At 35.4% G+C, this 115,343-nt stretch carries 121 protein-coding genes (2 of these 121 only partly in view); 85 read left to right on the forward strand and 36 right to left on the reverse strand.

Annotated features, from left to right (window positions below; translation table 11 throughout):
• A protein-coding gene (locus DZ858_RS12805; RefSeq protein ID WP_117160060.1) for an endonuclease MutS2 crosses the window boundary here: on the reverse strand, positions 1-249 show its 5' end (the start). 1,941 nt of this gene lie to the left of the window's left edge; the window shows 249 of its 2,190 coding nt (coding positions 1-249); it begins with the start codon at positions 247-249; its stop codon lies beyond the left edge, outside the window.
• Between the two features lie 51 nt (positions 250-300).
• Between DZ858_RS12805 and ung the strand changes: the two genes are divergently transcribed.
• Positions 301-966 carry a uracil-DNA glycosylase gene (gene ung, locus DZ858_RS12810; protein WP_117160061.1) on the forward strand — a complete coding sequence of 222 codons (666 nt, stop codon included), beginning with the start codon at positions 301-303 and terminating at the stop codon, positions 964-966.
• A 236-nt stretch (positions 967-1,202) separates the two neighbouring features.
• Here ung and DZ858_RS12815 read toward each other — a convergent pair whose 3' ends face one another.
• Genes DZ858_RS12815 through DZ858_RS12830 form a run of 4 tightly spaced genes read right to left on the reverse strand, consistent with a single transcriptional unit; the run spans position 1,203 to position 4,200 of the window.
• Complete coding sequence (locus DZ858_RS12815; protein WP_117160062.1) at positions 1,203-2,060, reverse strand: substrate-binding domain-containing protein; 858 nt, start codon at positions 2,058-2,060, stop codon at positions 1,203-1,205.
• Positions 2,057-2,926, reverse strand: coding sequence for a nucleoside phosphorylase (locus tag DZ858_RS12820; protein WP_117160063.1), 870 nt, complete (start codon positions 2,924-2,926; stop codon positions 2,057-2,059). Before DZ858_RS12820 ends, DZ858_RS12815 begins: the two co-directional genes overlap by 4 nt.
• Positions 2,923-3,246 carry a translation initiation factor gene (locus tag DZ858_RS12825; RefSeq protein WP_117160064.1) on the reverse strand — a complete coding sequence of 108 codons (324 nt, stop codon included), beginning with the start codon at positions 3,244-3,246 and terminating at the stop codon, positions 2,923-2,925. Before DZ858_RS12825 ends, DZ858_RS12820 begins: the two co-directional genes overlap by 4 nt.
• Before the next feature lie 3 nt (positions 3,247-3,249).
• Entirely contained in the window at positions 3,250-4,200 is a 951-nt protein-coding gene (locus DZ858_RS12830) for an isopenicillin N synthase family dioxygenase (RefSeq protein WP_117160065.1), read from the reverse strand.
• Between the two features lie 123 nt (positions 4,201-4,323).
• Here DZ858_RS12830 and DZ858_RS12835 point away from each other — a divergent pair, with 123 nt between their 5' ends.
• The 11 genes from DZ858_RS12835 (at position 4,324) to DZ858_RS12885 (ending at position 13,580) form a co-directional block, all read left to right on the forward strand.
• Complete coding sequence (locus tag DZ858_RS12835; protein WP_117160066.1) at positions 4,324-6,330, forward strand: alpha-ketoacid dehydrogenase subunit alpha/beta; 2,007 nt, start codon at positions 4,324-4,326, stop codon at positions 6,328-6,330.
• A 98-nt stretch (positions 6,331-6,428) separates the two neighbouring features.
• Positions 6,429-6,590 (forward strand): DUF1328 domain-containing protein, encoded by a 162-nt coding sequence (locus tag DZ858_RS12840; protein ID WP_117160067.1) that lies wholly within the window; start codon positions 6,429-6,431, stop codon positions 6,588-6,590.
• A gap of 53 nt (positions 6,591-6,643) precedes the next feature.
• Positions 6,644-7,123 carry a lipocalin family protein gene (locus tag DZ858_RS12845; protein WP_117160068.1) on the forward strand — a complete coding sequence of 160 codons (480 nt, stop codon included), beginning with the start codon at positions 6,644-6,646 and terminating at the stop codon, positions 7,121-7,123.
• The gene (locus tag DZ858_RS12850; RefSeq protein WP_117160069.1) at positions 7,123-7,836 is read left to right on the forward strand and encodes an OmpA family protein; all 714 of its coding nucleotides are present in this window, start codon (positions 7,123-7,125) and stop codon (positions 7,834-7,836) included. Before DZ858_RS12845 ends, DZ858_RS12850 begins: the two co-directional genes overlap by 1 nt.
• A 90-nt stretch (positions 7,837-7,926) precedes the next feature.
• On the forward strand, positions 7,927-9,057 hold the full coding sequence (locus tag DZ858_RS12855; RefSeq protein ID WP_117160070.1) for an NAD(P)/FAD-dependent oxidoreductase: 1,131 nt from the start codon (positions 7,927-7,929) through the stop codon (positions 9,055-9,057).
• On the forward strand, positions 9,050-9,766 hold the full coding sequence (locus tag DZ858_RS12860; RefSeq protein ID WP_117160071.1) for a methyltransferase domain-containing protein: 717 nt from the start codon (positions 9,050-9,052) through the stop codon (positions 9,764-9,766). Before DZ858_RS12855 ends, DZ858_RS12860 begins: the two co-directional genes overlap by 8 nt.
• Positions 9,763-10,815: a type III polyketide synthase gene (locus tag DZ858_RS12865; RefSeq protein WP_117160437.1), complete on the forward strand. Its 1,053-nt coding sequence runs from the start codon at positions 9,763-9,765 to the stop codon at positions 10,813-10,815. Before DZ858_RS12860 ends, DZ858_RS12865 begins: the two co-directional genes overlap by 4 nt.
• A 1-nt stretch (position 10,816) precedes the next feature.
• Entirely contained in the window at positions 10,817-11,593 is a 777-nt protein-coding gene (locus DZ858_RS12870; protein WP_117160072.1) for an SDR family oxidoreductase, read from the forward strand.
• A gap of 6 nt (positions 11,594-11,599) precedes the next feature.
• Complete coding sequence (locus DZ858_RS12875) at positions 11,600-12,058, forward strand: 3-hydroxyacyl-ACP dehydratase FabZ family protein (RefSeq protein WP_117160438.1); 459 nt, start codon at positions 11,600-11,602, stop codon at positions 12,056-12,058.
• Positions 12,048-13,322 carry a beta-ketoacyl-[acyl-carrier-protein] synthase family protein gene (locus DZ858_RS12880; protein WP_117160073.1) on the forward strand — a complete coding sequence of 425 codons (1,275 nt, stop codon included), beginning with the start codon at positions 12,048-12,050 and terminating at the stop codon, positions 13,320-13,322. Before DZ858_RS12875 ends, DZ858_RS12880 begins: the two co-directional genes overlap by 11 nt.
• A 3-nt stretch (positions 13,323-13,325) precedes the next feature.
• Positions 13,326-13,580 (forward strand): acyl carrier protein, encoded by a 255-nt coding sequence (locus DZ858_RS12885; RefSeq protein ID WP_117160074.1) that lies wholly within the window; start codon positions 13,326-13,328, stop codon positions 13,578-13,580.
• Positions 13,581-13,647: 67 nt separating this feature from the next.
• On the opposite strand, the gene DZ858_RS15360 is transcribed toward DZ858_RS12885, so the two are convergent.
• On the reverse strand, positions 13,648-13,782 hold the full coding sequence (locus DZ858_RS15360; protein WP_255592594.1) for a hypothetical protein: 135 nt from the start codon (positions 13,780-13,782) through the stop codon (positions 13,648-13,650).
• A gap of 511 nt (positions 13,783-14,293) precedes the next feature.
• Here DZ858_RS15360 and DZ858_RS12890 point away from each other — a divergent pair.
• On the forward strand, positions 14,294-15,847 hold the full coding sequence (locus DZ858_RS12890; RefSeq protein ID WP_117160075.1) for a DEAD/DEAH box helicase: 1,554 nt from the start codon (positions 14,294-14,296) through the stop codon (positions 15,845-15,847).
• A gap of 7 nt (positions 15,848-15,854) precedes the next feature.
• Here DZ858_RS12890 and rlmF read toward each other — a convergent pair whose 3' ends face one another.
• Positions 15,855-16,712 carry a 23S rRNA (adenine(1618)-N(6))-methyltransferase RlmF gene (gene rlmF / locus DZ858_RS12895; protein ID WP_117160076.1) on the reverse strand — a complete coding sequence of 286 codons (858 nt, stop codon included), beginning with the start codon at positions 16,710-16,712 and terminating at the stop codon, positions 15,855-15,857.
• Between the two features lie 204 nt (positions 16,713-16,916).
• On the opposite strand from rlmF, the gene DZ858_RS12900 reads away from it, so the two are divergent.
• Together DZ858_RS12900 and DZ858_RS12905 are read left to right on the forward strand one after the other, a co-directional pair.
• Complete coding sequence (locus DZ858_RS12900) at positions 16,917-17,534, forward strand: YqaA family protein (RefSeq protein WP_117160077.1); 618 nt, start codon at positions 16,917-16,919, stop codon at positions 17,532-17,534.
• Positions 17,535-17,589: 55 nt separating this feature from the next.
• Positions 17,590-18,861 (forward strand): MFS transporter, encoded by a 1,272-nt coding sequence (locus DZ858_RS12905; RefSeq protein ID WP_117160078.1) that lies wholly within the window; start codon positions 17,590-17,592, stop codon positions 18,859-18,861.
• Positions 18,862-19,052: 191 nt separating this feature from the next.
• Here DZ858_RS12905 and DZ858_RS12910 read toward each other — a convergent pair whose 3' ends face one another.
• From DZ858_RS12910 to DZ858_RS12930, 5 genes are all read right to left on the reverse strand, one after another.
• Positions 19,053-19,418: an ExbD/TolR family protein gene (locus tag DZ858_RS12910; RefSeq protein WP_239990786.1), complete on the reverse strand. Its 366-nt coding sequence runs from the start codon at positions 19,416-19,418 to the stop codon at positions 19,053-19,055.
• A gap of 97 nt (positions 19,419-19,515) precedes the next feature.
• Positions 19,516-21,570: a PepSY-associated TM helix domain-containing protein gene (locus DZ858_RS12915; RefSeq protein WP_117160079.1), complete on the reverse strand. Its 2,055-nt coding sequence runs from the start codon at positions 21,568-21,570 to the stop codon at positions 19,516-19,518.
• Between the two features lie 5 nt (positions 21,571-21,575).
• Positions 21,576-21,878 (reverse strand): hypothetical protein, encoded by a 303-nt coding sequence (locus tag DZ858_RS12920; protein ID WP_117160080.1) that lies wholly within the window; start codon positions 21,876-21,878, stop codon positions 21,576-21,578.
• On the reverse strand, positions 21,868-22,209 hold the full coding sequence (locus DZ858_RS12925; protein WP_117160081.1) for a hypothetical protein: 342 nt from the start codon (positions 22,207-22,209) through the stop codon (positions 21,868-21,870). The genes DZ858_RS12920 and DZ858_RS12925 overlap by 11 nt, the downstream gene beginning before the upstream one ends.
• Positions 22,210-22,297: 88 nt before the next feature.
• Positions 22,298-24,721 carry a TonB-dependent receptor gene (locus DZ858_RS12930; RefSeq protein ID WP_117160082.1) on the reverse strand — a complete coding sequence of 808 codons (2,424 nt, stop codon included), beginning with the start codon at positions 24,719-24,721 and terminating at the stop codon, positions 22,298-22,300.
• A 248-nt stretch (positions 24,722-24,969) separates the two neighbouring features.
• On the opposite strand from DZ858_RS12930, the gene DZ858_RS12935 reads away from it, so the two are divergent.
• Genes DZ858_RS12935 through DZ858_RS12945 form a run of 3 tightly spaced genes read left to right on the forward strand, consistent with a single transcriptional unit; the run spans position 24,970 to position 26,956 of the window.
• Positions 24,970-26,088: a DEAD/DEAH box helicase gene (locus DZ858_RS12935; protein ID WP_117160083.1), complete on the forward strand. Its 1,119-nt coding sequence runs from the start codon at positions 24,970-24,972 to the stop codon at positions 26,086-26,088.
• A 6-nt stretch (positions 26,089-26,094) separates the two neighbouring features.
• Positions 26,095-26,349 carry a DUF1456 family protein gene (locus tag DZ858_RS12940; protein ID WP_117160084.1) on the forward strand — a complete coding sequence of 85 codons (255 nt, stop codon included), beginning with the start codon at positions 26,095-26,097 and terminating at the stop codon, positions 26,347-26,349.
• Positions 26,350-26,362: 13 nt separating this feature from the next.
• Positions 26,363-26,956, forward strand: coding sequence for a Crp/Fnr family transcriptional regulator (locus DZ858_RS12945; RefSeq protein ID WP_117160085.1), 594 nt, complete (start codon positions 26,363-26,365; stop codon positions 26,954-26,956).
• A gap of 21 nt (positions 26,957-26,977) precedes the next feature.
• Here DZ858_RS12945 and DZ858_RS12950 read toward each other — a convergent pair whose 3' ends face one another.
• The 4 genes from DZ858_RS12950 to DZ858_RS12965 are packed head-to-tail and all read right to left on the reverse strand — an operon-like array spanning position 26,978 to position 29,987.
• A complete protein-coding gene (locus tag DZ858_RS12950; protein WP_117160086.1) occupies positions 26,978-27,847 on the reverse strand; it encodes a pirin family protein in 870 nt (289 codons plus the stop codon).
• Positions 27,848-27,850: 3 nt separating this feature from the next.
• Positions 27,851-28,780, reverse strand: coding sequence for a DUF5996 family protein (locus tag DZ858_RS12955; protein WP_117160087.1), 930 nt, complete (start codon positions 28,778-28,780; stop codon positions 27,851-27,853).
• A gap of 35 nt (positions 28,781-28,815) precedes the next feature.
• Positions 28,816-29,691, reverse strand: coding sequence for a pirin family protein (locus DZ858_RS12960; protein ID WP_117160088.1), 876 nt, complete (start codon positions 29,689-29,691; stop codon positions 28,816-28,818).
• Positions 29,692-29,693: 2 nt separating this feature from the next.
• Positions 29,694-29,987, reverse strand: a complete 294-nt coding sequence (locus DZ858_RS12965; protein WP_117160089.1) for a GNAT family N-acetyltransferase — start codon at positions 29,985-29,987, stop codon at positions 29,694-29,696.
• Between the two features lie 143 nt (positions 29,988-30,130).
• On the opposite strand from DZ858_RS12965, the gene DZ858_RS12970 reads away from it, so the two are divergent.
• The 8 genes from DZ858_RS12970 to DZ858_RS13005 all read left to right on the forward strand — a co-directional run bounded on the left by DZ858_RS12970 (position 30,131) and on the right by DZ858_RS13005 (position 41,763).
• A complete protein-coding gene (locus tag DZ858_RS12970) occupies positions 30,131-30,466 on the forward strand; it encodes an ArsR/SmtB family transcription factor (protein ID WP_117160090.1) in 336 nt (111 codons plus the stop codon).
• 50 nt (positions 30,467-30,516) lie between these two features.
• Positions 30,517-30,993 carry a DUF6428 family protein gene (locus DZ858_RS12975; protein WP_117160091.1) on the forward strand — a complete coding sequence of 159 codons (477 nt, stop codon included), beginning with the start codon at positions 30,517-30,519 and terminating at the stop codon, positions 30,991-30,993.
• Between the two features lie 8 nt (positions 30,994-31,001).
• Entirely contained in the window at positions 31,002-31,775 is a 774-nt protein-coding gene (locus tag DZ858_RS12980; protein WP_117160092.1) for a metallophosphoesterase family protein, read from the forward strand.
• A gap of 10 nt (positions 31,776-31,785) precedes the next feature.
• Positions 31,786-32,169, forward strand: coding sequence for a glycine cleavage system protein GcvH (gcvH, locus tag DZ858_RS12985; RefSeq protein WP_117160439.1), 384 nt, complete (start codon positions 31,786-31,788; stop codon positions 32,167-32,169).
• Positions 32,170-32,183: 14 nt separating this feature from the next.
• The gene (gene arsB, locus DZ858_RS12990) at positions 32,184-33,221 is read left to right on the forward strand and encodes an ACR3 family arsenite efflux transporter (RefSeq protein ID WP_117160093.1); all 1,038 of its coding nucleotides are present in this window, start codon (positions 32,184-32,186) and stop codon (positions 33,219-33,221) included.
• 215 nt (positions 33,222-33,436) lie between these two features.
• Positions 33,437-38,428: a translocation/assembly module TamB domain-containing protein gene (locus DZ858_RS12995; RefSeq protein ID WP_117160440.1), complete on the forward strand. Its 4,992-nt coding sequence runs from the start codon at positions 33,437-33,439 to the stop codon at positions 38,426-38,428.
• A gap of 5 nt (positions 38,429-38,433) precedes the next feature.
• On the forward strand, positions 38,434-40,722 hold the full coding sequence (gene tamL / locus DZ858_RS13000) for a translocation and assembly module lipoprotein TamL (RefSeq protein ID WP_394340449.1): 2,289 nt from the start codon (positions 38,434-38,436) through the stop codon (positions 40,720-40,722).
• A gap of 30 nt (positions 40,723-40,752) precedes the next feature.
• On the forward strand, positions 40,753-41,763 hold the full coding sequence (locus DZ858_RS13005; RefSeq protein ID WP_117160094.1) for a TonB-dependent receptor: 1,011 nt from the start codon (positions 40,753-40,755) through the stop codon (positions 41,761-41,763).
• 7 nt (positions 41,764-41,770) lie between these two features.
• On the opposite strand, the gene DZ858_RS13010 is transcribed toward DZ858_RS13005, so the two are convergent.
• The 3 genes from DZ858_RS13010 to DZ858_RS13020 all read right to left on the reverse strand — a co-directional run bounded on the left by DZ858_RS13010 (position 41,771) and on the right by DZ858_RS13020 (position 49,345).
• Positions 41,771-42,256, reverse strand: a complete 486-nt coding sequence (locus DZ858_RS13010; RefSeq protein WP_117160095.1) for a hypothetical protein — start codon at positions 42,254-42,256, stop codon at positions 41,771-41,773.
• A 152-nt stretch (positions 42,257-42,408) separates the two neighbouring features.
• The gene (locus tag DZ858_RS13015; RefSeq protein WP_117160096.1) at positions 42,409-48,219 is read right to left on the reverse strand and encodes an HYR domain-containing protein; all 5,811 of its coding nucleotides are present in this window, start codon (positions 48,217-48,219) and stop codon (positions 42,409-42,411) included.
• A gap of 751 nt (positions 48,220-48,970) precedes the next feature.
• Positions 48,971-49,345 carry an endonuclease domain-containing protein gene (locus DZ858_RS13020; RefSeq protein WP_117160097.1) on the reverse strand — a complete coding sequence of 125 codons (375 nt, stop codon included), beginning with the start codon at positions 49,343-49,345 and terminating at the stop codon, positions 48,971-48,973.
• Positions 49,346-49,641: 296 nt separating this feature from the next.
• Between DZ858_RS13020 and DZ858_RS13025 the strand changes: the two genes are divergently transcribed.
• The 3 genes from DZ858_RS13025 (at position 49,642) to DZ858_RS13035 (ending at position 51,858) form a co-directional block, all read left to right on the forward strand.
• Positions 49,642-50,010, forward strand: a complete 369-nt coding sequence (locus DZ858_RS13025; protein WP_117160098.1) for a nuclear transport factor 2 family protein — start codon at positions 49,642-49,644, stop codon at positions 50,008-50,010.
• A 378-nt stretch (positions 50,011-50,388) separates the two neighbouring features.
• Positions 50,389-50,766, forward strand: coding sequence for a hypothetical protein (locus DZ858_RS13030; protein WP_117160099.1), 378 nt, complete (start codon positions 50,389-50,391; stop codon positions 50,764-50,766).
• 72 nt (positions 50,767-50,838) lie between these two features.
• Positions 50,839-51,858, forward strand: a complete 1,020-nt coding sequence (locus tag DZ858_RS13035) for a transporter (protein ID WP_117160100.1) — start codon at positions 50,839-50,841, stop codon at positions 51,856-51,858.
• 211 nt (positions 51,859-52,069) lie between these two features.
• Here DZ858_RS13035 and DZ858_RS13040 read toward each other — a convergent pair whose 3' ends face one another.
• Positions 52,070-52,438 (reverse strand): endonuclease domain-containing protein, encoded by a 369-nt coding sequence (locus DZ858_RS13040; protein WP_117160101.1) that lies wholly within the window; start codon positions 52,436-52,438, stop codon positions 52,070-52,072.
• Between the two features lie 461 nt (positions 52,439-52,899).
• Between DZ858_RS13040 and DZ858_RS13045 the strand changes: the two genes are divergently transcribed.
• Complete coding sequence (locus tag DZ858_RS13045; protein ID WP_117160102.1) at positions 52,900-53,541, forward strand: DUF6266 family protein; 642 nt, start codon at positions 52,900-52,902, stop codon at positions 53,539-53,541.
• A gap of 138 nt (positions 53,542-53,679) precedes the next feature.
• On the opposite strand, the gene DZ858_RS13050 is transcribed toward DZ858_RS13045, so the two are convergent.
• A complete protein-coding gene (locus DZ858_RS13050; protein ID WP_117160103.1) occupies positions 53,680-53,922 on the reverse strand; it encodes a helix-turn-helix domain-containing protein in 243 nt (80 codons plus the stop codon).
• Between the two features lie 260 nt (positions 53,923-54,182).
• On the opposite strand from DZ858_RS13050, the gene DZ858_RS13055 reads away from it, so the two are divergent.
• The 12 genes from DZ858_RS13055 to DZ858_RS13105 all read left to right on the forward strand — a co-directional run bounded on the left by DZ858_RS13055 (position 54,183) and on the right by DZ858_RS13105 (position 63,939).
• Positions 54,183-55,043, forward strand: a complete 861-nt coding sequence (locus DZ858_RS13055; protein ID WP_117160104.1) for a phospholipase D family protein — start codon at positions 54,183-54,185, stop codon at positions 55,041-55,043.
• Positions 55,044-55,161: 118 nt separating this feature from the next.
• A complete protein-coding gene (locus DZ858_RS13060; protein WP_117160105.1) occupies positions 55,162-57,846 on the forward strand; it encodes a DNA methyltransferase in 2,685 nt (894 codons plus the stop codon).
• 36 nt (positions 57,847-57,882) lie between these two features.
• The gene (locus DZ858_RS13065; protein ID WP_117160106.1) at positions 57,883-58,599 is read left to right on the forward strand and encodes an endonuclease domain-containing protein; all 717 of its coding nucleotides are present in this window, start codon (positions 57,883-57,885) and stop codon (positions 58,597-58,599) included.
• A 183-nt stretch (positions 58,600-58,782) separates the two neighbouring features.
• Positions 58,783-58,917 (forward strand): hypothetical protein, encoded by a 135-nt coding sequence (locus tag DZ858_RS15365; RefSeq protein ID WP_262511343.1) that lies wholly within the window; start codon positions 58,783-58,785, stop codon positions 58,915-58,917.
• Positions 58,914-59,369, forward strand: coding sequence for a hypothetical protein (locus tag DZ858_RS13070; protein ID WP_117160107.1), 456 nt, complete (start codon positions 58,914-58,916; stop codon positions 59,367-59,369). Before DZ858_RS15365 ends, DZ858_RS13070 begins: the two co-directional genes overlap by 4 nt.
• Positions 59,370-59,527: 158 nt before the next feature.
• On the forward strand, positions 59,528-60,091 hold the full coding sequence (locus DZ858_RS13075; RefSeq protein WP_117160108.1) for an OmpH family outer membrane protein: 564 nt from the start codon (positions 59,528-59,530) through the stop codon (positions 60,089-60,091).
• A gap of 137 nt (positions 60,092-60,228) precedes the next feature.
• Positions 60,229-61,257 carry a thioredoxin domain-containing protein gene (locus DZ858_RS13080; protein WP_117160109.1) on the forward strand — a complete coding sequence of 343 codons (1,029 nt, stop codon included), beginning with the start codon at positions 60,229-60,231 and terminating at the stop codon, positions 61,255-61,257.
• 76 nt (positions 61,258-61,333) lie between these two features.
• Positions 61,334-61,945: a hypothetical protein gene (locus DZ858_RS13085; RefSeq protein WP_147309604.1), complete on the forward strand. Its 612-nt coding sequence runs from the start codon at positions 61,334-61,336 to the stop codon at positions 61,943-61,945.
• Positions 61,946-61,949: 4 nt separating this feature from the next.
• The gene (locus DZ858_RS13090; RefSeq protein ID WP_158548375.1) at positions 61,950-62,369 is read left to right on the forward strand and encodes an energy transducer TonB; all 420 of its coding nucleotides are present in this window, start codon (positions 61,950-61,952) and stop codon (positions 62,367-62,369) included.
• 148 nt (positions 62,370-62,517) lie between these two features.
• On the forward strand, positions 62,518-62,958 hold the full coding sequence (locus DZ858_RS13095; protein WP_147309605.1) for a hypothetical protein: 441 nt from the start codon (positions 62,518-62,520) through the stop codon (positions 62,956-62,958).
• A 97-nt stretch (positions 62,959-63,055) separates the two neighbouring features.
• The gene (locus DZ858_RS13100) at positions 63,056-63,490 is read left to right on the forward strand and encodes a hypothetical protein (protein ID WP_117160113.1); all 435 of its coding nucleotides are present in this window, start codon (positions 63,056-63,058) and stop codon (positions 63,488-63,490) included.
• 71 nt (positions 63,491-63,561) lie between these two features.
• A complete protein-coding gene (locus DZ858_RS13105; protein WP_117160114.1) occupies positions 63,562-63,939 on the forward strand; it encodes a PH domain-containing protein in 378 nt (125 codons plus the stop codon).
• Positions 63,940-63,971: 32 nt separating this feature from the next.
• On the opposite strand, the gene DZ858_RS13110 is transcribed toward DZ858_RS13105, so the two are convergent.
• A complete protein-coding gene (locus DZ858_RS13110) occupies positions 63,972-65,099 on the reverse strand; it encodes a M23 family metallopeptidase (protein ID WP_117160115.1) in 1,128 nt (375 codons plus the stop codon).
• A gap of 155 nt (positions 65,100-65,254) precedes the next feature.
• On the opposite strand from DZ858_RS13110, the gene DZ858_RS13115 reads away from it, so the two are divergent.
• The 13 genes from DZ858_RS13115 (at position 65,255) to DZ858_RS13175 (ending at position 75,244) form a co-directional block, all read left to right on the forward strand.
• Positions 65,255-65,779 (forward strand): GNAT family N-acetyltransferase, encoded by a 525-nt coding sequence (locus DZ858_RS13115; protein ID WP_117160116.1) that lies wholly within the window; start codon positions 65,255-65,257, stop codon positions 65,777-65,779.
• Between the two features lie 107 nt (positions 65,780-65,886).
• On the forward strand, positions 65,887-66,369 hold the full coding sequence (locus DZ858_RS13120; protein ID WP_117160117.1) for a MarR family winged helix-turn-helix transcriptional regulator: 483 nt from the start codon (positions 65,887-65,889) through the stop codon (positions 66,367-66,369).
• A gap of 16 nt (positions 66,370-66,385) precedes the next feature.
• Positions 66,386-66,643 (forward strand): CBU_0592 family membrane protein, encoded by a 258-nt coding sequence (locus tag DZ858_RS13125; protein WP_117160118.1) that lies wholly within the window; start codon positions 66,386-66,388, stop codon positions 66,641-66,643.
• A gap of 194 nt (positions 66,644-66,837) precedes the next feature.
• Positions 66,838-67,881, forward strand: coding sequence for an MBL fold metallo-hydrolase (locus tag DZ858_RS13130; protein ID WP_117160442.1), 1,044 nt, complete (start codon positions 66,838-66,840; stop codon positions 67,879-67,881).
• Between the two features lie 72 nt (positions 67,882-67,953).
• Positions 67,954-68,427 carry a hypothetical protein gene (locus tag DZ858_RS13135; RefSeq protein WP_117160119.1) on the forward strand — a complete coding sequence of 158 codons (474 nt, stop codon included), beginning with the start codon at positions 67,954-67,956 and terminating at the stop codon, positions 68,425-68,427.
• Between the two features lie 60 nt (positions 68,428-68,487).
• Entirely contained in the window at positions 68,488-68,913 is a 426-nt protein-coding gene (locus tag DZ858_RS13140; RefSeq protein ID WP_147309606.1) for a hypothetical protein, read from the forward strand.
• A gap of 56 nt (positions 68,914-68,969) precedes the next feature.
• Positions 68,970-69,236 carry a peptide methionine sulfoxide reductase gene (locus DZ858_RS13145; RefSeq protein WP_117160121.1) on the forward strand — a complete coding sequence of 89 codons (267 nt, stop codon included), beginning with the start codon at positions 68,970-68,972 and terminating at the stop codon, positions 69,234-69,236.
• Positions 69,237-69,337: 101 nt separating this feature from the next.
• The gene (locus tag DZ858_RS13150; protein ID WP_117160122.1) at positions 69,338-70,174 is read left to right on the forward strand and encodes a hypothetical protein; all 837 of its coding nucleotides are present in this window, start codon (positions 69,338-69,340) and stop codon (positions 70,172-70,174) included.
• Positions 70,171-71,226 (forward strand): hypothetical protein, encoded by a 1,056-nt coding sequence (locus tag DZ858_RS13155; RefSeq protein ID WP_117160123.1) that lies wholly within the window; start codon positions 70,171-70,173, stop codon positions 71,224-71,226. Before DZ858_RS13150 ends, DZ858_RS13155 begins: the two co-directional genes overlap by 4 nt.
• A gap of 144 nt (positions 71,227-71,370) precedes the next feature.
• Positions 71,371-72,648 carry a tetratricopeptide repeat protein gene (locus DZ858_RS13160; protein ID WP_117160124.1) on the forward strand — a complete coding sequence of 426 codons (1,278 nt, stop codon included), beginning with the start codon at positions 71,371-71,373 and terminating at the stop codon, positions 72,646-72,648.
• An 89-nt stretch (positions 72,649-72,737) separates the two neighbouring features.
• Positions 72,738-73,250 (forward strand): peptide-methionine (S)-S-oxide reductase, encoded by a 513-nt coding sequence (locus DZ858_RS13165; protein ID WP_117160125.1) that lies wholly within the window; start codon positions 72,738-72,740, stop codon positions 73,248-73,250.
• 60 nt (positions 73,251-73,310) lie between these two features.
• The gene (locus DZ858_RS13170; RefSeq protein ID WP_117160126.1) at positions 73,311-74,210 is read left to right on the forward strand and encodes a LysR substrate-binding domain-containing protein; all 900 of its coding nucleotides are present in this window, start codon (positions 73,311-73,313) and stop codon (positions 74,208-74,210) included.
• A gap of 74 nt (positions 74,211-74,284) precedes the next feature.
• Positions 74,285-75,244 carry a YeiH family protein gene (locus DZ858_RS13175; RefSeq protein ID WP_117160127.1) on the forward strand — a complete coding sequence of 320 codons (960 nt, stop codon included), beginning with the start codon at positions 74,285-74,287 and terminating at the stop codon, positions 75,242-75,244.
• A gap of 22 nt (positions 75,245-75,266) precedes the next feature.
• Here the strand turns inward: DZ858_RS13175 and DZ858_RS15210 are convergent, their stop codons facing one another.
• Both DZ858_RS15210 and DZ858_RS13180 read right to left on the reverse strand, forming a co-directional pair.
• Entirely contained in the window at positions 75,267-75,404 is a 138-nt protein-coding gene (locus DZ858_RS15210) for a hypothetical protein (RefSeq protein ID WP_165806015.1), read from the reverse strand.
• A gap of 105 nt (positions 75,405-75,509) precedes the next feature.
• Positions 75,510-75,749, reverse strand: a complete 240-nt coding sequence (locus tag DZ858_RS13180; RefSeq protein ID WP_117160128.1) for a YtxH domain-containing protein — start codon at positions 75,747-75,749, stop codon at positions 75,510-75,512.
• Between the two features lie 307 nt (positions 75,750-76,056).
• On the opposite strand from DZ858_RS13180, the gene DZ858_RS13185 reads away from it, so the two are divergent.
• From DZ858_RS13185 to DZ858_RS13280, 20 genes are all read left to right on the forward strand, one after another.
• Positions 76,057-77,925: a PAS domain S-box protein gene (locus DZ858_RS13185; RefSeq protein WP_117160129.1), complete on the forward strand. Its 1,869-nt coding sequence runs from the start codon at positions 76,057-76,059 to the stop codon at positions 77,923-77,925.
• Between the two features lie 49 nt (positions 77,926-77,974).
• Complete coding sequence (locus tag DZ858_RS13190) at positions 77,975-78,361, forward strand: response regulator (protein ID WP_117160130.1); 387 nt, start codon at positions 77,975-77,977, stop codon at positions 78,359-78,361.
• 345 nt (positions 78,362-78,706) lie between these two features.
• Positions 78,707-78,898: a cold-shock protein gene (locus DZ858_RS13195; RefSeq protein WP_117160443.1), complete on the forward strand. Its 192-nt coding sequence runs from the start codon at positions 78,707-78,709 to the stop codon at positions 78,896-78,898.
• Positions 78,899-79,176: 278 nt separating this feature from the next.
• Positions 79,177-79,632: a cold-shock protein gene (locus DZ858_RS13200; RefSeq protein WP_117160131.1), complete on the forward strand. Its 456-nt coding sequence runs from the start codon at positions 79,177-79,179 to the stop codon at positions 79,630-79,632.
• 89 nt (positions 79,633-79,721) lie between these two features.
• On the forward strand, positions 79,722-80,732 hold the full coding sequence (locus DZ858_RS13205; protein WP_117160132.1) for an LLM class flavin-dependent oxidoreductase: 1,011 nt from the start codon (positions 79,722-79,724) through the stop codon (positions 80,730-80,732).
• 140 nt (positions 80,733-80,872) lie between these two features.
• Positions 80,873-81,352: an RNA polymerase sigma factor gene (locus DZ858_RS13210; RefSeq protein ID WP_117160133.1), complete on the forward strand. Its 480-nt coding sequence runs from the start codon at positions 80,873-80,875 to the stop codon at positions 81,350-81,352.
• 4 nt (positions 81,353-81,356) lie between these two features.
• The gene (locus DZ858_RS13215) at positions 81,357-81,959 is read left to right on the forward strand and encodes a hypothetical protein (protein ID WP_117160134.1); all 603 of its coding nucleotides are present in this window, start codon (positions 81,357-81,359) and stop codon (positions 81,957-81,959) included.
• 75 nt (positions 81,960-82,034) lie between these two features.
• Entirely contained in the window at positions 82,035-82,373 is a 339-nt protein-coding gene (locus tag DZ858_RS13220) for a VOC family protein (RefSeq protein WP_117160135.1), read from the forward strand.
• A gap of 80 nt (positions 82,374-82,453) precedes the next feature.
• Positions 82,454-83,752: an APC family permease gene (locus DZ858_RS13225; RefSeq protein ID WP_117160136.1), complete on the forward strand. Its 1,299-nt coding sequence runs from the start codon at positions 82,454-82,456 to the stop codon at positions 83,750-83,752.
• A 78-nt stretch (positions 83,753-83,830) separates the two neighbouring features.
• Positions 83,831-85,528, forward strand: a complete 1,698-nt coding sequence (locus tag DZ858_RS13230; protein WP_117160137.1) for a T9SS type A sorting domain-containing protein — start codon at positions 83,831-83,833, stop codon at positions 85,526-85,528.
• Between the two features lie 42 nt (positions 85,529-85,570).
• Positions 85,571-86,119 carry a 2'-5' RNA ligase family protein gene (locus tag DZ858_RS13235; RefSeq protein WP_117160138.1) on the forward strand — a complete coding sequence of 183 codons (549 nt, stop codon included), beginning with the start codon at positions 85,571-85,573 and terminating at the stop codon, positions 86,117-86,119.
• 129 nt (positions 86,120-86,248) lie between these two features.
• Positions 86,249-86,827 carry a TetR/AcrR family transcriptional regulator gene (locus DZ858_RS13240; RefSeq protein WP_117160139.1) on the forward strand — a complete coding sequence of 193 codons (579 nt, stop codon included), beginning with the start codon at positions 86,249-86,251 and terminating at the stop codon, positions 86,825-86,827.
• A gap of 23 nt (positions 86,828-86,850) precedes the next feature.
• On the forward strand, positions 86,851-87,483 hold the full coding sequence (locus tag DZ858_RS13245; protein ID WP_117160140.1) for a nitroreductase family protein: 633 nt from the start codon (positions 86,851-86,853) through the stop codon (positions 87,481-87,483).
• A 20-nt stretch (positions 87,484-87,503) separates the two neighbouring features.
• Positions 87,504-88,664 carry an iron-containing alcohol dehydrogenase gene (locus DZ858_RS13250; protein ID WP_117160141.1) on the forward strand — a complete coding sequence of 387 codons (1,161 nt, stop codon included), beginning with the start codon at positions 87,504-87,506 and terminating at the stop codon, positions 88,662-88,664.
• Between the two features lie 7 nt (positions 88,665-88,671).
• On the forward strand, positions 88,672-89,478 hold the full coding sequence (locus DZ858_RS13255) for a type 1 glutamine amidotransferase domain-containing protein (RefSeq protein WP_117160142.1): 807 nt from the start codon (positions 88,672-88,674) through the stop codon (positions 89,476-89,478).
• Positions 89,479-89,780: 302 nt separating this feature from the next.
• Positions 89,781-89,933, forward strand: a complete 153-nt coding sequence (locus DZ858_RS13260; protein ID WP_117160143.1) for a YqaE/Pmp3 family membrane protein — start codon at positions 89,781-89,783, stop codon at positions 89,931-89,933.
• A 203-nt stretch (positions 89,934-90,136) separates the two neighbouring features.
• Positions 90,137-92,272 carry a catalase gene (locus DZ858_RS13265; RefSeq protein ID WP_117160144.1) on the forward strand — a complete coding sequence of 712 codons (2,136 nt, stop codon included), beginning with the start codon at positions 90,137-90,139 and terminating at the stop codon, positions 92,270-92,272.
• A gap of 137 nt (positions 92,273-92,409) precedes the next feature.
• Positions 92,410-92,850 carry a phage tail protein gene (locus DZ858_RS13270; RefSeq protein WP_117160145.1) on the forward strand — a complete coding sequence of 147 codons (441 nt, stop codon included), beginning with the start codon at positions 92,410-92,412 and terminating at the stop codon, positions 92,848-92,850.
• Complete coding sequence (locus DZ858_RS13275; RefSeq protein WP_117160146.1) at positions 92,847-93,302, forward strand: phage tail protein; 456 nt, start codon at positions 92,847-92,849, stop codon at positions 93,300-93,302. The genes DZ858_RS13270 and DZ858_RS13275 overlap by 4 nt, the downstream gene beginning before the upstream one ends.
• A gap of 211 nt (positions 93,303-93,513) precedes the next feature.
• A complete protein-coding gene (locus DZ858_RS13280; protein ID WP_117160147.1) occupies positions 93,514-94,386 on the forward strand; it encodes a hypothetical protein in 873 nt (290 codons plus the stop codon).
• Between the two features lie 69 nt (positions 94,387-94,455).
• On the opposite strand, the gene DZ858_RS13285 is transcribed toward DZ858_RS13280, so the two are convergent.
• Positions 94,456-95,667: an MFS transporter gene (locus DZ858_RS13285; protein ID WP_117160148.1), complete on the reverse strand. Its 1,212-nt coding sequence runs from the start codon at positions 95,665-95,667 to the stop codon at positions 94,456-94,458.
• Between the two features lie 215 nt (positions 95,668-95,882).
• On the opposite strand from DZ858_RS13285, the gene DZ858_RS13290 reads away from it, so the two are divergent.
• The 4 genes from DZ858_RS13290 (at position 95,883) to DZ858_RS13305 (ending at position 99,381) form a co-directional block, all read left to right on the forward strand.
• Positions 95,883-96,074, forward strand: coding sequence for a cold-shock protein (locus DZ858_RS13290; RefSeq protein ID WP_117160149.1), 192 nt, complete (start codon positions 95,883-95,885; stop codon positions 96,072-96,074).
• Between the two features lie 122 nt (positions 96,075-96,196).
• On the forward strand, positions 96,197-96,646 hold the full coding sequence (locus DZ858_RS13295) for a KTSC domain-containing protein (protein WP_117160150.1): 450 nt from the start codon (positions 96,197-96,199) through the stop codon (positions 96,644-96,646).
• Between the two features lie 65 nt (positions 96,647-96,711).
• Positions 96,712-98,058: a DEAD/DEAH box helicase gene (locus DZ858_RS13300; protein WP_117160151.1), complete on the forward strand. Its 1,347-nt coding sequence runs from the start codon at positions 96,712-96,714 to the stop codon at positions 98,056-98,058.
• Between the two features lie 9 nt (positions 98,059-98,067).
• Complete coding sequence (locus tag DZ858_RS13305; RefSeq protein WP_117160152.1) at positions 98,068-99,381, forward strand: DEAD/DEAH box helicase; 1,314 nt, start codon at positions 98,068-98,070, stop codon at positions 99,379-99,381.
• Between the two features lie 14 nt (positions 99,382-99,395).
• Here DZ858_RS13305 and DZ858_RS13310 read toward each other — a convergent pair whose 3' ends face one another.
• The 3 genes from DZ858_RS13310 to DZ858_RS13320 form a co-directional block, all read right to left on the reverse strand.
• A complete protein-coding gene (locus DZ858_RS13310; protein ID WP_117160153.1) occupies positions 99,396-100,136 on the reverse strand; it encodes an acyl-CoA desaturase in 741 nt (246 codons plus the stop codon).
• A 96-nt stretch (positions 100,137-100,232) separates the two neighbouring features.
• Positions 100,233-100,874 (reverse strand): thiamine phosphate synthase, encoded by a 642-nt coding sequence (locus DZ858_RS13315; protein ID WP_193550709.1) that lies wholly within the window; start codon positions 100,872-100,874, stop codon positions 100,233-100,235.
• 34 nt (positions 100,875-100,908) lie between these two features.
• Positions 100,909-101,532 carry a DEAD/DEAH box helicase gene (locus DZ858_RS13320; protein ID WP_117160155.1) on the reverse strand — a complete coding sequence of 208 codons (624 nt, stop codon included), beginning with the start codon at positions 101,530-101,532 and terminating at the stop codon, positions 100,909-100,911.
• Between the two features lie 426 nt (positions 101,533-101,958).
• On the opposite strand from DZ858_RS13320, the gene DZ858_RS13325 reads away from it, so the two are divergent.
• From DZ858_RS13325 to DZ858_RS13350, 5 genes are all read left to right on the forward strand, one after another.
• Positions 101,959-103,206, forward strand: a complete 1,248-nt coding sequence (locus tag DZ858_RS13325) for a sel1 repeat family protein (protein WP_117160156.1) — start codon at positions 101,959-101,961, stop codon at positions 103,204-103,206.
• A gap of 463 nt (positions 103,207-103,669) precedes the next feature.
• The gene (locus DZ858_RS13335; protein ID WP_117160157.1) at positions 103,670-107,299 is read left to right on the forward strand and encodes a hypothetical protein; all 3,630 of its coding nucleotides are present in this window, start codon (positions 103,670-103,672) and stop codon (positions 107,297-107,299) included.
• Between the two features lie 384 nt (positions 107,300-107,683).
• A complete protein-coding gene (locus DZ858_RS13340; RefSeq protein WP_117160158.1) occupies positions 107,684-108,871 on the forward strand; it encodes a hypothetical protein in 1,188 nt (395 codons plus the stop codon).
• A gap of 107 nt (positions 108,872-108,978) precedes the next feature.
• Positions 108,979-109,185 carry a hypothetical protein gene (locus DZ858_RS13345; RefSeq protein WP_117160159.1) on the forward strand — a complete coding sequence of 69 codons (207 nt, stop codon included), beginning with the start codon at positions 108,979-108,981 and terminating at the stop codon, positions 109,183-109,185.
• 404 nt (positions 109,186-109,589) lie between these two features.
• Positions 109,590-109,832, forward strand: a complete 243-nt coding sequence (locus DZ858_RS13350) for a hypothetical protein (RefSeq protein WP_117160160.1) — start codon at positions 109,590-109,592, stop codon at positions 109,830-109,832.
• A 183-nt stretch (positions 109,833-110,015) separates the two neighbouring features.
• On the opposite strand, the gene DZ858_RS15215 is transcribed toward DZ858_RS13350, so the two are convergent.
• Both DZ858_RS15215 and DZ858_RS13355 read right to left on the reverse strand, forming a co-directional pair.
• On the reverse strand, positions 110,016-110,177 hold the full coding sequence (locus DZ858_RS15215; RefSeq protein ID WP_168926324.1) for a hypothetical protein: 162 nt from the start codon (positions 110,175-110,177) through the stop codon (positions 110,016-110,018).
• A gap of 50 nt (positions 110,178-110,227) precedes the next feature.
• A complete protein-coding gene (locus tag DZ858_RS13355) occupies positions 110,228-110,680 on the reverse strand; it encodes a universal stress protein (RefSeq protein WP_117160161.1) in 453 nt (150 codons plus the stop codon).
• Positions 110,681-110,819: 139 nt separating this feature from the next.
• Between DZ858_RS13355 and DZ858_RS13360 the strand changes: the two genes are divergently transcribed.
• The gene (locus DZ858_RS13360) at positions 110,820-112,037 is read left to right on the forward strand and encodes a multidrug effflux MFS transporter (RefSeq protein ID WP_117160162.1); all 1,218 of its coding nucleotides are present in this window, start codon (positions 110,820-110,822) and stop codon (positions 112,035-112,037) included.
• 34 nt (positions 112,038-112,071) lie between these two features.
• On the opposite strand, the gene DZ858_RS13365 is transcribed toward DZ858_RS13360, so the two are convergent.
• From DZ858_RS13365 to DZ858_RS13390, 6 genes are all read right to left on the reverse strand, one after another.
• Positions 112,072-112,560 carry a DUF4251 domain-containing protein gene (locus DZ858_RS13365; protein WP_117160163.1) on the reverse strand — a complete coding sequence of 163 codons (489 nt, stop codon included), beginning with the start codon at positions 112,558-112,560 and terminating at the stop codon, positions 112,072-112,074.
• A gap of 93 nt (positions 112,561-112,653) precedes the next feature.
• Positions 112,654-113,505 carry a formate/nitrite transporter family protein gene (locus DZ858_RS13370; protein ID WP_117160164.1) on the reverse strand — a complete coding sequence of 284 codons (852 nt, stop codon included), beginning with the start codon at positions 113,503-113,505 and terminating at the stop codon, positions 112,654-112,656.
• Positions 113,506-113,588: 83 nt separating this feature from the next.
• Complete coding sequence (locus DZ858_RS13375; RefSeq protein ID WP_117160165.1) at positions 113,589-114,212, reverse strand: NADPH-dependent F420 reductase; 624 nt, start codon at positions 114,210-114,212, stop codon at positions 113,589-113,591.
• 28 nt (positions 114,213-114,240) lie between these two features.
• On the reverse strand, positions 114,241-114,435 hold the full coding sequence (locus DZ858_RS13380) for a hypothetical protein (protein WP_117160166.1): 195 nt from the start codon (positions 114,433-114,435) through the stop codon (positions 114,241-114,243).
• A 27-nt stretch (positions 114,436-114,462) separates the two neighbouring features.
• Complete coding sequence (locus DZ858_RS13385) at positions 114,463-115,068, reverse strand: nitroreductase family protein (protein ID WP_117160167.1); 606 nt, start codon at positions 115,066-115,068, stop codon at positions 114,463-114,465.
• A gap of 251 nt (positions 115,069-115,319) precedes the next feature.
• A protein-coding gene (locus DZ858_RS13390; protein WP_117160168.1) for an aconitate hydratase crosses the window boundary here: on the reverse strand, positions 115,320-115,343 show its 3' portion. It continues 1,941 nt past the right edge of the window; 24 of the gene's 1,965 nt are visible here — the last part of the coding sequence; its start codon lies beyond the right edge, outside the window; it ends in the stop codon at positions 115,320-115,322.

Consider the following 115,343-nt stretch of genomic DNA (forward strand, 5'->3'; position numbering starts at 1 on the left):
GATGCCTAAAAGTTGAAGAGCTTTGTCAATAGGTTCAAAATCGTGATTGGGAATGGGGCTGTCACTCTCAAATGAAGCGGTAAATTCTTTTACCCGATGCAGTTCCGGTGTGATTTTATCGGTGCTTTTAAACGGTTTAATCTTTAAAACCCGCTCGGTACCAGGTTCGGTAATGCAATTATTGGCTATTTGTTGCAAAACGGAAGGAAACTCTAAATCTTGCAATGTTTTTAAATCGATACGGACCATTCGCCTTTTATACTGTAATTTTACGTTTTATGGATTACAAAAATACATATAATGAAGGTAACAATTGAAGAAAGTTGGAAGCAGCAATTAGCCGATGAATTTGAGAAACCGTACTTCAAACAATTAAAAGATTTTGTAAAAAATGAATATGATAAAAACACCTGTTTTCCTCCCGGACAACAAATATTTTCTGCTTTTGACCACACACCTTTTAATGAAGTTAAAGTAGTAATATTAGGGCAAGATCCTTATCACGGAGTTGGACAAGCAAATGGTTTGTGTTTTTCAGTTGCGGATGGTATTGCAAAACCTCCCTCATTGGTTAATATTTTTAAAGAAATTGAAACTGATGTAAATATTTCGGTACCACCAAACGGGAATTTGGAACGGTGGGCAAATCAAGGGGTGTTATTATTAAATGCAACGTTGACAGTTAGAGCACATAAAGCTGGGAGTCATCAAAAAAAGGGATGGGAACAATTTACCAATGCCGTTATTTCAAAACTCTCTGAAAATAGGGAAGGACTCGTTTTTTTATTATGGGGTGGTTATGCTAAGAAGAAAGGAGCAAAAATCGATACGGAGAAACATTTGGTGCTAACTAGTGGCCATCCGTCACCATTGAGTGCTAATAGAGGCTATTGGTTTGGGAATAAACATTTCAGTAAAACAAATTTGTATTTAGAAAAAGCTGGAAAAGAAAAAATTGAGTGGTAACCTAATATTGAATAGGCTATCCTCAATTTGAAATAAATTTAAATTTTAGATCGAGTTATTTTACTCGTCTTTCGGTGTTTCGGGCTCAGCAACATCATTGCAGCTAAATTGCAGTAACAAGAAATTTGTTACTAATAGAGCCCCTAAAATGATTAGAAATGTGGTCATAGTGTTCTTACTTTACAATAGTAAGATGGACTACATTTAAAAAGGTTGCGTAAAAATATACTATTTTTTTAAGAAGATTTCCAAAGGATCTCTTCTGAAGGGATTTTTTTATCAATTAAATTTAATTCAATCAATTTTTCTTGAACACTTTTAAGCTCTTCTTCCGTGAGGTTTTCTTGGCTCCATTCGGTTAATGATAACCATTGCTGCACATCTTCTAATTTTTGATCATACCTATTAGATATCATAGTATCTATAGACGGTATGTCTTTAAACTCTTTTGTAGTTTGGTTTATGGTTTCCAATATAGATGTAATAAGTTCACTATCTTTCTCTAAAATTTCATTTCTAACAGCAATTACAAAGCATGGCCAGGGAGTAGGGCACTCGCCAACCAATCTAAACGGGCCATTATCTACGTAGGGTTTTGTGGTAAATTTTTCCCACATAAAATAGTCGCCATTTCCCTCGGGAAGATTTTTTAAGGCACCATCTAAGTCTTGAATTACTTTAAATTCTAAGTCATCTTCGTAATCCCAACCTTGATTTTCAGCGTTTACATACGACATTAAGTGAGAACCCGATCCATAACGGCTTATAGCGGCTTCTGTTCCTTTTAAATCGGAAACCTTTTTATAATCTGAGTTTTCAGCAACATGAATTCCCCATAACAAAGGAGATTTTACAAACACTTGAACAATTTTTGAATCGTTTCCGTTTATAATATCACGAACAATACCTTCAGTTAAAATTACAGCCATATCAATGCTGCCATCACGAAGGGCTTTACACATTTCACCGGTTCCGCCATAATAATCTTTCCAGCGAAGATTAATATTTTCGTCGTGATACTTTTTGTCGCGAAGTGTTAAGTACCAAGGTAAATTAAAGTGTTCAGGTACACCACCTATGAGCAATTTTTTCATCCCGTAATTGTTTCTAATGTCTTTAAAATAAGGTTTTCCACAGTCTGCTGTGGTGTTTGGCTAAATTCACCATTAGCTCTATTTGCCAAAATTGCGTTTAATGATATGGCTTTATGATTCAATAAATGTGCCATCCCATAGATTCCAGAAGTTTCCATCTCAAGATTGGTAACTTTTTTATTATTAAATGAAAATGAAGCAATTTTGTCGTTTAGACCAGCGTCTTGTAATGAAAGGCGTAAGACTCTTCCTTGTGGGCCGTAGAAACCTACGTTGGTTGCTGTTACTCCTTTTATAAATTTTTCTTCGGAAAAAAATTTCAAAAGTGACGCATCTGCATTTACTACATACGGAGCTGATTTTTTAGCAGACCAATTAGTGTGTTGCATAAATGCTTCGGAAAAAGATTCATTTAAAAACGAAGTATTTCCATAAAAATGAAGCAAATTGTCAAGACCTACAGCTGTTTCAGAAACTAAAAAACTATCCATAGGAATATCTGTTTGAATAGCTCCAGATGTACCCACCCGAATTATAGTGAGTTGTGTATGGTTTTCTTTTATTGTTCGTGTTTCAAAATCAATATTGACCAAGGCGTCTAATTCATTGAAAACAATGTCAATATTATCGGTACCAATCCCGGTTGAAATGACCGAAATTCGTTTGCCTTTATACGTACCCGTATGGGTTTTAAATTCTCTTTTATGAACATCGACCTCTAAGGCGTCAAAGTGCTTAGAAATGCTCTCCACCCGCTCGGGGTCGCCTACGGTTATGACGGTTTGGGCGAGGTCTTCAGGTCGTAGGTTAAGGTGATAAATACTACCATCGGGGTTTAAGATTAATTCAGATTCTGCTATTCTCATCCACCTACACGTTTCACATTAAAGCCTTTATCTTGCAAATGCTCCATAATTTCTTTTCGGTAATCTCCTTGAATGATAATTTGTTCGTTTTTAAAACTACCGCCAACACCGAGCATTTTTTTTAATTCTTTAGCCAATTGTTTAAAATCACTTTGAGCACCGGTATAATTATCAATAATGGTTATCGGTTTTCCGCGACGTTTCTCATATTTACAATGCAACGGATCATCTTGAAGCCAAACGTTTGATTTTTCTTCTTTGGGCTCTTCAGAAGGTTCGTGATCGGGAAATAAATCTTTTAATTGGTCTTGTAAATCCATAAATTATTCTTTAATCAACCCAATTTCTACTAACCGCTGGTGTAAAAATTCGCCTGCTGTAATATCTGGAAAAGCTTTTGGGTGTTCCTCATCTACACACGCATCTAAGCAATTTAATTTCATATCGCTGCGAGGGTGCATAAAAAATGGAATACTGTATCGTGGGTTGTCCCAATCTTCTTTAGGAGGGTTTACAACTCTATGAATAGTAGAGCGTAATTTATTATTGGTGTGACGTTCTAACATATCGCCAACATTAATTACCAACTCGTCTTCTTGTGGAATAGCATCAATCCATTCACCGTCTTTTCTTAATACTTGCAGTCCTCCGGCCGAAGCTCCCATTAATAAGGTTATTAGGTTAATATCTCCGTGAGCTCCAGCTCGAACAGCACCTTTAGGTTCTTCGGTTATGGGTGGATAGTGGATAGGGCGTAAAATACTATTTCCGTTAGTAGCCCATTTATCAAAATAAGTTTCTTCAATGCCTATATACAGTGCTAAAGCGCGAAGTACATAAATCCCTGTTTTTTCAAGCATTCTGTAGGCTTCCATTCCGGTAGGGTTAAAATCAGGAAGTTCTTTTACTTCTACATTATCTGGATATTCTTCAGGCAAATCAGCTTCTGCATCAGGCTCCTGACCAAAATGCCAAAACTCTTTTAAATCACCTTCTTTTTTACCTTTTGCGTGTTCTTTTCCGAAGGAAACGTAACCACGTTGACCGCCTAGGCCTTCAATTTCATATTTTTCTTTGTCTTCAACTGGTAAAGCGAAGAAAGCCTTAATTTCTTTGTAAAGATTTTCAACTAAATCATCACTTAAAAAATGATTTTTCAAAGACACAAAGCCTATTTCTTCATAAGCAGCACCAATTTCATCTACAAATTTTTGTTTTCTTTTTGGGTCATCAGACAAGAAGTCTGAAAGATCCACGCTAGGTATGTTATTCATAAGATTTTATTTTCAAAATACAAATATACCAAATATAGAGGTCATTTCCGAAGTTAAAAAAGTGAATTAAACGCTTTACTGAACAGCAATTTTTTCTACATTTGAAAGTACTAAAAACAAACTATGAGTTCCGAAACTGCATCTACCGTTCAATTTAATTACGACCGTAGCACTATTGATGACAATACGTTAATTTCCTTATATAAAAGAATGCTGAAACCTCGATTAATAGAGGAAAAGATGCTCATTTTATTACGACAAGGTAAAATATCTAAATGGTTTAGCGGTATTGGGCAGGAAGCCATATCGGTAGGGATTACGGCGGTATTAGATAAGGAAGAATATATATTGCCGATGCACCGAAACTTAGGGGTGTTTACTACACGGGATATTCCTTTAAACCGTTTGTTTTCGCAATGGCAAGGAAAGGCCAATGGTTTTACAAAAGGACGCGATCGCAGCTTTCATTTTGGTACGCAAGAGTTTAAAATTGTGGGGATGATATCGCATTTAGGGCCCCAATTTGGCGTTGCCGACGGGATTGCTTTAGCGAACAAATTAAAAAACAACAAGCAAGTCTGCGCTGTATTTACAGGAGAGGGAGGAACGAGCGAAGGTGATATTCACGAATCGTTGAATGTCGCTTCTGTTTGGCAGTTACCTGTTTTATTCTGTATTGAAAACAACGGTTATGGATTGTCCACGCCAACAAACGAACAATATAATTGTGAAAATTTGGCCGACCGTGGTAAAGGCTATGGGATGGAAGCCCATATTATCGAAGGGAATAACATCCTGGAAGTATATTCTAAAGTAAAAAACCTTGTTGAAGATATGCGGGAAAATCCGCGACCAATATTGCTAGAGTTTAAAACCTTTAGAATGCGCGGTCACGAAGAAGCAAGTGGTACTAAATACGTGCCTCAAGAATTGATGGATGAATGGGCAGCTAAAGATCCCTTGGAAAATTTTGCAGAATTTCTTCGGAATGAAAACATACTTACTGAAGACGAAAATATTCAGTTTAAACAAGAAATAATCTCCGAAATAAATGAGAATCTTGATTTGGCTTTTTCTGAAGAAGTAATAACTTCAACTAAAAGTAATGAGTTAAATGATTTATATGAAAGCATTGAATATGAAGAAGTTAAAGAAAATTTAAATAAAGAAGAAATTCGATTGATTGATGCCATTTCTCAAGGACTAAGACAATCTATGCAGCGGCATGATAATCTAGTAATAATGGGGCAAGACATTGCTGAATATGGTGGTGTTTTTAAAATAACTGATGGTTTTGTAGATAAATTTGGTAAAGATCGTGTGCGTAATACTCCTATATGTGAGTCGGCGATAATTTCTGCAAGCATGGGACTTTCTATTAATGGGTATAAATCGGTTATGGAAATGCAGTTTGGTGATTTTGCTACTTCCGGGTTTAATCCTATCGTTAATTACTTGGCAAAAAGTCATTATCGTTGGAATCAAAAAGCGGATGTTGTGATTCGCATGCCTTGCGGAGCAGGAGTAGGAGCAGGACCTTTTCATAGCCAGACGAATGAAGCGTGGTTTACCCATACCCCTGGATTAAAAGTAGTGTATCCAGCTTTTCCATATGATGCCAAAGGATTATTAGCAACTGCCATTGAAGATCCAAATCCGGTGCTTTTCTTTGAACACAAAGCATTATATAGAAGTATTCGCCAAGAAGTACCAACAGATTACTACACGTTACCCCTAGGTAAAGCTTCCTTACTAAGAGAAGGGAAGGATATTACCATCGTTACATACGGTGCGGGCGTGCATTGGACTTTGGAAACTTTAGATGAGATGCCAGCTATTTCAGCAGATTTAATTGATTTGCGTACGCTTTCCCCTTTAGATACTGAAGCTATTTTTGCTTCTGTAAAGAAAACAAATAAGGTTATTATTCTTCAAGAAGATTCTATGTTTGGTGGGTTGGCGTCAGATATTTCAGCGTTAATTTCTGAAAACTGTTTTGAGTATTTAGATGCTCCAATTAGGCGAGTAGCAAGTATGGAAACACCGGTGCCATTCGCTGCCAATCTTGAAAAACAGTACCTTCCAAAAGAACGCTTTAAAGAAGAATTGGCTTCTTTAGTAGCTTATTAAAATGTTAACATTTGCTGTTAAACTTATTGTAAACATTCCATTTCAAGAATGATTGTTATGTACCTTAGTGATATACTAATCATTAAAACTTAAAAATTATGGTACGTTGGATTGTTATTTTTCTAGTAATCGCATTAATTGCGGCAGTATTTGGATTTGGTGGCATCGCAGAAGGTGCAACTGATATCGCAATGATTATTTTTTGGATATTTTTAGTACTACTTGTATTATCCTTATTATCTAGATTATTTAGAAGATAGATTTTTTTTGACCTTATAATATTACTAACCTTTAAATTTAAAAATTACCAAGTATGAAAAAACTTATTGTATTAGCTGTAGTGGCTATGACCGTATTATCGTGCGGTACCCCCAAGACAGTTACAGAGTCACGTAAAATAATCAAAGGATATTGGGCCTTAGATAACATTTCTTATAGTGAATCCGGAGAATTTAATGTTTCTTTATTAGGAGACACTTCAAAAGAATGTTTTGAAGGTAGTACATGGAGATTTATTCCTAACAATAATACAGGAGTTTACACTATAAATAACCCAGATTGCCCTACAGGAGATCGAAACTTTATTTTTACAATTCAGGAAATAGATCCTGCAACTGGATTATATGATTTCCTATTAAAACCAACCAATGCTAAGGGTAAATCTGCAGATGATGCAGGTTTCCGTTTACAATTGGCACAGTTAAATGAGTCATCTATGCGTTGGGAACAAACAGTTAACTTAGAAGGATCTCCTTTTACAATCAATATGAACTTTACTAAAATTAATGAATAATGAGACAAACACTTAAACAAATATCAATAATTGGCTTAACCGCTCTTTTTTTAACTGCATTCACAAATTGTGAAGCTGTTAAAAATGCAAATAACAAACAGAAAGGTGCTGTAATTGGTGCTACTGGAGGAGCTGTTTTAGGAGCCATTTTAGGTAATAATATTGGTAAAGGTGGTAATGGAGAATTAGGAGCCGTAATTGGTGGTGTTGCAGGAGGAGCTGCTGGAGTTATTATTGGTAATAAAATGGACAAACAAGCCCAGAAAATTGAAACTGAAATACCAGGAGCACAAGTAGAACGTGTGGACGATGGTATTGTAGTGACTTTTGATGAAAATAGTGGTGTATATTTTGATACTGAAAAGTATAACATTAATGCTGCATCACAAGCAACATTAGATAAATTGGCGAATGTATTACGTGAATACCCAGATACTGATGTATTAGTTGTTGGACATACTGACAGCACAGGAGCTGAAGCGTATAACATGACATTATCAAAACAACGTGCACAATCTGTAACCAATTACTTTACGCAAACTAAAGGATTGGGTAACGGTAGGTTTACTACTAATTGGTTTGGAGAACAAACTCCAGTTGCCGATAACAGTACAGAAGCTGGTCGTGCTCAAAACCGTCGTGTAAATGTAGCGATTGTCCCTAATGAAAAAATGGTGGACGATGCCGAACAGGAAGCACAAGGAGGAAATTAATAGTCCCAAACACTAATACACAATTAATCCTGCTTTTATATAAAAGCAGGATTTTTTTATGTGAAAAATTCACGGTTTCTTTACGTAGTTATGAAAAATAGAATTTATGATGTTATAATAATAGGAGGTGGTTTGGCTGGGCTAACTTGCGCTTTGCATCTTTCAAAACAAGGTATTGATGTTCTTTTAATAGAGAAGGATACTTTTCCAGATCATAAAGTTTGTGGCGAATATATTTCAAATGAAGTGTTGCCGTATTTAAACTCACTCGCTATTGATCCTTTAGCTGAAGGAGCTATATCTATTTCAAAACTTAAAATTTCAAATTATAACAATAAAGAAATAGAGACTACATTGCCGTTGGGAGGCTTCGGAATGAGCCGTTATTATTTCGACAACTTGTTATTTAAAAAAGTAAAAGAAAAGTGTAAAGTCGTTTTTAAAACAGTCGAAAGTATTTCGTTTCAATCAGAAATATTCACAGTTACCACCCAAGATACCACCGAATATAAAGCAAAATATGTGGTAGGCGCTCACGGAAAACGATCGAATATTGATAAAAAATTGAATCGAAAATTCAGTAAACAACAATCTCCTTGGTTGGCTGTGAAAGCTCACTACGACTACGAATTCCCATTAGATACTGTTGCCCTCCACACGTTTAAAGGTGGCTATTGTGGACTGTCAAAAACCGAAACGGGAGCTGTTAATGCATGTTATTTAACAACCTATACTTCTTTTAAAAAATATAAAGGAATAGAAGATTTTCAGAAAAATAACTTGAGTAAAAATCCTAATTTAAAACAATTTTTTTCTGAAGCCACTCCGCTTTTCGATTCGCCATTAACAATTGGTCAAATTTCTTTTCAACCCAAAAACCCGGTAGAAAATCATATTTTTATGATTGGTGATAGTGCTGGGTTAATCCATCCATTATGCGGAAACGGAATGGCGATGGCCATTCACAGCGCAAAATTGTTTTCTGAATTATTTCTGAAACAACACACAACTAAAAAAATGAATAGAAGTAGTTTGGAGAAAGAATATGAAAAACACTGGAACAACACATTTTCAAACCGCTTAAAAACTGGACGATATATTCAAAAACTGCTTATGAATGAAACAACTGCCGGCATAGGGTTTTCTTTATTAAATACATTTCCAAATATGCTGAATATGATCATAAGAAAAACTCACGGAAACCCGATACAGCATGCCTAAATACGCCTCAAAACATCGCTCAACCGAAGTTGAAATTATGGATGATTTCAATTTGCAAGGCAAAGAAATGCAAGCCGTGTTGACCGATTTAAAAACTGTTAGTAACTTATTGGGTGGCGCAAACATAACATTAAAAGGAATTAAAAAGTTGTTGTCCAAAAGACTTAAAAACGAGGAAGTCACTATCATTGATGTAGGATGTGGAGACGGCGAAATGCTTCGGAAATGTGCTCACTTCGGAAAAAGAAATCAATATAATTTTAATCTAATTGGTCTTGATGCCAATCCTAATATAATTTCAGAAGCAAAGGAGCGGTCAAAGAGTTTTGAAAACCTTACTTTTAAAACACTTGATATTTTTTCAGCTGAACCTTTTCCAAAGGCAGATATAATACTGTGTAATTTGTTTTTGCATCATTTTAAAAATGCTGACATTGTAAGTATCCTAAAAAAATTAATAGAAGCTTCAAATATGGGAGTAGTGGTAAACGATCTTCATCGAAGCAAGTTGGCTTTTACGCTGTTTAAAGGATTTAGCAGTGTATTTTTAAAAACCAAAATTGCTCGCCACGATGGCTTGGTGTCGGTAGCAAGAGGATTTAAAAGAGAAGAACTGGATACTTTTTCAGAAGAAATAAACAATCAACAATCTCTAATTCGTTGGAAATGGGCTTTCCGCTATCAATGGATTTTAAAAAACAACCTATGAGCGTAAAAATTAAATCGGTAGCTACGCAACTTCCCCCTTTTTCACAAACAACACAAGAAACATTGCCCCTTGTTAAGTTATGGTTAGAAGGCCAAGAATCACGTTTTCAGCGGAAAGTGATTAAAATATTTGAAGGGGCGGGTGTAGATCGGCGATACTCAATTATGGATCCTGAACAGGTTTTTACGCATACCGATTTTGAGTCCAGAAACGAAATATATGTACGTGAAGTAAAAAAACTAGGGAAACAATCCTTAGAGAAAGCCTTAAAAAAAGCTGACTGGAAACCAACGGACATCGATTATATTATCACTGTAAGTTGTACCGGTTTTATGATTCCTTCAGTCGATGCATATTTAATTAACGAATTGCAACTTCGGCAAGATGTGGTTCGGCTTCCCGTTACCGAAATGGGTTGTGCAGCAGGCGTATCAGGAATGATTTATGCTAAAAACTTTCTAAAAGCGAACCCCGGGAAACGAGCGGCTGTTATTGCGTTAGAAGCTCCTACGGCAACTTTTCAGTTAGATGATTATTCTATGGCGAATATTGTGAGTGCAGCCATTTTTGGGGATGGTGCGGCTTGTGTGTTGCTTTCTTCTAACCATGAAGATATGGGGCCTACGTTGTTAGATGAAGCCATGTATCATTTTTACGATGCCACAACATTAATGGGGTTTAAGCTGGTAAATACCGGGTTACAAATGATTTTAGATAAGCAAGTACCACAGACTATATCCGATCATTTTCCGAATATAGTACATCCATTTCTTGAAAAAAATAACAAAACCATTGAAGATGTAGACTATTTAATTTTCCATCCTGGCGGAAAAAAAATTGTGCAAACAGTGGAAGAACTCTTCGGAAGTTTGGGAAAAAACATAGATGATACCAAAGAAGTCCTTAAATTGTATGGGAATATGAGTAGTGTTACCGTGCTTTTTGTATTGGAGCGGTTTTTAAATAAAAAGACAAATCCAGGTGATTTAGGCCTCATGTTAAGTTTCGGACCTGGTTTTTCAGCACAACGAATCCTCTTAGAATTTTAATATGAAAAAAGAATTTACCAATCAATGGGCTTTAATTTTAGGTGGCAGTAGTGGCTTAGGTCTTGCAACCGCACATAAGCTAGCAGCACACGGAATGAATATTTGCATTGTACACCGTACCCGAAAAAGCAATATGGCAGCATTAAATCGGGAGCTGAAAAAAATGAAGGATACCGGTGTTGAAGTGATAGATTTTAATAAAGATGCCTTAAAAGAGGCAACTATTAAAATTGTACTTGGTTCCATACCTAAAAATAACTGTAAATTATTGTTGCATAGCATTGCCAAAGGAAGTTTAAAAACCATGCAAGCCGCACAGTTGAATATGCTTTCTATTACAGACCTTGATATAACGCTACACGGAATGGCCACGAGTTGGTACGAGTGGACACAAGCATTGATTGCTAAAGAAATTTTTACTGAGAATGCTAGAAACATAGCTTTTACAAGTGAAGGGAATACAAGGGTTTGGCCGGGTTATGGTGCGGTTTCAGCTGCAAAAGCTACATTGGAAGCTTTAATGCGACAAATGGCAGTAGAATTGGCTCCACTAAACATTACTACCAATTGTATTCAAGCTGGCACCACATTAACCCCTTCGTTTAAATTGATTCCCGGCAGTGAAACCCTTACTGAACAAGCTAAGAAACGAAGTCCATTTAATCGGTTAACAGCTCCCGAAGATGTAGCAAATTCTGTTTATTTACTTTGTAAAAATGAGGCAAACTGGATCAACGGAACTGTACTTACAGTAGATGGAGGAGAAAGTCTACAATAAATGAATATGAAATTTGAAACCATATTAGAAGCCCTACCGTATCAAGAGCCTTTTTTATTTGTAGATGAGTTGACTTTCATTTCTGAAGAAAAAGCAGAGGGAAGTTATACATTTAGTCCAAACGAATACTTTTATGAAGGACATTTTAAAGAAATGGCCGTAACACCGGGTGTAATCTTAACTGAATGTATGGCACAAATTGGTGTGGTATGCCTTGGTATTTATTTACTTTCTAAAATAACTTCTGAAAATTCTTTTAAAAACTTACAAGTTGCATTAAGCAGTACAAATATCGATTTTTTAAACCCAGTTTATCCTGGTGAAACAGTTACGGTAGTTTCTGAAAAAGAATATTTCCGATTTAATAAACTGAAATGTACCGTAAAAATGCTGAATAGTAAAGATGAAGTTGTTTGCAAAGGAACCATTAGTGGAATGATTAAAGTTTCAGAACATGAAGAATAGGGTAGTGGTTACAGGCCTTGGCGTGGTAGCTCCCAATGGAGTGAGAGTTTCAGAATTTACCAAATCAATTCAAAAAGGAGTTTCTGGGATTACATCTCATCCAAAATTAAAGGAATTGGGTTTTTCTTGCCAGATTGGAGGTGTTCCGACTATTTCAGAAGAAAAAATAAAAGAATATTTTACCGATCTTCAACTTAAGAACTTTAATAGTGACAACATTTTATATGGCGTCATTGCCGGAATGGATGCGCTAAAAGATGCTGGAATACGATCGGCAGCTAAAGAAGAGGAACCTTTGTGGGACTTGGGAATTATTTTTGGTTCAGGGAACAGTTCCGTAGAAAAATTTAGGGAATCGTTTTATAAAATTGACGATGGTAACGTTCGCCGATTGGGAAGCACTAGCGTTGCCCAGACTATGGCAAGTAGTGTGAGTGCGCATTTAGGAGGAATGATTGGTGCTGGAAACCGCGTTACGGGTAATGCTTCAGCTTGTGCCACCGGAACCGAAGCAATTGTAATGGGGTATGAGCATATTTCTTCAGGAAAGGCAACTCAAATGCTTTGCGGAAGTAGCAACGATGGCGGCCCCTATGTTTGGGGTGGTTTTGATGCGATGCGAATATTACCACATCGATACAATGAAAACCCTGCTGTTGCTTCTAGACCTATGAGTGATGATGCCAGCGGATTTGTCCCAGGCTGTGGAGCCGGGGCTTTGGTTTTAGAATCTTTAGAAAGCGCTAAAAAAAGAGAAGCAACCATCTATGCAGAAGTTTTAGGTGGTTCTGTAAATAGTGGCGGACAACGCGGAGCAGGCAGTATGACAGCACCAAATAGTGTCGCTGTGCAACGATGCATTACTGAAAGCTTAAAACAGGCTGAAATTGACGCTTCGGAAATCGACTATATAAACGGACACTTAACAGCAACCGCAAAAGATTCGCTAGAAATACAAAATTGGAGCGAAGCGTTGGGAAGGAAAGGAGCAGACTTTCCATATATAAATTCTCTTAAAGGAATGACAGGGCATTGTTTAGCCGCAAGTGGTAGCATTGAAGCGGTTTCAACCATATTGCAACTACAGAAAGGTTTTGTGTTTCCGAATATAAATTGTGAAACCATACATCCGGAAATTGAAAAAATGATTGCCTTAGAAAGAATTCCGAAAAAAGTAGTTAAAACGAATCTTCAAACTGCGATAAAAGCCAGTTTTGGGTTTGGTGATGTAAATGCGTGTGTTATCTTTAGAAGAAAAAATTGACCTATGACCACTGATCAAATTTATGGAAAATTGCTCCCTATTGTAAAAACCTATTTACCAGAAGATGTTTCAGAAGAAGAAATATCGCCCGATAAAGATCTTACAGGCGAATTGAATATTAATTCTGCCCATTTGGTAGATGTAGTTTTGGATGTAGAAGATGAATTTGATGTAGAATTTGTTAATGCCGATATGGAAAACCTACGTACTATTAATGATGCGATTACTATTGTTAAGCAGAAATTGAATGCAAAGTAAGTGGAAAAGAAAAAGCTGAAATTTTTTAAAAATTTCAGCTTTTTACATTTCTTTCAACCTGATGGCTTTAGTAAGCGTAGCGGTTGGTTTCTTCAAAATAAGGATCTTCATAAGTATGGGTGTTTTCTCTAAAAGGGAAGAAGGAATGCTGTTTTCTAGCAGCACTTATCAGCCTTTTTCTAACGTTTCTCTGGATTTTCATAGTAGTTGATTTTAATAGATTGATGATGACCTCAGCTTATCGGTACCTTCTTTTTTGGTTCCAAGCATAACTGTTTGAGTTCTGTAATCGTTCTGTAATTTGATTGCTGTCTAATGTTCTCATGATAATTGGGTTTTATTTTATTGATAATGACTTCTGCTTATCGGTATCTTCTTTTCTGATTCCAAGCATAACTGTTTGAGTTGTGTAATCTCTCTGAAATTTGATTGCTGTCTAACGTTCTCATAATAAATAGTTTTTATCGGGTTATATAAAATAGACGATATACTATTCGTTTTGTTACAGTACTATGTATTACAAAGTAGTAATTTAACACTTTTTTAACATGTAAAGATGAAAATACTATAAGCATGAATAAGTTTAGGAGTGTGAGTATTAACTTTTCAGAATTATAAGAAAGACTTTAAAATTATTCTCAAAAAATTCTTTTAAAACCCTTAAAAGGCCTTATTTTTGCAACCTCATTTTTCAGAAAGGAATATAAATTACCATGGCGAGCAACAATACTGTTTTAAAAGAAAAGAAGACTGATAAAGACCTGTATAACTACCAAAAGGGAGCTATAAGCAAGATTTTTAAGAGTTTTGAGGAAGCTCCAGAAGACTACCATCTTTTATATCAATTACCTACTGGTGGTGGTAAAACGGTTATTTTTTCTGAAATAGTTAGGGAGTACCTTCGTACCCGAAACAAAAAAGTATTGGTATTAACACACCGGATTGAGCTTTGCAAGCAAACATCAAAAATGTTAACCGAATTTGGTGTGGTTAACAAAGTAATTAACAGCACTGCCAATCTTGAGGACCAAGATCAATACAGCTGCTTTGTCGCAATGGTGGAAACCCTCAACAACCGCTTGCGAGATAATATGCTAGATATTTCGGATATTGGGTTGGTTATTATTGATGAAGCACACTACAACTCCTTTACCAAACTCTTTAAGTATTTTGACAAATCATTCTTATTAGGAGTTACAGCAACCCCATTAAGCTCTAATATTGAGCTTCCTATGAAAGATAATTATGATGAGCTTATTGTAGGGGAAAGTATCCCAGCCTTGATTGAAAATGAATTTTTGGCTCAAGCTCTTAATTACTCCTATAATGTAGGGCTTACTTCGCTCGTAGTAGGATCTAATGGAGATTATACTGTTCAATCTTCTGACGATTTATACACAGGAACCGACATGTTAAGTCGTTTGTTACAATCGTATGAAGAGCGTAGTAAAGGCAAAAAAACATTGATTTTCAACAATGGTATCAATACCTCACTGTATGTGTATGATACCTTTAAGCGAGCCGGATATCCTGTTATGCATTTGGACAATACAGCTTCAAAAAAAGAACGTAAAATGATATTGAAATGGTTTAGGGAAACACCTGATGCCATATTAACTTCTGTAAGTATTTTAACAACAGGGTTTGATGAACCTACAGTGGATACTATTATTTTAAATCGTGCTACACGTTCTTTGACCTTGTATTACCAAATGATAGGTCGTGGATCCAGAATCACCAACAATAAATCTACCTTTAATGTAATCGATTTAGGGAACAATTTTCACCGTTTCGGTGCTTGGGGAGAAGATTTGGACTGGCAACGAATTTTTAAATCACCAAAATATTTTTTAGACAACTTAATAGATGATGAGGAACTAGAGAGTAGTTTTAAATATGAAATGCCCGATGAATTACGAGAACAATTCTCTAATTCTGAAGATGTATATTTTAATGTTAAAAGGGCTTATATAGAGTCGGTAAAAAATGGTGAATCAACTAAAGTTATTTTAGAGCGTTCTATTGAGCATCACGCTAAAATATGTATTGAAAATAGTGAGGATGTGTTTGATGCACTAATTCTTGCTAAGGAATTAGGAGACGATATAGACTATCGTATTGAACGATATACTAAATGTATTAGCAAGAGTACGCATAACTTTGTAAGCTGGTTAAAAAACGATTACAGGTTAAAGTTGCGTTCGTATTTACGAGAAAATTTTGATCAAGTTTTTGAAGAAATTCACGGGTATCCACCTGAAGAATAAATTAGTTTTACTGAAATGTCCAAGCAACAATTCTACTTTTTTTATTTCCTTGCGACATATCAATTATTTTATAAGTCGCATTTGCTTTCTTTAAGGACTTTTGTATCTTAGGTAGATTTTCACTTTTTGAAACCAAAGACGTAAACCAACCAACCTGATTTTTAAAGTCTACACTTTGTTTAATCATTCTTTTTATAAAAAGTTTTTCTCCACCATTGCACCATAACTCATTTGCTTGTCCGCCAAAGTTTGAAGTTTTTGTTGCAGAATATCCTAAATTTTCCATTTTCTGCTTCGCTTTTTTAACCGCTTTTTCTTCTGAACTGTAAAAAGGAGGGTTGCACATAGAAAAATGATAATACTCATCTTTTTTTACAATGCCCTTAAAAATATTAGCATTATTTTTTTGGTGAAGTATTTCAATTTTGTTTTTTAAATCAGGAGTAGCTTCAATATTTTGTAAAGCAACTTTTACTGAATTTTCGTGTATATCGGAGCCTACCATATTCCAATTATAAAGGCGTGATCCTAAAATAGGGTAAATACAACTAGAACCTACTCCAATATCCAATCCAGTTATAGAACTTTCAGTACTATTTTCTGAGATCAAATCATGTAAATGGTGTATGTAATCTGCTCTACCCGGAATAGGTGGACAAAGGTAATCTTTCGGGATATGCCAATCTTGGATATTATAATCTCGTTTTAGTATCGCTTTGTTTAAATGAAAGACAGCTTCTCTATCGGAAAAATCTATTGTTTTAATACCATATCCATTAATAAAAATATGAGGAAATAATTCAGGATGAGATTCGCTTAAATCTGGAAAGTTATAGGAACTGTTATGTTTGTTTTTTTGATGCATTTTTTGGTTAGTTAGATTCTTTAAAATTAATATATGTTATAAAACTATGTAATACGTACAAACACTTACATATTTAGACAGCTATTTATTAACAAATTTTAACCAATCTAGAAGAGATTTATAATTTCAAATAGCTTTTTTAGCATTATATTTGCAGCGTTTAATAATAAAAGTGGCTATCTTATAAGACAAGGAAGACGATGTATGGAAAAGACAGAGCAAAAAAAAGAAAGCGGTTTAAAGCGAATGCATAAATATTACAGTCTCACTGGGTTTTACTCTTTTGTAGGTAAAAGCTTAAAGAAAAGTATTATTCCTATACTTTTATTTGTAGGAGTATTATTTTTAGTGGATTGGCTATTAATTGACTTTAGTGCATTCTTTACTCACGTCACTGAAACGTATCCACCTATTAGTGTTTTATTGGTCTTTTTTGCCAGTGAAACCTTATTGGGATTAATTCCACCTGAAATTTTCATTGCTTGGTCAAGCAAAATGTCAGATCCTGTTATCTACTTATCTTTTCTAGCAGGTTTATCATACCTTGGCGGAATCTGTAGCTATTTTATTGGAAAGTGGATTTTACAAATTCCATCCGTATACCATTATGTTGAAGTTCGTATGAAAAAACATCTCAAAAATGTTCGTAAATGGGGAGGTTTTTTAATAGTAGTAGGTGCTTTATTACCCATTCCTTTTTCAATTACTAGTATGGCAGCTGGGACTATAAACTATAAGTTTACAAACTACTTATTGTTTGGATTATTACGCTTTGCTCGTTTTGCTATCTACGGAATTGCTATTTTCAGTCTTATGAAGTGATAGGCTTCTAAAAGAATAGTATTTTTGCTTAGACAGAAATACCCTTTTTTCTTTTATGGCTAAAAACGACCCGTACGCAGCGTTACGCTACCGCGAATTCAATATTTTTTTACTACTTAGGTTTGCCATGGTTTTTGCTTGGACCATGCAGTTTGTCGTGATAGAATGGGAAGTCTATAGCATTACCAAGGACCCGCTTTCATTAGGGATTATTGGTTTAATGGAAGTAATTCCAGCAGTTTCCATGGCGTTATTTGCTGGTCACGTAGTAGATCAAAAAGAAAAAAAAGGGTTACTTATAAAATGTATTATAGGATTTTCTATAGTTAGTTTGGGGTTGTTTTTAATTACTTGGCCACGTATTATTAGTGGTATGGCAACCAACACTGTCCTGTACTGTGTGTATTTCTTGGTTTTTCTTGGCGGACTTGTTCGTGCTTTTATCGGACCTACTATTTTTTCACTCTTTTCATTATTAATTCCCAAAAAAGTATATCCCAACGCAGCTACTTGGAGCAGTTCTGTTTGGCAAGTAGGAGCTGTTTTAGGCCCTGCACTTGGTGGGTTTGCAATTCATTGGATTGGGGTGCATTGGTCTATGTGTTTTATCTTCGGACTTTCCTTGTTGGCATTAATCAGTTTATCTCAAATTCCGAAGAAACCAGTATTAAACCCAAATATTGGGGAACCCGTGATGAAAAGTTTAAAAGGAGGACTAAAATTTGTATTCAACAATAAAGTGATTCTTGGAGCATTAACCTTAGATATGATTGCTGTACTATTTGGTGGGGCAGTGGCGTTATTACCCATTTTTGCACAAGATATATTACACGTAGGTTCTGAAGGCTTCGGAATATTGCGAGCAGCGCCTGCAGTAGGAGCTGCTATTATTATGTTTACGTCGGCCTATTTTCCACTTAATAAAAACGCGGGGATGAAACTTCTAGCTGCAATATTTGGTTTTGGCCTCTGTATTATTACATTCGGTCTTTCTACTTGGTTCTGGCTTTCGGTTTTTGCTCTATTTATGAGCGGGGTCACAGATGGAATTTCGATGATTATTCGTCAAACAATTTTACAATTAAAAACACCCGACGCTATGCGTGGTCGCGTAGCATCGGTTAATTCCATGTTTGTGGGGTCTTCTAACGAGTTAGGTGCTTTTGAAAGCGGGTTAACAGCTAAACTAATGGGAACCGTCACCGCTGTCGTGTTTGGAGGTTGTATGACGCTATTCACGGTTGTAGGTACCGGAGCATTACTCCCGAAGTTTAGAAAACTTGATTTGGAAGAAGACTTAAAAGAATACGAAAACGAAGAGGATTAATTATTTAATATCGGCTTCAGAAATACGGAGCGGGTACGCTTGTTGCACCTGCTTGATCTCTTCTTCAGTAAGTTCGCCTTCCTCTTTTTTTAATACAGTTTCTACATACGCTTCGCGCAATTCGAGATAAGCTGCCGTTAATTCATTTTGTACTGTTATAAAAGCTTTATAAGGTGTTTTTGGATGCGTTTTTATTGAAATAGATGCTTTTTTGGGTTATCGGAAGCAGAAGCAATTTTATTCCCTTGGCAGTAGGTACATGTAGCATCACCATTATTATCTATAAAATTGGTAAGTACATTTTTCAAATCTTTATAGGAAGTAATGGTTTCGTTCACAAATAATTCACCAGCTTTATTTATGTTGATACTTAAGAGATTTCGCTCGTTTATTTCAGTATCACATTTTTGTCCTGGTGGGCAGGGTTCAGGTATTTTTCGTAAAATTCCTTTATCATTAGGAATTGTTGTGGAAACTAAAAAGAAAATCAATAATAGGAAAGCAATATCGGCCATGCTTCCTGCATTGACCTCGGGCATTTTATTTGAGTGTCTCATAACTGATGGATTTAATGTGTTAGTTACAAGAAAACTTCAAAAAAAGTGCCAGAGTCTTTTTTTAAGTCTTTAAATCTATTTTTTTAAGCAGTACAGCTTACTCATTTAGAAGACTTTGCTTAATCTCTTCTTTATTCCACCTAATAATATTTATAGCAAGAAATGTGTTAGCAAGCACCACCATCGCTAAAATAAGTAGTTCCGAAATATTAGAAGCTTCATAGAATATAGATCCTACAAAATGATATACATTAAATATACCAATTACAAGTGCCCAACAGAAAGAAGTCCAACGAAACCACGATTTTTTCACTTCCAACGTAAGTAAAAAGAAAAGTAAAGCTAATCCTTCCAATCCTAAGCGCCATAGGTGATGATTTAGTGGTACGTCGCCTGTAGCACCTTCAATCATTACAGATTCGTTATAATATACACCAAATAGACCGTAAATGTGGTGAACGATAAATCCGATTGCCAAGAAAAGCCATAACACAGCTGTTTTTGTTCTCATAAATTTTAATTTGTTTGTTGTTTTTGTTGAAGGGGTAAGCGATTGTTTAAAATCCTTTTTACGCCCTTGTAATAAAGTTGTATGTTCAGTATTGGTGACAGGGCGTTTCAGTTTTAAAACGATCCACAATGAAACGATACTCATTATAAGCCAAAATAGATCTACACAGAAAATTTCATATTGGCCTTCAGCAAATGTTTTCCAGATCCAATTTCCAGAGGTAAGACCGTTCACAATTGGGATTAAGAACCCTAAAATACTTCCAGACAATAAGGTGTACTTATTGGTTTTATAATTATCGCGCATAAAGCGAAATGCAGCAGCAACAGCAATCCAACCTAAAAAGTAAACAGCGTATAAAATAGATTCTCGGGAAGAATCCATCGATCTCGGAAGTACCTTTGCAATAATAAAAGAGAAAGCGGTAATAGGGTACATGGTTAGGCAAATAGCCAAGTAAACATGTCCTACTTTTCTATTAAATAGCTTTTGTTCAATAGGCACATTCTTTTTGTGTCGAGCTTCCAGCCAAATTAATACCCCTGAAATAATTACAAAACAGGTTATCAAAGCCAAAACGAAATAAATAAACTTTAATGGCAAGCCGCCAAAATCTCCAAAATGAAGCCTGCGTACTGTTAATTCAACATCTTCTAAGTAATCGTTGTCATGTGGATTTTTCTCTGAAATTAGTTCTCCAGAAGCTACATCATAAACGGTACGCCCGTTTCCTAAAAACTTATCATCAGGATCTAGTAAACCATCCACTTGAAATTTCATGTTAGTGGCACCATAATTTCGAATATACACTTGAGCAGGTGTGAAGTTTTCCCACTTGCTAAGCGTTTTATCCATAAAAACGTTTAAGTCTGGAATGTTAGTAAACTCCTCTTTTTCTAGCTCGTAAGTCTTCGCCATAGGGCGGAGTTCTGCAATTGTTTTGTCTTGGTCATTATCGTAAATGAAATTGGCGGGCAGTAACACCAATGCTGAAAGACATAAAAAGCAACTGGTAACAGCAAATACAAATTGAAAGGGAAGACCAATCATACCTAAAACAGTGTGTGCGTCGGTCCAAATGGTTTTCAATTTCTTTTTGGGCCTAAAGGTGTAAAAATTCTGAATAATCTTTTTCCAATGGACAATAACTCCGGTAACAATGGCAAATAAAAAGAATAGGGCGATAAAACCAGAAATATAAATACCAATGACTGGTACTTGACTAAAAAAGTGAAGTCTATAAATTAATTCTCCAATACTATAAAAATCATAATATTCTGAATGACTGTAGTCTACAGCATCTAAAAAGAAGTAATACTTTTTGTTGTCATCGTTGACAATTGTGGTGTCTTGCGACTTACTCAACAATACATACAATTTCTGTTTTGCATCTGGAGCAATCATTCTCACATCTCTTCCATAGAGATTAAAACCTTGCGCTTTAATACTATCAACTACTCGATTATAATCAATTTTTTGAGCTTGTTCTATGTTTACAGAATCACCTTTTTCCCAAGCGGTGATTTCATCTTTTATCAATGCAAAAGCACCGGCAAAGAATATTATATACAAAGCAACACTAATAACAATACCGCTGACAGTATGAGTATGAAAAAAGATGTTGTAATTACGTTTGCTCATGAAAGTTAATTAATTGGATTGTACATTTTTCCGAAGTAAATAGCAATACTCAATAGGATACTTATACTTAAATAGATCGCCCATAATTTCCATCCATTTTTGGCCAAAAAGGATAAAATTATAATGGTAACCCACATTATATAAAGTGTAAAAACCGAAGTGATTAAAACAATTTCAGGCCTGGGTAACCAATAAGCCAATGCTATATGAAACAAAGCTGAAATGATATATCCTCCCAAAATACCTGCCGAAATTTTAGCAAATCGTTGCCAGGAAGACGTTGTTAAGTATTTTTTATTAGCTGGCATAGGCGAGATATATTTCAAAAATAAAAGAAACGATAAAAATGACGCTCATTTGTTTATAATTAATAACCTGTAGTGGTACTAAAATAACCACAAGGCTCGCTACAATAGATAGTATAATAAATTCTGAAATAATTCCTGAAGCAATACCCCAAACTAATGAAAGAGCTACAAAAGCAGCTATCAGTAAAATAAGTGCGGTGACTTTAAAAACTTGCTTGTTACTTAAAGCTAATTTTCTTTCAGGAACAGAAGTAGGAATGGCTGCTCTTTTTGAAGTTAAAAGAAGCATATAGAAACCTAAAACAGTAAGTAGTATTGTTAGCGTTATCATTTTATTTTTTTAAAAGCAATAACCCTGAACCATTTTCAGGGTTATTGCTACTTAACAAAAAATCAATCAAATATTCAATAGTAATCTTTTAAAATTTATAGGTAAAGTTGGCATATAATGCACGTGGTGTTTGCGGTGTAATGGTTGTCCAACCTTTATAATATTCTTTATTGAAAACGTTATTCAATTTTAATCCTATGCGGTATTTATCGGCTTGATAAAAAACAGAAGCGTTTGCAACTGTGTATTCAGGAAGTATAAATTGACCCGCAGATCCATAATCTATAGTTACACGCTCACTCGCACCATTAAATCCAGCACCAAGACCAAAACCGTCTAAAGCACCTTCTTGAAATTCATAGTTCGCCCAAAGGTTATAAAGCGTCTCAGGACCAGCCTCTACAGGACGTGTACCTAATAAAACAGGGTTGTCGTTTTTTATAATTTCACTATTATTATTACTGAAACCAGCTTTAATATTCAATCCACTAACAGGATTTGCATTTACTTCAACTTCAAAACCTTTACTTTCTACTTCACCACCTTGAATTTTATTAAATGGAGAAGAAGGGTCGGTAATTACTTTGTCGGTAACATTAATATCATAATAACTAATAGTTGCATGCAAGCGGTTGTTAAAGAAGTTTGTTTTTACTCCAAACTCTAACTGGTTTGCTTGTTCAGGATCAAAAGACTTTAACGTCTGCGCGCCATCTTGTGGGTCACCTACTAAAGCAGGGGCTACGTTGGTAAAACCATTTTGGTAGTTAGCAAATACTGAAATCACATCTTTTATAGGCTGGTATAACAACCCAAACTTTGGTGAGAACGTACTTTGGTCGTAATCATCATCTGGATTTGTAAGGTCACCTTCGTTATCAAATACATCAAACCGAACGCCGGCCATAGCAGAAAGAGTAGGTGTTATATTTAAAACATCGGAAACATATGCACTGTACACATGTGTTTTAGACTTAATGTTATTAACTGTTTGAGAAGCTAATGCATCATCTACACCAGCGGTAGTTAACGGGTATGAATCATCTTCAACCTCTTCAGTAAAAGGATCATCACCAATTGTTTGTCCGTTGGGTCTCACATTTCCGTAGAAAGCATAGCCCGTACTATTATCTGTTACGGTTGAATTAAAATAATCAACACCTGCTACTACGCGATTCCTAAGGTTTCCTAGTTTAAAATCCCCGATAAAGTTTTGCTGAATATCGGTTGTGTTGGTCCGTGAGTTCTGTTTGTTGATCAAACGGCTAAAGGTAGTTCCTTCCAAAATTCCGTAGTCAAATAAGTAAGAGTAATATCCATCTGTTGACGTACTACTTTTTGAAAGAATGGTTTGTGACTGCCAAGTATCGGACAACTTATAATCCATCTCCACGCGGTAATTTGCTGAAGGATTTGTAAGTGTTAAGGCATTACTTGTAAACGATAACTTATTATTATAGTTAAGTTCGTCTAGATTTCCAGCTCTAGAGGGAGCTGAACGGTTTAAAAATAAGAAAGTTGGATTGGTTTGTTCGGCTTGAGTAATTTCGGCATAAAAAGAAAATGACAACCGATTGTTTACTTTATACGATAGGGAAGGAGCCACAAAAAATGATTTTCTGAAACCTGCATCTTGAAAACTATCTTCGGTAGAATAGGATGTATTTAAACGAAAATAAATATTATTCTCTTTATCCAATGGTGTATTCAAATCAGCCGAAATCATATTTAATCCATACGTTCCAGAGGTAAATGAAACTTCCCCACCAAAACCAATATATGGTTTTTTGGTAACAACATTTATTAATCCACCATATGATGTTACTGTACTACCAAATAAAGTAGCTGAAGGACCTTTAATTACTTCAATACGTTCAATATTAGCAGCGTTAATCGTACCATTAGTAATTCCTGGAACACCGTTTACCAATTGTGGTTGTACCGAAAATCCTCGTAAAGAATAGTATCCTGCACCGTCACCACCACGCCCTGTAGAAGACCATAATTTTTCAATACCGGTTGCATTTTTAAGGGCATCTTCAAAGTTGGTGGTTATTTGCGACTTCAGTAAATCGGTTGTAATTGTGCTGTATACCTGTGGGTTTTCAAGATCTTCTAATGGTAATTTTGAAACATAAGCTGTTTTTTTACGGGAGAACTTATTTCTACGCTCTCCATTTACAACAACCTCTTGTAGAATTTCGTTTCCTTCATACATGATGATGGAAGGGATTTGCTTGGTTTCATTTTCTAAAAGGGTAACGGTTACTTCGTGGTTTTTAAAGCCTACATATGAAAAGTAAATGGTATGTGTTCCTTCAGAAATACCATCAATTTCAAAATGACCGTCCCTATCGGTTTGAGCGCCTTTCTGAGCGTTTTTCACAAAAACATTAACACCCAAAAGAGGCGTGTTGTTTGCATCTGTTACATTTCCTTCAATTTTTGCTGTTTGAGCAGTAGCGCCTGCAAATGCTAATAGAATTAAAATTAGGTGGGGTAATTTATACATTTATTGTTATTTAGACTTGATATAGATAGTTAATTTTGATGCAAAACTAATAACCCTTTTTGATACTTCAAAAGTTTATTTAGATTAATTTTAAATAGAATAATTAGAGGTAGTTGTAGGTTGCTTTAAATTAAGTGTTTATACGTAAAAAAAATACTTAAAAGTGATTAGTTTCTAAAATAGGCTGTACATTCTTTTACCAGAATATAAAACGTACCTTTGCATCCTAAAACAATAGTAAACGCTATATGGCAACATTTCAACAAGTAGGAATTCAGAAAGAATTTATAAAGGCATTAAAAGAGTTAAATATTACAACTCCAACTGAAATTCAAGAAGCTGTCATTCCACTTTTATTAAAATCGAAAACCGATTTAGTAGGCTTAGCACAAACCGGTACAGGTAAAACAGCTGCTTACGGCCTACCATTACTACAAAATATTGAACCTTCAAAAGCAGTCGTGCAAGCATTAATTTTAGCGCCAACACGCGAGTTGGTACAACAAATTCAAAAGCAGCTTTTCAGGTTTACCAAATATGCTCCAGAAAAGATTTTTGCTGAAGGTGTATATGGCGGTGAAAAAATTGATATACAAATAAAAAGATTAAAACGCCCTACTCATATAATCGTGGCTACTCCAGGAAGGTTGATGGATTTAATGAAACGAGGTGATGTTAGTTTGCAAACAATAAATACGCTTGTGTTAGATGAAGCTGATGAAATGTTGAGCATGGGCTTTAAGCAAGACCTCAATAAAATATTAGAACAAGCAAATAAGCAACGTAATACGTGGTTATTTTCAGCTACCATGCCTGAGGATATTAAAAAGATTGTCAAAACCTACATGGATGCCAATGCTGCGAAAATTGAAGTGAATAAGAATAGCTTGGTCAATGCTAATATTTCGCATTACTACATAAAAACCTCATTAAAAGAAAAAGTCGAAAACTTAATTCGCTTGATGGATACCTTAAAAGATGATCGAGGAATCATTTTTTGCCGTACCAAAGCAGGTACCCAAAAACTTACTGATATATTAAAAGAAGACGGTTTTTCAGTAGCTGCATTAGAAGGCGATATGCAACAAAAAGAACGCGATAAAGTAATGCGCGCCTTTAAAAAGGAAAATGTACAAATACTTATTTCTACAGATGTTTCCGCGAGAGGGATTGATGTAAACAACCTTGGGTTTGTAATTCATTACCAATTACCCGATCAACAAGAATATTACACACACCGAAGTGGGCGTACGGCAAGAGCAGGAAAAACAGGCTCTTCCATTGCGTTGATTTTACCAAGTGAATTGCAAGAGATTCACCAGTTACAGAAAACACTCGGTATAAAATTTAAAGAATCAATACTATAAAATAATATGGCTTTAACGAATAATGACATTATGAAAAAACTTCGCGTGGCACACAAGTTACGTGATGACGATATTGTAAAAATTTGTGCTTTGGTAGACTTTAAGGTTTCAAAAAGTGAAATGGGCGCTATTTTCCGGAAGGAAGATCACCCAAAGTATATGGAGTGTGGCGATCAATTTCTTCGGAATTTTTTAAACGGATTAGTTGTGCATCTTCGTGGCCCGATGCCACCGAAGAAAAAGAAAGAACCCTCAAAGTAAAACAAGCTTTGTTATGGAGTGTGAAACGTTTCAATCATATTTAATGAATAGAGGAGTTACCGAAACACAATTTGATGAATTGGCTCCTTTTTTACGATCCGAAACGTTTTCAAAAGGGGAAATAGTGCTACAACAAGGTGAAACGTGCAAAGCGTCTATGTTTGTTGAAAAAGGCTTGCTTCGAGCCTACACGTTAGATGAAAACGGCAAAGAGCATATTGTTCAATTTGCTCCGGAAAATTGGTTTATTGGCGATAGAGGAAGCATCTATTTTAACGATCCTTCTTATTTTATTATTGATGTAATAGAGACTGCTGAAGTCGTGTTTGTAACAGAAGAATTTATTGAAAAGGCTTCAGAATTGAGTGCTTCTTTTAGAAAATTCAATAAAAAGCTACTTCATAATCACATTCAACAGCTACAAAAAAGAATTGATTTGCTGTTGGGTGCTTCCGCAGAAAAAAGGTATTTAAACTTCATTGAATTATACCCCGATTTACTATTTCGCGTGCCACAATGGATGATTGCTTCCTACTTGGGAATTACTCCTGAAAGCCTGAGCCGAGTGAGAAAATTGTTGGCCGATAAAAATTTTACACCTAATTAATTAGATTCCACCATTTTTAAATTATTCAGGTAAGGGTACAAAGTCAGTTTCTCTTGGTACTTTCGGAAATCGTTGCGCTTTCCAATCATCTCTGGCTTTTTGTATCGTTTCTTTTTCCGAAGCCACAAAATTCCAGTGTATATGTCGTTCTTCAGGGAAAGGGTCGCCTCCAAAAATATATACGGTTGAATTTTCAGCCATTTCAAACTCGCATAAGGAGCTGTCTTTTGCTACCATTATTTGTTTGGGTTCATATATATTTCCTTCGCTGTAAACGGCACCTTCCAAAATATACAACCCGCTTTCACCAAATAAATCATTCCCTAAGGTTATTTTCTGTCGGGAGGTGTTTTTCAACTCGATAAAATACAAATTACTGTGTACTGGTACGGGTGATTTTTTCCCCAGTACTTCTCCGGCTATCAATTTAATAGTTACCCCATTTTCAACCCATTCAGGAATATCCTTTTTATTAATATGATGAAACGAAGGTGCCGTTGCTTCTAGATTTTTAGGAAGGGCTACCCAAATTTGTAATCCGTGTAGCGTTTTGTGTGTATTCCGAAGATAATCGGGCGTTCGCTCTGAATGTACGACTCCTTTTCCGGCCGTCATCCAATTAACGGCACCGGGTTTAATTTCTATTTCGGTTCCTAAACTATCCCTATGCATAATAGAACCTTCGAATAAATAGGTTAAGGTAGAAAGCCCAATATGCGGATGCGGCGGTACATCAAGATTTTCTTTCTCGTTCATTACAGCAGGTCCCATGTGGTCTATAAAAGCAAAAGGCCCCACCATTCGCTTACTTCGGAAAGGAAGCAACCTGCCAACCATAAAATTACCGATGTTGGCAGCGCGTTCTGGAATAATGGTTTGTATGTTTGACATAAGCTATATGTTTTCTAAAGAAGGAACTTCTAATTCATCAATATCCCAATTCGCCAGACTAGCTCCGGCGCGGTAAGCAGACTCCATAAAAGCCATTAACGCTTCTCTTGGGTTTATTTTTGTAAGAAGGTCGTTGTATTTTAAAATAGCCATCGGACTTCCGTTGGCATCCATCCAAAAAGCACTATCAGGTTGTAAAGATTTTTTATCAACCCCTTCAGGTGCAGGATAAGTATAGGAATAAAAGGCAGGTTCTTTCATATTGTCATCTCCTGCCCAAAATCCGAAACTAATACATTCATGGGTGTACGCATCTTTGTCCGATATTCTCGCTTCTTTAGGCATAGGTGGCGCTTTTTTTCCTGAAAAGTGTGTAACTGCTATATCCATAGAGTGCCAGTAGACGTGAACTGGACAGGTTTTTCCGTAAAAGCGACCACTAAACTCTTTAAACACGCCATCTACCCATTGAAAGGTTTTCCACAACTTGGTGATATAATCTTGGTTGTAATGATGGTACGTTGTTATTTCAGAAAAAGACTCTTCAATACCCAAGTCATAAGGTTTTTCTACCATATTTACTGGAATACTAAAGTCGGAAAGGATTCCTAAAAGTTTTTTATAAAAGTCAGCTACGGTTAACCCTTCTTGAAGATCAAATTGCGCCGATTCCCCCTTACTTGTATCCACTTCTAACTTATGAGAAAGGATGTTTAATGTAATGGTAAAGGTGCTTTCTCCCGAATTATAGAAAACAGGCCCGGTTGTAAATCCTTTGGTATCTATATATTCGGTTATGTACCACCAATGATTTTTTCTATGGGATAATGATAACCGTATTTTCCCTATTATTTGAAGAAATAAATGAAGGGTTAGCTTACTCTTTTCATTTCCGGTATATGGAAGTTGCTGTAAACGGGTTGCTGTTTTCATATCATTGCTTTTTTAAAGTTACTGAATTTTTGTTACTATTCTAAATACCCAAACTTACCCATATTAAAATCATTGATTGCTTGCGTCAATTCTTCTCTAGTGTTCATTACAAACGGGCCTTGAGCAGCGATGGGTTCTTTAATGGGTTCGCCGCTTAAAATTAATACCACAGCATCTTCCGAAGCTTCAACCGTAAACGTTTCGCCTTGATTTTCAAACAATACAAAATGATCGGTCGGTACTGTTTCTGATTCATTTACGGTTACGCTACCTTCAATAACCAATAGACAGGTGTTGTAGTTTTCAGGAAAAGTAAAGTCTGCAGTTCCGCTTTTGTTCAATCGAGCATTCATCATATGTACAGGAGTGAAAGTAGAGGCAGAGCCTTTAGTATCTTTATAGCTTCCTGCAATTACCTCAATAGTACCAGAATTATTAGGCAATTCATGGCTGTTGATTTCATCAGCAGAAAGCGCCTGGTATTTCGGTTTCGACATTTTATCCTTTGCGGGAAGGTTTACCCACAGTTGTACCATCTGAAAGTCTCCTCCGGCTTTACTGAATTCTTCTTCGTGGTATTCTTTATGTAACACACCAGAAGCTGCCGTCATCCATTGTACACCGCCTTCTCCAATTACACCGCCCCCACCGCTACTATCGTGATGGGCAACTTTACCTTTATACGCAATGGTCACCGTTTCAAATCCACGATGTGGATGCACGCCCACACCTCTTGGCGTATCAGTGGGAGGGAAGTAGAATTTGGAGTTGTAATCCAGCATGATAAACGGACTCATACGTTCCATATCCAATCTAAATCCACTGGGGATAAAGTTGTGTACTCGAAAACCGTCACCTACAAAATGAGGTGCTCTGGGTTCCGCTACTAATTCTATATTTTTTGTACTCATAACTATTCTTGTTTATTGTGAAATATTGAATTTTCCTGATATTCAGGATGCCTGTCAATGTAGCTTTTAATAAAAGGACAATATGGTTTTACTTTCAGATTGTGCTCAGCAGCATAGTCTAAAATGCCTTTTGCAATAAAAGTACCAACTCCTTTTCCGGAAAGCTCTTCTGGAACTTCAGTATGCGTAAAAGCAATTTTGTCTTTATTGAGTTTGTAATCCGCAAAAGCCACTAAGCCTTCTATGTGAACTTCAAAACGGTTCTCTTTTTCGTTCTTAATTAATTGATAGTCCATAGTTTATTTGTTTTATTCAAAGATAAAGAAGGTTTTTAATTTGTACATTGATGTATGATAAGAAGTAATTTTGTAGATTTTATTAGAAAACAGTTGCAAGATATTTTTATTCATCGTAATATTGCAATATAACAATTAATGTAATGGGAATTACCAAATCTGAAATATTTACAGTACAGCAAAACCAACTGGCACAGTTTGCGAAAGCCTTTTCGCATCCTGCTAGAGTTGCTATTTTGCAGTACTTATTTAAAACGGAGAGTTGTGTATGTGGAAGCCTTGTAGACGAAATAGGGTTGGCACAGGCAACCATTTCTCAGCATTTAAAGGAATTAAAAAACTTGGGGCTTATACAAGGAACGGTAGAAGGTACCAGCGTTTGTTACTGTATCAATACAACTGTTTGGGATGAAATGAAAGCGGTTTTAACTTCTTTTTTAAACCAAGATACAGATGTAGCTGAAGATAGTTGTTGCTAAAAAAATTTACATGAATCAATCGTATTATTACGATAATAAAACTATATACTATGAAACTTTCTGAAATAAAAAACATTTTAAAACAATCTGAAACCATTGCATTTGAATTGCCTAATGGCTCTTTAGTACCGAATCACTTTCACGTAACCGAAGTAGGAAAAGTAACCAAAAACTTCATCGATTGTGGCGGCACAGTTAGAAATGAAGAAGTAGTTAATTTTCAACTTTGGGAAGCAGACGATTATGATCACCGTTTACATCCTGAAAAACTGGTAAATATTATTGAACTTTCTGAAAAAACGCTTCAGATAGATGATTCATTAGAGATTGAAGTTGAATATCAAGGTGCTACCATCGGAAAATATGGATTGGATTTTAATGGAAGACACTTCACATTAACAACCAAGCAAACCGATTGTTTGGCAAAAGAGAACTGTGGAGTACCTGAAACTAAACAGAAAAAAAACCTTTCTGAATTAAAAGCAGAACCAGCAGCTTCATGTAGTCCTAATTCGGGTTGTTGCTAATTTAAAAAATGAAAATAGCTTTATTTAGTGACATACATTCCAATCTACCAGCCTTAGAAGCCTTTTTTAAAGATGTTGAAAAGCAGGATGTTGACGCCATGTATTGCCTTGGCGATTTAGTTGGCTACAACATTTGGCCAAATGAGGTAATCGAAGAAATTAAAAAAAGAAACATTCCTACCATTGCTGGGAATTATGATTTTGGTATTGGTAGAAGCAGTGATGATTGTGGATGTGCTTATAAAACTGATGAAGAAAAAGCCAATGGGGCAGTTTCTATTTCTTTAACCAATGAATTGGTGAACGACAAAAACAGAAAGTACCTACGCACGTTGCCTGCTCATATTAAATTAGAGTTTCAGTTGAATGACGATCAACTGAATGTGTTATTTGTCCATGGTAGTCCGCGTCGTATTAACGAATATCTATTTGAAGATAGGGCAGAAAAAAGCATGCTTCGTATTATGGAGCAAGCCGATGCAGATGTTATGTGTTTTGGACATACCCATAAACCATATCACAGAATCTTAGATGCTTCAACAGAAGATGAAGCTCATTTTAAGCATGCTATTAATATTGGCTCAGTTGGCAAACCAAAAGATAGCGACAACAGGGGTGGTTATGTTTTATTAAATATAAATGAAGATGCTTCAATTAAAAACAAGGATACTATTTCAGTAGAATTTATAAGGTTTGATTACGATATTGAAAAAGCAGCAAAAGCAGTAGAAGAAAGTAGCTTGCCCAATGCGTATGCCGATAATTTAAGAAATGGCGAATAAAAAAATGATTATGAAATTACCTGAAAATTTAAAATATTCAAGAGAACATACTTGGATAAAGATAACCAATTCAATCGGTATTGTTGGTATAACAGATTTTGCACAACAGGAATTGGGAGAAATCGTCTATGTAGATTTGCCTAATGTAGGAGATGAATTTGATCAAAACGAAGTGTTTGGTTCTGTGGAAGCTCTTAAAACCGTAAGCGATTTATTTATACTTATTAAAGGAGAAGTTACAGAAATCCATGAAACGTTGAACGATACACCAAAGGCGGTGAATGACACACCTTATTCTGATGGTTGGATGATAAAAATAAAGATTGACAATACAGAAGAACTGAATACCCTTCTCTCGGCTGAAGAATATCAAAATTTTATAGAAAAAAACTAAAACGATTCAGAATAATGAAAAAATTAAGCTTTTTAGACAACTATCTAACCCTATGGATTTTCATAGCCATGGCAATAGGAGTAGGGATTGGGTATTTTTACCCTTCCTTTCCTGAAGTGGTAGATTCCTTTAGCTCAGGGTCGACCAATATTCCCATCGCGATTGGGCTTATTGTGATGATGTACCCACCTTTGGCTAAAGTAAATTTTAGACTGTTGCCTAAAGTATTTAAGAATGTAAAAATACTTTCTATATCCTTGATCCTTAATTGGATCATCGGTCCTGTATTGATGTTTATTCTGGCAATCACCTTTTTACAAGATTACCCTGAATATATGGTAGGGCTTATTCTTATTGGTCTTGCACGATGTATTGCAATGGTATTGGTATGGAACGATCTTGCAGAAGGAAGTAGCGAATACGGTGCCGGATTAGTTGCTTTAAACAGCATTTTTCAAGTATTTGCATATAGTTTTTATGCGTGGTTGTTTATAACGATACTACCACCATACTTCGGGTTTGAAGGAGCTATTGTCGATATTTCCATTGCTACTATTGCAGAAAGCGTCGCTATTTATCTAGGAATTCCATTTTTAATGGGAATTTTAAGTCGGCTAATTTTAGTGAAAGCAAAGGGAGAAAAGTGGTACACAGAAACATTTATACCTACAATATCTCCGCTTACTTTAATCGCCTTACTATTTACAATTGTAGTAATGTTTTCTCTAAAGGGAGAGCTAATTGTAGAAATACCTATGGACGTTGTAATCATTGCGGTTCCATTATTAATCTACTTTGCATTGATGTTTATAATTGGCTTCTTTTTCAGTAAAGCGATGGGAGCAGACTACGATAAAAACGCTGCTATTTCATTTACAGCTGCCGGAAACAACTTTGAACTTGCCATTGCGGTAGCTATTGCCGTGTTCGGTCTTAATTCTGGGCAAGCGTTTGCAGGGGTTATCGGTCCGTTAGTTGAAGTACCGGCCTTAATTTTACTGGTTCGGGTTTCATTTTGGCTTCGGAAGAAATATTATCTTAAAACAGCTTAACAGTTGTTCTTTTTAAATTTCTGAAAAATCATTTAAAAAGTTATCATTTCTATAACTATTAAATATTCTAGAAAACCATATTTTGCAGGAGATACGTATACTTAAGAGTTATCCCCATAAATTTGGAACAGAACAAAGAAAAAACAACTAATACACAGCCTAAAAGAAAGGCTCGAAAAAAGAAATACCGCATATTCCGACGCATTGCAAGAGTAATGTTAGGAATATTGGTATTTCTGCTATTACTTATTTTATTTATTAGAAGTCCGTGGGGGCAAGGTATTATTGTAGATAAAGTTGTTTCCTACGTTTCCGATAAAACGAATACGAAGGTTGAAATAGAAAAGCTTTTTATCACCTTTGATGGTGACATTATGCTAAAAGGCTTATTTCTGGAAGACAAAAAAGGGGATACACTTGTCTACTCAAAATCATTGGAAGCAGATGTGCCACTTTGGCCCATCATTCGCGGAAACGGGATTGGGTTAGAATCAGTCGATTGGGAAGGGTTACGCGCCAATATTATTCGTAAAGACTCTGTTGCGGGTTATAATTTTCAGTTTTTAATCGATGCCTTTGCTGCGGAGGATATTACCAGTGTTACAGCTGATACCACCTCGGCACCAATGAATATTATTATAGGTGATTTAAATTTTGAAGATTTTGATGTTGTTTACAATGATGCCGTTCTAGGTATTGATAGCCGTTTTATAGTGGGTGAACTAGAACTTGAAATGGAAAAAACCGATTTGGAAAACATGGATTTCAGAGCTTCCGATGGGGTTATTAAAAACAGTCGCATACAGTACGTTCAAAACCCAGTGCCTCCCGCGCCGCCTGCAGATGTTCCCCTACCTTTTTTAGCGATAGACGAACTGACTATTGAAAACGTCTTTGCAACCTATCAAGATCATGTTCAAGGTTTGAGCGCTGAAGTAGATTTAGTTGATTTCTATGCCGAAGTCCCTAAACTTGATTTGGCTAATCAAGATTTTGAAATAGGTACCTTGGAACTCAACAAATCCATTGTGGCAATTAATATGAAGTCGAATACAGAGGAAGCAGTTGTAAAAGAGGAAAACAATGGAGCGTCAGAAAGTGCTTCTTTATGGCCCAACCTTCTTGTTGCCATAGATGAAATTGATTTTTCCGAAAATAATATTAGTTATTCAATTGATGGCGCAGAGCCCGTTCAAGGGACTTTTAACGCCAATGCTATTTCTATATCGAATTTAGAACTACAAGCGTCAGACATTTCGTTGAAAAATAAAACAGCCAATCTAAACTTAGAAAAGCTCTCTTTTCAAGAAGCTTCAGGGAATTCAGTACACAAAGCTGAGGTCCGTCTTGTCGTTACCGATACCAATATGAAAGTATCTGATCTTTCGATCGCAGCAAATAACAGTAGTCTTTCCGGAAACGCCACGCTTCAATACGCCAGTTTAAACTCGTTGATCGATTCCCCCGAAACAACAAAAGCGAACGTAAACATTCCCTCCTTTAAAGTGGCGTTACAAGATGTATTTCAATTTCAACCCGATTTAAAAAACAATGAATATCTAAAAACGGCTAGTAAACGCCCTATTTCAGGAAACATTAATGCCAAGGGCGTATTAAGCGCTTTGCAAATTCCATCGGCAAGAGTCAATTGGGGGAAAACAACCTATGTTTCAGCTACGGCAACCTTATACAATGTAACTGATCCTGAAAAACTGTCGTTCGATGTTCCTTCATTTATGGCCGAAACCGTTAAAAAAGATTTAGTTCAGTTTGTTTCAGAAGAAGAACTAGGCGTACAATTACCAAAAGACATACTATTAAAAGGAGTGGCTAGCGGAACCCCGGAAGATATTTCAGCCAATGCCAATGTAACTACTTCGCAGGGAGTCGCAACTTTAGAAGGAAATTTCAAAAATACGGACGAAATTGCATTCAATGCCGATTTCAACATACAGGAATACAACATTGGCGAATTATTACAAGATGAACAATTTGGGAAACTATCGTTAACAGCTTCCGCGAAAGGAAAAGGAACAACCATCAACACCTTAGATGCAACCGCTGAAGTAGTGGTGGATAGTTTTCAACTAAATGACTATAAAATCAAGGATTTAAAAGTTTCCGGAAACGTAAAAAACGGAAAAGGAGATATTGTTTCAAAATACAAGGATAAAAATCTGAATTTAGATTTAAACGCTTCCGTAGTGTTGGATTCTGTTGCGCCTGAAGCAAGTTTAGACCTTCATCTAATTGGTGCAGATCTAGAAGCACTGGGTATAATGGACCGTTATGTACGTGCTGGAATGCAGCTGAATGCCGATTTTGTGAGTGACGGGGACAGCTTTGACGTCATTTCGACTATTGGAGACGGTGTAATAGTTTATGATGATAAAAGCTATTTGTTAGGTAGTCTTTTGGCTACGGCGCATGTTAGTAGCGATACTACATCTATATGGGTGGATAATAAAATGCTCAACCTAACCTTAGAGTCCAATACCGATCCACAACGATTTAGCACGGCTATTCAAAAACATATTGGAAGTTATTTTTCTAGAAAACCGATCGATACTGATACGGTAAAAAATCCTGTAGATTTAACGGTAGAAGGAACCATCCGGCAATCGCCTGTTTTAAATGAAGTGTTTTTAGTTAATGTGAAAGACATGGACACGATTGATTTATCGCTGGATTTTAAAGAAAAAGAACGAAGATTAACGGCAAATATCTTAGCCCCTCATATTAATTACGGCGGAAATGAATTGGACAGTCTTAAGGTCTCGATGGAGACTAGTCAAGATAACTTCCGGTTTAACGCAGGCTTTAATGCAATTAATGCTGGGCCTTTGGCTATTCAGAAAACGGAAATAAAAGGAAATAAGGATGGTGAAAAGCTATTGCTGGATTTTCTTTCGTATTATGAGGATGAAAAGTTAATCCAAATTCAATCTGAAATCACAGGAACCAGTGATAAACTTCGGTTTCATGTAAATCCAGATTCGTTGATTATTCAGAAAAAACCGTGGACGACACCTGCTACTAACGAAATGCTTTTAAGCGAATCTAAAATTGAGTTTAATGAATTTCGTTTCAGTAGAAATAATCAGTCTTTAGAATTTACAGATAAGCTTCCCAATGAAAAAGATCACGTAGGGATTACATTTGAAAATTTCAAATTAAGTGAATTTCTTAATTATTTAAACCCTGAAGAAACCTTAGCCACCGGAATTTTAAATGGTCAAGTGGTGTTTGAAGATATCTTTGGTAGCACGGGATTAGTGGCCGATGTCGCTATAAAACAACTCAGTTTGTTGGATGTAAATTTAGGTACACTAAGTGTAGATGCCGGTTCTACAGGTGGAAATTCGTACGATTTTAATGCTGCTTTAAAAGAAGGTGCTATCGATATGGATATAACAGGTGATTATGTAGCCACCACTGAAACTCCTAACTTAAACCTAGACATAGCGATCAACGAATTTAAAATGAAAGCCTTGGAAGGTTTTTCACAAGGGGAAATCACACAAGCTGATGGCAGTTTTTCAGGAGCGTTTACCTTAAATGGAACGTTGGACGAGCCTGAATACAAAGGAAATATAGAATTTACTAATGCTGACTTTAAAATCGCAAAGCTAAATGCCGCTTTTACATTGGCAGACGAAGAATTGACGGTTGATAACAAAGGACTTGCTATGGATAACTTCACCATAGCAGATGAAAACGGTAACACGTTTTCTGCATCCGGAAATGTGGGTACCGAAAATTTTATAAATCCAACATTTGACCTACAATTAAAGGCGAAGAATTTTCAAGTACTAAATGCCACTGAAGATGATAATGACTTTCTTTACGGAATCGCAACTTTTGATGCAGACGCCAAATTGACCGGCGACCTTCAAATCCCTGTATTGAAAGGTTCACTCACGGTGGGTTCTAACACCGATGTTACGTATATCATGCCTTCTGCTACTGTGAACATAGAAGAACGCGATGGTGTTGTAATTTTTGTAAACCGGGAGAATCCGGATGCTATTTTAACCCGAACGGAAGAACAAACCGCTACAGTTACTGGTTTTGATATTTCAGCAAACTTAAATATTGGGAAAGAAGCACAAGTGAAAATTATTATTGATCAGGAAACGGGCGATAACTTTCAAGTTTCAGGGGAAGGGGAATTTAACTTTACAATGAACCCAAATGGAAGAATGAACCTTAGTGGTGTATATGAAGTAACAGACGGCCATTATGAAATGAATTTATACAACTTAGTCAATCGAAAGTTCAAATTAGATCCGAGTAGCCGTATTACGTGGTCTGGTGACCCATTTGACGCTGAATTGGATGTTCGGGCTATCTACGATGTAGAAGCTTCCGCTTCGCCATTAATGGCTTCGCAAACCTCGGGAGCAGATCCTTCAATTAAAAACAAGTATCGGCAAGTTTTACCTTTTTACGTGTACTTAAATGTTGACGGCGAGTTGATGCAGCCTAAAATTTCGTTTAATTTAGATATGCCGGAAGATGAGCAAGGTTCGGTTGGCGGACAAGTGTATGGCCGTATCCAGCAGTTAAATCAGCAAGAAAACGAGCTGAATAAGCAAGTGTTTTCATTATTAGTATTGAATCGTTTTTACCCAGAGCCTGGTAGCGATGGCAGTAGAGGAGGAGCGGCGAGCATTGCACGCGATAACTTGAATGATGCACTGTCTGATCAACTAAATGTATTTTCAGATAAATTATTGGGCGATACTGGAGTGGAATTAGATTTTGGGTTAGACAGTTATACCGATTATCAAGGAAACTCTCCACAAGAGCGCACCCAATTGGACATCGCTGCTAGAAAGAAGTTATTCAATGATCGTCTTATCGTAAGTGTGGGTAGTGAAGTGGATATACAAGGCAGTAGTTCTACCGGTGAACCAGCCCCTCTAATTGGAAATGTAAGTTTAGAATATATTTTAACTGAAAACGGGCGCTATCGTTTAAAAGGCTTCCGAAGAAATGAATTTGAAAATGTAATTGACGGGCAAACCATTGTAAGTGGTATTGCGCTTATTTTTACACAAGAATTTAATGAGTTTAAAGATTTATGGGATGCGATGCTTCGGTCACAATCTCAAGATGAAGAAGATTCTGAAAAGGAAACTAAAGAAAAGGAGAAAGCGAAAAGAACCAAAGAAACCGAAGAAGAACAAAAAAATAATAAGTAACGACAGTGAAAATATTTACAACATATAAGGGAGTAGGTGTATTACTATGCTTCATCCTACTACTACAATCTTGTAGTGTAGAGAAATTTATTCCCGAAGGGGAACGGCTCTATACCGGTGGTGAAATAGAAATTAAGGCAGACTCTACTATTAATAATCAAGCGCAATTAAAAACCGCTTTAGAAAATACCATGCGACCAGAACCTAATAAAAAGTTTCTAGGGATGTACCCTGGTCTCTACTATTACTACAAAGTGCAAGATTCTACACCTGGTTTTTTAAATAAATGGTTTTATAAACAAATAGGTGAAGAACCTGTTTATCAATCTGATGTGGAGCCGTATCAAGTTGAAGAAATATTATTAAATCGATTGGAAAACAGAGGATTTTTCTACAGTACGGCTAGTTCAGAATTTACTGAAAGCGAAAATAAACCAGAAGCTTCTATAAAATACACTGTAAACGTCCCCACACCCTACAGAATTGCAACGTATCAGCTAGACAGCTTGCCGCAACCTATTTACAGTGATATGCAACGTAGTGTGGCAACCACAAAATTGACACCTGGGATGCGGTTCGATTTGTCAAATATGAAACTGGAACGTGAGCGTATTGATAACGAATTAAAAAAGAAGGGATACTATAATTTTAACCCGGGTTTCCTCATTTTTGAAAGTGATACCAATCAATATGACAATAAGAAATTTGATCTGTTTTTAAAGCTGAAAAAAGAAGTTCCTACAAAAGGTATTATTCCGTATAAAATTTCAAAAGTAAATATTTATCCTAATAATGATGTTCAGATCGATTCCGCAGCAATGGATACGGTTCGGTTTCAGGATAAAAACTACATACAAAAAGGAACCTTTTTTAAACCGAAATATTTAGACCCATTTGTAACTTTAGAAGAAGGAACATATTATAATCCCGAAACTTCTAGAAATACCGCGAGACGGTTGTCTACCATTGGTGCGTATAAATTTGTCAACATTCAGTATAAAGTGAAAGATTCTTCGGCAACCGATTCGTTAGGTATTTTAGAAGCCGACATCTACCTGTCACCGCTTAACAAACGTGCCATTCGAGCCGAGTTGCAAGCTGTAACAAAATCGAACAATTTTGCAGGACCACATTTAGCCTTAACCTTTAGCAATCGTAATTTATTTAAAGGCGGCGAAACCTTAAACATTACAGCAAATGCTGGATATGAATTCCAAGCTGGCGGTGGTAGTAACAGTACTGGAAGAACCAGTTTGGATTTAGGGTTAAAGACCGAACTTATTTTTCCACGGGTAATTTCACCTTTAAAAATTGATGATAATTTCTTTGAATATTCCATTCCGAAGACCAAAACCAGTATTGGCGTTAATTATTTAAACCGAAGTAAGTTATACACCTTGCTTTCGGGTACCGCTTTATTCGGTTATTCTTGGCGAGCAAACCGCTATGTTACACACGACATTAATCCAATATCTATTAACTACACCAAGCTTTCAAACACGACAGCTGAGTTTGATGCTATTTTAGAGGAAAACCCTTTTTTACAGCGTAGTTTTGATCAAGAATTTATATCGGGATTGACGTATTCATTTACGTATAATGGGATGGTCGATACCCAAGATACCCATCAATTTTATTTGAATGCTACTTTAGATGTGGCCGGAAATTCCATTAGCTTATTTGGTCAGGTCGAAGAAGCAGGCGAACCCAAAACGTTTTTAGGGTTAGAATATGCGCAATACGCCAAAGCTGATATTGATGGAAGGTACCATTTTAACTTCGGAAAAGAGCAAACCATCGCTACTCGGTTATTTGCAGGTTATGGGCATGCTTATGGAAACTCAGATGTGTTACCCTATGTAAAGCAATATTTTTCTGGTGGCCCGTATAGTGTTCGGGCCTTTCAAATTCGCTCTTTAGGTCCTGGAACCTATGATGGGAGTGACACAGGAGATTCGTTTTTTGATCAAACCGGGAACATACGTTTAGAAGCCAATGTGGAATATCGTTTTCCATTATTTTCTTACTTGAAAGGAGCCGTATTTGCCGATGCTGGGAATATTTGGAACTCAAAAGCAAATGATGCTTTGGACGGACAAGGTAAGTTTACTTCAAGTTTTATTTCTGAATTGGGTATGGGCGCAGGTATTGGTTTGCGTGTCGATATTCAGGGATTTGTACTTCGTTTCGACCTTGCTGCTCCATTTCACGACCCCTCATTGCCCGAAGGCGAACGCTTCGATTTTCAAGCTGATAACCCCGTATTTAACTTTGCTATTGGGTATCCATTTTAACTTTATATTTATAACTAGTATTGAATTATTATGAAATTAGTATTTCCGATTTTCTTCTTATTCTTAACAGTTAATGCTGTAGCACAGAAAAAGGAAGAGCAAGATTTTTCTGCTTTTAAAGATTATTACCCCATAGCGAAACGACCTTATTTATCAGGAGGTTTTGGGAATAATGAATATGAACAAATTCTATTCGATGCCAAACCAGTTGTATATTATGGGCTATATAATGACATTCGAAAATCCCTTAGCAGAGACAGCATTGTACGGGGCGATGCTTTTTATCTTAGCTTACAGCCGCAGTTACGGATGTATCAAGAAAACTCTAAACCGGTTAAAACACCGTCCTACAAAGCATTGATAGGCTGGCAATCCATATTAAGGACCAATAATAATAATTTTCTTACTATGGCTATTGAAACAGGGCATTATAGTAATGGACAAACCGGTGCTGCTTTTAGTACCGAATTTGAAGATGAATCGGAAGAAGGGCAAGCCGCATATGAAGCCATTACAGATGATACCGACCTTTCAGCTATATTGAACCGTAAAAACGGAAACTTTTCTACTAATCTTTCTAGATTATCATTTAATTATCGGGTAAACCGTTTTGATGCAGAGAATAACCCGAAACGAATTCACTCGTATACATTTACCTATCAATTGTACCACAACAATTTTATGGGTCTTTTTGACTTTGGAGGCTATAATTCAGAGGATATCAAACTATATGGCCGTCATCAGTTTGAGTTGGGGTACGAGTTTACGGACTATTACAAAAAGATGCGTTACACAATAGGGCAGGAGGTATTCTTACATTTGGGGTCGCACCCTTCAACCGAACCGTACCGATCTAAAACCTATGGAATAGTATACCCTTGGGATACCGATTTAGGTTTTTTTGCTGATTTTACTTTTGGTTTTGATGATTATAACTATCGGTTTGTCGATAGTTTTCCGCGTTTTTCCATTGGTGTAACGTGGGATTGGTTTACACCTTTTGTGGTTAAACCTCCAAAAGTGGTTACTGATAAATCTTAATACTGCTTTAATCTACACAAGCCTTTTTTACCAACGGAAACTTAGCATCAAAAGTAAGCGAACTTGGGTTTTGAAATACTTGTGTAGCGTTTTTCAGTTCCATAGGGCCATAGCCTTGTAATAAGGTGTCGTTTTTAACTCTAAAAGCAACTTGTCGAACACTTTCTACCCCTTCCGATTCAAACGTATAATCGGCTAATAAAACATTGTTTTTGATGTAGCCTTTAAACCGGCCTGTGTTTTTATCTTTTTCAGCTAAAGCAAATAATAAAGTTCCAGTAATAGAATCTCCTTTCTCCATTACTTGTAATGAAATGGTGGATTTATTATCGTTATAAACATAACACCCTTTCTGTAACCGTTTTGGTTTCTTTTTTTTAATTTGGGTTGCTTCTTTTTCTTTTGATGAAGAAGCTTCTTTTTTCTTTGTGTTACAGCCTATTACTATTAGAAATGTAATTAATAAGAATAAGGGTGTCTTTACGTAATTCATAGAGTTTAACTTTTGCTATTCTAAAAATACAAGAATCATTATGTTTCAAACTGTAAATAAATCATAAAATTGAATCACATCTGTTTAAATAAAAAACCCGAAGGTAGTGTGCCTTCGGGTTTTTAATATAAAAGTTAATAATAACTAGTTACTTACTCTTTAATCAACTGTTTTGTAACAGAACCATTTTCGCTTTTAATCATTACTATATAAGTAGCACTTGACAGTTGACTAATGTCAATTGCTTTTTGTGAGCCCATACCGGTAAGATTGATAGTACGAATTACTCGACCGGTCAAGTCATAGAATATCGCTTCTTTCAAGTTTACTTGCGATGGATTCCCAAGGGTTACTTGGTTGTTCGCTGGGTTAGGATACAATTGCACACTACCCAAATTATCCGTTCCATCAACACCTAAGATACTTTCTACAGTTAACTCAAAGGTACAGGTACCGATGTTTCCGTACTCATCTTCCGCAGTAAGGGTAATGGTATGTATACCATCGCTTACTAATTCTCCAGCAGCAGGTTGTTGAGAAGTAATGGTTACATTACTTGTACAATTGTCAGTAGCCGATGCTTCACCTAATGCAAAGTAGTCTGGTACTTCATAGAATAAGTTTCCTTCCCCTGGATCTACTGTTTGGTCTGCAGGACACGTCACTACCGGTGCCATTATATCTACCACAGTCACCACTGCGTTACACGTGCTTAAGTTTCCGTTAACATCGCTAACAAATACTTGAACAGTAACCGGTGTTCCAATATCAATACAATCAAACTCAGTAATATCTACTGCAGTAGTATCAATACCACAGGCATCATCGTTGCTTGCAATTACATCACCTGGTAATAGGGTAGCGGTACCATCTTCACCTAACTCAAGGGTAAAATCTGTACATACTAAATCTGGTGCTATGTTATCTTCTACTGTTACCATAGCCGTACACGTTGCTGTGTTACCACTATTATCAGTAACCGTTAATTCCACAGTATTTACACCTACGTTTGAACAATCAAACGTGTCTATATCTAAATCATAACTAGCAATGCCACAAGCATCGGTAGAACCACCGTCTACATCCATTCCTGTAATACTAACTGTTCCAGTAGCATCAAGCTGAACGGTAATATCTTGACAAACAACTTCAGGAGCGGTTATATCTTCAACAGTAACGATTGCTGTACAGGTTGAAACATTTCCGTTTACATCAGTTACGGTTAAAGTAACATTGTTATCACCCACGTTAGAGCAATCAAAGGTATCTTGATCGATAGCAATAGAATCCACACCACAAGCATCGGTAGAGCCTCCGTCTAAATTAGCAGCTGTAATAGAAGCTGATCCAAATTCATCTAATTGAATGGTGATATTCTCACACACTGCAATAGGTGCTTCGTTGTCTTCTACTGTAATGTCAAACGTACATAGGCTGGTATTTCCATTGGCATCGGTAGCAGTATATTCAACAGTCGATACTCCAACTGGGAACTGACTACCAGAAGGCAATCCACCCGTCTGGGCTACTGTTACTCCAGCACAGTTGTCTGTTGCTAATGCATCTGGGAAGTTTACCGTTGCAAAACAATCAGTTGGATCTGTACTTGCTAATATATCAGCAGGACATACAATAGTAGGAGCGATAGAATCTTCAACAGTAACAGTAGTAGTACACGTAGAAGTATTTCCATTTACATCAGTTACGGTTAAGGTAACAGTATTATCTCCAACATTTGAACAATCAAAATCAGTAATATCTATACTAGTTGTATCAATTCCACAATTATCTGTAGAACCATCGTTGATATCAGAAGCTGTAATAGAAGCCTGTCCGTTGGCATCAAGTTCAACGGTAAAAGGTGCAGCACAATTAACTACCGGAGCAATATTATCTTCAACAGTTACTGTTGTTGTACAGGTATTGCTGTTTCCGTTTACATCGGTTACAGTTAATGTAACGGTGTTATCTCCAATGTTAGAACAATCAAAATCAGTAATATCTATACTAGTTGTATCAATTCCACAATTATCTGTAGAACCATCGTTGATATCAGTAGCTGTAATAGAAGCCTGTCCGTTGGCATCAAGCTGAACGGTAAACGGAGCCACACAATTTGCTACAGGAGCTATGTTGTCTTCTACGGTTACTGTAGTAGTACACGTGCTGCTGTTTCCGTTAACATCAGTTACAGTTAGAGTAACGGTATTATCTCCAATGTTAGAACAATCAAAATCTGTTACATCAATCGCTGTTGTATCAATACTACAATTGTCAGTTGAGCCATCATTAATATCAGCAGCTGTAATAGAAGCTTGTCCGTTAGCATCAAGCTGAACGGTAAACGGAGCCACACAATTAGCTACAGGAGCTAAGTTGTCTTCTACGGTTACTGTTGTTGTACAGGTGCTACTGTTTCCGTTGACATCAGTTACAGTTAGAGTAACGGTATTATCTCCAACATTTGAACAATTAAAATCAGTAATATCAATACTAGTTGTATCAATTTCACAATTATCTGTAGAACTATCATTAATATCAACAGCTGTAATAGAAGCTTGTCCGTTAGCATCAAGCTGAACGGTAAACGGAGCCACACAATTTGCTACAGGAGCTATGTTGTCTTCTACGGTTACTGTAGTAGTACACGTGCTGCTGTTTCCGTTAACATCAGTTACAGTTAGAGTAACGGTATTATCTCCAACATTTGAACAATTAAAATCAGTAATATCAATACTAGTTGTATCAATTTCACAATTATCTGTAGAACCATCGTTGATATCAGCAGCTGTAATAGAAGCCTGTCCGCTAGCATCTAGTTGAACCGTAAATGGTGCTACACAATTAGCTGTTGGTGCTTCTGTATCATTTACAGTTACATCAAACGAACAGCTAGCTGTATTTCCACTGGCATCCGTTACTTCAAATGTATTGGTGGTTGTTCCTAACGGGAATTCACTTCCACTAGCTAAACCAGCTATTTGGGTTACGGTAAGTGGGTTAGATTGATATTCAAATTCAACTCTACAAATAGAGCCACTAAGTTCCTGCCAATATGAGCCTTGAGGGGCTTGACCAGTACTAATAGGGTTTTGTGTACCAAATCTAGTAATAGCAACTGTATTACCATTTATCATTATATCGTTTTGCGCCGTATATGAGTTTACATCTGGAGCGGTACCTCTTGTCCCTAATATACCAATAATATCACCGGCAGAAACTTGAATGGTAACCGGAATAAACCCTGTTGCTGGGTTTAAACTTGTATAATATAACACCTCTTCATAGCTACTAGTACCTGAAAAAGTTGCAGGGGTTGCGGCAAATCGCATAATTTGTATGTTTTGACCACCGCTTGAAGCATCTGCAGGAACACGTAGTCCTGTAATTATAAAGTCTTCTGGCGCTTGGAAGTGGTACCCTCGTGCATTACCTGAAAAAGGAGATGTCTGACCATTCATGGTAATAGCTTGTAGCGGTGTAGTACAGTTATCGGAGGCTGTTGGTTCCGTATACGTAACGATAGCGCCACAGTCTCCCGAATCATTGCTTACAGTAATATCCCCAGTACAGGTAATGGTTGGATCAATAGAATCTTCAACAGTTACTGTTGTTGTACACGTGCTGCTATTTCCGTTGACATCAGTTACAGTTAAAGTAACGGTATTATCTCCAACATTTGAACAATCAAAATCTGTTATATCAATCGTTGTAGTGGCGATTGCACAGTTATCGGTAGAGCCATCGTTAATATCAGCTGCTGTTATAGAAGCTTCTCCGTTGGCATCTAACTGCACCGTGAATGGTGCCACACAATTGGCAATAGGATCAATGTCATCTACAACCGTTACAGTAGTGGTACAGGTTGAAGTGTTTCCAGAATTATCGGTTACAGTAAGGGTTACTGTATTATCTCCTATGTTTGAACAATCAAAGCTAGTTACATCAATAGAAGTTGAAGCAATTCCGCAGTTGTCAGTACTTCCGCCATCAATATCACCTACTGTAATCGAAGCTTCACCGTTGGCATCTAAGTACACAGAAAAAGAATTTGCTGCAAGCGAAACATTATCTAATGCAAATTTTGCAGGTCCTGAACCAGAATCAGGAGCTTGTTGCCAAAATGCAATACGAATGGTTTGACCTATATAAGCCGACAAATCTGCAGAAAGGCTATTCCATATATTGTCGTTATCTATAACTCCTGATATTGCAGTTACTTGATTAACTACTTCTAACACGTTATTGCTAAGGTCTCTTATTTGTACCTCGTAAATACGATTTGAACAACCACTACAGAAACTTTGAAGGTCATAATCAATATTTTCATTCCATGTAAGTATGTTGTTATTGTTTGTGATGGTAACATCTTGGTAAATAACAGCCTCATCAGGCCCTGAACCTGAATCAAAACCATTGGCTGCCATGAGCGCTCCATCTGTAGGGGTAGCTCCAAGGAAAAAACCATTTCCTGTATTTCTTGTACCTACATAAAAAGGAAGTAATGGATCATTAAAATCATCTACTGTCCAACCGGTAAAATCACCGTTTTCAAAACTTCCATTTACAATTATGTCATTGCAATTAGCAACGGGAGGCGTCGAGTCTATATCTGTTATAATCACAGAGGTTGTAGTTGTACATCCATTTGCATCGGTAACAGTAACCGTATAGTTTCCTGCTGAAAGACCTGTTGCAGTAGCGTTACTACCACCAGAAGGAGCCCAAGAATAAGTATATCCAGCTGTTCCTCCGTTAACTGAAACGGTTGCTTCACCATCACTGCTACCAGGGCATGATGCATTGGTTTGAGCGGTTATAGTTGCGTTTAAAGCAGTAGGTTCTGTTATGGTTACATTAGCTGAATCCATACATCCATTAGCATCGGTTACCGTTACAGTGTAGGTGCCTGCTGAAAGTCCTGTTGCAGTTGCATTGTTGCCTCCTGAAGGTGACCAAGAATAAGAGTAGGGCATTGCTCCTCCACTAACTGCAGCAGTAGCTGAACCGTCTGAGCCTCCATTACAAGAAACATTGTTATCTACACTTGCAGAAGCTACTAGAGCGGTAGGTTCTGTTATGGTTACATTAGCTGTATCCATACATCCATTAGCATCGGTTACCGTTACGGTATAGGTGCCTGCTGAAAGTCCTGTTGCAGTTGCATTGTTGCCTCCTGAAGGTGACCAAGAATAAGAGTAGGGCATTGCTCCTCCACTAACTGCAGCAGTAGCTGAACCGTCTGATCCTCCATTACAAGAAACATTAGAGTTTACACTTGCAGAAACTACTAAATCAGTTGGTTGTGTTATGGTAGCTGAAGCTGTATCTGTACATCCATTAGCATCGGTTATAGTTACGGAGTAATTTCCGGCAGCTAAACCTGTTATTGTATTTGTTGTCGAACTTGTATTGGTAGTACTAGCCCCATTGCTCCATACATAATCATAATTGACAGTACCATTGTTGGCGCTTACAGTTATTGATCCTGTGGATGCCCCATTACATGCTACATTGGTTTGTGATGTTATGAAAGCTGTTAAATTACATGGTGGTGTACTACCTGTAACATTCACGGTTATACTCCAATTGGATCCTAAAGAAAAATTAGTTGAAACTACTACTTGGTAGGTACCGGGGCCACTAGGTACAGGGGTAATGTTTCCGCCTGGAAAGCTTACAGATTCATTACCAACCTGAAAAAAACCATTTGACGTATCTCCGGTAGCAGTGGCAGAAATACTAGTTATAGATTGACCAGTAGCTAGTACTATTTCAAAGCGATCTTGAGTGTCACCTGGGGTACTAACAGTACCACTAAAACCATTAGCACCTTCACTTAAATTAAAAGAAGGGCCGGTTCCGGAATTGGGAAAGTCGCCACTTCCTTCATTTTGTGCAAAAAGGAAAGTGGATGAACATAGTAGAGCTATGAGTATCCACATTTGGGTAATTTTTTTCATAAATAGGGTTTAAAATTATAATTTGGTTAATGCGGTAAAAGTAGGATATTTCTTATATGCGGTTTATACGTATAACTACGTAATTTTTTGAGAAACAAAAATCTATAGCGTTTTTATCTTTTTTTTGAGTAATTAATTAGTGCGTAGCGGTTTTTAAACAAGAAAGAAGAAGGTTTTAATTAGTTGATAGTTAGTGTATTTTTTTAATACCCTTGTCAAGTCGGTATGTTTAGCACTTAGACTTAGCTTAGTATATCACTCACCAAAGTAGGGTAATGATAAGCTTATCTCCTTAAAAAGTAATCAATAAAAAAGCCCGGAGACATCACGCTCCGGACTTTAAACTTAAAAACTAGCAGTAACTAGTAACTTATAAACTAGTATCTAGTGTTTAATCAACAATGTTAATTTAACTCATAGGCTAAAGTATAGCAATTAGCCTTATACTGCAATACGTAGAATTACGTAATCTTTGTAGGAAGAATAGAAGCGTTAATGTTAAGCAGATGATTTCGATACCACATTGCAGTCGCTTTCGCGTCTATAATCTCACTCAAACACCTTTATTTATTTTAGCTTTCTTGGGGTGCTTTACCAGGCATATTGATGTATTGTCTAGTGATTGTGAAAACACCCCCGTAGCCCCCCTCAAGGGGGGATTATAGTGCATGTCCCCTTGAGGGGACTTTAGGGGTGTACTGCGTACTACTTGTCCTTTTGAGGCGTTGTATTGAGTTTATCGAAGTAGAACTTAAGGGTGTAACTCAGAAAGCTCATTAACCTTTTCCCGAATAGTCATTTCTATTGAAAAAATATCTTTTTTTACTTCAAAATCTGTAAAGCGAAGAAAGGTGAGTCCGTGAGACTCTAATATCCCTTGACGACAAATATCGTAATCATATTTATATTCATGGCTATTCCCGTCAATTTCAATAGCTAGTTGTAGTTCATGGCAGTAAAAATCAACTATATATTCTACCAATGGAACTTGTCTATGAAATTGTACACCAAAAGAACGATTTTTAAGAAGTTTCCATATAATAATTTCAGTGAGTGTACTATTCTTCCGAAGATGCCGTGCGTATTCTTTAAGTTTAGAGTTGTATGGTATTATTTTGTTTCTCATTAGTATAGAGCAAGATAGTGAAATAATATTTTGCAGGTACACCCCCCGTAGCCCCCCTCAAGGGGGGATTATAGTGCATGTCCCCTTGAGGCGATGTGCTGAGCCCGTCGAAGTAGGACTTTACGGGTGTACTACGTACTATTTGTCCTTTTGAGGCGGTGTGCTGGACCGCCGAACTAAGGGAGTTAATAAACTCTATATTCTATATTCTATCCTCTACCCTCTATTCTTCTCTCTTAGCATGAAACATCTATATTTGTGTAGCATTATTATGTATTAAACTAAACCAGAACACTATGAACACTAACAAAGAACGCGCAAAGGACTTTTTACTATTGGCTGCCAGAGGGGATTCCCGAGAGGCTTTTAAGCGGTATGTGGGTGATCCTTTTATACACCATAATGCATATTTTAAGGGAGATGGACATACATTAATGGTAGCCATGGAAGAAGCTGCTATAGACCAACCTAATAAAATCTTCGAAATTCAACGGACACTAGAAGACGGCGATCTGGTTTCCATCCACTCTCGCATTAAACCACAGGATAGCCCCGAAATGGCTGTGATGCATATTTTTAAGTTTCAAGATCAAAAAATTATAGAGCTTTGGGACTTCGGACAAGCGGTTCCTGATACAATGGTTAACGAACATGGGATGTTTTAAACATCCCCCTTAGCCCCCCTCAAGGGGGATTATGCATGTCCCCTTTAGGCGATGTGCTGAGCCCGTCGAAGTAGGACTTTAGGGGTGTACTACGTACTACTTGTCCTTTTGAGGCGATGTGCTGAGCCCGTCGAAGGAGGATTTTAGGGGTGTACTACGTACTACTTGTCCTTTTGAGACGGTGTGCTGAGCTCGTTGAAGTAGGACCATAGGAGTGTTTAAAGCGTACTGCTTTTTTAATTTCACAGTTAACACCCCCTCATGGGAATATTAATTGTATCAACACAAATCGTTTATTTTTTTATATTTTTTTCTCTCGTATCCTATCTACAAACCGTATCTTTATAACCGTAAAAAAGCATCTTTTTCAATAAGGTTATGAAGCAATTTGGAAGTTTACTTTTACTCTCTTTTTTCTGTTTTTCTATACTGCGCCCCCTTGTTCCTTACTTTGAATATGTAGTAGATTACGATTATATTGCCAATGTGTTGTGCATCAACAAGGACGAGCCAGAAATGCAGTGTAACGGAAAGTGTCATTTAACTCAAGAACTTTCCAAAGCGAATGAAGCTACTAACCCCAATAATAAAAGTATTCCGCATATTGAATTTGATAAATACCCCATAATTTGTCAAGCTTTTAAAGGAATAATCCTTTCTTTTTCTTCGGAAGTAAAACCAATTTTTCAAACGTATTGGTTTTCCGTAAAGAAGTATTCCCTACAACCTGATACGCCCCCTCCACAAGTGTCTTAAATTATCTTCGCCTGTTTCCGAAGTACTACGGAAACATTACATTTTATTATTTAATTCATTTAAAAACATACAATGAAAAATATATTATTCCCACTATTGGGAACCCTATTGCTATGCGCTACAACGGCGGTAGCACAAGACAGCTTATGGACTTCTGCCAGACCTGACGGACACGCTCCCATAAGCGTTATGAGCGATCATTATCACCATAAAGGAGAGTTTATGATTTCCTATCGCTATATGCCCATGTTTATGAAAGGCAATGTATCAGGTACAGACGAAATAAGTAACGAAGCTATTTTTAATGAGTTTATGGCTGCACCCCAGAAGATGCAAATGGATATGCATATGCTAGGGGCTATGTATGCGCCATCTGATGGTGTAACCCTTATGGCGATGGCTAATTACATTCGCAATCGTATGGATTTACGTACTAAGATGGGGGCCGATTTTACTACTGAATCTAGCGGATTTGGTGATGTATCGGTATCGGCTCTAATTAAATTAATGAATCAAAACAGGCAATTTATACACGCCAATGTAGGGCTTTCGTTGCCTACTGGCAATATAGACCAACGGGATGATACCCCTATGATGAACAATGCCCAATTGGCATACTCCATGCAATTAGGCAGTGGAACTTTTGATCCATTTGTAGGAGCTACTTACTTAGGTCAAACCGATTTGTTTTCGTGGGGTGCACAAGCTATCTATAAATTTCGTGCGGGAGAGAATAAGGAAGATTATACCTTAGGAATTCGTTTTGATGCGATAGGCTGGGGTGCTATAAAAGCTTCAGATTATCTAAGTTTTTCTACAAGCCTTCGCTATTATACTATTGGTGAAATAGACGGTATAGATGCAGATCTTAACCCGATGATGATGCCATTGTTTAATACAGCCAACTCTGGAAGGAATCAGTTAGACGTAGGGATAGGCAGTAACTTGTATATCCCTACCGGAAACTTAAAGAACCTTCGGTTTGCAGCAGAAGTATCGTTTCCAGTAGCACAAGATGTGACCGGCATACAAATGGAGAACCAATGGATGGGTACTTTTGGTATTCAGTATAACTTTGGTGGACACCACTAACATTGCTTTCTTTATTTTATGAACCGTCTTAAGGATTCCTTGGGGCGGTTTTTTTTCTTCTTGCGAAGGCTATTGACTTTATCGAAATAGGACTTTAGGGACAACACCCCCCTAAGCCCCCCACAAGGCGATGTGCTGAGCCAGTCGAAGTAGGGGAGTTTATAGCATGTCCCCTTGAGGGGACTTTAGGGGTGTTACAGCGTGCTATTTATTATTTTTCAGAAAGCTCCTTGACCTTTTCTCTTATAGCTAGTTCCACAGAAAAATAATCTTTCTTTACTTCAAAATCTGTAAAACGTAAAAAGATGATTCCGTGAGTCTCTAATAACCCTTGACGAGAAATATCATATTCATATTTGTAATCATGACTATTGCCATCAACTTCAATAGCTAAATGTAATTCATGGCAGTAAAAATCTACTATAAACTCTAATAAAGGAACTTGCCGATGGAATTGTACATTGAAAGAACGATTTTTAAGAAGTTTCCATAAAATAATTTCAGTTTGCGTACTATTCTTTCGAAGATGTCTAGCGTAGTTCTTAAGCTTAGGATTATATGGTATTATCTTGTTTCTCATTGCTATAGAGCAAGATACTAAAAATATTAATTTATAATTACACCCCCCTAGCCCCCCTCAAGGCGATGTGCTGAGCCAGTCGAAGTAGGGGAGTTTATAGCATGTCCCCTTCAGCGGTGTGCTGAGCTCGTCAAAATAAGGACAGTTCTACTTTTGGTCGCCCTTTCTTCGCAAAACGTCCTTTTTTGGAAAATAGACACAAGCCGTTCCCGAAGAAACCCCGAAGGATCCCCGAACAAACCCCCTGTTTTTTCGGGAGAAGTCGGCAATGGGTGTCACATACATGCAGATGTATGCAACTGCCGTCATTTGGTACCACATATTGGTATGGGGTAGTACGGGTGGTTAGTTGGCATTAATAGAAAGCAATATCGGTCAATGGTTTGCATAGTGTTGGTTTATAGGCAATTGCGTTTTACATTGCTTGCTCAAATAATTTATTAATTTAAAATTTCAAGATTATGGCAAAATTCGAAAAAGGGATCCTAGGAGGATTCTCAGGAAAAGTGGGCACCGTTGTAGGAGTCCGATGGAGAGGCACGAACATTATGCGTAGTTTACCACAGCGTGGTGATTACACACCCAGCGAACTGCAACTGCAGCAACGTGCAAAGTTTAAAAGCGTTATTCAGTTTTTAACCCCCATTCAACGTATTGTGGGGCGGTTTTTTGGTAATGAACAAGGGGACAAGTCGCCTTTTAACCTGGCAACGGGCTATCACCTAAGCGAAGCCGTTATTCCCGATGGCGATGGGTATGTAATGGATTACCCCAAGGTACTTATTAGTCGGGGCGATCTACGCGGATTGACCGATGAGAGCATGACGGCCGATGCCAATCAAGAGTTGATCCTTAGTTGGATGGATAACAGTGGGCAAGGCAATGCCGATGCCAATGACAAGTTGATTGTGGTGGTGTATTCGCCTGCCTCAAAGCTGTACCAACAGTTTGACCCAGCAGGATTGCGCAGTAGTGCCAGTGCTTCCGTTAATTTACCGGCTTATTATAGCGGGCTGGAAGTACAGGTATGGGCCACTTTTGTAACAGCCGATGAAAAACTGGCGGCCACCAGTAGCTATCTGGGAGCGGTTACCGTAAACTAACGGCTTATTATATGCTAAAAGTAAAAACCCACCTATATTACAGGTGGGTTTTTTATTTTCCCTTGGTTTAAAGTATGAAAAAAAACCAAGGGTGCTATATAAAAAGGGAGTTAAAAACAATGATTCGTATAGAAAACGCTATTGGTTTTCTACGGGTGCCGTTTGCAGGCCCCTGCTGCCTTTGGCTACTAATAGCGGTACAATTACTTCCTGTACATAGTAGCACGTATTGCCCATTTTAAAATAAGGCAACAACTTTTGCTTGCGCCAACGGTACACACTGGATAGGCTCACTTTAAAAAGCTTTGCCAGATCGTGATCTGTTAGCAACGTGACACCATAGGGCATAGGGGCGTCCCGGTGTTCTTGGTTGCTACTCATAACTGAAAAATATTTAGGTTAAGAATAGCAAAGTATAAAAAATTATCATACCATCAAAAAAAAGTTGATTTTTTTATGAAATCATCTGTCTTTTGAAAATAAAATATATATTTGTGTATTCCATTAACAACTCCCCAGTTATTGTAGCGAGAATATGTATTTGCCTGTGCCTTTTGGTGGGACGTAGACAGGAATTTAATTATATTTATAATATAGGTTAGCAACATAGTAAAAACAACCCCAAACTTTAAAATTGAATAATGGCTAAATTTTTAAAAGGAAATGATTTAAATGCTGAACTCGAAAAAATATTTGAGGATGCAGAATACAATATTATATTGATTTCCCCTTATATAAAACTTCATGATAGATATAAATCTTCACTTCTTACAAAACTTGAAAATTATGACTTAGAAATTACAGTTTTGTTTGGTAAAAATGAAGATGATATGTCAAAAAGTATGAAACAAGAGGATTTTGATTTCTTCAAACAATTTCCAAACATTGAAATTCGATACGAAAAAAGACTTCACGCCAAATATTATGCAAATGAAACAAAGGCAATTTTAACCTCTATGAATCTTTATGGATTTTCTCAAAACAATAATATAGAGGCTGGAATATTAATGGAACGGACACCTAAAGGAACGTTTACTGGGAGTAATACCTTAGATTATGAAACTTGGGACTATTTTGAAAGAGTTTTACAACAAGCTGAACTACTTTTTGAGAAACGACCTATTTATAATAAAAAGAAGAACATATTAAGCTCCAAAAAATACCTTAATTCAAAAATTGAAACAGATAAACTTTCTGAGTTTTTTAATGATAAAAGCTATAAAAAAGTATTTAAAAAAAGTACACATAAAAAGAAGAATAGAAATACAGACAATATAAAGAGCAAAACTGGATATTGTATTAGAACGGGAAATGAAATAACTTTTAATATTGAAAAACCAATGCAATATGAAGCCTTTAAAATGTGGAATAAATATAAAAACCCTGAGTTTCCTGAAAAATACTGTCACTTTTCAGGTGAGTTGTCTAATGGAGAAACAAGTGTTAATAGACCGATACTAAACAAGAACTGGAAAAAAGCAAAAGATATATTTAAGCTATAAGTAAACAGTAAAATCAATTTGTAACCTAAGAACAAAAAAGAGGAATCACTTTATCCCATACAACAAAGCTTTAGGTTTCTAAAAAAAGTATTACATTGCCTTTTAAACTAACTACCTTTTGGCACTATCCTGGAATGAAATAAAAAGTCGCGCCCTACAGTTTACAAACGAATGGGAAGGCGAAACCCGCGAACGCGCAGAAAAAGACAGCTTTTGGAATGACTTTTTCACCATATTTGGTATCTCTCGCAGACGGCTGGCAACCTTTGAAAAACCCGTAAAAAAACTAAACAATAACCAAGGATTTATAGATCTTTTTTGGAAAGGTACGTTACTGGTAGAACATAAAAGTAAAGGCAAAGACTTAGATGCTGCCTTTATACAAGCAACCGATTATTTTCACGGCCTTAAAGAACATGAATTGCCCAAGTATGTGCTGGTGAGTGATTTTGAACACTTCCGCTTGTACGATCTAGATGAAGGGCTGGACTATGCGTTCCCTATAAGCGAATTGTATAAAAACATAAAACTCTTCGGGTTTATTGCTGGCTACCAAAAACGCACGTTTAAAGATGAAGACCCGGTAAACATTGAAGCTGCTGAGTTAATGGGTAAGCTCCATGACCAACTAGAAGAAAGCGGTTATGAAGGACATTCGCTAGAGGTATTCTTGGTACGGTTGCTTTTCTGTTTGTTTGCGGACGATACGGGTATTTTTGAACGGGACACCTTTAAGGAGTTTGTAGATGTAAAAACCAAAGAAGATGGGAGCGATTTAGGCGGATGGTTAGCACAGTTTTTTCAGGTGCTCAATACGCCCAACAACAAACGCTTAAAAAACTTAGATGAACACCTTACCATATTTCCGTATGTAAATGGAAAACTGTTTGACGAAGCCTTGCCTATTGCTTCCTTTAACAGTGCCATGCGTGAGATATTGCTGGAATGTAGCAAATTAAATTGGGGCGAAATAAGCCCTGCCATCTTTGGCAGTATGTTCCAGAGTGTGATGAACCCCGAGGAACGCCGAAATTTAGGGGCACATTACACCAGTGAAAAAAATATTTTAAAACTGATACGCCCGTTGTTCTTAGACGCCTTGCACGAAGAGTTTGAGAAAATACACACCAATAAAAATAAACTGCGGGAGTTTCACCAAAAACTAAGTACCCTGCGGTTTATGGATCCTGCCTGTGGGTGTGGTAACTTCTTGATTATTACCTATCGCGAAATACGGTTGCTAGAGCTGCAAGTATTAAAAAGACTGTACGGTACCCAACAAGTGATTGGTATTGATGAGATTATGAAGGTAGAAGTCGATCAGTTTTATGGTATTGAGTACGACGAGTTCCCGGCCCGTATTGCCGAAGTGGCGATGTGGCTTATGGACCACCAAATGAACCTCTTGGTAAGCGAAGCCTTTGGGCTCTACTACGCCCGCTTGCCGTTACAAAAAACCGCCACCATTGTACATGGCAATGCGTTACAAGTACATTGGGAAGACGTGGTGCCGAAAACGGAGTTGAATTATATTTTAGGGAATCCGCCGTTTGTGGGTGAAAGGTATCAGTCAAAAAAACAAAGAGAAGAAATAAGAAATGTATTTGGTAAAAAAATAAAAGTAGATTATGTAGCCGCTTGGTACTTTATTGCCGCCAACTATATACAAGGAACAACCATAAAAGTGGGTTTTGTATCTACAAATTCGATAATGCAGGGGGAGCAAGTCGTTTTATTATGGAGGCATATACTAACTAACTTAGAATGCTATATTCATTTTGCGCATAAAACCTTCAAATGGAGTAATGAAGCAAGGGGGAAAGCTGCGGTATATTGTATAATCGTGGGTTTTGCAGACTTTGATACAAAAGAAAAATATCTTTTTGAGTATGAAGATATTTCGGGAGAACCTCATAGTAAGAAAGTTAAAAACATAAATGCTTATTTAGTTGACGCTGAAAGTATATTTATTGATAAAAGAAGAAAACCATTAAATAAAATTAAAAAGCTAAGAAATGGATCAAGGGCAAGTGATAGAGGTAATTTACTTTTTTCACTTGAAGAAAAAAATAACTTTATTACAAAAGAACCAAATTCAGCACAATACTTTAAAAGAACATATGGTGCTCGAGAGTTTATAAATGATATTCCTAGATACGCATTGTGGTTAGAAGATATTGTTCCTTCTGATTTACGAAAGATGAAATATGTTCTGGAAATTATCAAAAGAATAAAAGAGTTCAGGCCGAAAACACCTCATTTGTTTAAAAGTATCCGTAAACCAAAAACTGATTATCTTTTTATTCCGCAAATGTCATCTTCAAATCGAGATTATATACCGATTGGTTTTTTAAAAAAAGGAACAATTCCATTAGACCCTCATTTCTACAAAGATGAAACAAGTTTTTTTGAGTTTGGAATTTTAACTTCAAAAATGCATATGGCATGGATAAAATACACTTGTGGAAGATTGAAAAATGATTTTAGATACTCAAATACAATAGTTTACAACAACTACCCATGGCCTAAAGACCCCAGCGCTAAAAACAAAGAAAAAGTAGCCAGTAAAGCTCAAAAAGTACTGGATGTACGCACGGAGTACCCTAATAGTAGCTTAGCAGACCTCTATGACCCGCTTACCATGCCACCCAACTTGGTAAAAGCACACCAAGCCTTGGACAAAGCGGTAGATGTATGCTACCGTCCTCAGCCCTTTACCAATGAGACTGGACGGATAGAATATTTGTTTACATTGTATGATGAGTATACCATGCCGCTGCTAGAAAAGAAAGTAATTAAATAAAAAATAAAATAGTTAAATAACCCCAAAAGAATAAGAATGGCAAGAGTACCTATTGAAATTAATAAGATAATTAAAGAGAGTTATAGCTTTGGTGATAAATCTGAAGGTAAAAGAGCAGATGAGCAGTTTTTAATAGAGATTGAAGAGAAAAGGCATAACTGGAATCTTACCCATATTACTAATAGAAAAGAAATGCTACGCTTGCGGGATTCTATAAATGGCGCATTAGGCTTTAATGAAGTAGCTAAAACGCTTAACTGTACCATTAATGAGGCAGAAACAATAGTAAGCTATCAGCATAAAGAAAAGATATGTACTAATTGCCCTCAAAAAAACATAGCTTGTGTTGATTGTATTTTCACCTGCCAAAGCCCTTTAGAGCAAAAACTGTTTGTAGCGTTACAAAACAGAGGTATAGATACAGAACTACAATGGAGAATACGCAGGGATGGTACTGGATACCCTAAAAGATATCCGGTAAATAAAAAAACAATATTAACATTACCAGACTTTTATATAGAAGCTTCGGGTAAAAAAGTCTGTATTTATGCAGACGGGCATACCTATCATGAACGAACAGAAAACCAAGCAGTACGGGATAGAAATATAGATAGGGAGTTGCAAAACTTCGGCTATGTATGCTTACGGTTTACAGGTAAAGAAATTAGAGAAAATATAGACAGTGTATTAGATATTATATTAAAAACCATAGAGAAAAAAAGGGAAGTAGTTAGCGATGTAAAAAGCCAATAATTATAGGAAAAGATACAAACAAAAAGAAACCAATAAAAAAACTGACTTTAGTGTATTTGGTTATTAAAAGAAATTAACCGCTTATATATGTACAAACAGGATAAAAAATAAAACTACCTACTTTTAGGTATTTTAAAACTTGGTGGCTTTGTGTATTTTTAAAAAATAAATTAAACTTGAAAGATGAAAAACAAAGAAAAAAAGCTGCCAAAAAACCCAAAATGGGATTTTGGCCATCGAACCGTAATATATAGAGACCCTACCGAAAAACAAGAAATTGAAAAGGAAAATAAAAAGGACTTACCATCTAAAAAATGAAATTACAGCCATTGCGTGTTTTTCTAATAGGGTTGATAACAGTATTACCATACAATTTACTGGCGCAAGATACCCAAAATACAGCTTCTTGGGAAGAAACGGTTTCATATATACAAGAAAATATCAATCTATTGAGTAATAAACAGGAAACTGTAAAGGCTACAGAGCATACCTTGGTTAAAACCGAAATAATGGAAAATGAAGTATATACCTTCACCATACTTTTTAAAGAATTAAGACTTGTAGAAATTACCGATTCAATATGTGATTCGTGTAGTTGGGGGTTGGTTGTAGTTACCGATACTGACAAAATTAAACTTTCAATAGATAATAAAAACTATATTCATACCCATAATTACATTAGTCTTGATTATTATCCAACAACGATTTCTGAAGATCAACTAGCCGTTGTTAAAGCTTTACAACACCTAAGCTTTTTGGCTTCAAGATAAGCGCCTTATAGTTAAAAGTAATTAACCGCCTGTATATATACATACAGGATAAAAAATAAAACTACCTACTTTTAGGTATTTTTAAACTTGCTGACTTTGTATATTTTGAAAATAATAAAATAATTTTTTAAATAACCTTTACATTAAAATCCTTGGAGATGAGAAACACAAAAATGAGAGCTATAATATTAGTATTGGGTTTAACCCTTTATTTACCTAACATTATAAAAGCACAGAATAGTATTGCTAAAATTAATATGAATCAACTATTTGAGGAACATCCTGAGAAAGCTGAATATATTAATGAACTCAATGAATTAAAAAATGAATATCAACAAGATATCGAAGAAATGACTAACGAATTAGTGAAAACTATTAATAAATACGATGATGAGGCTGATTTACAATCAAACGAGACAAATGCACAAAGAGTAAAAGAAATTCAAGGTGAAAGGGATAAAATTAATAAATATCGTGAAGATGCACTTGAGGATGTAAGGGATCAAGAAACTTATATAAATAAAAAAATAAGTGATGACATACGCTCTGCTGTTTCAAATGTTGCTAAAAAACAAAACTTAGATTTTGTTATAGACTCATCATCAGAATACAATATAATAAATGCAGATTGTAAAAATATTGTTAATGATGTAAAAGAAGAGTTAATAAAGGTAGCCGCTGAAAGAAATAAGCGTACCAAAGATATTCTAGGTGGATGGTAGTTGGGCAAGAAATTTTGAGAGCATACTGTGTAGGCTAACTTAGAAGATAGCAGGGAAAATTTAGAAATTCCTCTTTCCCTCTTTTTCAGCCTCACTATTTTATACAGAGCCTTTGTAACACATTTAAAACAACCAAAATGAAACAAATTCTTAAACGTATGTTTTTCCTCTTTTTATTTACAGTGACAAGCTGTATATATGCACAAACTGAAATAAATACAGCGGTTCTTAAAAAAACAATTAAACCTTCTGATATATTGGTTGTTCAATATTATGATAGTAATTGTAGTGCTTGTAAGCTTGCAAAACCTATGTACAAGAAACTTGCAAACAACTATTCCGGTGAAGTGTCCTTCCTGCAAATTGATATATCAAAATCCAATGTGGATTACGGGGTAAAGGTAACCCCGACCTACCAGATTATCGCCGGTGCGGGAAATTTGGAAACCCTGGAAGGAAATCCCGGAATGTATTATTTGGATTATATAATAGGTGCAACGGTAAAAAAAAGAAATGAAAGTGGACTTTCTACCGGGAATATAAAGACAACGCTTAGCGATTTAATTGGGCTAAACGGTGAAAACACTCCTTCAAACAAAAAATTACTTTTAGAAATAAACGGGGGTTTTGAAGACCCTGGACCGCCGGATGCCTTTCAGATATTCGATTTTTGTGAGCAGTTAAGAGATGAAAAAAATGTATTTGGATTTCATACTGAAAAAATTTTTATTAATTACTTAGATGATAAAATACTTGGGATTAAATCTGTTGCTAGTGATAAAACGATTAATGATCAACCCTATATAGGGTATTTAAAAAAACACTTGCACACGTTAAAGTGTGATACTCGAGTAATATCAGCGCTCTCCATGAGAGAGACGAGTTCATTTTTTAAACACATAGTTGATATTGGTAGAACAGATTATTTTAATAAGTTTTATTTAGGTAGGTGTGATAAAAATGTTAATGGACTAAAGCCTAAGCTTGATGTTAATCAGTATGAACTTATTGATGAAGAAAAAGAAACATTATTAGATTTTGTTATCAAGAATATAGAGTATCGTAAAAAATTTGCTAATACGTTAAGCGAAACTTCAGATGATTTAATAAAACTCCAATCTGATTTAATAAAATACTGTGATGCAAAGAAAGGTTCTGAACTGTAGATAATTAAAACTGTGTAGAACATCGGGTAGTAATACGAAAAACCTTACTTGGTCTAAAGTTTCGGTAAATTTGGCTATGAACATGATTGAAAGATTAAAAATAGATTATAGCGCAACTGCTCCAACTGATCAAGAAATTGCTCAAATGTGGCTTGATATGGAAATCACTGAGTTAAACGAATGGAGCAAATATGCGTTAGAATTGAAAGATAAGTTTTCAGAAACGCATTGTATGGGCGGAATTCAATTACACAAGTATCAAGTTTCAGATAGCACTTGTTTACAGTGGTTTGCGTCTCGAAACAGATTGAGCAATATATCCTTTGTCAAAAATATTTTTAGCCGACCCGAATTACAAGGCTATAGAAATGATTTAGGTATAAAAGATAACAGGCCTGCCTGTCAGGAAATACATGGGTATAGTGATATTTTCGATTTGACTGGAATTATATCCAGAATACTCAATCAAGGTGGTGCTTATAGAAACCTAGAGGCTAAAGACGCTTGGGAATCGGCAATGAATTTTGTGAATCAAGAGTTTGAAAATAGATTTGATGAAGTCAATAGATATAGATATATCCTGCAAGGTTCAAAATGGTTCTATGACATTGCCTGGGATTATTCAACATTGTTGTTTGACAAAAGAAAAAATCAAATACTTATCATGGATATAACTGATGTGGATTAAAAAAATGACAAAACAATTACTATTCCTTCTACTATTGTTGACAAGCACTATTGTGGTTTCCCAAGAACAATTTGCAAGAGTATCAGACTCCATTAATAACCTTACTTCTGAAAATATAGACAAAGCGGTTACGCAACTAGGTTTAAAACCTGGGGAGACGGTGAAGATATTTGCTATGTTTTCGGTAGATACCGATGGAAGTATTGTTGATGTAAAAGCACGATCTGTCCACCCTGCTTTTGAAGAAGAAGCGATACGCATTATACAAAAACTACCGACTATGGAGCCAGCAGTAGTAGATGGAAAAGCTATAAAACAAAAGTATTCGTTACCTATACTCTATAAAATTGAAACGGTACAAGAAAGAAAAAAGAGAGAGCGAAGAGAATATAGGAAATTAAAAAGAAAACAACGTAAAAATTAAAGAAGTTTGCATACCTATATTTTAAAAAGTAGCAAAGCTCATCATGATAGCTTTTACGTTACAATATATCTACATTTCTTCTTATATTGATAGCGTTACGTGTTTACGTAAACAATTGCTTATTAAAAATTATTAAACCCCATTAAAAATGAACAAATCACTACTGTTTTTTTTAGTATGTTTAGTTATCAGTACGATGGCTTACAGTCAAGACTGTCCAGAACCAACAGAAGAAAAGTATATAAATGTATTGGGCTTTTCTTTCACCGATGAATATGTGGAATGCCCCGTAATTATAGAGGCTGAATACTTAAAAGTGGGGTACTTAAAAAAGTATAATAAGCCACGTAAATTCAAGAAGAAGTTTTACTTTCAGTGTCTACCTATAGGGGGTAAACTTAAACCTGCTCCTATTACTAACGAAATGAGTGGTGACATATTTGTTATTGACAAAGAAATGGCTCATATGGTAGTTGGCTTAGAAAAAGGAGATAAAATTAAAGTGACTGGAACAAAATTTATACATACCTATTTCGGAAAGGAGTTATCTACTTTTTTTAACGTACAACATGTGGAAAAAGTGGAGTAAACTTATTTATAACTTATACGAACATACGCTATAAGAAAGTTAATAATTAAAACAATCTTAAATATATACATTGAATTTTGAATTAAATTTTTAAATCATGAAACCAATTACTTTACTGTTAACTATTCTTGTTTTAGTATCGTGTAATAAAGATGATGAAAACACTTCAACTGATAGAAATTTTAAGTTTGAGTTCACCGCTGCAAGTGGCTGGACACTTGTAAATGAACAGGGAGAAGATACGTATGTAGGGTATTACCAAAAAGAAGACTATAAAATAAATTTCGACTATGGTAGGTTGGCATTTGATAAAATTGACAGTATTTATAATACATCAGATTTACTCTATTATGAAGAATTGATAATAGATGGAAGTAGAGCAAAGATTACTAAAGAGGACAGGATAGATGGCATACGTTTATCGGCATATATTGACAAAGGAGACGGAGAAAATAAAAACAGGATTTATACCTTTAATACATCAAACGACCAAATATTTATTAATATGGTTAAGAGTCATAAATTTAAATAAAAGCCATAATACTACAACATATTTCATAGTAGGATTTGATGTTTAGCACGAACAAACGAAAAAACAATTGAATGGGATTATTTAATAAACTACTAGGAAACGCCAGTGCGGTTGATCCTGAAAAGCTAAAAGAAAAATACGGGCGATTACTAGTTGCCAATGAACAAATTGAGCTTGGCTTTAAACTGTTTAGGGATACGTTTATGTTTACTGATAAACGCTTAATATTAATAGATGTACAAGGCCTTACAGGGAGTAAAATTGAGTATAAGTCGATGCCCTATAAAAGTATTTCAAGGTTTTCCTTAGAAACTTCTGGCACGTTTGATCTGGATGCGGAGTTAAAAATATGGATATCAAGCGAAAACACGCCTTCGGTAAGTAAAAAGTTCAACAAAAAGATTGATGTGTACGAGGTACAACAATACCTAGCAGAAAAGGTAATGTAACCCTAATGCGTGTTTAATGTTTCTACAAGACATTAAAATTCAATCACATCACTCTCTGCGGGTAATACGTTATTAAATTCTTCATTTTTAGTAGGGGTAAAAGGTGTTAACGGTGGTTCATCTAAGTACCCCGGCGGTAATTGCCCTAGCTTTTTAAACTGGGAAAAAGCGTACGGAAGGCTTTCAAAATAGAGTCCGTCCTCATACTTTTGTATTTTCTTGCCCTCTGGGTTGGTAAGTACATGCATATGTAAATGTGGCGCTGACGAGTTTCCAGAATTTCCTAAACGGCCTAATTCCTGCCCCGTGGTTACTACATCGCCCTTTTGTACTACAATAGAATTAGGTATTAAATGACAATACGTGCCAATGGATCCATCGGGATGTTCTATGTATATCACATTACCGGTAACGTTATCGGCCGTGATGGGGTAGTCTAATTCCCCTGGGGTTTGATGATCGGGGATGGTGTTTTCAGTAAAGAGAACTGTTCCGCCCTCGGCAGCCAATATGGGGAGATTATAGCAGTACCAATCTTCAAGTTTTAAACCATCGTTTTTATATGGGAGTCCGTTTTTAATTTCGGCATAATCTATAGCATATCGCTGTGGATTGTTTCCTATAACGTATCCATCTTGTTCAGGATCATAAATAGGTTCAGGGTAAGGAAATATCGCTCTTGTGTGGTACGAAGTACTGCCTGGAGCACCTTCCGCAAGCCACATACCTTGAGGGACGGGAAAGGCTATGTTTTTGGCATCGGGATACTGTTCGCTAATAGGTAAGGTAACGTTTTCTACCAGATTAGTACCATCATTGTTCGTATAGTAAAATTGATGGGTTAGTTGTTCTTTATCCCACCCCGTTTCAGGATAAGCTAACCAAATGCTTGCCAAATGCAGATCATCTTTGGTTATAAAATCGGTATAGGTCTGTATCAATTCACCATTATAAAGAACTTCTACTTTGTTTAAATCAGGAGCCTTAATGTGCAGCTCGTATACTAACCAACTACCCTCGGTATTATCCACTTTCACGGGGCTTGTGGGTAAGGCAACATAAAATGTTTGTTGATTATTTGTTGTCGTGTCGTCTGCTTTACACGAATAGGTAAATATAAATAGGCTTATAAGTATTATTTTTAGGTATTGTAAACGCATGGAACCTGTTTAATAGATGGGTGTACCAGTTAGTATTAAGAGTAAATATAGAAAATAATTACAACTTGATACGATGGCGATATTTTAGAAACAAAGTGTTTTAGGTATATTTGATAAAGAACTTTATTAAGTAAAGTTTTATATACAATAAGCTAATGAATTACAAAACCTTTGAAACCAAACGGTTGCTGTTACGCCCCACCAATCCACAAGATGCCGATTTAATCTTCAGGCTATTAAATACTCCAAAATGGTTGGCTTATATAGGCGATAGAAACGTAAATTCCATTGAAGATGCCGAAGCATATATTACTAATAAAATGACACCACAATTAGAGCGTCTCGGCTACGGGAACTATACTGTAATACGAAAAGAAGATGGTAGCAAGTTAGGGTCTTGTGGTATTTATGATAGAGAAGGAGTAGAAGGTGTTGATATTGGCTTTGCTTTACTTCCTGAGTTTGAAAAGAAAGGATATGGCCTTGAAGCAGCCACTAGAATAAAAGAAGCCGCTTTTTCTGAATTTGGCATCAATAATATGCAGGCATATACTTCAAAAAAGAACATTAGCTCCCAAAGACTTTTAGAAAAATTAGGTCTAAAACAAACCGGAACTACATTTCTACCTAATGATGAGGAGGAACTTTTTGTATATAGTATATCTAATACAAAATTGTAGGAGGTTATAATCCATAAAATCCTAAATCTTATTTAAAATAGACTATATATGTAACTAGTTACGTATATAGTTTGTATATTTGCGTAACTGGTAACGTACTTTTACTTATGGAAGAAGATTTTTTAATAGAAATGGGCTATCCTGGCTTAACCGCAAGGTTAAAAAGGTTAAGTGATTTGTTTGTTTATCAAACCAAAGAGTTTTATAAAGAGCATAATTTGGATATAGAACCCAATTGGCATATGATCTTTTTAATTCTAAAAAAACATAACCAATTAACTGTAATGGAAATTTCAGAATTACTACATCTATCCCATCCGGCTATTGTAAAGTTGATTAATAAAATGAAGAAAAAGGGATATATAGATTCAGTTAAAGACAAAAATGATTATCGAAAATATCAATTAACATTATCAAAAAAAGCCAAAGAAAGATTACCTGTTTTAGAAGCGTATTGGTCAGCTGGAGAGCAAGCTCTTGAAGAGTTATTAGAAGGAAACTTAAAGTTATTAGAACAACTTAGTATTGTTGAAAAGAATATTGAAGATTCAGATTTTAAAACTAGAATGGAACAATTACTAAACAAATAATGTTAAACGTCTTATTATGCAAACACTTATAGATATAATGGGATGGGTAGGGTCTTTTTTTATACTCCTATCGTATGGACTCACCTTGTCAAAAAAAAGAGATTTTAGTGTGCCAAGCCGCTACTTGAATATGGTAGGAGGGATGTTTATTGCAATTAATTGTTTGTATTATAACGCAATACCTCCTTTTGTCACCAATTTAATATGGAGTATCATAGCGATACTTTCTATTTATAGAGCTCGAAAACATTTTATAAATACAGGTAAGCAATAAAGAACTTATATTAAAGCTAGTAGCTATTTGTCTATTCTATTTGTTTAGAAAGCTTTTAAAATAACTAGTATATTTGTTGCTTCATTAGCACTTCTAATAACTTGTCAAAAAATAGAGTAGTCCGAGTTTCTAAAAAAGCAGGTAAAATATTACTTGTTTTACTAGTAGTATTAATAGCAACAACCTTTTTATATATGCGAAATAGTATATTTGGTAAGTCACCCTCTGGTGAACGCCTAGAACAAATAAAACAATCGCCTAACTATACCGATGGGGCTTTTCAAAATCTAAGTGAAACACCTCAGTTAGCGGAAGGCTTTACAATGGGAGGCGTGCTATATGATTATCTATTTACAAAAAAGCCACGCTTAAAGCCCAAAGGAAATATACCTTCTGTACACACTGATATAAAAGCAATTGCACCAAATGAAGCGGTATTAGTATGGTTTGGACATTCATCTTATTATATGCAACTGGAGGGATTACGAATATTAGTAGATCCTGTCTTTAGTGGTAATGCTTCACCTATTCCAGGAACCACGAAGTCGTTTAAAGGCACCGAGTTGTATACTGAAGCGGATTTTCCAGAAATCGATTACTTGTTTATATCTCATGACCATTACGATCATTTAGATTATAAAACCATGAAAGCGTTACAATCTAAAGTGAAGCACGTAGTTTGTGGTTTGGGCGTGGGGGCTCATTTAGAATCTTGGGGATATACAGAAGAACAACTACTAGAAAACGATTGGCATGATACTGTTTCTATGGGAGCATCAGTTACTGCCCATGTGCTTCCAACACGGCACTTTTCGGGTAGAACCTTTTCACGAAACTATACGTTATGGTGTTCGTATCTATTAGAGACACCTACCATGAAAATTTATATAGGAGGCGATAGCGGATACGATACGCACTTTAAAATGATAGGCGAGAGGTTTGGACCAATAGACCTTGCTATTTTAGAAAACGGACAATATAATAAAGCGTGGCGCTATATTCATCTATTACCAGAAGAGCTACCGGTAGCAGCTCAAGATTTACAAGCAAAACGTCTTTTTCCAGTACATTCAGGTAAGTTTGTGTTAGGGAATCATCCTTGGGATGAACCGCTGAAAAAAATAAGTGAAAATATAAAAGCCACTAATATAGGCTTGGTAACTCCGAAAATAGGTGAAGTGGTTCAGTTAACCGATACCACTCAAACCTTTAAAGCTTGGTGGGCAGATGTAGAGTAAGTTCTTACAGTTTTTTGTACTGATAAAAATCAGTACCTTGAGTAGGTAAACAATACTAAAATAGATTTTATAATGCGGACCTTCTTAATCCTTTTAACCTTGCTCTTAATAACAACCACTAAACTTAGTGCTTGTACATGTGCAGAAGAGAATAATTCGTTTCGTAAAAAAGTTAAAACCAAATTCTTAAGTTCAGATGTGATTTTTACGGGTACTGTTCTCTCTAGAAAGGAGCTTTCTAATACCTCGAAAAAAGTCTTTGGAAGTCCTGTTAGGTTTACTTTTAAAATTTCAGAAATGATAAAAGGAAAATTACAACATTCTCAAATTGATATCATAACCAATAGTGATGAACCTAGTTGCGGTTATGAGTTTGAAGTTGGCAAGACCTATTTAGTATATTCAAGACAGTCTGATTACTACACTCATGTTACAAAATCAAAATCTGATTTTATAACAGGACTGTGTGCTAGAAATCAAAAACTGAAAGATACTCGTAAAAAAGAACTTAGAATTCTCTCTAATATGGCACGAAGCGGTAAATAAAAAAATGGCATAATTATAGTGGAAAAGTAACTACAACATCTAACTATAAAAACTATTTCAATGCGAAATTTATTGCTACTTTTTATATTGTTTACAACAATAATAGTAACTGCACAAACATCCCAATTTACAGGAGAATATGGAAAACGTTCTGAGACCAAAGAAGGTACTGTCATAGAATATACCCTTTCCTTAAAACCAGATGGGAACTTTACTTTTCACTTTTATAGAAACATTGACCCAACACAACCTAAGGAAAATTTTTACGGAAAAGGAACGTGGGAAGCAGATAAAAAGAGCGTTCTTTTTCACACCAATAAAGAAGCTGATATAGACGAAAAATATACCCTAGACTTTACCAATACCAAAGCAAGATTTATAAAAAAAATGCCAAGAGGTGAAACAGCGACCAACAAAAAAACGTATTTTTTGTTTTATGATTCTGAAGTTTCTTGGATAAAAGGCTTAAAGCTTCATAAAAAATGATAAACAAAAAAGCCTTCCGTAATAAGAGGGCTTTTATACTTTAGATTGTTAGTATTATGGAAAGAACAATCCTTTCATATATAGAGAAATTGCCTGTAGGATATTCCGTAGTATGGTATCATAAAAAAAAGTACGGCGTGTCTAGAACTGATTATAACGATGGGAAAAGCATAAAAGTGTATGCAGAAGAGCTAGGCGGAACCGATATTATAAGCCTAAATTATTATAAAACTTCTAAAACTGAAGTATTAAAACCTTGTGAAATGCCTGAAATGAAAGTGATTGACTTTTTAACAGGCTGTAAACTAATTAAGTGGGATTAGTTTTAAATTTAAAATACGTAAATACCCAATTTTGGGTATTGTAAAATTTTTGTTCATTCTTTATGTTTTCTAGAAACCTACTATTCTGAAACTTAAATTATATGAAAATTTTATTCATAACACTTTTATTTGTGTTAGGTCAAAACTTACTTGGTCAGGCAAATTGGTCTTTCGACCAAAAAGTTGATTTCAATAGGTTCATAACCTATGAAGGCGTGATAGATAAAACGCATCAAATAAATATGTATTTTAAAGAATCGTATGAAGCTTGCAGTGACAACTCTAGAAACCGGACAGATCGAATAGTTTATGGCTGGTACCAATATAACAAAGCTGGTAAAAAAGTTCCTTTAGTAGGTTATGTATGCCAAGATAATGCTTGTAAAAATTTAGTAGAGTTGTTTGTGCCAATAGATCCCATTAACTACTCATTTGATGAAAACTGTCGTTTAATAGAGGCAAAGGAATCATTTAAACAAGAGCGCGGTTGGCAGTCAGATAGGTTTGAAAGGCAAACTGATGATGACCAAAAGCATCCCGTAAGCCTAAAACCAATACATAAATTTAGTTGGCTTACAAAAGCTACTATCTTATTCAATATTAATGGTGTTGAAATTGAAACGTTTAATTTAACTGAACTTACCCAAAACAACTATATTGAAAGCATAGAAATAATAGGAGTGAAAAGAATGGGCACTACCTTTCACCTATTAATTAAGTATTCACACCAATCAAAACCGGGGTCTTATGGCAAAGGCATGTGTGGAAATGGAATAGAAGAATTTATAGCACACTTGGTAATAAACAACGATTTTGAAGTTGAGTCTTTTGAAAGAAAACAATTGCGCAGTTGTATCTATAACATTGACAATGTTGATGTTTCTTTTGATGCAAACCAGCCTGAACTTGGAATAGAAAGCAAAAACAAAAAACAATGAAAACAGCAACTCAAACTTTATACTTAATCTTCGCCCTGCTTTTCACTACAATCGCAAAAGCTCAAGTTTATTATAATGACGAAAAAACTGGAGAAGAATACGAAATCAACCAAAAAACCCACAAAAATATAATAAACGCCTTTTTAAAAGAGCAAAAGGCAACAGCTATTGAGTTTAACACCAACCGCAGCCCAGACTTTCCTTTTCGCTTAAAAAATAAAATAGGAAATTGGGTGCTTTTTCATTTGGGTCATGAAAACTTGTATATGGAAAAAGAAGGCCGTAAGTACAGCTTTCAATTTCCTACTTCAGTTATGGAGCAACACGGTTTTACATTCGCCAATCGCAGAGGAAAAACCTACCTTGTGAATCTTTATGACAAAGAAGTGGAAACCAAAATGGGCTTTGATGAAGTGGTAATCAACACCAAAAAGGAAACCATATTTACGTATGATAAAGATTATAATGAAAAAGAAAAAATTGCTATAATTATCGATAAAATAGTAGTTAGGAAAGACAATACATGGGGCTTGATTGAACTAAGAGGTGATGACCTATTTTATCTAAGCCGTAATTTTTTGTACAATTCTCCAGAAGAAGTACCGCCGGCTACAGGCTTTCAAGTTTACCAATTAGAAATGATGGAAAATATCCGGCAAGAATACAATATAGATTTATTAATTGCTTTAGATGAAAATGGTTATTATTTTAAAGGACGCAATAAAAAAACTAAATTATTTGGCCTTTATGTAGGCGAAGGTGAAGCATTTGAAAGTATTCCGCCAAAATATGACAACATCATAGAACATAAATATACAGGAACTTATGAAGTTTGGAAAAACAACAAGGTGGGTTACTACAATAGTAATTTTAAATTAGTCTTTAAACCCAGTTTTGACGATTTTGAATATGTTCATCTCGATTATACCTATGGCTGTGCCTTAAAAACAAATGGTAAATGGGAACTTTATGATGCCTTTGAACCCGAAAAACTAATAGAAGGCAGTGCTGCAAGCATTGATGAACTAATAGGTTTATGGATGGACAGGTAAAAGCCAGTGGCTAATAAAACTGAACGCTAGCAGAATAGCATAAAAAGTAGGGGTTATCACTGTTGTTGAAACCAATTGGAGACAACTTTTTTAAGGAAGTTTCAGAAAAAAAACAATAATCAATTACTTTAAATTTATATTATTATGAAAATAGCAATTCTACTTTTCGGCATATTTATAAACGCTTCTCTGTTTGCCCAAGACACGGGAGAAATGATCTGGGATTATAGAAATATGATTGGTATTCCTGCCCCAACTTCTTCAGATGATTGGACTTTTGTTTCGGAAGAAGATGATAGTTTGAATTTTCTTAAATTCAAACTTAACAACACCTTAAATTGTGAAGCACACTTGACGTTTTCAGTTTGGAGTTCGTTTGGATCCCCTGACACTAAAGAGGAAATAATAAATGCTGTTGAAAAAAATTATAAAAATTATACAAAAACAAGCAAAGAAGACATCGTTATTAATGACGTAAAAGGAATCTCTCAACGCGGCACTTTTGAATCTTATAACGAAGGGGATAAAATGGCATCTGTCATATCAGTGGTAGGCTCCAAGAATAAGCCCATATATATAACTTTGAAGATATCAAATAATGAAACGTGTTATAAAACTGTTTATGAGAGTTATAAGGAGTTTTTGAAAGGTGTTACCATCATAGGAAGCGCCGATGAACTTAAAGAACTCAAAAGTAAGGTAGAAGAAAAAGACTTGAGATATTATAATCGCATAGATGCTGAAAATTTAATACTATTGGCCGAAAAAGACGAAGATTGGGCATTAAAAAAAGGCATTGGTTTGTCTATTTATCATTTGTATGATAAACATGATAATAAAGAGGCCGCAAAAAAATGGTTGACTAAGCAAGCAGATTATGGCACTGCAGATGCACAGTTTTGGTTAGGCATGGAATATGGAGATTGGAAAGGCTACAGCAATAGCAACTATAGGACATTGCAATTGCCCGTGAATATGGATTTGCATAAATCGTATCTTGAAAAAGCATATATAAACGATAATAAAAGAGCAAGCGGTCTGCTTATAAGGACCTATGAAAAAGAAAAAGACTATAAAAACCTGATCAAATGGTTAAAACTTGATGTGCTTCAAGGAGAAACAGGTGCGAGAAGATCTAACTACGAACTTTATAAAATTTATTTTGAAGGTGAAAAAGCGCCAAAAGATTACAATAAAGCAAATTCATACCTAAGAAAAGCTGTAAAAGTAGGTGATGAAAATGCAAATTTTCTTTATGGAGTAAAACTTTATGAAGGCAAAGAAGGTATAGACCAAAACAAGATAAAAGGGCTTGATTACTTAAAAAAAGCTTCTAATTGGGGTGTCTGTAGTGCCTATGAATATTTAGTGTCCAAGGGAATTTATGTTGAAGATAAAGGAGACTGCGATGAAAATAATTAATGTCTTTATATACACTAACTTAGGTAGTTTTAAATGAAAGCGATCTATTATTTTACGACATATTGAATAACTTATAAAGGAAAACAAGTATGCACACAAAAAAAATAGCATTGGGCGGTGGATGTCATTGGTGTACAGAGGCCGTTTTTCAATCATTGGTTGGTGTGGAGAGGGTAGAGCTAGGTTACGTTGCTTCAACAGGGGATAATACTAGTTTTTCTGAAGCGGTAGTTGTTCATTTTAATCCAGAAAAAATCAATCTGAAAACACTTATTGAAATTCACCTGCACACCCATAAAAGCACTTCAAACCATAGCTTGCGTGAAAGATACCGATCGGCTGTTTATTATTTTAATGTAAGGCAAGAGCAACTAGCTCAGGAGTATATTAAAAGTTTGCAACGAGATTTTGATGAATTGATTATTTCTGAAGTATTACCTTTTTCAGCTTTTAAACCTTCAAGAGAATCATTGCATAATTATTACAAAACAAATCCCGAACGGCCTTTCTGCAAGCGCTTTATAAATCCAAAAATAAAACTTCTCTTACATCAATTTTCAAAACATATGCGAAGTATGGAGCATCCAGTATTGAAAGAGTAAAGAGGAAAATTATTTCAGTTTTAGTACAATGCAGTCAATTTAGTATTACTTTTGTTAATAATGGTGCACTATAAATTACTTGTTTTCAATACTGTTACTAATCGGATGTCCTTTTCAAAAGCGGCAGAAGAATTGCACATTACACAACCAGCAGTAACCCGACATATTAAGCAACTTGAAGAACATTTTAAACAAAAACTGTTTGAGCGTAAAGGCAACAGTATAGCTCTTACTCAAGCTGGTGCTGTCCTATTTGAACACACCAAAAAAATACTAGAACAGCATAAAGCTTTAGAGTTTGATATGAACGCTTTGATAGATCGTACTCAAGGGGTACTTTCAATTGCTGCTAGTACAACTATGGCACAATATATTCTTCCTGAAGCATTGTCAAGGTTCCATCAGAAATTTCCTAAAGTACAACTAACGCTTATTAATGCTAATACTCAATATGTTGAAAAGAAAGTACTCGATTCTACAGTCGAATTGGGTTTTATAGAAGGACATTCTAAAAACCGGGAGATTTCCTATCATCCCTTTATGAAAGATGAAATTGTTTTAGTGGCGGCTAAAGGTCATGCGCTTTATAACAAAGGAGCTATAGCGATAAAAGATCTTTACAACTTTCCATTGGTACTAAGAGAGGAAGGTTCAGGTAGCCTCGAAATTATAAAACAAGCATTAAAAGAAACACAAGCCCCAGTTGAAAAATTAAACGTTGTTATCCGTTTAGGAAGCTCAGAAAGTATGAAGACCTACATTCAAGACCAAAGAAGCGTTGCCTTTTTGAGTATCAATACTATTTTAAAGGAGCTAAAAGCAACAGAATTGGGGATTATTGATATTGAAGAGCTTTCAATAAACAGATATTTCAGCTATATTTTTAAACAAGGACATCAATCCCCTTTAGCTACGTTGTTCTTAAACTTTTTGAAACATCACTATAACATATTGTTATAACAGATGCTTTTTTATCATTTGATTTGCAGGGTAAAGCAATCTACTTTTGTTTCATATAAATACGGTGTATTATAATGAAACCCAAAGAGAATATCCATAAGAAAAATAGGTCATTAATAGCAAAAGTACTTTTTGTAGTACTATGCCTTTTATGCCTTACACCACTTATAAACCCACCAATAGCTTTGTTAATGGGAGTTGCTGTAGCACAAATTACAGGAAACCCTTTTGAAAAAATTAGTGGTAAGGCTGTAAGCTGGTTGCTTAAGTTCGCTGTTATAGGTTTGGGTTTTGGGATGAGTGTTTCTAGTGCGCTTCAAGCTGGTAAAGATGGGTTTATATTAACGGTAAGTTCTATTATTGCAACACTAACATTAGGAATCTTACTAGGAAAGCTTTTTAAAATAGATAAAAAGATTGCACAATTAATATCTTCGGGAACAGCTATTTGTGGCGGAAGTGCCATTGCGGCTATTGCTCCGGTTATCAAGGCTAATGCTAAACAAATTTCTGTTTCTATAGGGATTGTGTTTCTTTTAAATGCTTTGGCATTGTTTATTTTTCCAGTAGTGGGTCACTTTTTTGAATTGACCCAGCATCAGTTTGGAGTTTGGAGTGCTATTGCTATTCATGATACTAGCTCGGTAGTAGGAGCAGCCAATGAGTATGGTAACGAAGCATTACAAACCGCAACAACAGTAAAACTGGCAAGAGCTTTATGGATTTTACCTATATCGGTGCTTTTTGCCGTTTATAAATCTGGAAGTGTTAAGAAAGTAAAAGTCCCATATTTTATAGGACTGTTCATTCTTGCCATAATTGTAAATACGTATGTACCGGGCATTGAAAGTGTAGCCCCTCACATTGTAACTTTGGCAAAAATAGCCTTAACGGTAACCTTGTTTTTAATAGGAACAAACCTCACATATTCTTCTCTAAAGAAGGTAGGGGTAAAACCTTTGGTTTTGGCCGTGTTAATTTGGGTGTTTATCTCGGTTGCCTCTTTGACTATTATTATGCAAACTGTTGCGTAAAATAATAGGAGGGAAGCGGCTTTTAAAATACATCAAATACAAAACCCAATAGCCAATATAAGATAAGAAATACCACGATGGTTCCAATGCATCCACATTTGCCACCGCCTATTTTTTTTGCACCCCAGGCTGCAGCTATAATTCTTAAGAGTTTTTTCATGGTATGTTGTTTTATATAAAGATATGGATTTTTTGATTTCGTAAAACTCAACAATAAAAAAATCCCGCGTTGGAGCGGGATTGATTTTAAAATGCAAAAGCAGATTTATTTTTTGATATCCTCTACTTTTTCTTTTGTTGTATTCTTAAGCTGATCGTATTTTTCACTAATAGACGATTCAACATTGCGTGCTGTATCTTTAATATTATCACCAGCTTCGTTTACTTTAGATTTTAATTTTTGTTTTTGTTCTGGAGACATTCTTTTATATTGCCACCATGCAAAAGCACTAGCTCCTATACCTACCAAAGCTGCTGCGATTCCTTTTTTCTGTCCGTTGTTCATAGTCTTTATGTTTTTTTATTGTTTTATTTGAATATCTTAAAGATAGAGCAATTTTAATACCTGCAATAACCTGATGTTCACTTTAATATTTATTTATGCCTAAGTGTTAAAGAAAGAAACCTATATTAACAAATTCCCTTATTATTGATAGGTTCAAATACGGTTTATTAAAAATAACCTATAATTGATAGATAGTAAATTTTACGAATATTATATAATTCATTACCTTTCGTATAATTATAATTGCTTTTCTGTAATATTACTTTAATAAATTAACAGTATTGCTCCCCTATACAATTTATTTAATATGACTAAAGCTTATTTAAACTTATTAGATGGTACTACTGATGTAGTATGCATCTTAGATACTACAGGGGGAACTATTCAATGGTTAAATGCTAATGCAACCCAATTATTGTCATCTCATAAGAACTCCTTATTAAATAAAAAGTTTAGCTCCATTTTAAAAGAAAAAGATAAGCAAAGTTTTAGTGCCATGCTAAACCTTGATAAGAACGGTAAAGTCCCTCACAGCTTTATTGTAAACCATAGAATTAAAAGCACTATTTCTGTTGAGTTAAATTGGTCTTTTATCATTGATAGTGATAACAATGTTGTTTATGGAATTGCTAAAAACCCGCTGGATCATGAAGTTGAAGCGCAACCTTATTATGTAGAACGGTTAGAACGTAAAATAATGGAGCAAGCAATAGACCCTTCTAAAAGTTTACAACAACTGTTAAATAGTTATATAGAAGGATTAGAGGATATTTTTCCTTCTTTAAAAGCGTCCATATTAAAAGTAGAAAACAATAAAGTCTGGCATGTTGCTTCAAATTCATTACCAAAAGAATTTTCTGAGACTATAAATGGAATGTCTATAGGTCCTGTAGCGGGTTCATGCGGCACGGCAGCTTACACTAAAAAAAGAGTGATTGTTTCAGATATCAAGAACAATCCGTTATGGGAAAAATATAAAATACTAGCCCTTCCTTTAGGGTTAAAAGCGTGTTGGTCTCAACCAATTTTTAATGCGGACAATGAGGTTGTTGCAACGTTTGCTAATTACTACGGTAGTGTTAGAACGCCTTCAGACAATGAATTGAAAGTTTTTGAACGCTCCACATCTCTTATAGGTATTATTTTAGAACACCATCAAAAGAGAGTGGATTTACAATCTAATAATGAATTGTTTGAATATGTAAACTTAGCAACAAACGATGCAATTTACGATTGGAACATACAAGAAGACGACCTAAACTGGGGAATGAGCTTTTCACGTCTCTTTGGGTACACAGTTAGTAATGAAAAATATCCTTTGTCTAAATGGGAGTCATTAGTTCATCCAGAAGACTTACAAAGTAACTTAAAATCGCTACATCATTTTTTAAATACACCATCTCAAGACCGATGGAAAGCACACTATCGCTTTAAAAGAGCAAATGGAGAATATGCATTTGTTGAGGAGAAAGGATATGCTATTCGGGATGCCAACGGAAAAGCCATACGGATGATAGGTGTATTAAGCGATGTTACAGAACGTAAAATAGCAGATGAGAAACAAGAAGAGCTTACCAATTTTTTAAAAACCTCGCAAAAAGAATACATGGACCTCTTTCATTCAAGCCCCATCCCTATGTGGTTGTACGATGTCGAGACGTATAAATTTTTAGAAGTTAACAATGCTGCCATTCTGCATTACGGATATTCAAGAGAAGAGTTTTTATCACTTACCATTCTAGATATTAGACCTAAAAGTGAAATAGATAAGGTTAAAAAAAGTGTGGAGCGTTTAAGAAGCAATCATTATAACAGGTTAGGAAAAGTTTTTAAACATATTAAAAAAAATGGAGATGTTATATTTGTAGAAGTGAGAGGCAACAAGATTGAATTTAACAATAAAAATGCCGAAGTTATACTAGCGACAGATATCACTGAAAAACTCACCTACATTGAAGCTATAGAAAATAAAAATAAGCGTCTTAAACAAATTGCTTGGGATCAATCGCACTTGGTTAGAGCACCATTATCAAGGCTTATGGGTATTATCGACCTTATAAAAAACGGAGCATTAGAAATTTCAGAGAAAGAAGAATTGCTGTCAGATATTCTTGAGTCTGCAAAAGAGATGGATAGTACTATAAAAGAAATTTCAGATAAAACGAACAGCAATTAATACTTTTGCAAAGCTAAAGAGTATTAATAAAAACTAGAAGCTTTATAAAATGTCACGAAATGTTATCATAGTAGATGATGATAAGATAGTCTGCAAAGTAACTAAACGGATGTTTCAAATTTGCGGATTGTCTAATGACCCTATTATATTTAATTCAGGAAAAAAGGCACTAGCGTTTTTAAAAGAAACCAATAATGAAAAGGAAAGAAATATTATTTTTCTTGATATTAATATGCCTTTCATAAACGGATGGGAATTTATCGATATACTGTCAAAAGAAACTACACTGCTACATACAACAATTTACCTAATTACCTCTTCTATATTTCCAGAAGACCATACGCGAGCTAGAGAAAATAAAATCGTTGCAGATATACTTATTAAACCTATAACGTTGGCCAAAACAAAACAACTAGTGGCAGAGATAAACAAATAGGGTTATAATTTAATTTAACACTTCTAATCCCTGTACTAATAAATTTTAAACTACTTTAGCCGCATTAAAGAATCATACAGCAACTAGTCAATTAATTTCTCTCCACTTTACTTACTACACGCAGAAAGACTTTTTATACAATTAAAAAACACATAAAAACTTAAATAGCTGTGTTTTTCACTACCAATTAATTCATTAGAAAAACCAGCTTACTAACGAATTACTTTTTAACTTTCAGTGCTGTAGGGTAGTGCCGCATTAATAACAATAATATAGAATAAAATGAAATCATTTAAACAAATTATAACAAACATATTTCAAACTAAAAAAGAACAGCCTACAAGTATAGAACAAGGGAACGTTAAGTTTTTTAATACTACTAAGGGCTTTGGTTTTATTACCACAACTAGTTCTAATGCAGATATATTTGTCCATAAAAGTGGACTAGTAGATAGAGTAAAAAAAGAAGACAAAGTGATGTTTGAAACTGAGAACAGCGCAAAAGGCTTACAAGCTATTAACGTTCGGTTGGCGTAACTAACTTCAATTAATTAACCATAAAACCACCTATCTGGGTGGTTTTTTTATGGGAAATAAAAAGCCTCTAATAGATTGTTGTCTACAAGAATAATTGATAAAAATACATATATGTCTGTACTATCTACTATCTTTGTAAAAGTTTTTAGAGAGGTATAGGGTGCTAAACCTGTCAATTATTCTCAATCAATCTTAAAAAACATACTCTTTTTTAATAATTTTTAATTGATTGAAGATACTCTTTAATTAAACTACATAATAACCTATTAAACACACGAATGGCGAAGTCACAACAAACGTACGAGAAGAAAGAAAAAGAAAAAAAAAGATTAAAAAAACGAGAAGAAAAACGTAAGAAAAAAGAAGCTCGTAAAGCAGAAGCAAAAGAAAAAGGTCCAGGCATCGAATTTGCTTATGTAGACCATAATGGTAATTTAACCGATACACCTCCAGATCCTTCTCAAAAGGTAGAGGTAGAGGCAGATGAAATTGTTGTGGGAGTTCCTAAACAAACAGAAGCAGATAAAGAAGCGTTTGATCCAGTTAGAAATGGAAAAGTTTCCTTTTTCGACCATAGTAAAGGGTTTGGATTTATTATTGATTCAGAAAATCAAGAAAAATACTTTACGCATGTAAGCGGACTAATTGATGAGATTGATGAAAATGATAACGTATCCTTTGAATTAGAAAAAGGACAACGCGGAATGAACGCAGTTCGAGTTAAGAAAAAGTAAGCATAATTTCTCGCTAAAATACTTATAGGTTTATTAACTATAATAAACTTAACTTTTGACTTATTTTGTAGAAAAGTATCTATACTACTATGAAAGAAGAACAAAGTAACACTACTCCATATTCCATACTAGAATTAGCAACCATCGGGGTCGATTTTAAGCCTACCGATGTGTTTAAAAACAGCCTTACCTTAGCGCAAAAAGCTGAAACGTTTGGTTACAAACGATTTTGGCTAGCAGAGCATCACAATATGAAGAGTATAGCCAGTTCGGCTACCTCAGTACTTATTGGGCATATAGCGGGTGGTACCGAAACAATTCGTGTAGGTTCCGGCGGCATTATGCTGCCCAATCATTCTTCTTTATTAATTTCAGAGCAATTTGGTACCTTAGGAGCGTTATATCCAGATCGTATCGATTTAGGACTAGGAAGAGCACCAGGAACCGATCAAGTCACTGCCCAAGCCATTCGGCCAGATAGAATGCAAGCAGTCTATAAGTTTCCAGAAGAACTTCGGAATATTCAACAGTATTTTTCAACAGACAATCAACACGCAAAAGTAAGAGCGCCCATAGCCGAAGGCGTACCAATGCCTATCTATATTTTAGGTTCGAGTACCGATAGTGCCTATTTAGCTGCAAAAGAGGGGTTGCCCTATGTATTTGCAAGTCACTTTGCGCCCACACATTTATTTGAAGCGTTAAACATTTATTACAATAATTTTCAGCCATCTCCTTATCTTGAAAAACCATATACCATTGCGTGTGCAAATGTAATTGCAGCCGATACCGATGCTGAAGCCGAAAAAATAACAACTTCATTAATTAGAATGATGGTTGGTGTGATGACAGGGAACATAGATTACGTACAACCGCCTACTGAAATGACTTCAGACTTGAAACAAATTCTTCAAAATCCAGCGTTTCAAAAAATGTTGAAATATGCTTTTATCGGAAGTAAAGAAACGGTAAAACAAGAAACTAAGGAGTTTTTAACTAAAACGGGTGTTGATGAAATTATGGTTGCCTCTCATATTTATGATCCGGAAGCACGAATTAAATCGTTTGAAATTTTTTCAGAAGTGATGAAAGAACTATAATTTTTCTTTACCTATAAAACCTTACTAAAAAGGGTACCCTAATTATTAGGGTACTTTTTTTTTCTTTCAATAAAAAAAACTTCAATAAAAGTGTGATTTTTTTGCCAACTTGAACTCTAATAAAGTAAAGAAGGTTTTTAATGCATACAGAACAAGCGTTTACAAGCATCATTAAAGAAAACGAAGGGATCATTTATAAGATCACCCGGTTGTATACAAATAATCAAGATGACCAAAAGGATCTGTATCAAGAAGTGGTATATAACCTTTGGAAAGGCTTTAAAACGTTTCGTGGGGATGCGAAAGTAAGCACTTGGATGTACCGCATCGCACTAAATACAGCTGTATTTTATTCAAAAAAGAAAAAGGGGTATAAGGTTCCGCTTGATGGAGTCGTGTTGGTTCAAGAAACGTATGACCCAGTTTTGGAACAACGCTTAAAGGTTTTGTATGCAAGTATCAAGCATTTAAAAGATATAGACAAAGGAATTATTTTCCTGTTTCTTGAAGGGAGAAAATATGAAGAAATAGCCAATATAACCGGTTTAACTACCAGCAATGTGGGAACCCGAATGGCTCGTATAAAAGACAAATTAAAGAAAGAAATTATAAAAGAGTAACACAATGGAATTAGAAGAAATGCAAACCGTCTGGTCCCAAATGAGTGGCCAATTAGAACAACAGAAAAAATTAACCGATAAAATAATTATAGAGATGACACAACAGAAATTTAAAAACAGATTTAGTACGCTTTCGTTTTATGAAGTTTTAGGAGCGTTTATTTGCTTTGCAGCGGCAGTAGTTATAGTGCTCAACTTAGATAAAATGAATACTTGGTATTTAATGGGTTGTAGTATCCTTTCAATAATCTTTTTCTTGGTTTTACCTATTATAAGCTTACGCTCCTTATATGGAATGAAACACCTAAATCTTACTACAAACAATTACAAAGAAACCCTTGTTGAATTTACTAAAAAGAAAAAAAGGATGCTGTTAATCCAACGTTCAGGAGCTGCTTTGAGTGCTCTGTTGATGTGGTTGGTGGTTCCTGTTTTTATGATGGCGTTTAATAATAAGGATTTCTTTCAGACTGAAAAATCTACTGGACTCTTAATTTTCTATGCAGCAACAACCATAGGAATAATCATTTTTGCTCGATGGGGATACGGTTGCTATAAAAGTATCACCGCTAGGGCAGAAGCTGACCTAAAGGAGTTAGAAGCTTAATTCTTTAGTTATTATATACACCTTTATATAAGAACCTATAAAGGTGTATATTTATTATCTAAAAAGTTTGAAGTTATGACAAACAACCACATCAACTATATTGAACTAAAAGCAAATGACCTTGAACAAATAAAAAAATTCTATTCAACTTGTTTTGGGTGGAGTTTTACAGATTATGGACCAACGTACGTAGCATTTTCAGATAGTGGGCTGCAAGGTGGTTTTGAGAAAACGGATACTGAAATTATTAATGGTGCGTTGGTTGTCTTGTATCATGAAAATTTAGAGCAGATAAAAACCAAAATCATTGAATTTAAAGGAACTATTTCAAAAGATATTTTTTCTTTTCCTGGCGGAAAACGGTTTCACTTTACCGATCCTTCCGGAAATAAACTTGCCATTTGGTCAGAGTAATAAGCTCTAAATAAAACATAACTTGATCCCTGAGCGGAGCTGAAGGGATAGTTTTTCAATTTTTTATTTTAACTTTAAAAATGCCACAAAAAGACTCCATTAAATTAAAAGACGCTATCGCCATTGGTATTGGCGGAATGGTGGGCGGAGGAATTTTTGCCGTACTTGGTTTAGCTGTTTCTTTGGCAAAGGGCGGTACACCGCTTGCTTTTTTGTTTGCAGGTGTTATTGCACTTTTTACAGCTTATGCATACACTAAGTTATCTTTAGCCTATCCAGATAGGGGAGGTACAGTTAAATTTATTAATAAAGGGTTTGGTAAAGGAATCTTTAGTGGTGGCATTAACAACGTGCTTTGGGTAAGTTATATTATTATGCTCTCACTCTACGCTAGCGCTTTTGGCTCATATGGCCCCGAACTGTTTTCCATTACAGGAGATAAATCGATGGACAGTCACATCTATGTTACGGGGGTGGTGCTTTTAGCTACTTTAATCAATTACTATAGTCTAGCGGTAGTGGGTAAAATAGAAAGCGCTGCCGTATTTATAAAATTATTTATCCTTTTAGCTTTTGTTGGTATTGGTTTGTATGGGCTTTCAGGTAATGCAAACTTAAGTCAGTTAAACCCTAAAAATTGGGAGTCACCGTTACAGTTAATTGCTGGTGGTATGGTCATATTTGTTGCGTATGAAGGGTTCGAGCTCATTGCCAATGCCGTTCCGGATATGGAAAACCCGAAGAAAAATGTGGCAAAGGCTTATTTTATTTCTGTAGGTTTTGTTGTTTTATTATACATCCTCATTGCAGCAATAACAGTGGGCTCACTCACTTTTGACACTATTAAAGAAGCTAAAGACTACGTCTTGGCTGAAGCGTCCCAACCCTTAATTGGGCAAATAGGGTTTACTATTGTGACGGTCGCTGCACTAATTTCCACCTTTTCAGCTATCAACGCCACCTTATATGGAGGGAGTCGGGTAAGCTTTGAATTGGCTGAAGATGACGAACTTCCACACGAGTTTACGTATCAATTATGGAATAAACCCATTGGCTTATTGATAACAGTGATTTTAACCTTGCTTGTCGCCAATTTTTTAAACGTAGAAAGTATATCTACTTCAGGTAGTGCTGGTTTTTTACTCATTTTTGCCATCGTGAATTATATTGCTTTCAGAAAAAATAAAGAAGTAAATGCCAACCGTCTTATTACTGGTACTGGGGCCTTCTTATGTTTGGCAGCGTTCATTATCCTAACTGTTCAACAATTTCAAGAAAATACATTGGGAGTGAGTATTTCTTTAGGACTTATCACACTTTGTTTTCTAATTGAGTTTATCTATAAAAAAAGTAGGCAAAAGAACACTGATAAAGTCTAAATAGACTTAAACGCCTACTATTTCCTTTCTTTATTTAAAAAAGAGTAACTTTAGCAGAAGTATCAAACACAGTCTGTTATGAAGTTATTCTATTCATTTGTATCGTTTTTTACATCCTTTGCTAGTCTTTTTTTAATATCAAGTAGTATGCTCGCACAAGACCGGAATGCTCATCGTGAAATACCGGATGATGCTTATATTCCTATTTCTCGATCTTCGATGGAAAAAAGCCCTGCATATCAAATCACTAATACGAATTACTTTACCCGACAAGTAAACGTGGATGCGAATGGTAATGATATGATAGGAGATGCAGCTAACGAACCTTCCATCGCTGTAGACCCAACAAACCCAGATCGTATTGTGATTGGTTGGCGGCACTTTGAGACTACAAGTAGCAACTTCAGGCAAGCCGGGTATGGCTATTCTACCGATGGAGGAATAACTTGGACGTTCCCAGGAGTGTTGGATCCGGGTAATTTTCGTTCAGACCCAGTATTAGATTTTGATGCCGAAGGTAATTTTTATTATAATAGCCTTATGGAAGGTTTTGAGTGCGAAGTATTTGAAATTACAGACGGCGGGGTAATATGGGAAGCCCCAGTACCAGCAAATGGTGGTGACAAACAATGGATGCGTATAGACCGTACAGGGGGAGTGGGAGACAAGAATAATTATTCATATTGGAATTCTTCCATATCTACGTGCTCTCCAGGATTTTTTACGCGATCTATAGACGGTAGTGAAACCTTTGAAGAATGTGTAACGGTTGATGGAGACCCATATTGGGGTACCTTAGCAGTTAATAAAAATGGAATCTTATATTTAACGGGTACTACAAATAACTCTAATATCGTAGTAGCAAAATCTACTACTGCAAAAGATCCTGCTATAACCCCTGTAACGTGGGACTCTTTTAGTCCGGTAGATCTTGACGGACGTCTAACTGTCCTCGCATCAGTAAACCCGGCCGGCCTAATGGGACAAGCTTGGGTAGATGTGGATATTTCTAATGGACCAGGAGAAGGAAATGTATACGTTGCCGCTTCAGTTGAGCGTTCTTCAAATAACGACCCAAGCGACGTTATGTTTGCAAAAAGCACCGACGACGGCGAAACATTTTCCACCCCTCTTCGTATTAATCAAGATGATGTAGGGAACGATGCCTATCAATGGTTTGGTACTATGGCAGTTGCCCCAAATGGACGCATTGACATTGTATGGCTGGACACTAGAAACGCTGCTGCAGGAACTAATGATTCTGAGCTTTTCTATAGCTATTCAGAAGATCAAGGGGAAACTTGGTCAGATAATGAAGCAATATCTATTGCCTTTGATCCCAATATTGGATATCCACAACAAGACAAAATGGGAGACTATTTTGATTTAGTGTCTGATAATGATTTTGCTCATTTGGCGTGGGCCAATACCATCAACGGAGGACAAGACGTATATTATACCCGTATTTCACCTGAAGGAATTTTAAACGTACATGATATTACTAGTGCTAATTTAAAAGCAAGCTTATATCCAAACCCGATTACATCAAAAACGATTCTTGAGTTTTTTGTAGAAAAAGAATCTAAAACTAGGGTAGAGGTGTATGATATATTGGGCAGAAGTGTAAATATACTTTTGAATAAAACAACCTTAGGAAAACAAAAAATTATTTGGAGTGGAATCAATTCTGAAGGAATAAAACTTTCTTCAGGATTATACTTTATAACTATTGAAACTGGAAATAAAAAGCAAACTTTAAAAGCTATACTTAGGTAACATTAAAAAAGCTAATGAATTTATTGATACAGGCTACTACAAATGTCTGACATAAAAATATACAACCTACGGATTGTTCCTCCAGACCCAGTTTATAATGAAGTGACTCATTTTAAAAAACAATTTATAGCTACGTTTGGGAAGCAACCCTTATCAAACTCAAAACCGCACATTACGTTGGCAGTATTTAAAATGGACTCCCAATATCAAGATATTCTCATAAAGATATTTAATCAATTATCAACTCAGAACAAATTTAAACTAATCATTCAAGGCTTTGAAATATTTGAAAATAATGCTAACGTACTATTATTAAAGGTTCCAATTACTGAAGACATTAAAAACCTAATAACAAATATTAAAGTAGTGTGGCAACGGGATCTTCATAGAAAACAATCCACCTTAAAATTATCAACGACCCCACATATTACTATTTCTAAAACCGAAGGAAATAAGATGTTATATCAAAGTTTAGCTTTTTTTCAGAAAATGGATTATACCGATAGACAATTTGAGGTTGACCATCTCACCCTAATATCACGACCTAAAGGAAAAACGTGGGATTGGGAACATCAAATTCCGCTTTCCTAAAGAGGTAACTTAGTTATCCTTATCCGTTTAAATAACGTATTTCAATCTCTAGTATTAAACTGTTGTTAAAAAAAGAATGAACGTTCATTTTTCTATATATCTTTGTTCCGTAATTTAAAATTAAAAGGTATGGCGAAGCTTCAAAAAAGCATAGAAAAGAAGAATAATTTGGTACAAGCTACTATAGAATTAGTCAATAATAATGGTTTTCATGCTACGCCCATATCTAAAATTGCTAAAATGGCAAATGTCTCACCAGCTACTATATACTTGTATTTTGAAAGTAAACAAGATTTAGTTAATAAGGTGTATTTAGAAGTTAAAGAAGCATTTACAGCCTATGCATTTGCAACATACACCGAAGATATGAGCGTAGTAGAAGGATTTGAAATAATCTGGAAACGAATAGCCAATTTTAAATTAAAGGAGTGTAAACAAGCTTTGTTTTTAGCGCAATGTGATAACACACCTATTATAGATGAGGCAAGTAGGGAAGAGGGTATAAAACATTTACAACCCTTACTCGATTTATGGGAACGTGGGCAGGATAAAGGAATAATTAAACCTGTATCTAATTATTTATTATATGCATACACCATAAGCCCGTTAGCTTTTTTAATGCTAACACAACAACGTGGGCAATTTAAAATTGAAGAAAAACATATAGAACAGGCGTATCAAGCAGCTTGGGATAGCATTAAATTATAATATAAATTAAGAGCAAATAAAAAATGGAGTTATTAGAGAATTTAAAGTGGAGATACGCTACAAAAGCGATGAGTGGTGAAAAGGTAGATCAAGATAAAGTTGACCGAATTATAGAAGCAGCGCGTTTAGCTCCAACTTCTAGCGGTTTACAACCTTTTGAAATCATTGTGGTAAAAAACCAAGAAGTGAAAAAGAAAATTAAAACAATTGCGTGGAATCAACCCATTATAACCGATTGTTCTCACTTGTTAGTTTTTGCCGCTTGGGATACCTACACAGCAGAGCGTATCAACTATATGTTCGATTTAACAAACGAAATTAGAGGGTTTAAAAACGAAGGTTGGGAAAACTACAGACAAATGTTGTTAGATTCCTACCCACAAAAAGATGCTGAAGAAAATTTTAATCACGCTGCCAAACAAGCATATATAGCTTTTTCACAAGCAATTGCTGCAGCGGCTTTTGAAAAAGTAGATGCCACACCGGTAGAAGGATTTGATCCGGATGCGGTAGATGAAATTTTAGGATTAAGAGAAAAAGGGCTTCGTAGTGCGGTATTATTACCTATTGGGTATCGTCAAGAAGAAAACGATTGGTTGGCAAACCTAGTGAAAGTGAGAAAAAGCACTGAAGACCTAGTAACAGTAATTGAGTAAAAAAGAAAAAATAAAACGTTATGAACAATTTTGAATTTAAAAATCCAACCAAAATTATCTTTGGAAAGGACACCATTGAGAAACTGAGTCAAGAAGTGCCTCAAGATGCTAAGGTACTGATGCTTTACGGAGGCGGAAGCATTAAGAAAAACGGAATCTACGAACAAGTTAAAAATGCCTTAACCGATGTAGAAGTAGTAGAATTTGGTGGCATTCCTGCCAATCCTGAATATGAAATATTATTAGAAGCCTTACAAGTTATTAAAGAAGAAAACATTACCTACTTACTAGCTGTTGGTGGGGGTTCGGTTATTGATGGAACCAAATTTCTATCCTCTGCAGCATTGTATGAAGGTGATACGCCTTGGGATATTTTAGTTAATAAAATTAGAACGGAGAAAGGAATGCCTTTCGGAACCGTTTTAACCTTACCGGCTACCGGTTCTGAAATGAATTCGGGAGCTGTAATTACCAGAGAAGAAACAAAAGAAAAATTAGGAATGGGCGGTCCTGGCTTGTTTCCACAGTTTTCAATCTTAGATCCGCAAGTAATAACGTCTATTCCGCAACGTCAATTAGCAAATGGGTTAACCGATGCTTTTACACACGTTTTAGAACAGTATATGACGTATCCTGTAGGAGGGTTGTTACAAGATCGTTTCGCTGAAAGTATTTTACAAACCTTAATTGAAGTAGCACCTAAAGTAGTAGAAGATCCTTCTAATTACGAAGCAGCTTCCAATTTTATGTGGAGTTGTACGCTGGCTCTAAATGGATTGATTCAACAAGGAGTTCCCGGCGATTGGGCGGTACATATGATGGGGCACGAATTAACAGCCTTATTTGGTATCGACCATGCAAGAACATTGGCAGTAGTAACACCAAGCCATTATAAATACAATTTTGAAGCTAAAAAAGAGAAGTTAGCTCAGTATGCAGAACGTGTTTGGAATATAACCGAAGGAAGTCAAGAAGGAAAAGCATACGCTGCTATTGAAAAAACCGAAGCATTTTTTCACCAATTAGGGATTGGCACCAAATTATCTGATTACACGTCTGACTATAAGGGTACTGCCGAGAAAATAGCAAAACGTTTCACAGATAGAGGATGGGATGGTATTGGAGAAAAGCAAGCGCTAACTCCAAAAGATGCAGAGAAAATTGTAAAAATGACATATTAGGTTTTTTATGAAATTTCTGAAGTCAGTACTAATTATATGTACTCTGGTTGTCGTTTCAAGTTGTAAGGACAATCAAAATAAGAATACTTCTGAAAAAATTTCAGAAGAACACGTAACATCAAAAAAAGAAAACGATATGAAAATATTATTTGTATTAACGTCTCACGATCAATTAGGAGACACAGGAAACAAAACAGGCTTTTGGATTGAAGAATTTGCAAATCCATATTACAGTCTATTAGATAAAGGAGCTGATATTACATTGGCAACCCCAAAAGGTGGGGAAGCACCAATAGACCCAAGTAGTGATACTCCAGATGCTAGTACGGAAGATACGAAGCGTTATAAAAACGATGCCGAAGCACAGAAGAAAATTAAAAACACAAAGGTGTTGGCAGATATGAATGCAGCTGATTTTGATGCTGTATTTTATCCAGGAGGTCACGGTCCATTATGGGATTTGGCAAACGATAAAAACTCCATTGCCTTAATTGAAAAGTTTAATAGTCAAGACAAACCAGTAGCTTTTGTATGTCATGCACCAGCTGCGTTAAAGGGCGTAAAAAATGAAGATGGCACACCATTGGTAAAAGGTAAAAAAGTAACCGGTTTTACAAATACGGAAGAAGCTGCTGTACAACTTACCGAAGTGGTACCCTTTTTAGTGGAAGATATGCTAAAAGAAAATGGCGGAATCTACTCTAAAAAAGAAGATTGGGCAGCGTACGCTTTAGAAGATGGTAACTTAATTACCGGTCAAAACCCTGCTTCATCTGAATTAGTGGCTGAAATGTTATTAAAACAGTTGAACTAATAAACGACTGTATCTAATTTTTAGATTCACAAAAGCCTCTTTGTAATAAACAAAGAGGCTTTTATAATTAGTGAGATTTCAGAAATTGAGCCTAAAAATAGATTAACAAAGAAAGAATGACTTGTGTTAGTTAGTGTGTCTTAAAAATTATTACTAAAATAGCTAGGTGTTAATTGCTCTTAAAGTTACGACAATACTTTCCTAAAAGTATGCACAGCCTCAATAGATTGTTCTATCTTTTGATTAGAAAACAAGTATAGAAGTTTTCTTAAAGTTATTATTTATTAACCAAACCTAATTATATGTCATTACTTACTATTATTTTAAATATTCTCTTACCACCTGTTGCTGTTTTTATGAAACATGGGGTAGGAACTACCTTGCTTATCAGTATTATATTAACTCTTATTGGCTGGTTACCCGGTGTCATCCACGCATTTATAGTGAATGATTAATTAAAAAGAGAGTTTAGGTAATACATTATTATAAGTGTCCTTTTTTCCGAAAGAAACCCTTTTCGTTATCTAATTTAATTAGGGTGAGTCTTTTTTATAAGAATCTCTCTTTAAAAGTTAAAGTTGATTTACTCTTTTTTACTGTGCCAAGTAAAAATTGTAAATTTAATGGGACAAGTTATCTGTAACTAACAAAAACTATTATGAAAAAGAAAAAGCAAGATTCCGAAACAAAGAAAATTTCAGATTTAAAAAAGAGTCAAAAAGACCCTTCTGGAAAACCTTTGACTACCAATCAAGGATTAAAAGTAAACGATACAAACAATTCGCTGAAAGCAGGGGAACGGGGTGCCACATTATTAGAAGACTTTCTCTTACGGGAGAAAATAACTAATTTTGACCATGAACGAATTCCTGAACGTATAGTTCATGCTAGAGGAAGTGGAGCTCACGGTTATTTCGAATTATACGAAAGCATTGAACAATACAGTAAAGCCGGTATTTTTACCGATACCAAAAGAAAAACACCAGTATTTGTACGTTTTTCAACCGTAGCAGGCTCTAAAGGTTCGCCAGATTTAGCCCGTGATGTACGAGGTTTTGCCGTTAAATTTTATACCGAAGAAGGAACGTGGGATTTAGTAGGAAACAACATGCCTATTTTCTTCATTCAAGATGCCATGAAGTTTCCAGATCTTGTTCATTCAGTAAAACCAGAGCCTAATAACGAAATTCCGCAGGCAGCATCTGCACACGATACATTTTACGATTTTGTTTCTCATACTACAGAAACGCTCCACAATCATATTTGGGCGATGAGCGACCGTGCCATCCCGCGTAGTTTTCGTATGATGGAAGGCTTTGGGATTCATACATTTCGTTTAATTAATAAAAAAGGGGAAGCTCATTTTGTAAAATTTCACTGGAAACCTACACTTGGTGTACATTCCGTTACATGGGAAGAGGCTGTTAAAATGAATGGAGCCGATGCCGATTTCCATCGCCGCGACCTTTGGGAGGCCATTGATGCCGGACAGTATCCCGAATGGGAATTAGGAATTCAAATCGTTCCCGAGGAAGATGAACACAAATACGATTTTGATTTGCTGGATCCTACTAAGTTAATTCCTGAAGAACTAGTTCCCGTTCAGAAAATTGGAAAAATGACGTTGAATAGAAATCCAGAGAATTTCTTTGCTGAAACAGAGCAGGTAGCGTTTTTACCAGGCCACATTGTTCCTGGTATCGATTTTACAAACGATCCGTTGCTACAAGGTCGCTTGTTTTCGTACCGTGACACACAGCTTTCTCGCTTAGGAAGTCCTAATTTTCATCAAATACCGATTAACCGTCCTATTACCGAAACCCATAACAACCAGCGGGACGGTCATATGCAAACAGAGATTCCTAAAGGACAAACCGCTTATTTTCCAAATACATTAGGTGGAGGTTGCCCGCATTTATCTAAAATGGCAGAAGGTGCATTTGATTCGTATGAAGAACGCATTGATGCCAAAAAAATTAGAACCCGAAGCGATAGCTTTAGTGATCATTTTTCACAACCCGCTTTATTTTATAGAAGTCTTGCAGACTGGGAACAAGAACACGTTGCCGGTGCTTACACCTTCGAATTAGGCAAGTGCAAGCAAGACCATATTAAAGAACGAATGTTGTGGCTTATCAACCAGATAGATGAAGATTTGGCTAAAAAAGTAGCAGAAGGTCTGGGAATGAAAGTACCAAAAAAGATTGATCAACCTATTAATCAAGCCATAGGAGCTGATGCAGACGTAAAGAAACATCAACCAGGTAAAAAGAAAATGTATCTTGATAAAGCACCCGCTTTAAGTATGGCAAATACCAAATTTGATAGTATTGCAACGCGACAAATTGCTGTATTGGTGGCAGATGGTTTTAGTATGAAAAACTTAAAAAGCACTAAGAAAGCCTTAGAAAATGATGGAGCTATGATGAAGCTGATAGCTCCCCAAGGAGGAACTATTACCTGCGATGAAAACATGGAGCACAAAGTAGATGCTGCTATTATGACAACTGAAAGTGTGCTGTTCGATGCGGTTTATATCCCCGGAGGAAAGAAATCTGTAAAAGAATTGATGAAGCAGGCAAAATTTATGAAGTTTGTAAATGAAGCTTTTAAACATTGTAAAGCCATAGCAGCAGATGATGAGGGCGAAGAATTATTAGACGCTACCTTTGTAGCAGACCATAAAGATGATACTGCAGTGCATATTAATAAAAAAGTGGAAGCTTTTAAAAAGAGTATTGCAAATCATAGAAACTGGGATAGAAGAAAGGTAACCGATTCCATTCCAGTATAGCAGAAACATACATGCGTGATTAAAAATTCCATAGTGTTATCATTATGGAATTTTTTTTACTAAGACTTTGCATGTGCCTCTTTAATAATTTTTCACTACCTTGATAAACAGTTAACTAAATTTTAAATAGCATTGTTATGGAAGAAATACCACTAGTCAATTTTCATTTTTCGGTAGATTGGGGAGGTACAAAAATAGGTTTTACCGAAGTTACCGGTCTTGATATGGAATATGAAGTCCTAGAGTACCGTCACGGAGCCAGTCCAGAATTTTCTACTCAAAAACTACCGGGCCTCACAAAATATAATGATATCGTATTGAAAAGAGGAGTTTTAAGTGGCGATAATGAACTCTTTGAGTGGTTTAACGGTTTTAGGCTTAGCAAGGAAAGACGGGATATTACTATTAGTCTATTAGACGAATCACATGAACCTACAGCTGTATGGAAAGTACAATATGCCTGGCCAGTTTCTATAAAATACTCCAAACTTCATTCAACAAAAACCGAAATCTTTATCGAACGGATGGAATTGGCTCATGAAGGTATTGTAGTGATAAACGGCAATAGTGATACATGATGCCAGACGACAAAACATATCCGCCGTTAAACATGCATTTCAAGGTTCAGTTTGACAGCAAAAAGTTCAAACTAGATTATCGGTTTCAATCGGTACAAGGGTTACAGGTTAGAATTTCTAAAAATGAACATAATAGGGAAAAGCACACAAAATTTGAAAATATCATTCTAAAGCGAGCGTATCAACCCAATTCCAAATTGATTGAATGGTGTATGGATGCTATCAACAATCATAAGAAACAACCCCAAAACCTAACCATTAAACTTTTAAACGCCAAAGAAAAGCTAGTAAGTGCCTGGAAAATTGAACAAGCCCTTCCGGTAGGTTGGGGTGTAGAAGAATTGCACGCGCAAGACACAAAAATATTGATTGAATGTATAGAATTGGAATACAAATATTTCCAGGTAGTGGACAGCAAAGGGACTATTATTGCGCCTGTTGATACTGAATAGCAGAAGTGGTTGCTACTAATATTATTTGTTTTTGTTTTCCCTGCGCACTAAATAAACAACAAGAGCGATAGGACCTACGATAGCGAGTATAATAATAAAAAGTAGAATAAGTTGCCAAATACCAATCATAGCACAATATTTCAGTAAAAATAAAATAATTTCGAATAAATGGTAAACATTCTCTCACAAATAATTTGAATATCTTAGCTTAATGAAAAAACTGCTATTGATTATTTGCGTGCTATTTTCCGGGAGTATATTCGCACAAGGAATTTCCGAAGAAGACATAATCGGCGTCTATCATTTAAAAAGTAATGATCCTATGGGTGGAAATACGTTGGTTTTTTCATCAAACCATACGTATGCAATCGCTTATTTTGGCGGTATTCAAAAAGGGACTTGGGAGTTGAAAAACGGTAAGTTGAAAGTAACTAAAACCGTTGAGCCTCAATTTGCACTTTATGGACGAAAGATCACAGCATTAGATAATAAAACGCAAGTTAAGATCTCAACACGTTCAGAAAACCGTTTGCTAGTAGGGTTTAACGCCAAGAACCCGACTTTTTTAAAACGATTGTTTAACCCCAACTCCAACTGCTATATAACTCCATACGTTATAAATCAAAAAGGCCCAATACACCAGTTTAACCTTGCTTTATTGGAAGAATTTCCGGGATATAGATCAAAAGGAACTGAAAACCAAGCCCGGGTATTTCAGTTTAAAAACCCCAAAAGTTATAACGATTTGATAGTGGTCAATTTACCTTCGGAATATACAACCGAATCAAATATCCCGATTACGTTTAAGGATGGTTTATTGTATGCTGGTAGTTTTTCTGAAGGGATGAAAAAGAAACCCCTACAAAGTTTGAATGAAGAAGATACCATGTACATTAAAAAGTATTCAAGTGAAAGTTTGCTTCCTCAAAAGCTTCAGTACGGAGACGAATTTTTCCCTTACTCTGAAAACCCCACACCTGAAGAATTGAAGCCGTACAAACGCATTGCTATTTTAAAAAATTCAAAAGAACGTATTACGATTGAACAAGGCTCAATTTTTACTGCATCTTGTGAAAACAACTAACCTCTTGAGGTTAAAAAAGAATATCTAATTGCTGAAATTTAGCATTATTGATAAAACTATTTTAGTTATTTAAAGTGAAATCTTTTTCGTTACATTTTTAATCCGTTGTGAGTTGAGTACTACAAGGAACATAGCTGCGAAAAGCATTAAGATAATAGTACTAAAAGATACTCCGCCGTCTATTAAAAAACCAACCAGTAAAGGCCCTAAAGCCGTACTAATGACCATAAACATGGTGAAAACACTGCGAATTGCACCCATTTTTTCGGTACCGTAAATTTCGGCAATCAGTGACGTTTTAACGGTTCCAGCCATTCCAGTAGTGATTCCGGCGGTGATTAAGAATAAAAGTGCTCCAAGAATGCTATCCATTAAAGCAAAAGGAATAAGCCCTAAACTTAGCGGAATAAGGTACAATCGAAACATTTTTTTAGCACTAAATTTATCTACCCAAGTACCGCCAAAAAGGGAAAATAGAAATCTAGCAACGGCATACACAGTAAAAAAAGTGGCATACAGTTGAGGCGACCACCCTTTGTCTTCCACAAACACATATTGGTAAAAGAAAATAGCGGTATTGGTAAAACTTAGAATAAAACTGGCTGGCATCATAATACCAAACCGCCTATCGAAAACCACGCTTTTATAATCTTTTATCAGCGACCAAGTAGAAGGTTTTCCTTCCGGGGAAAGCTGCTTGTCAAAATCTAATAAATTAGTGAATTTTAATCGTATTAAATAGAGTAGAAGGGCAACCCCACTTATAATTGCAGCTATTCTCCAATTGTAGAAAGCGATAATGGAGGTGATTATGATAGGAAAAATAGCTTCTCCCATTGAGTAACCAAGGGAAGAAATACTAAGTGCTTTCCCCCGATTTTTGTCAAAATACTTTGAAATTACGGTCATACTAATATGACTCATTAAACCTTGACCACATAGCCGTAAGCCCATTAAGGCTATAAAAAGTACTGCAATGTGATACGAAAACCCCAATAAAATACTCGATAAACCCAAACTAATTACGGTAAAAGCAGTTACTTTTTTAACTGGTTTGTGGTCTACGGTATGGCCAACAGTAAGCATGATTATAGAAGCAGCTACTGTACATGCAGCATATATTGCCCCAAAAGTACCTTCAGTAATATCAAAAGCTTTTACAATTTCAGGGACATACAACGAGATAAGAAACGTTTGTCCAAAGCTCGATAGAAAAGTAAGCAACCAGCCGAAACTAACTTTCTTAAAATTTCCGCGTAAAAAATAGAAATATTCCTTCAAAATAGCTGTGCTTCAAATTTAGAAAGAGGCAAAGATAAAGGCCTTAACAGAGACGGCAGTAACTTTTGTTTTAATTATTCAAAATTTTATTGGTCTCATCAGATACTTGCTTATAATATTTTTTTTAAATAATAAACGGGATAAATGGCTATAATCTAATTTAATGGCACCATCTTTGTAAAGTAACAAGTATTAATAAATTAAATTACATTACAATGAGTAAAGGAACAGTAAAATTTTTCAACGACACTAAAGGTTTTGGATTCATCACTGAAGAAGGAGTTGAAAAAGATCACTTTGTACACATTTCTGGATTAATCGATGAGATTAGAGAAGGTGACGAAGTAGAATTTGACCTACAAGAAGGAAACAAAGGATTAAACGCAGTAAACGTAAAAGTGATCTAACTATATATCTTTATATTTTCAAAAGAAAGCCCGTCTTAATCGATGGGCTTTTTTATTACCCGAGTTTTAAAAATATATCCATTTAAAAGAAGTAGTTTTGCGCAAAATTAAACGCCCTGACAATGAAGCGCATAAAAGAGTACAGTACATTATTTGGAGTAGAGAAAGAAATCGACCTTAAACTCCTTAAAAAAAGCTACCGAGACCTAGTAAAACAATGGCATCCAGATAAATTTCAAGATGGAGATCCCATGCAAGAAGAAGCAGAGCTTCAAAGCCGTCATATTATAGATGGGTATCACTTTTTAGTGAGTATGGCTCCTGAGACTAAAGAAAAAAACCTACCTGCTTATACCGAAACGATTACCAACGCTGCCATTGCAGATTACCAACACAAAGGACTATTGTTAGAGGTTTTCTTTACAGATGGGAATACGTATGAATATTTTGGGGTTACAAAATCTGTTTACCTTAAAATGATAAACGCCGGGAACCTGAATCGTTTTGCAAAACGGAATATTTATCCAAAATATACCTATAGAAAATCGAAACGAACTCTTGAAGAAGCATAGCAGACATTAAGCTTTATGCTATGTTTTAATTATATTACCACCAATACATAAAATCAAAACAAAATATGAGTACTACATTTTCAAATTTAGGCGTAGCTACTTCTTTAGTAAAGGGGTTAGAAGCGTTGGATATTACACGTCCAACGAGCATTCAAGAAAAGGCGCTACCCGTTATTTTAGATCAAAAAGAAGATGTAGTAGCATTGGCAAAAACGGGTACTGGAAAAACAGCCGCTTTTGGGTTGCCTTTACTACAACTTATAGATGTAGATAATAAAGACGTTCAGGCAGTAATTTTAGCTCCAACTCGAGAACTTGGTCAACAAATTTTTAAAAACTTAGGTGATTTTGCAGCGTATACTCCAAACGTTTCCATCGCGGCTATTTGTGGTGGTATTCCTATAAAGCCTCAAATTGAGCGCTTAAAAGAAGACACCCATATTATTGTTGCCACACCAGGACGTTTGATTGATTTATTAAAGCGGGACGCGCTTTCCATTAAAAACACAAACTATCTTGTGCTAGATGAAGCAGACGAAATGGTCACCGCTTTAAAAGACGGACTGGATACCATCGTTGCTGCATTGCCTAAAAAGAGGAGAACCCTACTTTTTACGGCTACCATGCCGGGTACTATTAAACAACTGGTTCAAAACTATATGTCTAAACATGTGGTGCATATCGAAGCCGATATGGAAACGGTTGGGCATCAAGGGATCGACCATCAATACGTTGTGGTAGAACCTATTGAAAAATTAGAAGTGTTGCTACATTTCTTAAACACCAAGCAAGGAGAACGAGGGATTATTTTTTGTAAAACCAAAGCTGCCGTTAATAAACTAGCAAAAAAGCTAGCTATTAATAAGTTTTCTTCAGGTGCTTTGCACGGAAGCTTAACACAAGGCATTCGTGACCGGATTATGGGACAATTCCGGGAAGGGCATATTAATATTTTGGTAGCCACCGATCTCGCTGCTCGTGGGATTGATGTAAAAGAAATAGCATATGTAGTTCAATATCATCTACCTGACACCTACGATGCGTATGTTCACCGAAGTGGCCGTACCGCAAGGGCAGGGGCGAAGGGCCTTTCTTTAAGTGTTATACAAGAAGAGGAAGTATTAGACATTCCAGATTTAGAACAAGAATTAGGGATTACTTTTTCTGAAATGAAAAAAGCCGATGCAGCCGCTATTGAAGAAAATAATGCGCTACTGTGGGCTAGAAGAATTTTTAAAACGAAACCAAATAAAGATATCTCCGAAGCTTTTAAAACAAAAATTAAAACCGTCTTTCATCATCTTACCAAAGAGGAGTTAATTGAAAAAATTATCGCAGACCACGTAAACCAAACTTCAAAATTAAATATACCAACTGAAGCTCCAAAAAGGAAAAAGAAAAAAAAGAAGTAGTAAAACCGTATGTCAAACCAATTTAAGTCTCAACAGGAAATATTAGCAAAATTAGGCATTACAGACCTAAATCCTATGCAGGAAAAAGCACTCTCAGCTATTGCTGCAAACTCAAATAGCGTTTTGTTATCTCCAACAGGAACGGGTAAAACGGTTGCTTTTTTATTACCTACACTCGATGCTTTGGATGTAGCTAGTGATACCGTACAGCTTCTTATTTTGGTTCCTTCCCGTGAATTGGCGATACAAATAGAGCAGGTGATACGCGAAATGGGTTCTGGTTTTAAAGCCAATGCCGTTTATGGAGGTAGACCTTTTTCGAAGGATAAAGTGGAGTTAGCACACACACCAGCCATCGTCATTGGTACACCAGGACGGGTGGCAGATCATTTGCGACGAGAAACGTTTGGAGTCGATAACATTAAAACCATCGTTTTAGATGAGTTTGATAAATCGTTGGAAATTGGTTTTGAAACCGAAATGCGTGAAATTATTGAACACCTCCCTGCCATTGAAAAACGTATTTTAACGTCGGCAACACAAGGAATTGAAATTCCGGAGTTTGCTGGGGTGCAGAATCCAAAGGTGATTGATTACTTGGGGACGAAAACAAATAACTTAGCTATTAAAAAAGTAGAAGCCCCACAAAAAGATAAAATACAAACTTTGGTAAACCTACTACACAATATAGGCAACCAACCCGGGATTATTTTCTGTAATTTTAAAGACACCATACAGTTTGTAAGCGATGCTTTAAAAGACAATAACATTCCGCATGGGTGTTTTCATGGTGACTTGGAACAGCTAGACCGAGAACGGGCCTTGATAAAATTTAGAAACGGAACCCACCAAATAATTATTGCAACAGACCTTGCTGCACGCGGTTTGGACATTCCAGAACTTAACTTTATTATACACTACCAATTACCCTTAAAAGCCGAGGAATTTACCCATAGAAATGGTAGAACAGCCCGAATGAATGCAGAAGGCACCGCCTATGTATTGCAGTGGAAACACGAAAATACTCCTAGTTTTATCACAACGTCTGATGTAGTAAAATTAAAGAGCAAGCAAACCACTATTCAATCGCCTTGGGCTACATTATATATTTCTGGTGGTCGAAAGGATAAAATCTCAAAAGGGGATCTTGCCGGTCTATTTTTTAAGCAAGGAAAATTAAAGGGTGATGAAGTTGGCGTTATCGAGCTAAAACAAGACTGTGCCTTTGTTGCCATACCCAAACATAAAGTGGCGAGCGTTATTCAAAAAACAAATAATACGCGGTTAAAAAAGAAAAAGGTGCGGATTTCAGAACTACGATAGTACTTCAATCGTTTTTAATTTCTTACTTTAATAGGCTTTAACCGAATAAAACCAACAGCATCTAACACTCGTATTATCAAATAGGTTATGTCGATTTCGTACCATTTTACACCAAAATTAGCTCGGCTGGCATGCTTGTGATGATTATTATGATAACCCTCACCCATCATTAAAAAATCAAACCGAAATAAATTTTTACTAGTATTTTTCATGGTATAATTGACATAGCCATAAATATGGCCAAACCAGTTAATGATCACCCCATGAATCGGGGCCATAAAAAAGGTGACAGGCAATAATAACCATTGCCACCAAGCGGTCGCAAAGAATGCAAAGAATAAAATATACAATGCAACCCAAAGCAATCTAGAAAAGCGAGAGCCAGCAAATACATCAAATTTTTTCCATTGCGGGACGTTTTTGGTAAAACGTTGATCCACATCAATACGTTGCTTATTAATATCTTGATAGATCGTTTTGGTTTTCCACATCATGGCAAACAAATTAGCGTCATAAGAAGGAGAATGTGGGTCTTCTTTAGTATCGGTATAGGCGTGATGCATACGATGCATGATTCCATATCCATAAGCACTTAAATAACTTGAACCTTGAAAAATCCAGGTTAATACAAATGTAATGCGCTCCATTGTTTTGGACATTGTAAAAACCTGATGTGCTGCATACCGGTGTAAAAAGAAGGACTGAAAAAATAAACCTCCATACCAAAGCAGCAAAACAAAAATAACGATGGTCATAACTTTTTTTGCAAAGATAACTTGATGTTCTTAACGAAACAATAAATCTAAGTTAATAAAATGTGTATGAAGGGCACCTTCAGATTCTGCTGTTCTTTATTTAAATGTATGGCGTTGCTCTTTTGTTGACGATGCGTTTAGCAACTGGTTAAACGTTCGTATTGTTTTAAAACTACGGGTGATTTCTCCAGAAACAGCAATTCCAGAAATACCGGTTTTTAATATGTTGGTAACATCTTCTGTTGTGATACCTCCAACACCAATAAGGGGAGTTTCGGTCTGTAAGGCTTCTGTAATGGCAGTATACCCATTTAACCCTAAAACCGGAGGTAGGTTATCTTTTGCTGCGGTACCCCTAAAGGGACCTAAACTAATATAATCAACTTCTTTTTCTAGTAGTGTTTCGCAATCTTGCAAGGTATGTGCTGTTCCGCCAATAAATTGCCAAGGGTATAAGTGCTTTCTAGCAACAGTAGGGCAGTAGGCTGCTTTTTCAAAATGTACCCCATCTGCTTTCACTTCTTTTGCTATTGTATAATCATCGGTAATGAGTAATCTGGTTTGAAAGTGAGCGGTGATCTCTCTCGCTTCATGGGCTAGTTTTAAAAGTTTCTTTCCTGAAACTTTTTGTAAACGTAATTGCACGATTTCTGCACCAGAAGTACACGCTTTTTGAATGTTCTCTATATGGGTTTCTGGAGTACTCCCCTGAGATATATACTGTAATTTCGGTATCATCATAACGTGAAACTAACCTATTATTTATGGTAAACTATTGACTATTCTTAACAGTGATTTTTTTAGAATACTCCATAAAGTGAGACTCAAAGCGTTTTATCATGGGATTCATTTTTTCGGAGTACAACACATACTGGCACTTTTTAATACTTTGAGTAATCGATATAACAGCGGCATAGGCCGATTTTTGAACTAGAAAATCAGCATCGTCTATACTAAATAGCTTTAATTGAGAGGTACTTACCCCATTTAATAAGAACAGCTGGTTCATAGACTTGGGGGTGGAAATAAGAATGTCTATCCCCTCAAAAATTTCTGATTTTTGTATATCAATATGAAGCTCTTCATACCCTACATACACGCGTAACGAAGTGTGCTTCGTATAGTCTAAAAAAGCTTCTTGTAATTGCAGGGCTTTTTCCTTATTCTCAACCAAAACAACAGCCCTTGGGGCAGTACCAACGGCCTCACATTTTAATTTTTGCAAGGTAGTAACGATAAGCGTGGTTGTTTTTCCACTACCTGTTGGAGCCATGCAAAAAAGATTAGACCCACTTTTTATAACTGGAATGCTTTTGCTTTGAAAAGCAGTAGGGGTTGTTATTTCTTGATGCGCGAGCACCTCTTTAATATGGGAATGTAATTTTTTAAAAGGCATAGAAAGTAGTAAGATAAATGTTTGGCACCGTATGTATAATAATTACGGCAAATATACCTACCTATAAACGAAATAAGGGAGAGTAGTTCGTTTTTCTAGTGTATAAAAAAGATATACCGTTTTAGAATGTTCTGCGTGCCACTTGTACTAAACTCTTCGTCAAAGGATCAATTCACTTTGGAACAAAGCACCTTAGCCGCTAATTTTTCAGTGGGTTACGGAGTCTCGTAATTAATTAATTCTTAAAATTTACTATCTTGCAAAAAGGGACATATGTATGAAAATGGATATGGAATTGATAAATATGAAGCTGTAACGTGGTATCAAAAAGTTTTACGGCAAGGGAATAAGCATTCTCTAGAGCTATTAACCAAAATAGAATAGACTTGATAGGTTATTCATTACAACAAGAAATGATTATTGATTATGAAATTAATTTACACTATTTGGATTGTACTAGTTAGTATTACGGCATTTGCACAAAACTACCAAACCGTTGAAGAGGTAAACTCAGTATGCGATCAATTAGGTTTTTCAAGCGATGAAGAAGCACATATTGCAGTTGATAATATTATGGAGATAATAGGATTGCAAAAAAACTTTATCATTCAAAAATGTCCTAATATCAATAACGCTGTTGCCAAGAATATAACTGATAAATCAGGTAACATAAAACGTTACATTCTTTATGATAGTGAGTTTTTCAGTAATATGGACATCAAGGCTGGTAGTGATTGGGCGGCCATAAGCATATTGGCACACGAGATAGGACACCATTTAAATGGACATGCTCTAAATAACAAAGGTAGCAACCACAAGTTTGAGTTGGATGCCGATTATTTTAGCGGTCTCATACTTGCAAAAATGGGTGCAACGTTAGAAGAAGCCCAAAGTGCCATACAAACCTTTAGATACGAAAAGGCAACGGCTACGCATCCCGCTAAACAAGACCGGTTAAATGAAATAGAAAAAGGGTGGACAAAAGGGGATGATTATAAAAACAGGGGCAACACAACCAATGACACACCTATTACTGATGCTATGGAGCCTTTAGTACAAGAACTTTATAGAAAAGCAAAAAAAGGAGATGCAAGTGCACAAAGTAGTTTAGGATATTTTTATTATAGTGGAAATGGCGTCGAGAAAGATTATGATAAAGCTGTAAAATGGACTCGTAAAGCAGCTGAACAAGGTAATGCTACAGGGCAAAATAACCTTGGAAATATGTATTCTAATGGAAACGGTGTCGAGAGAGATTATAATAAAGCTCAAAAATGGACTCATAGGGCAGCCGAACAAGGAAATGCTTCAGGGCAATTTAATCTTGGGGTTGCATATGCTAAAGGAGAAGGAGTTGAGCAAGATTATTTTCAAGCTGCAAAATGGACTCGTAGGGCAGCAGAACAAGGTCATGCTTTAGGGCAAGCTATTCTTGGATCTATGTATGTTAATGGCAACGGAGTCGAGAAAGATTATGATGAAGCTGTAAAATGGTTTCGTAAGGCAGCTGAGCAAGGTGATGCCCAAGGACAAAACTATCTTGGAGTAATGTATTATGAAGGGGCTGGCGTTGAGAAAGATTACAATGAGGCTTTAAAATGGTTTCGTAAGTCTGCGAGAAAAGATTATAAGGACTCTCAAGAGAAATTAACCAAATTGGGGGAGTCTTGGTAAACTAAAACTCAACTACTTTCGAATCTCAAAAATACAATAACGATAATCAAACCAAAAAGAAAGCTATTCGCCATTTTACACAATAAACACATTTGTATTATAATGTTTGCGTTATGTAACTTTGCTTTGGTAAAAGCAAAGTTTATTTGCCGAATGTTTCTTTAAAAAGTTTTCTTTCCCAATGTTTCTTTTAGGATTTAATGGAACACTCTTTTTTGCGTAGGGCAGGGGTGTGGTGGAAAAGTGTGTGGAATGGGATTAAAATGATAAAAGCCCTAAAGTAACTTAGGGCTTTTTTATTTAGAATCCTAAAAAGGATATTATTTTCAAGGCGGGACTCGAACCCGCGACCACCTCCTTAGCAGGGAGGAGCTCTATCCACTGAGCTACTTGGACATTACGAATATACAAATTTTTACGAAAAAGTAAATACCAAATCTTAAATTAAAATGTATTTTTAAGAATGGAAGATTTTGGAGATTTTATAAAATATATATCTAAGAAAAACACATCTGAATTATTGAAATTATTTTCAATTCTACAATTATGTCCAGAGAACCATGGTAAGAATTTAAGAATTGAAATTATCCTTAGTTTAATAGCTAAGAATATGAATAATATAAATGATGAACTTAATTATGATGGAGTTGTAAATGCAATTCAAGAAATGTTTCCAAGTGATTATCGAGAAGACCCAGTTGAAACATCATTCACAGAAAATTTTCATTTTTCAAACGGTAATAATATAGTTTTTCCTGGAATTGTAATAAATAGTACAGAAATTGTTCAAGGGCTTGCATACAGTATATTACATGCAGAAAATGATTTAAGTAATGAATTCAAAAAAAGCATGCTTGAATCCATTATATTTTTTCTTTCAATTCATTCAAATATTGCCGCTGAAATAGGATTAAAAAGATATAATTGTTTAGAGAATAATGAAAATGAGTTATTCTTTCCTGACGAAGACTTTTTTAAAAAGCATAAAGATTTAGTATGTTTTAACAAAGAAGAAATTCAAGCTATTTATAATAAATTTAATATTAAAAGTGATGTTATAAGTAATTTTATTTTTGATATAGAAAATGATGAAATAGATTTAATCAATATTGACGAAAATCCAATTCTTTTAAAGCCGTTCATCATATTTAATGACATATATTATTTAATATTTCCAACTGCACAAATGTACTCTCTTAACAATCATATTGTTAGTGAATTGAAAAATAATAACTACTTAGAAAAATTATTAAAAATTTATGATTTAAACACTGAAAATGATTCTTTTAAAGAGTTAAGAAAAATGAGTTGGTCTATGACCGATTTAAACGCTCAAATCAAAAACAAATTAAAACTAAACGATGGCGAATCCATATGGCAATTTGATGAGAATAAATTAGCATATGTGAATGTCCTATTGAATTCCAGTCATGATGATAGTGACTATGAAGGAAGAGCAAGTAAAGTAATTTCTATTGTTCGTGATAAAATTAATAATGAAAATTATCAATTCTTAACATTATTAATAATTTCTTCTTATTCCACTACAGACGATCAGTTCTTTGCTTTAAAAGATATTGATGGTTCAGATAATCTTTTAATGATAAGTATTTTTGATTTAAAAAGATTGAATAGCAATTGGAATTTAAATAAACTTTCCCTTTGGAAATATTGTAAGGCTTATGATAGAGCAATAAATAAAGGAGTTAGAGTTGCTCCCTTTTATTCTGCTTTAACATACTACAAGTATTATAAAACTAATCACGATTCTTTTTTTGATAGTGATAAAGCTTATAACAGTTTATTTTTTGATTTTGGAATGCAAGGCAAAGTAATAACTGATTGCAATATTCAAAACGATGAGCATGGTGTTGCGTATTTTAAATCAAAAAGAGGTCTTGGTTATTTACCTGTTTATAAAACAGCAAAACATGCACCGATTTATTTATCTCAAGAATATTATATTGGTATTTATAAAATTGCAATAGAATTATTTGATTATCCAATATGGATAACGTGCCCTAAAAAAAGGGACACCATAACCACTCACTTTATTGATGCAATTGCTCATTGGTTAAATGAACTCTATCCATCACTTAAAAATCATTTTAATCATCCTGTAACTTTCCCAATTGAAATCATTATTGCATTGGATGAAAGATTATATGATTTCAATGCACAAGAATTACATGATTTTAAGACAGATATTTTTAGCCTTCATTATGAAATTATAGCAGAAGAAGGGAAAATTAAAATACAAGTCCCTTTTGAATTTTATTCTATACTCCATAGAAAAGATAATCATGGTGAAAGACAATTAATGTCTGTAGTTATAGAAAGCATTAGTAAATTATTTAACAAAATTGGTTATGAGGATTTAAATGAAGAAAATATACAATTAATGCTTGATAAGCATATTCCTTTGGGTTCTGCAAAAATGATTTTAACTGTAGATTCAAGTTACAATTTAAAAATAGATCCGAGACATATTCCCAAAATAAGGTTTGTACAAAAATACGATAACTCTTTTGTTCTAGAAGAGATAGTCAAATGGCTCGATTATGATGAAAAAATACCTGAAGATATAAATGATAAAAAAAGTAAGATTAAGTTACTTGTTGATTGTGTCAATATTATTATTGAAGAACTCAGAAATAGATTAATTGAGTACAATACACTTGAACTACTAAAATTTTTAATGTATCGTCATGAAGCAATTATTCAGGCCAATGAATATAGAAAGTTATATATACCAGCAAGATTAGAATGTTTTTCAAAATATACAGACGTTTTTAATGAATTTCAAGAATCAGAATCAGAACACGTTAATGCATCATTGTCAATGAGGTGTCTAATAGAATTTGTAAGTTCTGAACCATATTTTGGTGAAAAGTTACCAAATGACGATGATGTTGATTATTTACTGTCACTAATGCATGAAATGATTTATTTTGGCTATGTTCAAGATTTAATAAGATTTGACATAGACAATCCTAAAATGGGATTATTAGAATCTGGAAGAATTGGAATAAGTAAAGGTTTTTTTGATGATGTATTGAATAACTATAATATATCAAATAAAGAAGATGAATTGGTTGACTACAAAGAGAATTTTGAATCTAATTTCAATAAACATGAAAAGAAAGAATTAGATAAAAAAACTGATGATGATTATTTCAATAAAATTGACGAGGCTTTTCTATATGATTGGGGAATTACATTTTTAGAAATAAACACAATATCATTGTTTTTAGCAGAATATTGTTTTGTTCAAGAAAGTTCATATTTTAAAATGGAAGAAGATGAACTCATAGAATTGATATTAAAAGAAACAAAATTCAATAAAGAAAAAATTACTTTATATTTTAATGTACTTAAACTTAATAGTAGAGGGAAAATGGATAAACCACCTGAAGGTTATATTCTTCCTGAAATCTTTCCTTGGAGATATAATAGAAAACTCTCTTACTTGAGAAAGCCTCTAATTAAAATTATTGATAAAGAGAAAAAAGTTTGGTATTTATGGAGTGCAAGGTTTTTAATTAAAGCATCAGATAATTTGATAGATCAGTTTTCAAATGCAAGCCTTAGAGTAGAGAATGAGCATAAAGAAATTAAAAATTTGATTGCGAAACGACTTAATATTAAAGGTAAGAATTTTAGAAATGAAGTGCGAGATTGGTTAGTTAAGAACACCCAATTAAGAATTATTGATTTTGAAGTGAAAATTGATGTAAAAGGAGTTTTAGTAGGTAATAAAAATTATGGTGATATAGATATTTTGGCATTTGATGATAAAATTAAACTTGTATACTCAATCGAGTGCAAAAACACGAAACAAGCTAAAATAATGTATGATTTTCAAAGAGATATAAGAAATTATGCTGAGAAGCAATTACCTAAACATGTAGATAGAGATAAGTGGTTAAATGACAATCTCAAACAATTATCAGATAAATTTGGTAAAAAAGTGGATAATTATAAAGTAAAATCTTTGGTAGTTTCATCTTATCAATTACCTATCAAATTTTTGGAAAAAACAGAGTTGCCTATATATTCATTTAATGAAATAAAAAGGTCTAAGATATTCTAATAGAACATTAAATAAAATAGAAAGACGAATCTCAAACGGCCTCAGAAAACTTTGGTTAAAACAATAGGGGAGTGAGCGTTAAGCACTTTAGGGAGTCAGAACTACATATTCTTAATTTGACAAAAGTTTAATGTCGGTTCTACGTAGTCTTGATAGGTTCCAATCTTTCCTAAAGTGTAGCGAGCGACCCGTATATTGTTTCCAAAGTTTTCTGAAGCCTTGATTTTTTGTTTCTTTTTCATCAAGGAAAAAGAAAGTGCAATAAAAATTTATTTACGGAATTTTATAAGGAATGTAGACATTCAAGTAAATGTAAGCTTCAATAATACATATCTTTATTTCATATACGCATTTTAAGTATTATCGGCTAAAATTATATATGATATGAATTTTTATAATTACATCAAAGACCTTGACATAAGTGGAACAGTTAAATCAATTAAGAAGATATCCTATGAAGGGATTTTAGAAGACAATGCATTAATAAAAGCTAAAAGAAAAATAGATACACTTGATTTTTCGGAAAGTAGTCGTATAATATCACCTCATTTTAATATTGTAGAAAACCGAGATTATTTTTTCATTTTTGATAAAAACAATAATATTATTGAGACCCATCTCTTTAACGAAAAATCAGAACTTGAAGAAATTAGGAAACGCAAATATAATCACGATTTAATGGTAGAGGAACAGTTTTATAAAAATAAGACATTGCTTAAAACAATTAATTATGATTACGATACAAATAAACATATTACGAGCAAAAGTTATTTTGATAGCGAAAATGTTTTAGTCAAAAAGGAAGAATTTAGCTATTACAATGGTCAATATTTAAAACAACACGTTAGCAAAGTATCAAAAAAAGAAGTTGAAATAATCGAAAGATGCAGATATGATATTGAAGGAAATATCATGCAAAAAGTAAGTCAACATCATAAAATTAATTTTGAGTATGACCTTTCTGGAAATTTAATTGAAATGCTAAAGGAAAACATTAAAGATAATGGTTCGTATAGAAGTAATTTTAAATTTGACTCAAAAAATAGAATTATTGAAGAGGTCAGTTATTCTGTCCATAGTAGTGGAGAACCTTTTCAGAAATCGATAAAAAAGCATATTTATAACAATGACGATTTAATAATACTAACTGAATTTAGATTAATTAATTATGGGAAAAACACTGTAGGAGCCCTTCAAAGAGGTGATGGGATTTCAAGTGATACGACTTCTTATATGCATTTTATCTATAATACTAATAAAGAAGTAATAAGTTATGAAAGACTTAATGAAAATGGAAGTATTCTAAGCTTGAAATCAAAAACCTACAATCATTCTGGGATATTAATTGAAGAAAGAGAGTATTCTCCGGATGCTAAAATATTTAATAGTTATAATGAAAATGGAGATAAAATTATTTGCAGAAAATTAGATCGTGGAAATAGAGAGGTTCAGTATAATCAATATTCTTATTTGTATGACAAAAAAAATAATTGGATAAAACGAGTTTTTACGAAAAAGAACAATCCCAATTACATATATATAATAGAAAGGGAGATAGAATATTATGACTAGGAATACTTTGCTGATTATTTAGTCTTTATGCCACAAACTCGATCAAAGTATAATTGCCGTATCCAAGAAAAAGACAGTGAAAGAAACTTTTATCTTTACAATTGTAAATGCAAGTACCAAAATCTCAAATACAAGCCTTTGTAAAAAGTGAACTTGAAAAAATCAAGTTTACAATTACTCCAGATAAAAATAAAGTAGCGGCTTTAGACTATATTATTACTGCACTAACAGGCAAAATCTATCAATTATATTTACGTTATATCAATCTAGATTCCAAACGAAAAATCAAAATCCTAAAGCAGGATTTAGGATAGATTACAGCTAATCAGTATTTAGGATTGGTTTTGGTAGTTGAAAATAAGCCAATATTAATCTATGTATTTCCCTCAGAAATTATTTCGAAACCAGACGGAAAAATTTTCTTTAGCAATGATGTGAAACTATTACCATACCTGAGTAATTGGGAAATTAAGATATTCACAGCCATAATTCCTGAGCTTGTCAAATATGAAGTGAGTAAATTCTGTTTGACATAATGTAAATGCTCTCAACAAAAAAATATTCAACAAAAGTACTTCATTAGTAAGGGTAAAGAAATTTATGGTGTTGGTTGTTGGTGCGCTGGAATAAATTTTTTACTCTTACGGGAAGCTTTCCCAAATGTTCTTGAAAACTTTTTTACAGCAGTATTATTCTTAAAAGGACAGAATAATAATATATGACGAATATTTGCTTTTTTGCGGCTGGCTCTAAAGTAACTAGTTTTAAAACCATTACAGAGCATCCTAAAAAAGCAGAATTAATCAATCAAGCACAATGTGCGCGGCAATTTTACATAGCGTCTAATTATAGAACATACCGACGAGACCTTCAATTTAGCCCAAAACCAAAAAGTTTAATTACCCCCAACGGATTTTCAATGAAACGTTCGGAATGTTCTGGGATATTTTACATAATATGAAATTATAGCAACATAGCAGTAACTTTAATTAGAATTACGGAATAACATATTTGTTCTATAATTTATATTATGTAAAACAGAATATTTCAAGAGCACTTATATATAATCGTAAAAATTTTATGTATAGTGTCTTTAACCCTTTCTAAAGCATTAGAATCGAAAAGCATAAAATGAGTGTGTCTATTACCACCATTCAAAAAAGAGTCCGGAAATGGCTACTCCTACTAATAATACAATAAGCACGATAACAATAAAGCTAGCTCCAAACTTTGTTTTAGCATTGTCTTTTAAAATATAATCTTCGTGATCTTGATGTTTTTGATTGTCGGGTGTATCTGTGCTCATATTTAGTATTTTCTGTATTTATTTTTTATTTAAACTGTTATTAACGGGTTCTACTTTTTAACTGGTACCATAAATACCGGTATTTGGGTTTTCTCCAAGACTTTTGTCGCTTCGGTTCCCATAAATAATTTTTCCAATACACTATGGCTGTGCGTTCCCATTACAATGAGGTCGGCTTGCCATTCGTTTGCGTATTCTAAAATACATGGTGCCGTTTCGCCTTTTTTTATTTTGGTCGCTACCTTATTATCTAGATGCAAAGCTGCTTTTACTAAAAAATCCTTGGCTACATTTTCTATTTGAGAATCCATTTCTGGGTTTACTGGGTAATTATACCCTTCATACCCTAAAAACGTACGATGTTCCATACCGTAGTAGCGTGTGTCTGCTATTACGTGTAATAAACAGACTTGTGCCCCTAGTTTTTTGGCTAGTTTATAACCTGTCTCTGCCACTTTTTCTGACGTTGGGTGGTAATCTATTGCAATGACTATCTTTTTCATCCTCTTTGGCAATTTATAGTTTACGATAACATAAAGTTATAAAACGTCTTTGTGCTATTGCCATAAAGGATTCTTAAATTTAAGTTTAATTAACAACACCGCCATCTAATCTCCATATAGGTTTGTTTACTTTTGTGCGATGCAAAAATCCCAACCTACCTCCCAATTCGAATTTGTAGCGCTAATGGCATCGTTAATGTCGGTCGTAGCCTTGTCAATTGATGCGCTATTGCCCGCATTAGACATTATAGGTTTCGATATTGGTGTTACTGATATTGTGAATAACCAGCTGTTGGTTACTATGATTTTCCTTGGTTTGGGTATTGGCCCTTTGCTTTTTGGCCCTTTATCCGATAGTTTGGGTAGAAAGCCCGTTGTCTATATGGGGTTTGCTCTATTTATAGTAGCCAGTTTTATCTGTGTTACTGCCACTAGTCTTGAAGTTATGGTGTTAGGGCGTATTTTGCAAGGGATTGGTCTTTCAGCACCCCGAACAATTAGTATTGCAATTATCCGCGATTTGTTCCGAGGCGATTATATGGCGCGTATTATGTCGTTTGTTACGGTGGTTTTCATTTTAATACCAGTTATAGCGCCCACTATGGGAAAATTTATACTTGACTATTACAGTTGGGAAAGTATTTTTTATGTTCAAATAGGGATTAGTCTGTTGGTTTCCTTGTGGTTCTGGAAACGACAACCAGAAACCTTATCTCTTGAAAATAAAAAGCGTTTTACTCCCCAAGTATTTGTTAGCGGTTTTAAAGAATTAATACGCCACAGACGAACCATCGGTTTTACTATTATTTCTGGCTTTGTAACGGGTTCGTTTATGGTATATTTAAGCAGTTCGCAACAAATTTTTGAAATTCAATACAACTTAAAAGAAGAGTTTCCTTTTATTTTTGCGGGTCTGGCACTCTCCATTGGATCGGCCATTTTCTTAAACGGAACGTTAGTAGTTAAATACGGAATGGAAAAATTGATTACCACTTCCCTCCTAGCGTTTTTTATTGTTTCTATTGTTTATATCATTTTATTTCATAATTCTGAAAACCCAACTATTGAAATATTATTAATCTTCTTTGCCTTGCAATTTTTTTCTATTGGTTTCCTCTTCGGAAATTTACGAGCGATGGCGATGGATCCTGTTGGTCATATCGCGGGGATTGCATCGGCTATTACCGGATTTCTCTCAATTGTTATTGCGGTGCCGGTTAGTGTTTTTATTGGACGGTTTATTTCTGAAACAGCCTTACCCTTATTTATAGGGTTTTCTATTTGTTCAGGCGTGTCTTTGGTGTTATTGTTCTATTTGAAAATGAAACGTAGAAAAAGACAACTTGTAAAAAAGTAGTTAGTAATAGTGTAGATTTTTATATTCTGAAGTTTTAGTTATCGTCTTCAGGTAATGCTTCTACCGTACCTTCATACCGCATAAAATCACGTTGGCTACTGTTTACGGTAATTGTACTGTTCTTGTTGTCATAAAGCGTTACAGTTACCTTATAGCTCTCCCCTTTTTCTGAAATAGTAAACGATATAATACTGGATTTTTTCCTTTGGTTGTAGATTAATTCTACGTCCTTCGGGTTGCCTTCAAACTCAATAGGACCACCGTCTAAAACATTACCACTTTGGCGTTGTCCATAAAAAGGTAAATATGCAGAGACATTATCTTGATTAAAGGTCAAAAAGTTAGTGTTTCCTATTAAGCTAATTTGGTTTCCTCGTAACGGATTGGCGTATTGCGATTCAATAGTAAATTGTTTGTCATTAGCCCATTGCTGTACCTGGCTCATTTCGCCTTCCTGTGTGGCGGTTTGGGTGCTTCCGCAACTTATTAAAAGCAGGGAAAGCATAAATAACATGGTTTTCATAATTCAGTTTTTTAAAAGTTATTTTATGTTTAAACTATCACAAAAATCATTCCTGTAACTAACACTCTATTTAGCTGGCTGAAAAAAGTGCTATTAATTATACTTAATGTTGGTTACAAAAGCCCGGTATTTTAAAAGAGCCACAAACACAGCACCACCAATGGCATTTCCTAATAAAGCTACCGCTTGAAAAGCTGCATAATCACCAATAGATAAGGAAGAAGGCACTAAAAGACCCGCAAATACTTCTACATTACCTACAATGCTGTGATGTAATCCTGCAAAAGAAAGGACGGCAGTAATCATATAAATAATAAAAATTCGGCTTATGGTATCTTTAGATGAAGAAATTACCCAAGACAGTAAGCCCATGAGCCATCCTGCTAAAACAGCACTTGCTAGAATAACCCACATACTGTAATCTGTTACGTGAACAGCAATTTTAGATATTGTTTCAGCATCAAACAGGTGTAATTCAGGGCCTATCCATACTAAAAGAGCTGCCATGGCCCAACCTCCTAATAAGTTTCCGAAAATTACTAATCCCCATAATTTCAATAAATTACTAATGGTTTGCTTTTTATTGAGTACTGGCAAGGTTAGTAATGAAGTTTGTTCTGTAAACAATAATGATTGTCCAACAATTACCATTATAAATCCAACAGGATATACAAACGAAAGCATTTTAAACACGGTGTCTTCTGCTACTTTACCATGTAGAAAGAAAAATAGAGACGCTAATAATAAGTAGCTGAACCCTATTTCAAGTCCGGCGGTAAAGGAACTTACTAAGATGCTTAAGGGACTCTTTTTGTATACCTCTTGCCCTTCACAAATTTGTTGTTTTAGTATCTCTCCGTGTGATTTTGCTGTGTTGTCATCAGAAGTTTGTGAGTTTTCTAACTCGTTATCTATTTGTTCCTGTTCTTGTTCTTCTTTTGTCATTAATTTATTTATAAAAATCCTTCAGTGCAAATTTTTAATATACTGAAGGATAGTTGATTGTGGTGTTTTGGTTAAACCTATTATTAAAGCATAGACTCCAGGTTACTTCTTGAGGTTGATTTACCATAAATTTTCTGATCAGGGTCCATAATCCCCGTATCTTTTAATTCACCAATATAAACCGAATCAAAACCAATATCTTCAATTAGTTTTTGAGTTACCTGTTTACTTTCTTCATCTTGAGCAGCAAAAGGTACCGCTAATTTATCAGTTTCTCTAAATGCGCGATCTTTTAGGTGATCTGCATAAATAGTATTAAATGCTTTAGCTGTTTTGGCGGTATTGAATTTCATGGCGGTATACTCTGAAGCATTTCGATTACTGTCTTTCACTTCTTGCGCCATTTCACCATCGCGCTCAGGATATGGATTTGTAGCATCTATTAATATTTTATCACCATACTCCCCAGCATATAATTCACTTAATTCATCAATTGCCTTAAAGGGTGTTGCTAATAAATATACATCAGCGTTAGCTTCCCAAGCTTCATCTAAGCTTACTGCTTTTGAATTTCCCCCAGCTTCTCGCACTAAATCATTTAACTGTTCTGGATGTCTTGAGGTAAACAATACTTCATGACCAGCTTTGGCCCAGTGTTTCCCTAAATTACCTCCTATGTTTCCACTTCCTATAACTCCTATTTTCATAATTTTTCTTTTTTTGTTAGTATTTAATTTATTCTTCTTCTTCAGAACTTAGCAATTTATCTACCGACTTTCGAACTTCTTTTGTCGTTTTCTTATCGGTATCAGTTGCTTTGAGATTTCCGTCCTTATCAACATTCAACTCTTTATCTGAAGTCCCAAAATTTGAGGACCTTCGATACTTATCTTGAAAGTCTGCGTGTTTTTTCTCTTTCTTATCACTCATAATCACCTTGCATTTAAATTAATTATTCTATTTCTGAAAATTTCCATTGAAGGCAAATTCAGATTGTTTTTTTCGGCTTCGCTCCTTTTTGAGCTCTTGTTTTTTCAAGTCGTCATCTAGAACGTCTGGGTTTCCACCATAATATCCAAAAGCTGCTGCTGTAGCAACATGATAATTATCAGGGAAGTTAAATTCTTTCTGTGCGCCTTTAAAGTCAATCCCAGCCATTTGGTGTACCGCAATGCCCATGCTCTGTGCTTGCGTACAAACATTACCCATAAATAGACCTAAATCGTGTAGCGCATGAAAATTTTCATTTTCCCCATTTGGCATGTCTTTTTTAAATGCACAGGCCCAAAGAACTTGTGCATTGCCTGCCCAGCCTTTGTTAAATTTATGCAGACAATTAAAAATCCTATCGTAGGTTTCGCTGCCCTTAATTCCCCAAACGATTCGCCAAGGCTGCTGGTTGCTACTGCTAGGTGCCCATCTACCGGCTTCGAGTAGGGTTTTTACTTGTTCTTCTGAAATATTTTTTTCAGAAAAAACCCTCGGACTCCATCGTTCTTTTATTAATGGATAAATAGCGTATTCGGTTGGGGTTTCTTTTTCAATTGGTGTAGTCTGACTCATGCTTTTTCTTTTAAAGATAACAGGATTGGCACCAAAACAAAAGGCTTTAAAAAAGATTTAACGATAACCAAATCCTTTTAAAGCCTGTTGTTATTATGGTAGGTAATCGATAGCTAAGCTATAGATAAACTCATTTCATCTATAACTAGTAGGTTTCAACCCTTCCGTCCCTAACGGACCACCCCTGCCCGACTCGTCATTCAGGCGGGTTCATTAAAAAGGAAGTGAAACTAAAATTTATTTTAAATAAATTATGCGCCTAACCTTTCTTTAAA

It is taken from the genome of Marixanthomonas ophiurae, assembly GCF_003413745.1.
GTDB lineage: Bacteria > Bacteroidota > Bacteroidia > Flavobacteriales > Flavobacteriaceae > Marixanthomonas > Marixanthomonas ophiurae.

Excerpts from the sequence above, each read along its gene's own strand:
- ung (WP_117160061.1), top strand. The coding sequence starts at position 301 with ATGAAGGTAACAATTGAAGAAAGTTGGAAGCAGCAATTAGCCGATGAA.
- DZ858_RS12815 (WP_117160062.1), bottom strand. The coding sequence starts at position 2,060 with ATGAAAAAATTGCTCATAGGTGGTGTACCTGAACACTTTAATTTACCT.
- DZ858_RS12820 (WP_117160063.1), bottom strand. The coding sequence starts at position 2,926 with ATGAGAATAGCAGAATCTGAATTAATCTTAAACCCCGATGGTAGTATT.
- DZ858_RS12825 (WP_117160064.1), bottom strand. The coding sequence starts at position 3,246 with ATGGATTTACAAGACCAATTAAAAGATTTATTTCCCGATCACGAACCT.
- DZ858_RS12830 (WP_117160065.1), bottom strand. The coding sequence starts at position 4,200 with ATGAATAACATACCTAGCGTGGATCTTTCAGACTTCTTGTCTGATGAC.
- DZ858_RS12835 (WP_117160066.1), top strand. The coding sequence starts at position 4,324 with ATGAGTTCCGAAACTGCATCTACCGTTCAATTTAATTACGACCGTAGC.
- DZ858_RS12840 (WP_117160067.1), top strand. The coding sequence starts at position 6,429 with ATGGTACGTTGGATTGTTATTTTTCTAGTAATCGCATTAATTGCGGCA.
- DZ858_RS12845 (WP_117160068.1), top strand. The coding sequence starts at position 6,644 with ATGAAAAAACTTATTGTATTAGCTGTAGTGGCTATGACCGTATTATCG.
- DZ858_RS12850 (WP_117160069.1), top strand. The coding sequence starts at position 7,123 with ATGAGACAAACACTTAAACAAATATCAATAATTGGCTTAACCGCTCTT.
- DZ858_RS12855 (WP_117160070.1), top strand. The coding sequence starts at position 7,927 with ATGAAAAATAGAATTTATGATGTTATAATAATAGGAGGTGGTTTGGCT.
- DZ858_RS12860 (WP_117160071.1), top strand. The coding sequence starts at position 9,050 with ATGCCTAAATACGCCTCAAAACATCGCTCAACCGAAGTTGAAATTATG.
- DZ858_RS12865 (WP_117160437.1), top strand. The coding sequence starts at position 9,763 with ATGAGCGTAAAAATTAAATCGGTAGCTACGCAACTTCCCCCTTTTTCA.
- DZ858_RS12870 (WP_117160072.1), top strand. The coding sequence starts at position 10,817 with ATGAAAAAAGAATTTACCAATCAATGGGCTTTAATTTTAGGTGGCAGT.
- DZ858_RS12875 (WP_117160438.1), top strand. The coding sequence starts at position 11,600 with ATGAAATTTGAAACCATATTAGAAGCCCTACCGTATCAAGAGCCTTTT.
- DZ858_RS12880 (WP_117160073.1), top strand. The coding sequence starts at position 12,048 with ATGAAGAATAGGGTAGTGGTTACAGGCCTTGGCGTGGTAGCTCCCAAT.
- DZ858_RS12885 (WP_117160074.1), top strand. The coding sequence starts at position 13,326 with ATGACCACTGATCAAATTTATGGAAAATTGCTCCCTATTGTAAAAACC.
- DZ858_RS15360 (WP_255592594.1), bottom strand. The coding sequence starts at position 13,782 with ATGAAAATCCAGAGAAACGTTAGAAAAAGGCTGATAAGTGCTGCTAGA.
- DZ858_RS12890 (WP_117160075.1), top strand. The coding sequence starts at position 14,294 with ATGGCGAGCAACAATACTGTTTTAAAAGAAAAGAAGACTGATAAAGAC.
- rlmF (WP_117160076.1), bottom strand. The coding sequence starts at position 16,712 with ATGCATCAAAAAAACAAACATAACAGTTCCTATAACTTTCCAGATTTA.
- DZ858_RS12900 (WP_117160077.1), top strand. The coding sequence starts at position 16,917 with ATGGAAAAGACAGAGCAAAAAAAAGAAAGCGGTTTAAAGCGAATGCAT.
- DZ858_RS12905 (WP_117160078.1), top strand. The coding sequence starts at position 17,590 with ATGGCTAAAAACGACCCGTACGCAGCGTTACGCTACCGCGAATTCAAT.
- DZ858_RS12910 (WP_239990786.1), bottom strand. The coding sequence starts at position 19,418 with ATGAGACACTCAAATAAAATGCCCGAGGTCAATGCAGGAAGCATGGCC.
- DZ858_RS12915 (WP_117160079.1), bottom strand. The coding sequence starts at position 21,570 with ATGAGCAAACGTAATTACAACATCTTTTTTCATACTCATACTGTCAGC.
- DZ858_RS12920 (WP_117160080.1), bottom strand. The coding sequence starts at position 21,878 with ATGCCAGCTAATAAAAAATACTTAACAACGTCTTCCTGGCAACGATTT.
- DZ858_RS12925 (WP_117160081.1), bottom strand. The coding sequence starts at position 22,209 with ATGATAACGCTAACAATACTACTTACTGTTTTAGGTTTCTATATGCTT.
- DZ858_RS12930 (WP_117160082.1), bottom strand. The coding sequence starts at position 24,721 with ATGTATAAATTACCCCACCTAATTTTAATTCTATTAGCATTTGCAGGC.
- DZ858_RS12935 (WP_117160083.1), top strand. The coding sequence starts at position 24,970 with ATGGCAACATTTCAACAAGTAGGAATTCAGAAAGAATTTATAAAGGCA.
- DZ858_RS12940 (WP_117160084.1), top strand. The coding sequence starts at position 26,095 with ATGGCTTTAACGAATAATGACATTATGAAAAAACTTCGCGTGGCACAC.
- DZ858_RS12945 (WP_117160085.1), top strand. The coding sequence starts at position 26,363 with ATGGAGTGTGAAACGTTTCAATCATATTTAATGAATAGAGGAGTTACC.
- DZ858_RS12950 (WP_117160086.1), bottom strand. The coding sequence starts at position 27,847 with ATGTCAAACATACAAACCATTATTCCAGAACGCGCTGCCAACATCGGT.
- DZ858_RS12955 (WP_117160087.1), bottom strand. The coding sequence starts at position 28,780 with ATGAAAACAGCAACCCGTTTACAGCAACTTCCATATACCGGAAATGAA.
- DZ858_RS12960 (WP_117160088.1), bottom strand. The coding sequence starts at position 29,691 with ATGAGTACAAAAAATATAGAATTAGTAGCGGAACCCAGAGCACCTCAT.
- DZ858_RS12965 (WP_117160089.1), bottom strand. The coding sequence starts at position 29,987 with ATGGACTATCAATTAATTAAGAACGAAAAAGAGAACCGTTTTGAAGTT.
- DZ858_RS12970 (WP_117160090.1), top strand. The coding sequence starts at position 30,131 with ATGGGAATTACCAAATCTGAAATATTTACAGTACAGCAAAACCAACTG.
- DZ858_RS12975 (WP_117160091.1), top strand. The coding sequence starts at position 30,517 with ATGAAACTTTCTGAAATAAAAAACATTTTAAAACAATCTGAAACCATT.
- DZ858_RS12980 (WP_117160092.1), top strand. The coding sequence starts at position 31,002 with ATGAAAATAGCTTTATTTAGTGACATACATTCCAATCTACCAGCCTTA.
- gcvH (WP_117160439.1), top strand. The coding sequence starts at position 31,786 with ATGAAATTACCTGAAAATTTAAAATATTCAAGAGAACATACTTGGATA.
- arsB (WP_117160093.1), top strand. The coding sequence starts at position 32,184 with ATGAAAAAATTAAGCTTTTTAGACAACTATCTAACCCTATGGATTTTC.
- DZ858_RS12995 (WP_117160440.1), top strand. The coding sequence starts at position 33,437 with ATGTTAGGAATATTGGTATTTCTGCTATTACTTATTTTATTTATTAGA.
- DZ858_RS13005 (WP_117160094.1), top strand. The coding sequence starts at position 40,753 with ATGAAATTAGTATTTCCGATTTTCTTCTTATTCTTAACAGTTAATGCT.
- DZ858_RS13010 (WP_117160095.1), bottom strand. The coding sequence starts at position 42,256 with ATGAATTACGTAAAGACACCCTTATTCTTATTAATTACATTTCTAATA.
- DZ858_RS13015 (WP_117160096.1), bottom strand. The coding sequence starts at position 48,219 with ATGAAAAAAATTACCCAAATGTGGATACTCATAGCTCTACTATGTTCA.
- DZ858_RS13020 (WP_117160097.1), bottom strand. The coding sequence starts at position 49,345 with ATGAGAAACAAAATAATACCATACAACTCTAAACTTAAAGAATACGCA.
- DZ858_RS13025 (WP_117160098.1), top strand. The coding sequence starts at position 49,642 with ATGAACACTAACAAAGAACGCGCAAAGGACTTTTTACTATTGGCTGCC.
- DZ858_RS13030 (WP_117160099.1), top strand. The coding sequence starts at position 50,389 with ATGAAGCAATTTGGAAGTTTACTTTTACTCTCTTTTTTCTGTTTTTCT.
- DZ858_RS13035 (WP_117160100.1), top strand. The coding sequence starts at position 50,839 with ATGAAAAATATATTATTCCCACTATTGGGAACCCTATTGCTATGCGCT.
- DZ858_RS13040 (WP_117160101.1), bottom strand. The coding sequence starts at position 52,438 with ATGAGAAACAAGATAATACCATATAATCCTAAGCTTAAGAACTACGCT.
- DZ858_RS13045 (WP_117160102.1), top strand. The coding sequence starts at position 52,900 with ATGGCAAAATTCGAAAAAGGGATCCTAGGAGGATTCTCAGGAAAAGTG.
- DZ858_RS13050 (WP_117160103.1), bottom strand. The coding sequence starts at position 53,922 with ATGAGTAGCAACCAAGAACACCGGGACGCCCCTATGCCCTATGGTGTC.
- DZ858_RS13055 (WP_117160104.1), top strand. The coding sequence starts at position 54,183 with ATGGCTAAATTTTTAAAAGGAAATGATTTAAATGCTGAACTCGAAAAA.
- DZ858_RS13065 (WP_117160106.1), top strand. The coding sequence starts at position 57,883 with ATGGCAAGAGTACCTATTGAAATTAATAAGATAATTAAAGAGAGTTAT.
- DZ858_RS15365 (WP_262511343.1), top strand. The coding sequence starts at position 58,783 with ATGAAAAACAAAGAAAAAAAGCTGCCAAAAAACCCAAAATGGGATTTT.
- DZ858_RS13070 (WP_117160107.1), top strand. The coding sequence starts at position 58,914 with ATGAAATTACAGCCATTGCGTGTTTTTCTAATAGGGTTGATAACAGTA.
- DZ858_RS13075 (WP_117160108.1), top strand. The coding sequence starts at position 59,528 with ATGAGAAACACAAAAATGAGAGCTATAATATTAGTATTGGGTTTAACC.
- DZ858_RS13080 (WP_117160109.1), top strand. The coding sequence starts at position 60,229 with ATGAAACAAATTCTTAAACGTATGTTTTTCCTCTTTTTATTTACAGTG.
- DZ858_RS13085 (WP_147309604.1), top strand. The coding sequence starts at position 61,334 with ATGAACATGATTGAAAGATTAAAAATAGATTATAGCGCAACTGCTCCA.
- DZ858_RS13090 (WP_158548375.1), top strand. The coding sequence starts at position 61,950 with ATGACAAAACAATTACTATTCCTTCTACTATTGTTGACAAGCACTATT.
- DZ858_RS13095 (WP_147309605.1), top strand. The coding sequence starts at position 62,518 with ATGAACAAATCACTACTGTTTTTTTTAGTATGTTTAGTTATCAGTACG.
- DZ858_RS13100 (WP_117160113.1), top strand. The coding sequence starts at position 63,056 with ATGAAACCAATTACTTTACTGTTAACTATTCTTGTTTTAGTATCGTGT.
- DZ858_RS13105 (WP_117160114.1), top strand. The coding sequence starts at position 63,562 with ATGGGATTATTTAATAAACTACTAGGAAACGCCAGTGCGGTTGATCCT.
- DZ858_RS13110 (WP_117160115.1), bottom strand. The coding sequence starts at position 65,099 with ATGCGTTTACAATACCTAAAAATAATACTTATAAGCCTATTTATATTT.
- DZ858_RS13115 (WP_117160116.1), top strand. The coding sequence starts at position 65,255 with ATGAATTACAAAACCTTTGAAACCAAACGGTTGCTGTTACGCCCCACC.
- DZ858_RS13120 (WP_117160117.1), top strand. The coding sequence starts at position 65,887 with ATGGAAGAAGATTTTTTAATAGAAATGGGCTATCCTGGCTTAACCGCA.
- DZ858_RS13125 (WP_117160118.1), top strand. The coding sequence starts at position 66,386 with ATGCAAACACTTATAGATATAATGGGATGGGTAGGGTCTTTTTTTATA.
- DZ858_RS13130 (WP_117160442.1), top strand. The coding sequence starts at position 66,838 with ATGCGAAATAGTATATTTGGTAAGTCACCCTCTGGTGAACGCCTAGAA.
- DZ858_RS13135 (WP_117160119.1), top strand. The coding sequence starts at position 67,954 with ATGCGGACCTTCTTAATCCTTTTAACCTTGCTCTTAATAACAACCACT.
- DZ858_RS13140 (WP_147309606.1), top strand. The coding sequence starts at position 68,488 with ATGCGAAATTTATTGCTACTTTTTATATTGTTTACAACAATAATAGTA.
- DZ858_RS13145 (WP_117160121.1), top strand. The coding sequence starts at position 68,970 with ATGGAAAGAACAATCCTTTCATATATAGAGAAATTGCCTGTAGGATAT.
- DZ858_RS13150 (WP_117160122.1), top strand. The coding sequence starts at position 69,338 with ATGAAAATTTTATTCATAACACTTTTATTTGTGTTAGGTCAAAACTTA.
- DZ858_RS13155 (WP_117160123.1), top strand. The coding sequence starts at position 70,171 with ATGAAAACAGCAACTCAAACTTTATACTTAATCTTCGCCCTGCTTTTC.
- DZ858_RS13160 (WP_117160124.1), top strand. The coding sequence starts at position 71,371 with ATGAAAATAGCAATTCTACTTTTCGGCATATTTATAAACGCTTCTCTG.
- DZ858_RS13165 (WP_117160125.1), top strand. The coding sequence starts at position 72,738 with ATGCACACAAAAAAAATAGCATTGGGCGGTGGATGTCATTGGTGTACA.
- DZ858_RS13170 (WP_117160126.1), top strand. The coding sequence starts at position 73,311 with ATGGTGCACTATAAATTACTTGTTTTCAATACTGTTACTAATCGGATG.
- DZ858_RS13175 (WP_117160127.1), top strand. The coding sequence starts at position 74,285 with ATGAAACCCAAAGAGAATATCCATAAGAAAAATAGGTCATTAATAGCA.
- DZ858_RS15210 (WP_165806015.1), bottom strand. The coding sequence starts at position 75,404 with ATGAAAAAACTCTTAAGAATTATAGCTGCAGCCTGGGGTGCAAAAAAA.
- DZ858_RS13180 (WP_117160128.1), bottom strand. The coding sequence starts at position 75,749 with ATGAACAACGGACAGAAAAAAGGAATCGCAGCAGCTTTGGTAGGTATA.
- DZ858_RS13185 (WP_117160129.1), top strand. The coding sequence starts at position 76,057 with ATGACTAAAGCTTATTTAAACTTATTAGATGGTACTACTGATGTAGTA.
- DZ858_RS13190 (WP_117160130.1), top strand. The coding sequence starts at position 77,975 with ATGTCACGAAATGTTATCATAGTAGATGATGATAAGATAGTCTGCAAA.
- DZ858_RS13200 (WP_117160131.1), top strand. The coding sequence starts at position 79,177 with ATGGCGAAGTCACAACAAACGTACGAGAAGAAAGAAAAAGAAAAAAAA.
- DZ858_RS13205 (WP_117160132.1), top strand. The coding sequence starts at position 79,722 with ATGAAAGAAGAACAAAGTAACACTACTCCATATTCCATACTAGAATTA.
- DZ858_RS13210 (WP_117160133.1), top strand. The coding sequence starts at position 80,873 with ATGCATACAGAACAAGCGTTTACAAGCATCATTAAAGAAAACGAAGGG.
- DZ858_RS13215 (WP_117160134.1), top strand. The coding sequence starts at position 81,357 with ATGGAATTAGAAGAAATGCAAACCGTCTGGTCCCAAATGAGTGGCCAA.
- DZ858_RS13220 (WP_117160135.1), top strand. The coding sequence starts at position 82,035 with ATGACAAACAACCACATCAACTATATTGAACTAAAAGCAAATGACCTT.
- DZ858_RS13225 (WP_117160136.1), top strand. The coding sequence starts at position 82,454 with ATGCCACAAAAAGACTCCATTAAATTAAAAGACGCTATCGCCATTGGT.
- DZ858_RS13230 (WP_117160137.1), top strand. The coding sequence starts at position 83,831 with ATGAAGTTATTCTATTCATTTGTATCGTTTTTTACATCCTTTGCTAGT.
- DZ858_RS13235 (WP_117160138.1), top strand. The coding sequence starts at position 85,571 with ATGTCTGACATAAAAATATACAACCTACGGATTGTTCCTCCAGACCCA.
- DZ858_RS13240 (WP_117160139.1), top strand. The coding sequence starts at position 86,249 with ATGGCGAAGCTTCAAAAAAGCATAGAAAAGAAGAATAATTTGGTACAA.
- DZ858_RS13245 (WP_117160140.1), top strand. The coding sequence starts at position 86,851 with ATGGAGTTATTAGAGAATTTAAAGTGGAGATACGCTACAAAAGCGATG.
- DZ858_RS13250 (WP_117160141.1), top strand. The coding sequence starts at position 87,504 with ATGAACAATTTTGAATTTAAAAATCCAACCAAAATTATCTTTGGAAAG.
- DZ858_RS13255 (WP_117160142.1), top strand. The coding sequence starts at position 88,672 with ATGAAATTTCTGAAGTCAGTACTAATTATATGTACTCTGGTTGTCGTT.
- DZ858_RS13260 (WP_117160143.1), top strand. The coding sequence starts at position 89,781 with ATGTCATTACTTACTATTATTTTAAATATTCTCTTACCACCTGTTGCT.
- DZ858_RS13265 (WP_117160144.1), top strand. The coding sequence starts at position 90,137 with ATGAAAAAGAAAAAGCAAGATTCCGAAACAAAGAAAATTTCAGATTTA.
- DZ858_RS13270 (WP_117160145.1), top strand. The coding sequence starts at position 92,410 with ATGGAAGAAATACCACTAGTCAATTTTCATTTTTCGGTAGATTGGGGA.
- DZ858_RS13275 (WP_117160146.1), top strand. The coding sequence starts at position 92,847 with ATGATGCCAGACGACAAAACATATCCGCCGTTAAACATGCATTTCAAG.
- DZ858_RS13280 (WP_117160147.1), top strand. The coding sequence starts at position 93,514 with ATGAAAAAACTGCTATTGATTATTTGCGTGCTATTTTCCGGGAGTATA.
- DZ858_RS13290 (WP_117160149.1), top strand. The coding sequence starts at position 95,883 with ATGAGTAAAGGAACAGTAAAATTTTTCAACGACACTAAAGGTTTTGGA.
- DZ858_RS13295 (WP_117160150.1), top strand. The coding sequence starts at position 96,197 with ATGAAGCGCATAAAAGAGTACAGTACATTATTTGGAGTAGAGAAAGAA.
- DZ858_RS13300 (WP_117160151.1), top strand. The coding sequence starts at position 96,712 with ATGAGTACTACATTTTCAAATTTAGGCGTAGCTACTTCTTTAGTAAAG.
- DZ858_RS13305 (WP_117160152.1), top strand. The coding sequence starts at position 98,068 with ATGTCAAACCAATTTAAGTCTCAACAGGAAATATTAGCAAAATTAGGC.
- DZ858_RS13310 (WP_117160153.1), bottom strand. The coding sequence starts at position 100,136 with ATGACCATCGTTATTTTTGTTTTGCTGCTTTGGTATGGAGGTTTATTT.
- DZ858_RS13315 (WP_193550709.1), bottom strand. The coding sequence starts at position 100,874 with ATGATACCGAAATTACAGTATATATCTCAGGGGAGTACTCCAGAAACC.
- DZ858_RS13320 (WP_117160155.1), bottom strand. The coding sequence starts at position 101,532 with ATGCCTTTTAAAAAATTACATTCCCATATTAAAGAGGTGCTCGCGCAT.
- DZ858_RS13325 (WP_117160156.1), top strand. The coding sequence starts at position 101,959 with ATGAAATTAATTTACACTATTTGGATTGTACTAGTTAGTATTACGGCA.
- DZ858_RS13335 (WP_117160157.1), top strand. The coding sequence starts at position 103,670 with ATGGAAGATTTTGGAGATTTTATAAAATATATATCTAAGAAAAACACA.
- DZ858_RS13340 (WP_117160158.1), top strand. The coding sequence starts at position 107,684 with ATGAATTTTTATAATTACATCAAAGACCTTGACATAAGTGGAACAGTT.
- DZ858_RS13345 (WP_117160159.1), top strand. The coding sequence starts at position 108,979 with ATGCAAGTACCAAAATCTCAAATACAAGCCTTTGTAAAAAGTGAACTT.
- DZ858_RS13350 (WP_117160160.1), top strand. The coding sequence starts at position 109,590 with ATGACGAATATTTGCTTTTTTGCGGCTGGCTCTAAAGTAACTAGTTTT.
- DZ858_RS15215 (WP_168926324.1), bottom strand. The coding sequence starts at position 110,177 with ATGAGCACAGATACACCCGACAATCAAAAACATCAAGATCACGAAGAT.
- DZ858_RS13355 (WP_117160161.1), bottom strand. The coding sequence starts at position 110,680 with ATGAAAAAGATAGTCATTGCAATAGATTACCACCCAACGTCAGAAAAA.
- DZ858_RS13360 (WP_117160162.1), top strand. The coding sequence starts at position 110,820 with ATGCAAAAATCCCAACCTACCTCCCAATTCGAATTTGTAGCGCTAATG.
- DZ858_RS13365 (WP_117160163.1), bottom strand. The coding sequence starts at position 112,560 with ATGAAAACCATGTTATTTATGCTTTCCCTGCTTTTAATAAGTTGCGGA.
- DZ858_RS13370 (WP_117160164.1), bottom strand. The coding sequence starts at position 113,505 with ATGACAAAAGAAGAACAAGAACAGGAACAAATAGATAACGAGTTAGAA.
- DZ858_RS13375 (WP_117160165.1), bottom strand. The coding sequence starts at position 114,212 with ATGAAAATAGGAGTTATAGGAAGTGGAAACATAGGAGGTAATTTAGGG.
- DZ858_RS13380 (WP_117160166.1), bottom strand. The coding sequence starts at position 114,435 with ATGAGTGATAAGAAAGAGAAAAAACACGCAGACTTTCAAGATAAGTAT.
- DZ858_RS13385 (WP_117160167.1), bottom strand. The coding sequence starts at position 115,068 with ATGAGTCAGACTACACCAATTGAAAAAGAAACCCCAACCGAATACGCT.